This is a genomic window from Undibacterium sp. JH2W (assembly GCF_049340425.1).
Lineage (GTDB): Bacteria > Pseudomonadota > Gammaproteobacteria > Burkholderiales > Burkholderiaceae_D > Undibacterium.
On the sequence record NZ_JBMPOT010000001.1, the window covers coordinates 402,417 to 517,759 of the forward strand.

83 protein-coding genes and 12 tRNA genes (2 of these 95 cut by a window edge) are annotated in these 115,343 nt (G+C 51.6%); 41 read left to right on the plus strand and 54 right to left on the minus strand.

The features are described 5' to 3' along the window. Nucleotides 1-565: the 5' portion of a hypothetical protein gene (locus tag ACO0LC_RS01750; RefSeq protein WP_423000010.1), read on the minus strand. Its footprint begins 8 nt before the window's first position; only the first 565 of its 573 coding nucleotides appear in the window; its start codon is at nucleotides 563-565; its stop codon lies beyond the left edge, outside the window. Nucleotides 566-741: 176 nt separating this feature from the next. On the opposite strand from ACO0LC_RS01750, the gene ACO0LC_RS01755 reads away from it, so the two are divergent. After that, nucleotides 742-1,614 carry a DMT family transporter gene (locus ACO0LC_RS01755; RefSeq protein ID WP_423000012.1) on the plus strand — a complete coding sequence of 291 codons (873 nt, stop codon included), beginning with the start codon at nucleotides 742-744 and terminating at the stop codon, nucleotides 1,612-1,614. Nucleotides 1,615-1,667: 53 nt separating this feature from the next. Here ACO0LC_RS01755 and ACO0LC_RS01760 read toward each other — a convergent pair whose 3' ends face one another. Both ACO0LC_RS01760 and ACO0LC_RS01765 read right to left on the minus strand, forming a co-directional pair. Next, nucleotides 1,668-3,623 (minus strand): CocE/NonD family hydrolase, encoded by a 1,956-nt coding sequence (locus ACO0LC_RS01760; RefSeq protein WP_423000014.1) that lies wholly within the window; start codon nucleotides 3,621-3,623, stop codon nucleotides 1,668-1,670. A 61-nt stretch (nucleotides 3,624-3,684) separates the two neighbouring features. Then, on the minus strand, nucleotides 3,685-4,359 hold the full coding sequence (locus ACO0LC_RS01765; RefSeq protein WP_423000016.1) for a GGDEF domain-containing protein: 675 nt from the start codon (nucleotides 4,357-4,359) through the stop codon (nucleotides 3,685-3,687). A gap of 80 nt (nucleotides 4,360-4,439) precedes the next feature. Here ACO0LC_RS01765 and ACO0LC_RS01770 point away from each other — a divergent pair, with 80 nt between their 5' ends. The 3 genes from ACO0LC_RS01770 to ACO0LC_RS01780 are packed head-to-tail and all read left to right on the plus strand — an operon-like array spanning nucleotide 4,440 to nucleotide 7,976. After that, complete coding sequence (locus tag ACO0LC_RS01770) at nucleotides 4,440-5,339, plus strand: 1-aminocyclopropane-1-carboxylate deaminase/D-cysteine desulfhydrase (protein WP_423000018.1); 900 nt, start codon at nucleotides 4,440-4,442, stop codon at nucleotides 5,337-5,339. A 34-nt stretch (nucleotides 5,340-5,373) separates the two neighbouring features. After that, entirely contained in the window at nucleotides 5,374-6,162 is a 789-nt protein-coding gene (locus ACO0LC_RS01775; RefSeq protein ID WP_423000020.1) for a substrate-binding periplasmic protein, read from the plus strand. 44 nt (nucleotides 6,163-6,206) lie between these two features. Next, nucleotides 6,207-7,976, plus strand: coding sequence for an ABC transporter substrate-binding protein (locus tag ACO0LC_RS01780; protein ID WP_423000022.1), 1,770 nt, complete (start codon nucleotides 6,207-6,209; stop codon nucleotides 7,974-7,976). 34 nt (nucleotides 7,977-8,010) lie between these two features. On the opposite strand, the gene ACO0LC_RS01785 is transcribed toward ACO0LC_RS01780, so the two are convergent. The 3 genes from ACO0LC_RS01785 to ACO0LC_RS01795 all read right to left on the minus strand — a co-directional run bounded on the left by ACO0LC_RS01785 (nucleotide 8,011) and on the right by ACO0LC_RS01795 (nucleotide 10,529). Beyond that, nucleotides 8,011-8,316 (minus strand): NIPSNAP family protein, encoded by a 306-nt coding sequence (locus tag ACO0LC_RS01785; RefSeq protein WP_423000024.1) that lies wholly within the window; start codon nucleotides 8,314-8,316, stop codon nucleotides 8,011-8,013. 56 nt (nucleotides 8,317-8,372) lie between these two features. Further along, a complete protein-coding gene (locus ACO0LC_RS01790; protein ID WP_423000026.1) occupies nucleotides 8,373-9,140 on the minus strand; it encodes an SDR family NAD(P)-dependent oxidoreductase in 768 nt (255 codons plus the stop codon). Between the two features lie 213 nt (nucleotides 9,141-9,353). Continuing rightward, nucleotides 9,354-10,529, minus strand: coding sequence for a M48 family metallopeptidase (locus ACO0LC_RS01795; protein ID WP_423000028.1), 1,176 nt, complete (start codon nucleotides 10,527-10,529; stop codon nucleotides 9,354-9,356). Between the two features lie 195 nt (nucleotides 10,530-10,724). Here ACO0LC_RS01795 and ACO0LC_RS01800 point away from each other — a divergent pair, with 195 nt between their 5' ends. Beyond that, a complete protein-coding gene (locus ACO0LC_RS01800; RefSeq protein ID WP_423000030.1) occupies nucleotides 10,725-11,630 on the plus strand; it encodes a LysR family transcriptional regulator in 906 nt (301 codons plus the stop codon). Nucleotides 11,631-11,654: 24 nt separating this feature from the next. On the opposite strand, the gene ACO0LC_RS01805 is transcribed toward ACO0LC_RS01800, so the two are convergent. Beyond that, complete coding sequence (locus ACO0LC_RS01805) at nucleotides 11,655-12,206, minus strand: hypothetical protein (RefSeq protein WP_423000032.1); 552 nt, start codon at nucleotides 12,204-12,206, stop codon at nucleotides 11,655-11,657. A gap of 104 nt (nucleotides 12,207-12,310) precedes the next feature. Between ACO0LC_RS01805 and ACO0LC_RS01810 the strand changes: the two genes are divergently transcribed. Together ACO0LC_RS01810 and ACO0LC_RS01815 are read left to right on the plus strand one after the other, a co-directional pair. Next, nucleotides 12,311-14,638, plus strand: coding sequence for a DEAD/DEAH box helicase (locus ACO0LC_RS01810; RefSeq protein WP_423000034.1), 2,328 nt, complete (start codon nucleotides 12,311-12,313; stop codon nucleotides 14,636-14,638). A gap of 221 nt (nucleotides 14,639-14,859) precedes the next feature. Then, the gene (locus ACO0LC_RS01815; protein ID WP_423000036.1) at nucleotides 14,860-16,194 is read left to right on the plus strand and encodes an alpha-amylase family glycosyl hydrolase; all 1,335 of its coding nucleotides are present in this window, start codon (nucleotides 14,860-14,862) and stop codon (nucleotides 16,192-16,194) included. Between the two features lie 45 nt (nucleotides 16,195-16,239). On the opposite strand, the gene ACO0LC_RS01820 is transcribed toward ACO0LC_RS01815, so the two are convergent. Together ACO0LC_RS01820 and ACO0LC_RS01825 are read right to left on the minus strand one after the other, a co-directional pair. Beyond that, complete coding sequence (locus ACO0LC_RS01820) at nucleotides 16,240-18,435, minus strand: C1 family peptidase (protein ID WP_423000038.1); 2,196 nt, start codon at nucleotides 18,433-18,435, stop codon at nucleotides 16,240-16,242. 190 nt (nucleotides 18,436-18,625) lie between these two features. Further along, the gene (locus tag ACO0LC_RS01825) at nucleotides 18,626-19,603 is read right to left on the minus strand and encodes a foldase protein PrsA (RefSeq protein WP_423000040.1); all 978 of its coding nucleotides are present in this window, start codon (nucleotides 19,601-19,603) and stop codon (nucleotides 18,626-18,628) included. A gap of 402 nt (nucleotides 19,604-20,005) precedes the next feature. On the opposite strand from ACO0LC_RS01825, the gene ACO0LC_RS01830 reads away from it, so the two are divergent. From ACO0LC_RS01830 to ACO0LC_RS01845, 4 genes are all read left to right on the plus strand, one after another. Next, a complete protein-coding gene (locus tag ACO0LC_RS01830) occupies nucleotides 20,006-21,667 on the plus strand; it encodes a M20/M25/M40 family metallo-hydrolase (RefSeq protein WP_423000042.1) in 1,662 nt (553 codons plus the stop codon). A gap of 111 nt (nucleotides 21,668-21,778) precedes the next feature. Then, the gene (locus ACO0LC_RS01835) at nucleotides 21,779-22,354 is read left to right on the plus strand and encodes a hypothetical protein (protein WP_423000044.1); all 576 of its coding nucleotides are present in this window, start codon (nucleotides 21,779-21,781) and stop codon (nucleotides 22,352-22,354) included. A gap of 12 nt (nucleotides 22,355-22,366) precedes the next feature. Next, complete coding sequence (locus ACO0LC_RS01840; protein ID WP_423000046.1) at nucleotides 22,367-23,107, plus strand: hypothetical protein; 741 nt, start codon at nucleotides 22,367-22,369, stop codon at nucleotides 23,105-23,107. A 420-nt stretch (nucleotides 23,108-23,527) separates the two neighbouring features. Continuing rightward, complete coding sequence (locus ACO0LC_RS01845; RefSeq protein ID WP_423000048.1) at nucleotides 23,528-28,288, plus strand: NAD-glutamate dehydrogenase; 4,761 nt, start codon at nucleotides 23,528-23,530, stop codon at nucleotides 28,286-28,288. 73 nt (nucleotides 28,289-28,361) lie between these two features. On the opposite strand, the gene ACO0LC_RS01850 is transcribed toward ACO0LC_RS01845, so the two are convergent. Next, complete coding sequence (locus ACO0LC_RS01850) at nucleotides 28,362-28,916, minus strand: SMI1/KNR4 family protein (RefSeq protein WP_423000050.1); 555 nt, start codon at nucleotides 28,914-28,916, stop codon at nucleotides 28,362-28,364. 5 nt (nucleotides 28,917-28,921) lie between these two features. Then, nucleotides 28,922-29,437, minus strand: a complete 516-nt coding sequence (locus ACO0LC_RS01855) for a hypothetical protein (protein WP_423000052.1) — start codon at nucleotides 29,435-29,437, stop codon at nucleotides 28,922-28,924. Nucleotides 29,438-29,557: 120 nt separating this feature from the next. Between ACO0LC_RS01855 and ACO0LC_RS01860 the strand changes: the two genes are divergently transcribed. The 3 genes from ACO0LC_RS01860 to ACO0LC_RS01870 all read left to right on the plus strand — a co-directional run bounded on the left by ACO0LC_RS01860 (nucleotide 29,558) and on the right by ACO0LC_RS01870 (nucleotide 35,625). Continuing rightward, on the plus strand, nucleotides 29,558-31,180 hold the full coding sequence (locus ACO0LC_RS01860) for a M28 family peptidase (protein ID WP_423000205.1): 1,623 nt from the start codon (nucleotides 29,558-29,560) through the stop codon (nucleotides 31,178-31,180). 202 nt (nucleotides 31,181-31,382) lie between these two features. After that, a complete protein-coding gene (locus ACO0LC_RS01865) occupies nucleotides 31,383-33,449 on the plus strand; it encodes a M13 family metallopeptidase (RefSeq protein WP_423000054.1) in 2,067 nt (688 codons plus the stop codon). Nucleotides 33,450-33,537: 88 nt separating this feature from the next. Then, nucleotides 33,538-35,625 carry a M13 family metallopeptidase gene (locus ACO0LC_RS01870; protein WP_423000056.1) on the plus strand — a complete coding sequence of 696 codons (2,088 nt, stop codon included), beginning with the start codon at nucleotides 33,538-33,540 and terminating at the stop codon, nucleotides 35,623-35,625. 48 nt (nucleotides 35,626-35,673) lie between these two features. Here ACO0LC_RS01870 and ACO0LC_RS01875 read toward each other — a convergent pair whose 3' ends face one another. From ACO0LC_RS01875 to ACO0LC_RS01885, 3 genes are read right to left on the minus strand one after another with little or no spacing between them, the layout of a single operon-like run. Then, a complete protein-coding gene (locus tag ACO0LC_RS01875) occupies nucleotides 35,674-36,771 on the minus strand; it encodes an alpha/beta hydrolase family protein (protein ID WP_423000058.1) in 1,098 nt (365 codons plus the stop codon). 57 nt (nucleotides 36,772-36,828) lie between these two features. Beyond that, complete coding sequence (locus ACO0LC_RS01880; RefSeq protein ID WP_423000060.1) at nucleotides 36,829-37,635, minus strand: LytR/AlgR family response regulator transcription factor; 807 nt, start codon at nucleotides 37,633-37,635, stop codon at nucleotides 36,829-36,831. Next, nucleotides 37,632-38,807: a sensor histidine kinase gene (locus ACO0LC_RS01885; RefSeq protein ID WP_423000062.1), complete on the minus strand. Its 1,176-nt coding sequence runs from the start codon at nucleotides 38,805-38,807 to the stop codon at nucleotides 37,632-37,634. Before ACO0LC_RS01885 ends, ACO0LC_RS01880 begins: the two co-directional genes overlap by 4 nt. A 147-nt stretch (nucleotides 38,808-38,954) precedes the next feature. On the opposite strand from ACO0LC_RS01885, the gene ACO0LC_RS01890 reads away from it, so the two are divergent. The 3 genes from ACO0LC_RS01890 (at nucleotide 38,955) to ACO0LC_RS01900 (ending at nucleotide 42,110) form a co-directional block, all read left to right on the plus strand. After that, nucleotides 38,955-39,452, plus strand: coding sequence for a (2Fe-2S)-binding protein (locus ACO0LC_RS01890; RefSeq protein ID WP_423000207.1), 498 nt, complete (start codon nucleotides 38,955-38,957; stop codon nucleotides 39,450-39,452). Then, the gene (locus ACO0LC_RS01895; RefSeq protein ID WP_423000064.1) at nucleotides 39,449-41,629 is read left to right on the plus strand and encodes a molybdopterin cofactor-binding domain-containing protein; all 2,181 of its coding nucleotides are present in this window, start codon (nucleotides 39,449-39,451) and stop codon (nucleotides 41,627-41,629) included. The genes ACO0LC_RS01890 and ACO0LC_RS01895 overlap by 4 nt, the downstream gene beginning before the upstream one ends. Before the next feature lie 88 nt (nucleotides 41,630-41,717). Continuing rightward, nucleotides 41,718-42,110: an MAPEG family protein gene (locus ACO0LC_RS01900; protein WP_423000066.1), complete on the plus strand. Its 393-nt coding sequence runs from the start codon at nucleotides 41,718-41,720 to the stop codon at nucleotides 42,108-42,110. A gap of 1 nt (nucleotide 42,111) precedes the next feature. On the opposite strand, the gene ACO0LC_RS01905 is transcribed toward ACO0LC_RS01900, so the two are convergent. Beyond that, complete coding sequence (locus ACO0LC_RS01905; protein WP_423000068.1) at nucleotides 42,112-43,620, minus strand: tetratricopeptide repeat protein; 1,509 nt, start codon at nucleotides 43,618-43,620, stop codon at nucleotides 42,112-42,114. Between the two features lie 41 nt (nucleotides 43,621-43,661). On the opposite strand from ACO0LC_RS01905, the gene ACO0LC_RS01910 reads away from it, so the two are divergent. After that, nucleotides 43,662-43,928 (plus strand): hypothetical protein, encoded by a 267-nt coding sequence (locus tag ACO0LC_RS01910; RefSeq protein ID WP_423000070.1) that lies wholly within the window; start codon nucleotides 43,662-43,664, stop codon nucleotides 43,926-43,928. Nucleotides 43,929-43,933: 5 nt separating this feature from the next. Here ACO0LC_RS01910 and ACO0LC_RS01915 read toward each other — a convergent pair whose 3' ends face one another. After that, nucleotides 43,934-44,482, minus strand: a complete 549-nt coding sequence (locus tag ACO0LC_RS01915; RefSeq protein WP_423000072.1) for a GNAT family N-acetyltransferase — start codon at nucleotides 44,480-44,482, stop codon at nucleotides 43,934-43,936. A gap of 163 nt (nucleotides 44,483-44,645) precedes the next feature. Here ACO0LC_RS01915 and ACO0LC_RS01920 point away from each other — a divergent pair, with 163 nt between their 5' ends. The 9 genes from ACO0LC_RS01920 (at nucleotide 44,646) to ACO0LC_RS01960 (ending at nucleotide 56,446) form a co-directional block, all read left to right on the plus strand. Continuing rightward, complete coding sequence (locus tag ACO0LC_RS01920; protein ID WP_423000074.1) at nucleotides 44,646-45,140, plus strand: low molecular weight protein-tyrosine-phosphatase; 495 nt, start codon at nucleotides 44,646-44,648, stop codon at nucleotides 45,138-45,140. Beyond that, nucleotides 45,140-45,367 (plus strand): hypothetical protein, encoded by a 228-nt coding sequence (locus ACO0LC_RS01925; protein WP_423000076.1) that lies wholly within the window; start codon nucleotides 45,140-45,142, stop codon nucleotides 45,365-45,367. Before ACO0LC_RS01920 ends, ACO0LC_RS01925 begins: the two co-directional genes overlap by 1 nt. A 91-nt stretch (nucleotides 45,368-45,458) precedes the next feature. Then, a complete protein-coding gene (locus tag ACO0LC_RS01930; RefSeq protein ID WP_423000078.1) occupies nucleotides 45,459-46,322 on the plus strand; it encodes a M23 family metallopeptidase in 864 nt (287 codons plus the stop codon). A 178-nt stretch (nucleotides 46,323-46,500) separates the two neighbouring features. Beyond that, a complete protein-coding gene (locus ACO0LC_RS01935) occupies nucleotides 46,501-46,929 on the plus strand; it encodes a DUF2170 family protein (protein ID WP_423000080.1) in 429 nt (142 codons plus the stop codon). A 10-nt stretch (nucleotides 46,930-46,939) separates the two neighbouring features. Continuing rightward, nucleotides 46,940-47,677: a PspA/IM30 family protein gene (locus tag ACO0LC_RS01940; protein WP_423000082.1), complete on the plus strand. Its 738-nt coding sequence runs from the start codon at nucleotides 46,940-46,942 to the stop codon at nucleotides 47,675-47,677. A 25-nt stretch (nucleotides 47,678-47,702) separates the two neighbouring features. Continuing rightward, a complete protein-coding gene (locus tag ACO0LC_RS01945) occupies nucleotides 47,703-48,017 on the plus strand; it encodes a hypothetical protein (RefSeq protein WP_423000084.1) in 315 nt (104 codons plus the stop codon). Nucleotides 48,018-48,110: 93 nt separating this feature from the next. Next, nucleotides 48,111-48,791: a ubiquinone biosynthesis protein gene (locus tag ACO0LC_RS01950; RefSeq protein ID WP_423000086.1), complete on the plus strand. Its 681-nt coding sequence runs from the start codon at nucleotides 48,111-48,113 to the stop codon at nucleotides 48,789-48,791. A 44-nt stretch (nucleotides 48,792-48,835) separates the two neighbouring features. Further along, on the plus strand, nucleotides 48,836-51,025 hold the full coding sequence (locus tag ACO0LC_RS01955; protein WP_423000088.1) for a hypothetical protein: 2,190 nt from the start codon (nucleotides 48,836-48,838) through the stop codon (nucleotides 51,023-51,025). Nucleotides 51,026-51,133: 108 nt separating this feature from the next. After that, nucleotides 51,134-56,446, plus strand: coding sequence for a DNA repair ATPase (locus tag ACO0LC_RS01960; protein WP_423000090.1), 5,313 nt, complete (start codon nucleotides 51,134-51,136; stop codon nucleotides 56,444-56,446). Nucleotides 56,447-56,502: 56 nt separating this feature from the next. Here ACO0LC_RS01960 and ACO0LC_RS01965 read toward each other — a convergent pair whose 3' ends face one another. After that, nucleotides 56,503-58,779, minus strand: a complete 2,277-nt coding sequence (locus tag ACO0LC_RS01965; RefSeq protein WP_423000092.1) for a DUF5916 domain-containing protein — start codon at nucleotides 58,777-58,779, stop codon at nucleotides 56,503-56,505. A gap of 190 nt (nucleotides 58,780-58,969) precedes the next feature. On the opposite strand from ACO0LC_RS01965, the gene ACO0LC_RS01970 reads away from it, so the two are divergent. From ACO0LC_RS01970 to ACO0LC_RS02000, 7 genes are all read left to right on the plus strand, one after another. Then, a complete protein-coding gene (locus tag ACO0LC_RS01970) occupies nucleotides 58,970-60,133 on the plus strand; it encodes a sensor histidine kinase (protein ID WP_423000094.1) in 1,164 nt (387 codons plus the stop codon). A 7-nt stretch (nucleotides 60,134-60,140) separates the two neighbouring features. Then, the gene (locus tag ACO0LC_RS01975; protein WP_423000209.1) at nucleotides 60,141-60,950 is read left to right on the plus strand and encodes a LytR/AlgR family response regulator transcription factor; all 810 of its coding nucleotides are present in this window, start codon (nucleotides 60,141-60,143) and stop codon (nucleotides 60,948-60,950) included. Between the two features lie 273 nt (nucleotides 60,951-61,223). Beyond that, nucleotides 61,224-61,988, plus strand: coding sequence for a substrate-binding periplasmic protein (locus ACO0LC_RS01980; RefSeq protein ID WP_423000096.1), 765 nt, complete (start codon nucleotides 61,224-61,226; stop codon nucleotides 61,986-61,988). Nucleotides 61,989-62,024: 36 nt separating this feature from the next. Then, the gene (locus ACO0LC_RS01985; RefSeq protein ID WP_423000098.1) at nucleotides 62,025-63,842 is read left to right on the plus strand and encodes an ATP-binding protein; all 1,818 of its coding nucleotides are present in this window, start codon (nucleotides 62,025-62,027) and stop codon (nucleotides 63,840-63,842) included. Next, nucleotides 63,842-64,621, plus strand: a complete 780-nt coding sequence (locus ACO0LC_RS01990) for a substrate-binding periplasmic protein (protein ID WP_423000100.1) — start codon at nucleotides 63,842-63,844, stop codon at nucleotides 64,619-64,621. The genes ACO0LC_RS01985 and ACO0LC_RS01990 overlap by 1 nt, the downstream gene beginning before the upstream one ends. Nucleotides 64,622-64,897: 276 nt before the next feature. Continuing rightward, nucleotides 64,898-66,082, plus strand: a complete 1,185-nt coding sequence (locus ACO0LC_RS01995) for an efflux RND transporter periplasmic adaptor subunit (RefSeq protein ID WP_423000102.1) — start codon at nucleotides 64,898-64,900, stop codon at nucleotides 66,080-66,082. A 2-nt stretch (nucleotides 66,083-66,084) separates the two neighbouring features. Next, nucleotides 66,085-69,324, plus strand: a complete 3,240-nt coding sequence (locus ACO0LC_RS02000; RefSeq protein WP_423000104.1) for an efflux RND transporter permease subunit — start codon at nucleotides 66,085-66,087, stop codon at nucleotides 69,322-69,324. A gap of 214 nt (nucleotides 69,325-69,538) precedes the next feature. Here the strand turns inward: ACO0LC_RS02000 and ACO0LC_RS02005 are convergent, their stop codons facing one another. The 3 genes from ACO0LC_RS02005 to ACO0LC_RS02015 form a co-directional block, all read right to left on the minus strand. Beyond that, nucleotides 69,539-71,059, minus strand: coding sequence for a S41 family peptidase (locus tag ACO0LC_RS02005; protein WP_423000106.1), 1,521 nt, complete (start codon nucleotides 71,057-71,059; stop codon nucleotides 69,539-69,541). Between the two features lie 100 nt (nucleotides 71,060-71,159). After that, nucleotides 71,160-72,173, minus strand: coding sequence for an LLM class flavin-dependent oxidoreductase (locus tag ACO0LC_RS02010; RefSeq protein ID WP_423000108.1), 1,014 nt, complete (start codon nucleotides 72,171-72,173; stop codon nucleotides 71,160-71,162). Nucleotides 72,174-72,405: 232 nt separating this feature from the next. After that, nucleotides 72,406-73,224 (minus strand): nucleotidyltransferase domain-containing protein, encoded by an 819-nt coding sequence (locus ACO0LC_RS02015; protein WP_423000110.1) that lies wholly within the window; start codon nucleotides 73,222-73,224, stop codon nucleotides 72,406-72,408. A 130-nt stretch (nucleotides 73,225-73,354) separates the two neighbouring features. Between ACO0LC_RS02015 and ACO0LC_RS02020 the strand changes: the two genes are divergently transcribed. Then, a complete protein-coding gene (locus ACO0LC_RS02020) occupies nucleotides 73,355-74,725 on the plus strand; it encodes a hypothetical protein (protein WP_423000112.1) in 1,371 nt (456 codons plus the stop codon). Between the two features lie 26 nt (nucleotides 74,726-74,751). On the opposite strand, the gene ACO0LC_RS02025 is transcribed toward ACO0LC_RS02020, so the two are convergent. Then, nucleotides 74,752-75,807, minus strand: coding sequence for a hypothetical protein (locus ACO0LC_RS02025; RefSeq protein WP_423000114.1), 1,056 nt, complete (start codon nucleotides 75,805-75,807; stop codon nucleotides 74,752-74,754). Between the two features lie 173 nt (nucleotides 75,808-75,980). Between ACO0LC_RS02025 and ACO0LC_RS02030 the strand changes: the two genes are divergently transcribed. After that, on the plus strand, nucleotides 75,981-76,802 hold the full coding sequence (locus ACO0LC_RS02030; RefSeq protein ID WP_423000116.1) for a formylglycine-generating enzyme family protein: 822 nt from the start codon (nucleotides 75,981-75,983) through the stop codon (nucleotides 76,800-76,802). Nucleotides 76,803-76,992: 190 nt separating this feature from the next. Here ACO0LC_RS02030 and ACO0LC_RS02035 read toward each other — a convergent pair. The 18 genes from ACO0LC_RS02035 to ACO0LC_RS02120 all read right to left on the minus strand — a co-directional run bounded on the left by ACO0LC_RS02035 (nucleotide 76,993) and on the right by ACO0LC_RS02120 (nucleotide 87,435). Next, a tRNA-Arg gene (locus ACO0LC_RS02035) sits at nucleotides 76,993-77,229 on the minus strand. An 8-nt stretch (nucleotides 77,230-77,237) separates the two neighbouring features. After that, nucleotides 77,238-77,325 (minus strand) — tRNA-Ser (locus ACO0LC_RS02040). Nucleotides 77,326-77,330: 5 nt separating this feature from the next. Further along, nucleotides 77,331-77,407 (minus strand) — tRNA-Thr (locus ACO0LC_RS02045). A gap of 6 nt (nucleotides 77,408-77,413) precedes the next feature. Next, nucleotides 77,414-77,502 (minus strand) — tRNA-Ser (locus ACO0LC_RS02050). A gap of 77 nt (nucleotides 77,503-77,579) precedes the next feature. Continuing rightward, nucleotides 77,580-77,655, minus strand: a tRNA-Arg gene (locus tag ACO0LC_RS02055). Nucleotides 77,656-77,664: 9 nt separating this feature from the next. Then, nucleotides 77,665-77,740, minus strand: a tRNA-Trp gene (locus ACO0LC_RS02060). A gap of 208 nt (nucleotides 77,741-77,948) precedes the next feature. After that, a tRNA-Ile gene (locus ACO0LC_RS02065) sits at nucleotides 77,949-78,025 on the minus strand. Between the two features lie 10 nt (nucleotides 78,026-78,035). Next, nucleotides 78,036-78,110: transfer RNA gene (locus ACO0LC_RS02070), tRNA-Ile, on the minus strand. 4 nt (nucleotides 78,111-78,114) lie between these two features. After that, nucleotides 78,115-78,190, minus strand: a tRNA-Asn gene (locus tag ACO0LC_RS02075). Nucleotides 78,191-78,475: 285 nt separating this feature from the next. Further along, nucleotides 78,476-78,549: transfer RNA gene (locus ACO0LC_RS02080), tRNA-Lys, on the minus strand. Between the two features lie 77 nt (nucleotides 78,550-78,626). After that, nucleotides 78,627-78,702: transfer RNA gene (locus ACO0LC_RS02085), tRNA-Ala, on the minus strand. A gap of 141 nt (nucleotides 78,703-78,843) precedes the next feature. Then, nucleotides 78,844-78,928: transfer RNA gene (locus ACO0LC_RS02090), tRNA-Tyr, on the minus strand. Nucleotides 78,929-79,356: 428 nt separating this feature from the next. Continuing rightward, nucleotides 79,357-79,620 (minus strand): hypothetical protein, encoded by a 264-nt coding sequence (locus ACO0LC_RS02095; RefSeq protein ID WP_423000118.1) that lies wholly within the window; start codon nucleotides 79,618-79,620, stop codon nucleotides 79,357-79,359. A gap of 185 nt (nucleotides 79,621-79,805) precedes the next feature. After that, nucleotides 79,806-80,108 carry a high-potential iron-sulfur protein gene (locus tag ACO0LC_RS02100; protein ID WP_423000120.1) on the minus strand — a complete coding sequence of 101 codons (303 nt, stop codon included), beginning with the start codon at nucleotides 80,106-80,108 and terminating at the stop codon, nucleotides 79,806-79,808. A gap of 160 nt (nucleotides 80,109-80,268) precedes the next feature. Further along, complete coding sequence (locus tag ACO0LC_RS02105; RefSeq protein WP_423000122.1) at nucleotides 80,269-81,504, minus strand: hypothetical protein; 1,236 nt, start codon at nucleotides 81,502-81,504, stop codon at nucleotides 80,269-80,271. Then, nucleotides 81,501-82,274: a sigma-70 family RNA polymerase sigma factor gene (locus tag ACO0LC_RS02110; protein WP_423000124.1), complete on the minus strand. Its 774-nt coding sequence runs from the start codon at nucleotides 82,272-82,274 to the stop codon at nucleotides 81,501-81,503. The genes ACO0LC_RS02105 and ACO0LC_RS02110 overlap by 4 nt, the downstream gene beginning before the upstream one ends. After that, a complete protein-coding gene (locus tag ACO0LC_RS02115; RefSeq protein WP_423000126.1) occupies nucleotides 82,238-86,530 on the minus strand; it encodes an MG2 domain-containing protein in 4,293 nt (1,430 codons plus the stop codon). Before ACO0LC_RS02115 ends, ACO0LC_RS02110 begins: the two co-directional genes overlap by 37 nt. 101 nt (nucleotides 86,531-86,631) lie before the next feature. Next, complete coding sequence (locus ACO0LC_RS02120) at nucleotides 86,632-87,435, minus strand: hypothetical protein (protein ID WP_423000128.1); 804 nt, start codon at nucleotides 87,433-87,435, stop codon at nucleotides 86,632-86,634. Between the two features lie 211 nt (nucleotides 87,436-87,646). Here ACO0LC_RS02120 and ACO0LC_RS02125 point away from each other — a divergent pair, with 211 nt between their 5' ends. Beyond that, complete coding sequence (locus ACO0LC_RS02125) at nucleotides 87,647-88,354, plus strand: YceH family protein (protein ID WP_423000130.1); 708 nt, start codon at nucleotides 87,647-87,649, stop codon at nucleotides 88,352-88,354. A 128-nt stretch (nucleotides 88,355-88,482) separates the two neighbouring features. On the opposite strand, the gene ACO0LC_RS02130 is transcribed toward ACO0LC_RS02125, so the two are convergent. From ACO0LC_RS02130 to ACO0LC_RS02170, 9 genes are all read right to left on the minus strand, one after another. Further along, nucleotides 88,483-89,565 (minus strand): hypothetical protein, encoded by a 1,083-nt coding sequence (locus tag ACO0LC_RS02130; protein WP_423000131.1) that lies wholly within the window; start codon nucleotides 89,563-89,565, stop codon nucleotides 88,483-88,485. A 69-nt stretch (nucleotides 89,566-89,634) separates the two neighbouring features. Then, a complete protein-coding gene (locus tag ACO0LC_RS02135; RefSeq protein WP_423000133.1) occupies nucleotides 89,635-90,789 on the minus strand; it encodes an SPFH domain-containing protein in 1,155 nt (384 codons plus the stop codon). A gap of 608 nt (nucleotides 90,790-91,397) precedes the next feature. Continuing rightward, nucleotides 91,398-92,756 (minus strand): sugar MFS transporter, encoded by a 1,359-nt coding sequence (locus ACO0LC_RS02140; RefSeq protein WP_423000135.1) that lies wholly within the window; start codon nucleotides 92,754-92,756, stop codon nucleotides 91,398-91,400. A gap of 158 nt (nucleotides 92,757-92,914) precedes the next feature. Next, on the minus strand, nucleotides 92,915-95,515 hold the full coding sequence (locus tag ACO0LC_RS02145) for a TonB-dependent receptor (RefSeq protein WP_423000137.1): 2,601 nt from the start codon (nucleotides 95,513-95,515) through the stop codon (nucleotides 92,915-92,917). Nucleotides 95,516-95,920: 405 nt separating this feature from the next. After that, complete coding sequence (locus ACO0LC_RS02150) at nucleotides 95,921-97,123, minus strand: ABC transporter substrate-binding protein (protein ID WP_423000211.1); 1,203 nt, start codon at nucleotides 97,121-97,123, stop codon at nucleotides 95,921-95,923. 440 nt (nucleotides 97,124-97,563) lie between these two features. Next, nucleotides 97,564-99,012, minus strand: a complete 1,449-nt coding sequence (locus tag ACO0LC_RS02155) for an ATP-binding protein (protein ID WP_423000139.1) — start codon at nucleotides 99,010-99,012, stop codon at nucleotides 97,564-97,566. A 10-nt stretch (nucleotides 99,013-99,022) separates the two neighbouring features. Beyond that, entirely contained in the window at nucleotides 99,023-99,739 is a 717-nt protein-coding gene (locus tag ACO0LC_RS02160) for a response regulator (RefSeq protein WP_423000141.1), read from the minus strand. Nucleotides 99,740-99,757: 18 nt separating this feature from the next. After that, nucleotides 99,758-101,083 carry an ABC transporter substrate-binding protein gene (locus ACO0LC_RS02165; RefSeq protein ID WP_423000143.1) on the minus strand — a complete coding sequence of 442 codons (1,326 nt, stop codon included), beginning with the start codon at nucleotides 101,081-101,083 and terminating at the stop codon, nucleotides 99,758-99,760. Between the two features lie 635 nt (nucleotides 101,084-101,718). Next, entirely contained in the window at nucleotides 101,719-103,215 is a 1,497-nt protein-coding gene (locus ACO0LC_RS02170; RefSeq protein WP_423000145.1) for a glycine betaine ABC transporter substrate-binding protein, read from the minus strand. Nucleotides 103,216-103,482: 267 nt separating this feature from the next. Between ACO0LC_RS02170 and ACO0LC_RS02175 the strand changes: the two genes are divergently transcribed. Next, a complete protein-coding gene (locus ACO0LC_RS02175; RefSeq protein WP_423000213.1) occupies nucleotides 103,483-104,289 on the plus strand; it encodes a dienelactone hydrolase family protein in 807 nt (268 codons plus the stop codon). A gap of 51 nt (nucleotides 104,290-104,340) precedes the next feature. On the opposite strand, the gene ACO0LC_RS02180 is transcribed toward ACO0LC_RS02175, so the two are convergent. The 6 genes from ACO0LC_RS02180 to ACO0LC_RS02205 form a co-directional block, all read right to left on the minus strand. Next, nucleotides 104,341-105,504 (minus strand): glycerophosphodiester phosphodiesterase, encoded by a 1,164-nt coding sequence (locus ACO0LC_RS02180; RefSeq protein ID WP_423000147.1) that lies wholly within the window; start codon nucleotides 105,502-105,504, stop codon nucleotides 104,341-104,343. Between the two features lie 4 nt (nucleotides 105,505-105,508). Then, nucleotides 105,509-105,679 carry a hypothetical protein gene (locus ACO0LC_RS02185; protein ID WP_423000149.1) on the minus strand — a complete coding sequence of 57 codons (171 nt, stop codon included), beginning with the start codon at nucleotides 105,677-105,679 and terminating at the stop codon, nucleotides 105,509-105,511. 57 nt (nucleotides 105,680-105,736) lie between these two features. Beyond that, nucleotides 105,737-106,129 (minus strand): hypothetical protein, encoded by a 393-nt coding sequence (locus ACO0LC_RS02190; protein WP_423000151.1) that lies wholly within the window; start codon nucleotides 106,127-106,129, stop codon nucleotides 105,737-105,739. 99 nt (nucleotides 106,130-106,228) lie between these two features. Then, nucleotides 106,229-107,293 (minus strand): alkene reductase, encoded by a 1,065-nt coding sequence (locus tag ACO0LC_RS02195; RefSeq protein WP_423000153.1) that lies wholly within the window; start codon nucleotides 107,291-107,293, stop codon nucleotides 106,229-106,231. A 259-nt stretch (nucleotides 107,294-107,552) separates the two neighbouring features. After that, nucleotides 107,553-108,140 (minus strand): TetR/AcrR family transcriptional regulator, encoded by a 588-nt coding sequence (locus ACO0LC_RS02200; RefSeq protein ID WP_423000155.1) that lies wholly within the window; start codon nucleotides 108,138-108,140, stop codon nucleotides 107,553-107,555. A 397-nt stretch (nucleotides 108,141-108,537) separates the two neighbouring features. Next, complete coding sequence (locus ACO0LC_RS02205) at nucleotides 108,538-109,941, minus strand: aspartate kinase (RefSeq protein WP_423000157.1); 1,404 nt, start codon at nucleotides 109,939-109,941, stop codon at nucleotides 108,538-108,540. A gap of 222 nt (nucleotides 109,942-110,163) precedes the next feature. Here ACO0LC_RS02205 and ACO0LC_RS02210 point away from each other — a divergent pair, with 222 nt between their 5' ends. The 3 genes from ACO0LC_RS02210 to ACO0LC_RS02220 all read left to right on the plus strand — a co-directional run. Next, on the plus strand, nucleotides 110,164-111,645 hold the full coding sequence (locus ACO0LC_RS02210; protein ID WP_423000159.1) for an FHA domain-containing protein: 1,482 nt from the start codon (nucleotides 110,164-110,166) through the stop codon (nucleotides 111,643-111,645). A gap of 249 nt (nucleotides 111,646-111,894) precedes the next feature. Continuing rightward, nucleotides 111,895-114,150 (plus strand): hypothetical protein, encoded by a 2,256-nt coding sequence (locus ACO0LC_RS02215; protein WP_423000161.1) that lies wholly within the window; start codon nucleotides 111,895-111,897, stop codon nucleotides 114,148-114,150. Between the two features lie 78 nt (nucleotides 114,151-114,228). Continuing rightward, nucleotides 114,229-115,343 carry the 5' portion of a protein kinase domain-containing protein gene (locus ACO0LC_RS02220; RefSeq protein WP_423000163.1) on the plus strand. 325 nt of this gene lie beyond the right edge of the window, so only the first 1,115 of its 1,440 coding nucleotides appear in the window; it begins with the start codon at nucleotides 114,229-114,231; its stop codon lies beyond the right edge, outside the window.

A 115,343-nucleotide genomic window follows, 5' to 3' on the forward strand; every position in this document is an offset into this window, starting at 1 on the left:
GTTGGTCTGCGACCTCAATCTTATCGGCAACATCTGTTGCAGCAGGTGGCGCACTAGCCCGCAAACTACGTGACCAGCGTAGCAGGCCTATGGCATAGCTGATGTAATACGCCGCCAACATGCCAAACAGGAACAAGGTCAGCGGGCTGCTGGCAAAATCGCCGGGTGGAGGTGTGAAGGATTGTGTTGTCAGATACAGACTACCCATGCGCCAGGCTATCCTGCCTATCATCAGCAGTGACAGGGCGATACCCAGATGGGCATTTGGCGTATAGAATTTTCCGGCAGGGCCATTTTCAAATTTGGTCAAACGGTGACCATAGATGCCCAGGCCAGTACCCACTGCCAGCCCCGCCAATACAAAGAGCAGATTACCCTCATGTCTGAGCGAACTGAACATCACCAGGGCGATCAGTAGAGGGAAAATGCACAATGTGATACCAGCACGTACACCAGAATATTTTTGCCGTCCCACCATGCGCCGCACGCGTGAAATGACGCGCCACAATATCAACGCACCTACGGCAGTGCCTATCAGCAGGGAGGAAGGGTTTGCGCTTGCCATGAGGGACTTTCTGTCTCGTTTGTAAATGAGTTTGAAAGTCTAGCACGCTCAAAAATTTGCCTGTACCGGAATGTATCAGACTTGTGCGCAGGCGCGTGTATTTCCCATGTCCGAAAACTGCCAGCAGCTTTCTGCGTAGTTTGTTAAGCTGGGCTTCTGATTTTGATGGAGTATATATGCGCAGTGCTGATTTATTACGTTTGATTTCCCTGGCCGCGATCTGGGGTGCGTCCTTCCTGTTCATGCGGGTGCTGGCACCGGTGGTTGGGGTCTTGTGGAGTGCCGAAGTCAGGGTAGGGCTGGCGGGCATGGCCTTGCTGGCGATGATGTACTTTACTGGCCGGGCCATGAATTTCCGTGACAACTGGAAATCTTTCCTGATACTGGGCACGATTAATTCTGCTCTGCCGTTTGCCTTGTATTCGTATGCGGCGCTCAGCATACCTGCCGGTTATTCGGCAATCGTGAATGCCACCAGCCCGCTATGGGGTGCGATGCTGGGCGCGGCCTTCCTGGGTGAACAATTGACGCTGCGTAAGATGGCAGGCATGGCGATAGGCGTGCTTGGTGTCGCCTTCCTGGTAAGGCTGGGGCCAGTGGAGTTCAATAGCAAGCTGGTGCTGGCAGTATTGGCTTGCGTGGGCGCAACCTTGTGCTATGCCATCGTCGGTATCTATACCAAGAAAAAACTGGTGGGTATCACGCCCATGCAAATGGCCACGGGGTCGCAAGTGGGTGCGGCATTTGTCTTGCTACCCTTTTTACCTTTGGCACCAGTGCAAGGTGAGATCACTGCAAACATCGCCATGATAGGTATAGCCCTGGCCTTGCTGTGCAGTGCTGTCGCCTATCTGATTTACTTTCGCCTGATGGCCGACCTGGGGCCAACCAAGGCATTGACTGTGACTTTTTTGATCCCCTTATTTGCCCTGCTGTGGGGTTATCTGTTCTTGCATGAGCATATCAGCTTGAACACCATCATAGGCTGTGCTGGCGTGGTATTGGCGACCTGGCTGGTGGTGTTCCAACCAGTCAAGAAAACGGTTTGAAGACAGGCAGATAAAAAATGCCGGCCACTCCATGCAGGGTGACCGGCATTTTCTTATTCGTCCAGTGCTGGCAAGACTTTTACGCGCAAGGCGCTAGGCTGTTTGCTGCCGTAGTAGACCTTATGCGTGGCCTTGATGAAATCACTTTCCCTGGCTTCATAGATATTGGGCACAAAGGATTGCGGATTGCGATCGATGAAAGGAAACCAGCTCGACTGCACTTGCACCATGATGCGATGGCCACGCTGGAAAGTGTGGAAGACATCGTTGATGGCAAATTTTACTTCCGTCACCTGATTTGGCACCATGGGTTTGGCCGCCTCAAAACCATCGCGATAACGGGCACGGAAGGGTTCGCCCCTGACCAGGGTTTGCTGGTTGCCGCGATTGGTTTGTGTATCGACTTCCAGATTGGGTGGGTTGACATCGATGAGTTTGACCACGAAGTCGGCATCACTGCCAGTCACGCTGACAAACAAGTCCGCATTCAAGGGACCTGCCAGGGTCACATCTTTTTCCAGTACCTCGCTTTGCCAGGTCAAGACATCAGGGCGACTCGTCGCAAAACGCTGGTCGGCGGCTACATATTGATTACTCCAGCGTGTCATGACCTCGGTGGTATACGGTACGGGCTTGGCCGGGTCACTGATGTATTCATCTGACTGCGTATCCTGATTTGTCGCCGGGCTGAAACTCAGCTTGCCATGGGCGTGGAAGTACAAGGCCTGGTCCTTGCTCTCCTTGGGGGGCCAGCTGTCAAAACCACGCCAGCGATTGGCACCAGTTTCAAACATCCAGGCTTCGGCCAGTGCAGGTTTGTCGCCGGTTTTCAGGTAATGCTTGAAGAAGGCCAGTTCCACAGGCTGATAAGTCTGTACGGTCTTGTAGCCAAAACTGGCATCGCCAACTTTATCGCCATCGGTACGGAACCAGCCGCCATGTGTCCATGGGCCGATGACCAGGGTGTTTTGTATGCCAGGGTTTTGTTTTTCTATGGCCTTATAGGTATTCAAAGGGCCATACAAGTCTTCCGTGTCATACCAGCCACCGACAGTCAGCACCGCTGCCTTGATGTTTTTCAGATGCGGCAGGATATTCCGGCTTTGCCAGAAATCATCATAATTCGGGTGAGCCGTAATTTCATTCCAGAAAGGGATGCCATCTTTGAAGTGGCGCGTATTCACATTCGCCACCGGGCCCAGATCGAGGAAGAACTGGTAACCATCGGGTGTGCCGAAGTTGAAATTTTTCCAGCCTGCATTCGCCATCGGCTGCGGACGTGGCTGACCAAAACTATAGAAAAAACCAAAGGCCATTTGCAGGTTCAAGGCACCATTCCTGTGCATGTCATCACCACGGAACCAGTCGGCAATCGGGGCCTGAGGTGAAATGGCTTTCAATGCAGGGTGGCCATCGATGGCACCAGCCGAAGTATAAAAGCCAGGGTAGGAATTACCCCATTGGCCTACCTTGCCATTCTGATTGGGTAAATGCTTGAGCAGCCATTCTATGCTGTCATAGGTGTCACTGCTTTCATCGATATCAGATTTGGATTTTTTCTGGTCTATATGCGGACGCATATTGACGAATTCACCCTCGGACATATAAGTACCACGCACATCCTGGTAAGCAAAGATGAAGCCTTCTTTTTCATATTCGGCGGTTGGCCCCAGCATGGTTTTGTACTGGTCACCGCCATAAGGGGCGATGGAATAGGGGGTGCGGTTCAGCAAGATGGGGTAACGCTTGCTGGCACTGGCATCATTTGGCACATACACCGCAGTGAACAGCAATTTGCCATCGCGCATGGGGATGCGGTATTCAAATTTTGCATAATTTTTGCGTATGTATTCTGCCCGCAGTTTGGCTGCATCGGCCTTGTCCTCACTATTGCTGGCGCTGACTATATTGTTGTTCAAGGCCAGCGCTGGTATGGCAAGACTGGTGAATAATGCAGCCAGCAAGATGGATGCAGCAGGCAGCACTTGTCGCAAGTGGGGTGTTCTCATGATTTCCCTGGATATTTTTATGTTTGGACTAGCTTGGTGTGCAAAGCTTGCTACAAGTTCCCTAATCTTCTGCAGCGGGATCGTAGTCGGGCAGGGGCGGTTCAATTTCGGCAATCTTGTCTGCCCCCTGGCTGCGCGCAGCTTGCAAGGCTATACCTACTCTCTTGAGCATGCTTTCGGCATTGTCTTTGTGGGCATTGGTGGTCAGGCCAGTGGCAAAAGTCACTGTCAGGCCGGGTGAAATGGCATTCCAGTCAACTTCAGCAATGCGTAGCTTCAAACGGGCGATGGCTTTGCGGCTGGCTTCCAGCCAGGTGGTTGGCATGACGATGGCAAATTCATTGGCAGCGACGCGACCAAAGGAATCCAGGGTGCGCAGCATGTTCAAGGCTTCTTTGGCGACTTGTTGCAGGACCTGGCGGGCGGCTGCCTGGCCATGCTGTTCTAGTATCTGTTCCAGGCCATCAACGGCGATGATAGCCAGGGTAAAGGTGTGGCCGGTACGAAAGGAGCGCGCCAGTTCGCCATCGAGCATGGCCATCAGCGAGCGACGATTGAGTGCGCCGGTCAGGTGATCATGCCTGGCCATGCTGTCTAGCTGGGTCAGTACGGTTTCCAGCGTGGGTAGCAGGCTGTCTTGCAGGTTGTCCTGATGTCCTTCATTCTTGATTTGCTTGATCAACTGGTCTATTTGTTGTCTTGCATTTAACAAAGGCTGCTTAAAATCTGTGGGCATGTACTCTCCGGCTAGGGACTAGGTCTAGCGCCAGGCGCTACAATGGCACTTTACCATTGTCCCCCGCATTTCTGCCAAGCATGTTATTCACCAGCCCTGCTTCTCCCTGCCAACAAGTCTGCAGCCAGCTTTTCCCTGGTCTGGATTTGTGGGTGAAACGCGACGATATGCTGCATCCCCAGGTATCGGGCAACAAGTTTCGTAAATTGAAATATCCCCTGCTGGACTTGCAAGGGCGTCGCTGTCACGTCGTCTCCATGGGAGGGATCTGGTCTAACCATATCCACGCCCTGGCGCATGCAGCCCATGCTTTAGGCTTGCCAGCGACTGCCCTGATACGCGGTGCCGAAGGCATGCACAGCGCCATGCTCGATGATGTCAAAGCCCTGGGCATGCAAGTGCGTTTCGTCAACCGGGACGCCTATCGCCAGTTGCGGCTGGAGGAGTCCGCCTGGCGCAGCCATCTGGACTCGCCAGTAGCAGATACCCTTTGGCTGCCCGAGGGCGGCAGCGCGCCGCTAGCCTTACGCGGTGCGGCAGAACTGATCACTGAGTTACCCTTCATACCAGATTATCTGGTGGTAGCCTGCGGCACGGGGGCAACGCTGGCGGGTTTGCTGGCGGGTCTTGGTGGTCGCTCCAAAGTGCTGGGGGTCGCAGCGATCAGCCAGGGAGATTATCTGCGTGCAGAGATTAGCCGCTTGTTGACGCAGGCTGGTTATCCTGATCATCAAAACTATGAGTTGTTGACTGAATTCCATCATGGTGGCTATGGCAAGGCACCGCCTGAATTGCAGGCATTTTGCCAGCAATTTCAGCAAGAGACAGAGATAGCCCTGGAGCCGGTATATACAGGCAAAATGCTGTTTGCCTTGCGCCAGTTGTGGCATCATGGTCATTTGGCTCAAAATGCCAGTGTCATCGCTATTCACACGGGTGGCTTGCAAGGGGCACGTGGGTTCACCCAAAGGTCGTCGTGATGTTGTAGCTGTAGCTATTGTGCTAGGTGCAAATATGAAAAGACAGCGTGCAAGTTCGCTCACTGCTGCCAGCTGTGTGGCTGGACTGCTCTTGTGCTGGGCCTGTTCTACAGCTAGCCTGGCTGCCGAGCCGCAACTGCGGGTGGCTGTCTATGAAAATCTCGATTATCCCTTGAATATTTTTGACAAAAACCACCAACTGGTAGGGGGCTTGCAAAAAGATTTCACGGATCAACTGGCAAAAAAACTCACTGCACAAGCCAGCTATGCGCCTTATTCACGCCGGCGCATAGAGAGCGTGGTGATACAGGGTGACGCCGATCTCATGTGTTATTCCAGTCCTGCCTGGTTTGACTCCCCCAAGGAAGTTAACTGGACTGTCGCCACTTTCCCCCAGGTGGAAAGAGTGGTGGTGTTGGCGGACAAAGCCAGTATAGAAATCGTGCCGCAGCAACTCGAAGGCAAGAAAATGGTCTTGCAACTGGGCTACCATTACCCACAGATTGCCAGCCAGTTGGCAGACGGTAAAATCAAGCGTGTCGACCTGACTGACGTACCAGGCATGTTTCGTTTGCTGGCACTGGGTGGAGCGGATGCCATGGTCAGCTCTGATGGGGAAATCGAAGGTTATTTCAAGAATTTCCCGGAAAAACGCAGCTTGTACAAAATCTCTAAAACGCCGTTTTCAGTCGTGCAGACTCAATGTGCCTTGTCGCATAAATCTGCCTGGAAGCTGGAGCAAATCAATACCGCGATACAGTTTTTACAAGAAACCGGCGAGATGGACAGGATCATGCGCAAATATGGTTTATCCATGCGTTAAATTTCGCTGTTATCCTGCTGGCTTTAGCTTTTTCCTTTCCAGAGATGAAATCTTCCCTGACGGTTGTGCTGACGGCACTGCTTTGCAGCCTGAGCCTGCCTGTAATGGCTGCTGCTGATCCTAACAAGGTCTTGCATCTGTCCTTCGAAGCCGCCGATGATGGCTTTGATGCCATGCGCACCAATAGTGCCTATTCCAACTGGGTGTCGGATGCGGTTTTTGAAGGCCTGGTCACTTATGATTATCTGGCCCGTCCGGCCAAACTGGTGCCCAACACCATAGAGGCCATGCCCGCCATCAGTGATGACGGCAAGACCCTGACCTTCCGTCTGAAGAAGGGGATTTATTTTTCTCCTGATCCTGCCTTCAAGGGCCAGCGCCGCGAATTACAGGCCAGTGACTATGCCTATACCTTCAAGCGCCTGGTCGATCCGAATAACCGCTCAGTGCAGGCCAGCATCTTGGAAGGCAAGATAGTTGGGCTTGATGAGCTGGTGGCTGCCGCCAAAAAAACTGGCAAGTTTGATTATGACAAAGCCATCGCCGGGCTGGAGACTCCAGACCCCTATACCCTGATCCTGCGCATGAAGACGCAGCAGCCCGGCCTGATTTACTACCTTGCCAAACCCCTGGGTGGCGCGGTGGCACGTGAAGTGGTTGAGTATTATGGTGAAACAGTCAACCAGCATCCGGTAGGCACGGGTGCCTATATGCTCAAGCAATATGTGCCACGCAGTAAAATTATTCTCGAAGCCAATCCTGAATACCGCGGTTTTATATGGGACTTCCAGGGCGCGGGCACAGAGTGGGACAAGCAGATCATCAAGGACATGAAGGGCAAGCAAATGCCCCAGGTCGGTCGGGTAGAGATTGCCATCATAGAAGAAGAGCAATCGCGCTGGCTGGCTTTTGATTCTGGCCAGCTGGATTTTGAACAGTTGGTGCCGGCAGCCTCGGTCAAATTACTGGACCAGGGCAAGCTCAAACCAGAATTTACAGCCAAGGGCTTGCGGCTGTACCGCACTGTTGACCCTGGCGTGACGCGTACCTTCTTCAATTTCCAGGATTCTACCGTTGGTGGTTACAGCAAGGATAAAATTGCCCTGCGCCGTGCCATTGCCCTGTCCTTCAATCATCAGGAAGAGATAGACCAGGTCTGGTTCGGGCAAGCCATCAAGGCCCAGTCCATGGTGCCTCCCGACGTGGCGGGGCATGACACCAGCTATCGCAACAGCAATGCCTATGATCCCAAGCTTGCCAACCAGCTGCTCGACAAGTTTGGCTACAAGCGCGGTGAAGATGGTTTCCGTACCATGCCTGATGGTTCGCCACTTAAGCTGCGCATCCATTCTGCCCCCAAGACCAAGGACTATGCCCGCATGGAAATCTGGAAGCGTTCTCTCGACAAGATAGGCATACGGGCAGAATTCCCCGTCGCCGGTTTTGCCGATAACCTCAAATCGGCCTACCAGTGCAAGCTCATGATGTTTGGCATGGGTTATATCGCCGACATCCCGGATGGCATGGATTTCATGGAACTGTATTACGGCAAGAACGCTTACCGCGGCAATCATGGTTGCTACAAGTCTGAGGCATTCGATGCAGCCTATGACAAGGCCCGCCTGATGCCCAACGGGCCAGAACGTATCAAGTTATTCAACACCATGGAACGCATCCTGGAAGCCGACACCGTGCACAGCATGGAACTCTGGCGCGTGCGCAACTGGCTGATACAACCCTGGGTCAAGGGCTATAAAACACATCCCATCTTGCGCGGTGACTGGCGCTTCCTGGATGTGGAAAAAACCAGATAAGCATTTTGCTGGCCGCTGCCATGGACTTCCTGAACTAGCTCATCACCGGCCTGAAAAAACTTCTTTCATAGCTGATGATGCACTTGTGTTCTTCTGCATACCTGAACGCCGCCCGGCATTCAGGGTCATCCATCATCTGCATGCGGTATTGTTCATAGGCCGCCAGGCTGGAGAAAGTGAACAGTGCTAGCGCCACATTATTCGCGCCTTCAGAAGGCAGGAAATAACCATGGTGCTGGCCGCCAAACTTGTTGACCAAAGGTATCCACAATTTGCCATAATGTTCAAACTCTTTGAGTTTGGCGGGATCGATGATGTAGCGTATATAGCAGGTGATCATGATATCGGGGTGCTTGGTGTCAGAAAGTTTATCTTACACCGAATGCCAGATCTTCATCAGACCTGGATCAGGCCGCCGTCCGCACACAACTCCACGCCATTCACATAGCTGGCCGCTGGGGAGGCCAGGAACAAGACGGCAGCTGCAATTTCTTCTGGTCGACCCATACGCCCGGCCGGTGCTGCTCCTGCCAGATAGGCGGAAAAGTTGTCGATGTCTGCTTCTTTCATGCCCAGGCCATTTTCCATGATGGGCGTTCTGGTCACACCGGGGCTGATAGTGTTGACACGTATCTGTCTGTCCTTGAGATCATTGGCCCAGCTACGCGAAAACGAGCGCACAGCTGCTTTTGAAGCATTGTAGAGACTCAGGTCAGGCATACCCTTGCTGGCCGCGATAGAGGCATTCAGGACGATGGCAGAAGCTGGTTTCATCAAGGGCAGCAGGCTTTGTACAGTGAAGAACAGGCCTTTGACGTTGGTATTAAAAGTATCGTCAAATTCAGCTGCTGTAGTCTTGCCAAACTGATTGTGGATAGCGATGCCTGCATTGGCGAACAAGACATCGATTTGATCGCCATGGGCAGCAATTTTTTCATGCAATGCTTGCAGGTCGCTGAGATTGGCGACATCTGCTGTGACGGGGATGACTTTGCTGCCCAGGATTTCCCTGGCTTGCTCTAATTTGCTGGTTGAGCGGCCAGTGATGTAGACGCGTTTGGCACCAGCATTGAGGAAGGCCTGGGCACTGGCCAGGCCTATGCCTGAGGAGCCGCCAGTGACGACGATGACTTGGTCTTGGAATTCGTTGGTGATGGCTGACATTTCGGTTTTCCTGTGGAGGTGGGGGAAATGGCAGTATGGTGGATATGAATTGGTGAAACAATCCATGTTTTGTTCATGATATTAGTGATTTAATTTCAGTAATTGGAATTTTTCTTTACGCGAAGTTGATGCAAACATTGAACCGGAATGATGAATCATTGAATGCTGGCAATCGTAGTAAGGCCATGCCAGCATGCTTTTGGCGGGGGTAGTTCAAGATGGCGTTACCGGAGACTTGGCAACAAATTTTCTGACGGCTTCCTGCAAGGCCTTGAATTCGACTTCCTGATTGAGGTAGGGGCCTTGTGGATTGCCTGTCAGTTCACGCAGATGTGCCATGCGTTTTTCGCTGGCAGGATGGGTGCTCAGCAAGCCCAGGGCTTGCTTATAGGCTTCGCGGGCTTGCTGGTTGTCGATTTTTTCCAGGGTAGATTTTTCTTCGGCTATCATACGTTCAAAGAAAACTGGCAAACCTGCAGGATTGATGTTGGCGCGTTTTAGCAGCAGCACGCCTTTTTCATCGGCATCGGTTTCAAAATGACGCGAATATTGCTGGCTCAGCAGCATCGGTGCGGCATTGCTGACGAGGGCCAGCAAACCACTGACGTCGCCAAAGACCGCGCTGGCCACCAGGTAAATACCCGCATTGCCTATGATGCTGCGGGTGCCATGGCGTTCTTCTACATGACTGATTTCATGCGCCAGCACACCTTGCAATTCTGCGGCGTTGCCAGCCTTCAGGATCAGGCCGCTATGTATCGTCACATAACCGCCTGGCAAGGCATAGGCATTGCTGCTGCTATCGTTGATGATATGGATGACATAGTGATACGGCGAGGCAGGCAGGGCTTGCAGCAAGGGTGCTGTCAATGGTGTTAATACCGCATCTGCCTCAAGCTTGGGCATGCGCTTGTTTTTCATATCATCCTGGGCCGCAACGCTGGCACCGAGCTTTTCTTCCCATTCCACTGGCACTTGCCTGGCGACATAGCCAGACAAATTATCTATTTGCCATATCAATAACAATGGCAAGGTCAGGATCAGCAAGCTCAGGATGATGAGGGCTACCCTGCCATGCAGGCGTTTGCGCCCTAAGGCTGCAATCTGGCGCGAGCATTCTGGATGGGCCAGCAAGGCCGGGTGCTTGAGTATGCTGAGGTCGCTGGTGTACAGCACCAGGTCCGGCTTGTGCGCATGATTGATGAAGACCAGCTTGTTCTCGGCACCGCCCAGTGTCAATTCCATGTGTGCAAAAGACAGTGTACCCAGCAAGGATGCCACTTGATAACTGATGCCAAGCGGCGAGGCGCTCAGTTCACCTATATCCCGGCCACCGGGCAGGGATGCATGAAAAGCGTGACATTGATATTTGCTGGAAGCGAAGTCCATGAGTATCCTGGGACGAAAAGATGAGTTGCCAGTGTTGCTAGCGGGCCTGAGCAACTCCTATCAGGGCGACAGAATTATAAAGCAGCAATCCCTGTTTTCTTATTTGGTTTTCTGAGGGCATGCCTTGGTATTCTGGTGGTGATGACAAAGGCGATGGTCAATATCCACCTTATTCCTGAGCGCATCCATATAATGATGCCCATCACACAAGGACTTATCCCCATGTCGCCAGACTTGAATGATTTATTGGCTTTCTCTCGTGTCGCCGAGTGTCGCAGCTTTCGCCAGGCTGCGCAGGAGTTGCAGCTCACGGCATCCGCACTCAGCCACACCATGACCAGGATGGAAAAAAAGCTGGGTATGCGGCTATTGCAACGCACCACCCGCAGCGTCAGCCTGACCCCGGCAGGGGAACGCTTATTGCAAAGCCTGCAACCTGCCTTGCAAGAAATCCAGGGGGCACTGGAAAGCCTGAATGAACTCAGGGACAAACCAATAGGACGCCTGCGCCTGAATGTGCCGCGCCCGGCCGCGCAACTCACACTTGCTCCGGTCATGGCTGCCTGGCATGCCGCCTATCCTGAAGTCGAACTTGAAGTTGTCAGTAGTGATGCCCTCATCGATATCGTGGAACAGGGCTTTGATGCAGGCCTGCGTTTTGGTGAAAGCCTGCAGCAGGACATGGTAGCGATTCCGGTAGGGCGGGAAATCCGTTTTGTCGTTTGTGCCTCTCCTGCCTATTTGCAAAAACACGGGATACCTGAAACGCCGCATGATTTGTTGCAACATCAATGCATACAATTCTGCTTCCCCAGCGGGCAAAGATATCGCTGGGAATTCCAGCACGGGCAAGAAAAGATGGAAGTTGCCACCAACGGCGCGCTGGTGTTTGATGATTTCTATGTGGCGACGCAGGTCGCTTGCGATGGCGCCGGGATTTGCTATACCTATTGTGGCTATGCCGATGAACTGGTGCAGCAGGGGCAATTGCAATATGTGCTGGAAGACTGGTGGCCGGCGCCCGAGCGCAGCTATTTATACTACCCCAGCCGCCGTCATCAGTCGGCGGCTTTGCGGGCTTTCATCGATTTCATGAAATGAGGCTCTGGCTTATTGCAGCGCCACTTATTTGGGAGTGGTCGTAACTTCCCAGGAAAAACTGCCGACCTTTGATTTAACAGCTTCATACAGGGCACTAACCTGCTTGTCTGCATTGTTGTCCTGAGCGGCGACTTTGTTACTGATTTGTAGTTTCCATTTTGTTGTTGTGGCTTTATCGCTGGACGCAGAGAAGCTATATACCAATTTGTAGCGCAGCCCCAGATCGTCAGCAGCCTTGCGAAATGTGTCTATGTCTGCCTGGTTTTTAGTCTCATACGAGATGTTCAACAGCACATCGACCTTGGGATTTTTTGCGTATAGACGAATAGCATCAGAGGGCAGGTCAACAGCGCTGGCAGTGCTGCTAGCGAGTGCCGTGCCCCCAAAACAAATAAAGGCGTATGCCAATAACAGGTATTTTTTCATGGTGTACAGCTTTCCTGAGTCTGGTTTTTCAGTTTTAGTCAGTTTTACTTGGGATTGCACATCAGATAAAGTGCTAAACTGATATCTAGTAATATTAAAAATATAATTTATAAGTGAGTAAAAATAAATAAAATTTTTATTTTTTGTCAAGCACCATTGGCAGGTATTTCCCCTGACTTAGCCGCAGAAGAGTAAACTGTAGGGATAACCATCTTGTCGCATCCTGCGATACGAGCGAACGAGCGAGCATCGCCATGTCAGAAAACAAACCCCCGATTACTTTTGAAGACCTGCAACTGAGTGCGCCTATCATGCGCGCCTTGCAGGATGTAGGCTATGAAACACCGTCGCCTATACAAGCGGCCACCATACCGATTTTGCTGTCCAACCGCGACGTCCTGGGTCAGGCTCAGACCGGCACAGGCAAGACCGCTGCCTTTGCCCTGCCTATCCTGTCGCGTATTGATATTCGCCAGACTACGCCGCAGGCCCTGGTGCTGGCACCTACGCGTGAGCTGGCAATACAGGTGGCAGAAGCCTTCCAGACCTATGCCCGCCATATCCCTGGTTTCCATGTCCTGCCTATCTACGGTGGCCAAAGCTATGGCCCGCAACTCTCGGCACTACGCCGTGGTGTGCATGTCGTGGTTGGCACGCCTGGCCGTGTCATCGACCATCTGGACAAGGGTACGCTGGATTTATCTGCACTGAAAACCCTGGTGCTGGATGAAGCTGATGAAATGCTGCGCATGGGCTTTATCGATGATGTAGAGCGCATCCTGCAAGAAACGCCGGAAGGCCGCCAGACCGCCTTGTTCTCGGCCACCATGCCTTCCGCCATCAAGCGCATCGCCCAGACTTATCTGAATAAACCAGCAGAAGTCACGGTCGCTGCCAAGACCGGCACTGCCGACAATATCCGCCAGCGTTACTGGCTGGTCAGCGGCATGCACAAGCTCGATGCACTGACACGCATACTGGAAGCCGAAACTTTTGACGGCATGATCATTTTTGCCCGTACCAAACTCGGTACTGAAGAACTGGCAGCCAGGCTCGATGCAAGAGGCTTCTCGGTTGCTGCCATCAATGGTGACATCAACCAGCAACAGCGTGAACGCACTATCCAGCAACTGAAAGACGGCAAAATCGATATCCTGGTCGCTACTGACGTTGCTGCTCGCGGTCTGGACGTAGAGCGCATCAGCCACGTCATCAACTATGACGTACCGTATGATCCAGAAAGCTATACCCACCGCATAGGCCGTACTGGCCGCGCAGGTCGCAGTGGTGAAGCCATCCTGTTCATCACACCACGTGAAAAGAACCTCTTGAAAGCAATTGAACGTGCAACACGTCAGCCAGTGTCACCGCTGGAGTTGCCAACCATACAGACAGTTAACAATGTCCGTATCGCCCGCTTCAAGGACCAGATTTCTGCCACGCTGGCACAAGGCGGCCTGCAGGAATTCACTTCCCTGATCGAAGATTTTGAGCGCGAGCAAAATATCCCGGCTGTGGAAATTGCTGCGGCACTCGCCAAAATGGCGCGCGGCGATGAGCCTTTGTTGTTGGATAAAAACCGCAAGGAAACCAAGAACGACGATAGCTGGCGCGATGAGCGCCCTGCCCGCGCTGAACGTGGTGACCGCGACAGGGGTGATCGTGGCGACCGGGGTGACCGTTTTGAACGCGCACCGCGTGAAGACCGTGGCGCACGCCGCGAACACAGCCCGCGTACACCAGAGCCTGGCATGCAGACTTTCCGTATCGCAGTGGGTCATGATCATGGCGTCAAGCCCGGCAATATCGTTGGTGCAATTGCCAATGAAGCCAATATCGAATCCAAGTTCATCGGCCGTATCGATATCTATGATGACTACACCATCCTTGATCTGCCAGACAATCTGCCCGGTGACATGATGGAACATCTGAGTTCGGTGCGTGTGGCTGGCCAGGCCCTGCGCATCAGTGCAGAAAGAGCGCAAGGCAGCAGCGCGCCAGCATCCCGCCCGGCACCACGTGCAGCGCGTGAAGAAGCACCTCGCGAGCGTGCGCCCCGCACTCCTAGTGTTGCCGACGCAGCGCCAGGCAGCAAGCTGAACCAGGTAGTAGATCGCGCTGCCCGCGCCCCCATGGACGAAGACCGTCCAGCCAAGCCCAAGAGAGACAAGGCTGACGGCAAAGGCAAGGTCAGCATCCCCATGTTGACTTACCGTATCGAAGTTGGCAAGGCAGATGCAGTAACGCCTAGCAATATCGTCGGTGCGATCGCCAATGAAGCCGGTCTCGAAGCCAAGCATATAGGCCGTATCGATATTTTCGACGACTACAGTACGCTGGACCTGCCAGATGGCATGCCCAAGGAATTGCTGAAGCAGTTGAAAGGCGTCTGGGTTGCAGGTAAACAAATCCAGATCAGCCCAGTCGGTGAAGACCATGTGCGCAAGCCTCTGCCAGCAAACCAGCCCTCACCTTTCGGACCCAAGAAAGCTGGCGCTGATCGCCGCGTGACAGAAAAAGCCAAGGGTTATGGAGCAGGCAAGCCAGCAGCAGCCAAGCCGCATCGCAAGGGTCCTAAATAAAGCCTGACGGAGTTCTTGGTGAATCAATTGGCAAGCCAAACCCCGACTAAACCCCGCTTTCATGCGGGGTTTTTTATTGCGTATTCAATTTGCGAAATGTATTTAAACTACAAATATATGTCTCGATTTTATTATTGATTATTTATTTTCATGCTATTTAACTTGAGGTTGGCTTTTTCTTGATGTATCTTAACTACATAAATCAATAAAGAGACAACAACATGAAGAAACTAGCCAGTCTGGCTCTGCTGAGCCTGATATCCTTGCCTGCACTTGCACAAAGCACTAGCACGGTGAAACACCCAGCATGGAGCAAGAATGCCGCGATTTATGAAGCAAATATCCGCCAGCATTCACCCGAAGGCAGTTTCCAGCATTTTCAGGCATACCTGCCCGAACTAAAGAAGATGGGGGTAGGCGTCATCTGGATCATGCCTATCAACCCTATCGGTGAAAAAAACCGCAAGGGCACGCTGGGTAGTTATTACGCTATCCGCGACTACAAGGGTGTCAATCCTGAATTTGGTACACCGGCAGATTTCAAGAACCTGGTCGATGCCGCACATGCACTGGGCATGAAGGTCATCATAGACTGGGTGGCTAATCACACAGCCTGGGATCATCCCTGGGTCACATCCCATCCCGAGTATTACCTCAAGAATGACAAGGGTGAATTCGTACCGCCAGTTGCAGACTGGCAAGATGTCATCAAACTCAATTATGCGAATAAAGAACTCCGGGCAGAGATGATAGAGGCGCTGAAATTCTGGCTGACAGAATATGGTATCGATGGCTATCGCTGTGATGTGGCTGAGATGGTACCGACCGATTTCTGGAACGAGGCGCGGGCAGCACTCGATAAAGTCAAGCCGGTATTCATGCTTGCTGAAGGTGAAGCCACGGATTTGCATGAAAAAGCCTTTGACATGACTTATGCCTGGCAACTCAAGGACTTGTTTGGAGAGATTGCCAAAGGCAAGAAAAACGCCAATGACCTGGCAGCCTATATGGCCGGACCAGAAAAGAAATTCCATGCCAATGCTTACCGCATGCTGCATACGTCCAACCATGATCTCAATTCCTGGGAAGGTACAGAGTTTGAACGCCTGGGTGATGGTGCAGAAAGTTTCCTGGTCTTGTCGAATTTGCTGAAAGGCATGCCGCTACTGTATTCAGGTCAGGAAGCAGGCAATACCAAGCGTCTGGAATTTTTTGAACGCGACCCCATCAAGTGGCAAGAGCATCCCTACAAGGCTATCTATACCAGGCTGTTCCAGTTAAAGAAAAGCAATCAGGCTTTATGGAATGGTAGGGCTGGTGCAGAACAGGTACACATGGCAACATCGAATGATGTCGCAATCTATGCATTTTCACGCAGCAAGGCGGGTAATCAAGTGGTAGGTGTTTTTAATCTGAGTGGACAAGCACAGCGTTTCAGTTTGCATAAGCCAGTTGCAACTGGACTCAGCAATCTGTTTACCGGCAAGAAAGAAGTCATTCAACAAGGCCAGCAAATTGAACTCCAGCCCTGGGAATACAAGGTGCTGGTCAAGTAAACATAGTCTCAAGCCGCAGAGAAAATATCTGCGGCCCGGGAGCTTTCAATAATCCAGATCCTCTACCGGCACAGGCAAGGCTTCCGGGCCAGTCAGACCCAGGATGCGTGCCAGGGTTTGTGCGACCACGTCGACATCATTATCAAAGCTGCCGTGCGCCACCGGGATCCGGCGCTTGCCACAATTGACATGGGTGTCATTGATGATATGCAAACGGGCTTTTTGCGCAACCGTCAAACCCTCGCCATCTGCGGCGAAATGACTGGGGAGGTTTTTACCCCAATAGAATTTATTCCAGCTTGTCAGTGTAGCGACACTGGCTTCATTCCATTGACCATCCCTGGTTTTGTCATCAAGAAAATAAGCAGCATCCAGGCTGGTCGCCATGCCCAGCAAAGGTGTTTTATGGCGGATTTCAAAGGCGCGTGCCACCAGGTATAGCAAGGACTTGCGGTAAATCCCGGCGACATTGTCGTCAAGCTCGCGCGCATCCGACATCAGGTGGATATGAAAATTTTCCCGTTTGAGTATCTCGTTTTCTATGGCGGGACGGTAATTGCTTTCGGCAAATTCCAGACTGCAAGCTGGTGCGTACAAGCTACAAGTACTGACCATCAGTTGGCGCTCTTCCAGTAGCTTCATTAAATGTCCATGCAAGATAGAACCTGCTGAATGGCCTATCAAATGGATTTCCAGCTTGCCCTTGCCCAACGCCTTGTTCAAATCTTTCAGGCGCTCGGCGATGACATGCAAACCACGCGGTGGGTCACCATCTTCTACTGACATTGCTGCATTTTGTTTCATCTGCACCCACTGTGATTTGCCACCCAGGTTGGCCGCCAGGCTTTCTAGTGTGCAGTCCATAGTATCTGCTAACTGACTTTTCAGTTGCTCCAGCAACCCGCCAGACAAGACTGAGCCGGGCAAATAATCCTTCATCTTGTCTTCGATGATATCCACCAGTGTTTCACTCAATCCGGTTTTCCAGGTGATGAAGACCGGATAAATTCCATTTGCCAAAAAATAAGGCGCCATGGCAGCAATGCGTTTGAGCGAGTCATCTTCACTGTTCAAGCCACCGTGGGCATACAAGGCAAGTTTCAAGGTCTTGTTCTTGCCCTGTTGCTTTAGCCAGGCTTGCGGTGCGTCGAGCAAGACCTTGCCTACTGTTGCCTCGGCGTTGGCGACTTCCAGCAATCTTTGTATCAGTCCGCCGTCATTGCCCATGACCACAGTCAGGCTATACGCCTGGTCCATGCTCAGACTGGGCTGCCCCGACTTGTTTTGTGCGCTGGCACTATTCGGCACCAGGGCAGAACCACTGGCCTTGAAGGCCGCAGCAGGTGGTATATTGGCGGGTGTCGCCAATTGTTTTTCTGCGCGGGTACGGTTGACGGCATCGACATAGCGTACGGGCACGCCGAGAGAGACAGTCCAGACATCCGTACCGTTCACCAGCCAGTCGTCATAGCTGAGTATGGCAAAGCCCTGCAAGCCCCAATCCTTGCCCCAGGAGTTTTGTACGACGAAACCCTGGTCGGTATAACCCAGCAAGGCAAAGGCATGACCACCAGTATTGACTTCACTAAAGCTGATGACAGGCAGTTGCTCCAGGCTGGTGAAACTCCTGGCTTTAACTACAGGCAGCGCCCAGCCCTGATGTACCTTGCAAGACACATAGACCGCACCCACCTCGGTAATAGCGGCCTGCATATCAGTAATCGATTCCTTGTCTATGCGGTAGTAGACGCCTAGCGCACGTGTCAGCGCGTCTCGTTCCCAGCCAGACTTGGGTGGCTCAAAGGCGGGCACCCGATCATTTTTGTCGACGGTATACGGCCAGAGTTTGCGACTGCAGACACCATGTTTATGCCAGCCCTTGAGAGCACCGCGGCAACTGGAACCCAGGTAATCTTCCCCCGGCCATTCATCATACAGTTGCGCCAGATGATAAATCATGCGCGGACTACTCTCTGTGTTGATGTCATCTCGTCGCCAGAACAGGTAATTGATGACGGCTGCCAGGCCAAAGCCGGTGCAGGCACCATCCGAGCCCTGGTCCAGGACCATGCCTTCCTTGAGGTATTTGCTGAACTGGGTTTTGACATAATCCTTGTCGGGATACGCTCGTGGCAGGTTCAATACCCTGGGGATGTACATGCGGTCACGGATATCCAGACGATCAGGGCGCGCATCCAGCGCCAGTTCACTGCCATTGAAAGGGATGATTTGGGTTGGCATCAAAGCCTCCTGAGTGGGGAAAGCGCAAATTCAAGCAAGGGCATTGCTTATATTATTGACAATGGAAGTGTCTCAGGATTTATTTGACTTGGCAATAGTTTAATAATTTGTGATGTGCGAAAAATGCCAGCGGCAAAGAAAAAGGCTGTCTGGACTAACCAGACAGCCTTTTTGCGGGAAATGCTAAAGCTTATTTCTTCGCTGCGTCTGCTGATGCAGAAGCTGCTGCCGACGCAGCCGGAGCTGCGCCAGGTACGACTGTCAGCGGAGCACTTGCTGCTGGTGCAGAGGCAGGTGCCGGAGCTGCTGTGACTTCAATCTTGGCCTTGGCTTTCATGTCGTCCAGCATTTTTTTCATATTTTTTTGTTGCAGTTGCTGGCTCAGGCCGGCTTTGACTTCTTCCAGTGGTGGCAGGGTCAGAGGACGGGAATCATCGAGCACGATCACGTGGTAACCAAATTGGGATTTAACTGGCTCTTCAGTGAACTTGCCTTTTTCCAGAGTGGCAACGGCTGCGCCAAATTCAGGCACCATGCCACGTGGATTGAACCAGCCCAGATCGCCGCCTTTGTCCTTGGAGCCTGGGTCCATGGATTTGGACTTAGCCAGACCGTCGAAGGATTTGATGTCTTTCTTGATTTTGGCGATGATGTCTTTGGCTTCTGCTTCAGTTTTTACCAGAATATGACGGGCCTTGTATTCATTACCACCATTCTTGGATTTGAAATCATCGTATTCAGCTTTCAGTGCTTCATCTGATACAGCGGCTGTCTTGATGTAATCCTTGACATAGGCATTTGCCAGGATGGATTGACGTGTCATTTCCAGTTGATCGGCAACTTCCGGTGACTTGTCCAGGCCTTTTTTGACGGCTTCTTTGGCGACGATGAGTTGCATGGCCAGGTTGTCGATGATCATCTTGCGTGTTTCAGGCGTGTCTGGCATGCCTTGGCCAGCTTGCTGCTGCATGATTTGATCGAGTTGTTTCTTGCTGATAGGTGTGCCATCTACAGTGGCAGCGACTTCATTGCTTGCACTAGAGGCCGAGGCACTAGCACTTGCGGAAGCAGAAGCTGATGCAGCTTTATCTGCATTTTTATCATTACAGGCGCTGAGTACCAACAGGGCAAGAGCGCTACCCAAGACTACACGGGATTTAATTGACATACACATTCCTTCAATATTGAGCTGACTTTGCAGCAGATATCATGCCTGTCGGCATACGACGATTTAAAAATGACGCTGAATTCTACTCGTGATTTTGTCTGTCATGCTAGATATTCACCTTTACTTACCAAAAACTTTAGCAAATTCCATGGCCGTATTTGCGGGCAGGTCCGCACTTTCCAAGCCTTGTCTGACAGATGTTTTACCATACGATGGGTATGATAGTTGCATAAAACTTAATAAATTGAAATAACTTCTTGAAAATGACAGAATAATTTTCAAATAGGCATAAAACAGTGGAACAAAAACCAGCTAATTAACTCCAAGCAATGCGGTTCATAAAAAATAATAAAAATATAATTACTCAAGACTTATTCCCCCAAAGCACCTTAGGAGACACCCATGCGTTTGCTTCATGTTTTACTTGGTACAGCGCTAGTCAGCAGCAGTTTTGCCGGTACTACCGCTTTTGCTGCTGCCGTGAACGAAGAGAAAATCGATCTCGACCTCATCACAAAATTGCGTGACGAAGCCATGAACCGCTCCAAGGCGCAAGAGATACTAGGGGTGCTGACCGATGAAATCGGCCCACGGCTGACCGGCTCACCCGCCATGCGCAAGGCAGGGGACTGGACCCGCAGCAAATTTGGCGAATGGGGTTTGCAAAATATCCACAGTGAAAGTTTTGCCCCCTTTGGTCGTGGCTGGACGCTGGAAAAAACCACATTGCGCATGGTAGAGCCTGCGCAAGTCGACCTGTATGCCATCCCCAAGGCCTGGACACCAGGTACAAACGGGCTGCAACGCGGCAAGCTGGTGATCGCAAAAATCGCCGCTGATGAAGACCTGGCCAAGTGGAAAGGCAAGCTGGCTGGCAGCATCGTCTTGCTGGATGATCCCTTGCCCATACAGCCACACATGAAGGCCGATGCCCATCGCTATTCCCATGACGAGTTGGGTGAATTAAGCAAGATTGATTTTGATCCTGCGCCATCACGTAGGGGCGACATCCAGACTTATGTGAAACGCTACCTGTTCGCCAAAAAACTGCGCGCTTTCCTGACAGAAGAAAAAGCCCTGGCTGTCTTGAATGTCACCCGCGGCGAAGACGGCACCATCTTTGTTCAGGAAGGTGGTTCCTACAAAAAAGATGAGCAAACAGGCCCGCCTAATCTGGTGGTCGCCAGCGAAACTTATAACCGCCTGTATCGCCTGGTGGAAAAGAAAAAAGCCGTGGAGCTGGAAATTGATGTCAAGGCGACTTTCAATGACGAAGACCCGGAAGCCGCCATCAATATCGTGGCGGAAATCCCCGGTACTGACAAAAAAGATGAAATCGTCATGTTGGGCGCGCATCTGGATTCCTGGCATGGTGGCACAGGTGCTACCGACAATGCTGCCGGTGTCGCCATGGTCATGGAAGCCGTGCGTCTGTTGAAAGCCACCGGTTTCAAGCCGCGCCGCACCATACGCATCGCCTTATGGGGCGGTGAAGAGCAGGGTTTGCTGGGCTCGCGTGCCTATGTCAATAAATGGCTGGCATCCCGTCCTGAACCGACTGATCCCAAGGAGCTGGAATTACCCAGCTTTGCGCGCAAGCCTACTGGCCCTTTAAGCATTAAAGCCATGCATGGCAAGATTTCTGCTTACTTCAATCTGGACAATGGTGGTGGCAAAATCCGCGGGATTTATGCAGAAAACAATGCAGCAATAAAACCGATTTTTGATGCCTGGCTAGCCCCTTTTAATGATGTCGGAGCCACCACCACGACACTGCGTAATACTGGCAGCACCGATCACGTCAGTTTTGACCGCGTAGGTGTACCGGGCTTCCAGTTTGTCCAGGATGACATGGATTACTTCAGCCGTACTCATCATTCCAGCATGGACTTGTATGACAAGGTGCAAAAGAGCGACCTGACCCAGGCCTCGATGATATTGGCCAGCTTTGTTGCCCATGCGGCCAACCGCAATGAAATGTTGCCACGCAAGCCATTGCCTAAAGACCCACCGCCAGACGAGAAAAAAGATGAAGCCAAGCCAGTTGAGGAAGTGGCCAAGTAAGTCTTATATCTAAGTCTTGTATCTCATTTATCTGATCAAATGGCTAAGGCTGTATTCGATGCCACGAAAGGCATACAATGCAGCTCTGGCCCTTTTTGATAGAGATCACAGATGAATGAAGTAAGCGCTGCTGGTATGGAAGGCGTGCCAGATAGTCTGGCAGAAATGTTGCCAGTTGGTATGATTGCTGGTGGTGGTATGGCAGCAGTGGCCATGGCGACGGTGGCAAACCGTCATTTCCTGGCCGCCCAGCCCGTTGAACTGCAAGACAGTGACTGGCGGGCATTTCATTACGAACGTATTTCGACGACGGAATTTGAGATCACGGGCGGTATAGCCGATGCCAGTTCCGGTGGCCGGAAGTTTCATGGTAACCATGATACTGTCATTATCAGCGAAGCAGAGATTTTGGCAGAAATGTGCCTGCTCTTGCCACATCCAGTGTCGGTAACGCCGGCAGCATCAACAGCATCAGCACCATCAGCAAGCCATGCTGGTGTGCTGCCCGTTGCCACCAGCACTGCGGCGACTACCCATGCCAATGTGCTCAAAGTCATATTTACTTTGCCCGAAGATGAACAAGGACGCCAAAGAATCCTGCGTGCCTTTCAATTGCAGGCCGATTTTTTTGGTGCCAAAGTGCAGGCTTGTTCCCTGCATGATGCCAGCCTCCTGAAGCTCGATTAAAGCAGCACGATCATGATACGTACTAGCCTGAAATGGCTGATGACATGCAGCCTTTGCCTTTTGCTGCTGGCCCTGTGGCGGCGCGATGTCTTGCCGCCAACCACAGAATTGGATACGGTACTCTTAACCGAGCCACTACAGACCCAGATCACCCAGCCCGCATTTGCTACTACCACAGGTGGTGTCACTTACAAGGTACAGCCCTTATACGATTACGACCTGGTCGGCCTGGTGGTCAGCAAGCACGCCGCCGATACCTGGTGGGATTATATCCACCGCGAGGCAAATGACCACTTGAATGTCATGGATATCTGCGTGGTTTGGGGTAATAATGTACGCAATGGTGTCTACCAGGATCTCAGCTACTCCAGTGGCCAGTTCACCTGCAATATCAGGGCCAATTCAGCCGAGGCCTTTGCTGCCTTTGACCAGACTGCCATTTCAAATAATCATTTGCTGACCGACCAGCCTGCGCTGGCAAAAATCATCAAAAAAGTCGAAATCGGTGACCAGATCCATTTTCGTGGCCGCCTGTCCGAATATTCACATAACCACGGTTTCGCCTTCAAGCGCGGCACCAGCATAGTGCGCACCGATACTGGTAATGGTGCTTGCGAAACCGTCTTCATCGATAGTTTCGAGATACTCAAAAGCGGTGGCCAACCCTGGCGTAAGCTGGTGTGGCTGGCTGTTATCATGCTGGTAGCCAGTATCCTGGGCTGGTTTATGCAGCCTGTGCGGTTTAATGATTAGGCCTGCTGTGTCGGCTATCTGGCTAAGGGAGGTGAGCGGCTGAAGCCGCTCCTACAACTCATAGGCTACAAGCGATCGGTCGATTATATTTCTCAGCTTTGCCGATGTTGCACTGCACATCCCATATTCCGCCCACAAACTGCTATTTTCTGTTTTTCTGCATTTGAGAAAAAGCAAAGGAATGGTATTTAGCTTTGCTACAGTGTTGTTGAATTTTGCCAGCATCTTTGTGTAAGTAAGCAACACTTGACGTGAACTGCACTACGTCTGTTGCGCATTGGCTACCTGAGGGCCAAATTTTCCGTACGCTCGTAAGGGAAATCCCGTTTGTTTCCGCCCGCATAATGGAGGATACTTGCACAATATGGTGCATTAGCTTGCACTTTTATCTCTCGTTATCTTCCTATAGAAGGAGAACGTATGACCTCTTCCCACTTCGCTGAGCTGATCGCTTATGCGCAAGCGCACACTGGCCCGGCATCTGAACGCCAGGGTTCTTTTATCACTACCTATTTTGAAAACACTGACCCGGATGAAATTATCAGCCGTGGGCCAGCCACCTTGTTTGCCCAGGCCAATGCCCACTGGCGTTTACTGGATGCACCGCGTACCGCACAGACACCGAAGATCAGGGTATTCAATCCTACCCTGGCAGAAGATGGTTTTGTCAGCGACCATACAGTCGTGCAAATCGTCAATGACAATATGCCCTTCCTTGTCGATTCGGTGACGATGGCGATCAACCGCAGTGGCCGCACGGCACACTGGATAGTACATCCTCTGATGAGCGTGGCGCGTGATGCGAATGGCAGTGTGACTGCAGTCAGCACTGTAGCAGCGGCGAAGGCAGCAGGGCGTAGCGATCCGGTAGAGTCGTTGATCCTGGTGGAATGCGACCGCATCGTCGACCAGGCGGCGCAACAGGCATTGGTAGAAGACTTGAAGAGTGTCTTGTCGGATGTACGTGGTGCCGTGGTCGACTGGCAGCCCATGCTGGCCCGCGCTCGCGAAGTGCGCGCAGCTTGTGAAAAAGCCACCCAGGCACCAGAAAAACGTGATGAAGCGATAGCCTTCCTGGCCTGGCTGGAAGACCGTCATTTCACCTTCCTCGGTGTACGCGATTATGATTTGAAACGCGAAGGCGAGAATGTCAGCCTGGTCGCCATTGCTGATTCTGGCCTAGGCATTCTGCGTGGCCCGGTCAAGACAGCAGAAACCCGTTTGCCGCCAGAAGTCGTGGCCTTGATGGATTCCACAGAAATGGTGATGGTCACCAAGGCCATGACAAGGGCCACCGTACACAGGCCAGCCTGGCTGGACTATATCGCCATCAAGCGTTTTGATGATGCCGGCAATGTCATTGGTGAATCGCGTTTCCTGGGCTTGTACACTTCCACGGCTTATTCTGAACCGGTAGGCAATATCCCGCTGGTACGCCAGCGCGTAACGAATGTCATGAATACTTCTGGCGTCGTGCCTGAGAGCCATGCCGCCAAGTCCTTGCAAGCTATTCTCGACGATTATCCACGTGATGAATTGTTCCAGATCGATGCTACTACCCTGGCTGAGCATGCGATAGGTATTTTGCGCCTGCAAGAACGCCAGCGCACCCGTTTGTTCCTGCGTCGCGACCCCTTTGGCCGTTTCACTTCCGCCCAGGTATTTGTACCGCGTGACCGCTATAACACTGAACTGCGCGTCAAGATAGGCAATGAATTGATGATGGCCCTGAATGGGCAATCGATAGAATTCACACCCATGCTGACCGACAGCCCAATGGCACGCATACATTATCTGGTCAGGGCCAAGGATGTGGCACCGCAAAACGTCAATCTGGCGATGCTGGAAGCACGCATCGCCAAACTTGCACAACGCTGGGAAGATGATTGCACCTCGGAACTGTTGCGCTCACATGGTGAAGGCAATGGCCTGAGCCTGGCTAACCGTTTTGCGAATGCCTTCCCTACCGCTTACCGTGAAGATTTCTCTGCACTGGTGGGTGCAGAAGATGCCGACATGCTGGCCAGCCTCAATGCAGGTGCACCGATGATGGTCAAGCTCTACCGTCCACTCGACGCTGGCCCGGGCATATTGCGCTTCAAGATTTATAACACCGCCAAGGTGGCCTTGTCTGATTCCCTACCTGTGCTGGAACATATGGGTGCCAGGGTACTCGATGAACACCCTTACGCGATTGTCAGCGGTGCCGAGACTTTATGGATACATGACCTGGGTTTGCAATTACCCGCTAACACGGATTTGTCCGCGGTTAAAGTACGCTTTGAAAACCTTTTCTCGCAAGCCTGGAGCGGCGAAGTTGAAAGTGATGACCTGAATCGCCTGGTCTTGAATACCACGCTGGATGCACGCTCGATCGCCGTCTTGCGTGCCTGCTCGCGTTACTTCAAGCAACTGGGTTTCGCCTATAGCCAGAACTACATAGAAGCAGCACTGAACAAGAATGCACCTATCACACAACTGATTGCTGAACTGTTTGGTGCCCGCTTCAAGCCTGATTATGTCGGTGACCGCGAACAGGCACAAAAGCATATACGCGAACAGCTGGAAACCCAGATGAGCAATGTTGCCAGTCTGGATGAAGATCGTATCTTGCGCCAGTTCATTGCAACCATTGTTGCGACCCTGCGTACCAATCTGTGGCAAACCACGGCCACGGGTGCATTCAAGCCCTACATGAGCTTTAAGCTCAATCCACGTGAAGTACCTGGTGTGCCAGAACCCAAACCTTTGTTTGAGATCTGGGTCTACTCTCCACGTGTTGAGGGCGTGCATCTGCGCGGTGGTAAAGTGGCCCGTGGTGGCTTGCGCTGGTCAGACAGGCGTGAAGACTTCCGTACAGAAATCCTGGGTCTGGTGAAAGCCCAGCAAGTCAAGAATACCGTCATCGTGCCAGTTGGTTCCAAAGGTGGTTTTGTCCTCAAGAATGCACCGCCCGCGACGGACCGCGAAGCCTATCAGGCTGAAGGTGTAGCTTGCTACAAAATCTTCCTGTCTGGCTTATTGGATGTGACTGACAATATCGTCAAAGGCACTGTCGTGCCACCCCAAAAAGTCATACGTCATGATGTCGACGATCCTTACCTGGTGGTGGCTGCTGACAAGGGCACGGCAACCTTCTCGGATATCGCCAATGGCGTCTCGGCTGATTATGGCTTCTGGCTGGGTGATGCCTTTGCCTCTGGTGGTTCGGTAGGTTATGACCACAAGAAAATGGGTATCACAGCCCGTGGTGCATGGGAATCGGTCAAGCGCCATTTCCGTTCACAGGGTGTGAATACGCAAGATACGGCATTCACCGTCGCCGGTATCGGCGATATGTCGGGTGACGTATTCGGTAATGGCATGTTGCTGTCCGAGCATATCAAACTGGTGGCTGCATTTGATCACCGTCATATATTCATCGACCCATCACCTGATGTGGCAATTTCATTTGCCGAGCGCCAGCGCCTGTTCAACCTGCCGCGCTCCAGCTGGGATGATTACGACAAGAGCCTGATTTCTGCCGGCGGTGGCGTCTTCCCTCGCACCGCAAAATCCATCAGCCTGAGCCCGGAAGCACGGGCTGTGCTGGGCATAGAAACAGCCGAACTGGCACCAGTAGAATTGCTGCGTGCCATTTTGCAAGCCCCTGTAGATTTGCTCTACAACGGCGGCATAGGCACCTATGTCAAGGCCAAGTATGAAACCCATGCCCAGGTCGGTGACAAGGCAGGTGATGCCTTCCGCGTCAATGGCAATGACTTGCGTTGCAAAGTGCTGGCCGAAGGCGGTAACCTGGGCTGCACACAAAATGGCCGTATAGAATTCGCCCAAAAAGGTGGCCGCATCTATACCGATGCGATAGACAATTCTGCCGGTGTCGATTGCTCAGACCATGAAGTCAATATCAAGATTTTGTTGGGTAGCATCGTTGAAGCAGGCGACCTGACACTCAAGCAGCGTAATGACTTGCTGGCCTCGATGACCGATGAAGTTGGCCACCTGGTCCTGACCGATAATTATTATCAAAGCCAGGCCCTGGATATTGCTGCGCACCGCCCATTGTATGTACTCGATGGACAGCAAAGATTGATGCAGTCGCTGGAAAAACAGGGCCGCCTGAACCGTGCCATAGAATACCTGCCCAGCGATGATGAAATTTTCCATCGCAAGGCCTTGAAGCAGGGCCTGACTGCACCAGAAGGTGCGGTCGTGCTGGCCTATGCCAAGATGTCAGTGTTTGATGAACTGGTCGCCAGCAATCTGCCGGATGATCCTTTCTTCAGCCGCGCATTGAAAGCTTACTTCCCACAAGTCCTGTCTGAACGTTTTGCCGAAGCGATTGCTCATCACCCGCTGAAGCGTGAAATCATCGCTACCTTCATCACCAATACCGTGGTCAATCGTGCCGGTGCCACCTTCGTCAACTTCATCGCCTCTGAAGCAGGCGCGACTGCGGCGGACGTGATACGCGCCTTCACCCTGGCTCGCGAGATTTTTGACCTGGAAGCATTGTGGGACCAGATCGATGCACTGGATTATAAGGTTGATTCAAAACTACAACTCGACCTCTTGTCCAAGCTGATCGCCATTGCCCAACGGGCCTCACGCTGGATGTTGCGCATACGTTCGCAAAGCACCGACCTGCCTACGCTGATACAACGCTACCAGCCTGCGGCGCGTGAGTTGCGCTGGCAACTCGATGACTGGCTGCCAGCCAATGCCCACGCCAGCTGGCAAAAAGAAGCCGAGGCACTCACGCAAGCCGGGGTTGAAGCTACACTGGCACAAAACCTGACAGCTCTGGAATATATCTTCCCGGCGCTGGACCTGGTCGATCTGGCACAGAGCACCAGCAGTGGCCTGGAACAGGTGGCACGTGCCTACTTTGGTATCGATGATGAGCTGGGCCTGACTGGCTGGCGCAACCAGATCAACCGCCTGCCTACTGACACCCTGTGGCAGACCCAGGCACGTGGCAGTGCGAGGGATGACGTGTATTCCATCGCCAGTCAGATCACCCGTGGCATCTTGTCGCGCCAGGAAGAAGTCAGCAACTGGCACGCACAGCATGCGCCAGCCATAGACAGGCTGACTGCCTTGCTGACCACGATCAGTGCACAGGGACCGGACCTGGCACCCGTGTCAGTGGCTTTGCGGGAGTTACGGCATCTGGCTTAAGCACATTTGAAAAAAACCCGCCCATCTGGCAGGTGGGCGGGTTTTTTTTGTCTGCACAAGCACTGCTTATAAATTAATCGCTATAAATTAATTCATCAGCCTCTTCTTCAAACATTTGCAGTGATGCAGTCAGTAAATCATTGAAGGAAGCAGCGACATATTCTATGCGGTCGGCATCATGGGTAAAACAAATGATTTGCCCTGCCTGTCCTTGTGCCGTTGGTGACATATCCAATATCAATAGCAAGGTGCTGCCACCAAAGCTGGCGAAGGGTAGCCAGCCTGGCTCATACCAGCCAGGGCAGATGCGGGCATCGCGCGCTTTCTCCTGTTCATAGCCCAGATATTGCGGAGCCCGTTTCTGCATGCCAATACGCTCTTTCATGCTCTCACTCAGTGAAAGAAAATCATAGCCTGTCAGATAACCAGGGCGTGCAAACAGGGCGCGGTAATAGCCGCCACCGTTGGCAGTCAGCCACGCCTGTTTCAATTCTTCGGGCAAGGGGAAACCAAAGTCTTGTTCCAGTGCCTCTATCTCTGCCAGGTCGGCAGCACCTTGTAGTCCAGGTTCCACATCTGCATCTGCATACATGTTCAGGATTTTTTCCAGGTAGTCCGAGAAATGCATGGGATTTATTTCCTTGTCGCCTGTGGCAGACACTTGGCATTCAAAACATAATCCTGACGCTTGTGCCGTATTCCATCCTGCGTTTCTGTACGGATGAGCTTGCCTCTGATTTTCCATGTCGAGCCTGAGACATCCAGTTCATGCAATTTGCTGCAATCCGTTGTGTTGTAAAACACCAAAAAATCATTTGAGCCACTATATTCATGGGTCAGCAGTACCTGTTCATTACTGCTCAGGTAAACATCTTTCCTGACCCAGATACCAGCATTGATTTCACACTGGGTATTGCTGGCGCGCTGCAAGATTTTCAAAGGTGGCTCAGGGAAGGCATCAACCTGGGCATCATTGCTGACACTGTTGAAGCGCAATTCCACAGATTTTCCAACTGCGCGAAATACCTCATAGTGCCCGGGCTGGAGTGGGGTAACGGCAATGTTTTGCAATTGGCAACTCGCCGCATGTACTGGCGCCAATATGCTGCACTGCAAAGCAAAAAGCAGGGAGATTTTTCGTAGATACATGATGATTTAATGAACACAAACTGGCATCACTATATACAATCCTGCCTGCAAATGCTGAACGTATTCCGGTTTCTTTACGCTTATCCTGTTGCTGCCTTGAATGATCTTGCTCTGAATGACATGAAAAAAATTTCTGCACACTATTTATCGACTGCCTTGTTGGGCTTTGCACTCACTATCCCATCCCATGGTTTTGCACAGGTGCAGGGCAGCAAGGTAGACGAAGTCGCTTTGCGAGCCCATCTGGCACTTTTGTCTTCTGATTTGTTCGAAGGCCGCGGCACAGGCCAGCGTGGCGGTGACCTGAGTGTCGCCTATCTGGAAACCCAGGCAGCGGTGCTGGGCTTGTTGCCTGCCAATGGCAAGAGTTATAAGCAGGCGGTCAGCATCAATGGCATCAAATCTTTGCCACAGGCCAGCAGCGTGAACATACAAATCTCTGGCAAGCAACTGGACTGGAATTTTGGCAATGACTGGATCTGGAGCGCGGGCGATGCGGTGAGTACCCATCAGTTCGATCATGAATTGTTGTTCGTCGGCTACGGCATCACCGCGCCAGAAGAACAATGGGATGATTTCAAAGGCATCGATTGCAAAGGCAAAATCCTGGTCGTCATAGTGAATGACCCGCAACCCACCGCAGAACAACCAGAACGCTTTGGCGGCAAGGCCCTGACTTATTATGGCCGTCGTACTTACAAGGCAGAAGAAGCCTTGCGTCGAGGAGCTGCAGGCGTGTTATTGATACACACCGATGCCTCCGCCAATGTAGGCTGGGATGTTTTGAAAAACGGTGGTATGGGTGAGCAATTCCAGTTAGCCAACAAAGATGTCAAAGGCTTGCCCATACAAGGCTGGATCACGGATGCAGCGGCAACATCCCTGTTTAAGACGGCAGGACTGGATTTGAACAGCCTGCGTGCAGCGGCAGAAAACAAGGATTTCAAGCCGGTTGCCATCAATGCCAGACTCAAAGGAGAAGCAAAGTCGCAGGTGCGGCAACTGGAGCAATTCAATATCGCTGGCATGGTGCCTGGTACAGATGCACAACTGAAAAATGAACTGGTGATCTACAGCGCGCACTGGGATCATCTGGGCAAGCAAGAAGGCACGGGTGATGTCATTTATAACGGCGCTGTTGATAACGGTTCAGGCACAGCCGCCTTGCTGGCTATGGCCAAAGCCGCCGTAATGCAACCAGCCAGACGCAGCCAGCTATTTTTATGGGTAGCAGCAGAAGAACAGGGTTTGCTGGGAAGCGCCTGGTATGCAGCCCACCCTTTATGGGCTTTGAATAAAACCGCTGCTGCCCTGAATCTCGATACCCTGAATTTTGTCGGTCGCACCAGAGACATCAGTGCCTTTGGTGCCGAGCGCAGTGATCTCATTCTTGCTGCCAACAAGGTAGCGCTCAGTATGAATATGACAGTCGCGCCGCCACGCGTAGACGTTGCTGGTGGGTATTTCCGCAGCGACCATTTCAGCTTTGCCAAGGCTGGCGTACCGGCGTTTTCCATAGGCAGTGGCCGTGACTACATCAATGACCCTCAGGCTTCACTGGAAAAAGCACGGGCTTTTGGCAAACGCTATCACCAAGTGACGGATGAATATGATCCTGCCTGGGATTTGTCTGGCATGACAGAACAGGCACAGTTCACCCTGAACCTGGGGCAAGAAATTGCCAACGCCCAAGCAATGCCAGCATGGAAAGAAAATGATGCATTTTCCAAAGTGCGTAAGTAAAAAAAATCAAAAAACTTGAACTTGTAGTCACCAGGCGCTTCAAAGCTATACACAAAAGGATGTAGCGTGCTGGCTTATTTTATGGATATAAAGAGAGCTTTTTCTTTGCAAAAAGAGAAAGTCATTAGTCATCATCTTGATAGACATAAGCAGCGGCAGAAAAAATAGTCAATAACAAAAAAGAAAACCAGGAAAGAAAATAATGAACAATGGCAAGTTTACATTAAAGCCTATGACCAGTACGTGTTTGCAAGTCATGTTGGCTTTGTCTTTGATGCACGGTAATGTGAACGCTATGGGGGAGACTGCTGGTGTCGTCAAAAAAGAAGCTGGCATGGACACTTCAGTCTTGCCAGGAGACGATTTTTATCGTTATGTAAATGGTGGCTGGTTAAAAAGTGCAGTCATCCCCGATCACAAAACCGCAATCGGGAATTTTGATAGCCTGATCGAAGAATCTGATAACAAGGTCTTGAAGCTGATAGAGCAGGCTGGCAAAGCCGAGCCAGGCAGTGCGGTGCGCAAGGTGGGTGATTTTTATGCGGCTCACTTGAATATGGATGTCATCAATCGACTTGGCCTGGCACCATTGAAAAATGAGATGCAAAGCATCGCTACTCTCCAGGATAAAATCAGTCTTGCAAACTATCTTGGCAAGCATCTGCGTGCCGATGTCGACCCTATCAATACTGCAAACATCTTCACAGAAAATTTGTTTGGCTTGTGGGTAGCTCAGGGTTTCCATGATCATACAAAGTATATGCCCTACCTTTTGCAAGGTGGCCTGGGTCTGGCAAATCGTGAGTACTATTTGTCCAGCAGCCCCAAGATGGTCGAACTCCGGAAAAACTATGTGGAATACATAGCCGCGATGCTGAAGCTGGCCGATGTTGCTGAACCAGAAGCGGCAGCCAAACGTGTATTTGACCTGGAAATGCAAATCGCCAAAGGCCATACGAACCGCGAAGCAACTTCAGACGTCATGCAAGCCGACAATACCTGGAGCATGACTGATTTTGCCAGGAAGGCGCCGGGCATGGACTGGGCGACTTATTTCAAGGCCGCTGGTCTGGATGAGCAAAAAAAATTCATTATCTGGCATCCCAGCGCTTTGAAAACCTCATCTGCACTGGTGGCAAATACAGCGCTGGCGAGCTGGCAAGACTATTTGCGTTTTCATGTCATTAACCAGCGTGTCAATGTATTGCCCCAGGCTTTCTTTGAGCAAAAGTTCAAATTCTATAGTGCCCTTAGTGGTGCCAAGGCAGCCCAGCCACGTTGGAAATATGCAGTGACAGCGACCAATGAGGCATTGGGTGAAGAAGTTGGCAAACTCTATGTAGCAGAGAATTTTTCTCCCGAAGCCAAGCGCCACGTCAATGATATGGTGACGAATTTGCTGACAGCTTTTGGTGAACGGGTGCAGGCTTTGAAATGGATGACACCTGCTACCAAGAAGGAAGCCCTGGCAAAAATCAAGGCGACTTATGTGGGTGTTGCTTATCCGGATAAATGGCGTGATTATTCAGGCTTGAGTGTGGACGTGAATGATGCCTATGGCAATCGCGAAAGAGCACAGGAATTTGAATACCGTCGTGCCCTGGCAAAATTTGGCCAAGCTGTCGATGCCACAGAATGGGCCATGAACCCACAACTGGTCAATGCGATTAATATGCCCATGCAAAATGCGGTGAATTTCCCTGCAGCGTATTTGCAGTTTCCCAATTTTGATTTGCATGCCAGTGACGCGACTAATTATGGTGCATTAGGTTCTACCATAGGCCATGAAATCAGTCATAGCTTCGATAATTCTGGTTCCATGTTTGACTCCAAAGGAGAATTACGCAACTGGTGGAGCAAGGCTGATCTTACCCATTTCAAGGCATCATCCAAGGCACTGATTGCACAATTTAATCAGTATCGTCCCTTCCCGGATCTGGCTGTCAACGGTGCACAGACATTGGGTGAAAATATCGCTGACCTGGCAGGCTTGATGGCGGCGTATGATGCCTATCATGCTTCCATGAAACAGAAAGGGCAGGCGATTACCAAAGAAGATGAAAAAGAATTCTTTTTATCTTATGCGTATAGCTGGCGTCGCAAGATGCGTGATGAAACTTTACGCACCATTATCATTACCAATGAACATGCCCCAGTCCAATATCGCATACTGACGGTGCGTAACCTGGATGCCTGGTACGATGCATTTGCAGTGCAACCAGGACAAAAACAATATCTTGCACCCAAGGATCGTGTCAGGATCTGGTAAGTTGATATTGATGCTGTTTCTGGTTTTAGTAATATAAATTAATTGACTTTGGCGCAGACAAATATTCAATCTCATAAGAAAGAAAATAATGAACAAGACAAATTTCGTCATAAAACCCCTGACCCGTGCGTGTCTGCAAGTCATGTTGAGCATACCTTTGATGCACAGCATGGCCCATGCTGCCGATGCAGCTTCTGTGGCTGAAACCAGACCAGCAAATTCGCTTAAAAAAGAAAACGGCATGGACAGCGCGGTTGCACCGGGCAATGATTTTAATCGCTATGCCAATGGTGGCTGGGAAAAGACTGCCGTCATCCCTGACGACAAGGTTGCTGTTGGTATTTTTGATGTGCTGGTAGAAGAATCTGATGCCAAGGTCTTGAAGATCATAGAGCAATCGACCAAGGCTGATGCAGGTAGTGCTACGCGCAAGATAGGAGATTTTTACACTTCTTACCTGAATATCGATGCCATCAATCAGCGCGGCGTGGCTCCTTTGCAGGGCGAGATGCAAAGCATAGCTGACCTGAAAGACAAGGTGGCACTGTCGACATATTTGGGCAAGCACTTGCGTGCCGATGTCGACCCAATCAATGCGACCAATGTATTTACTGAAAACCTGTTTGGCCTGTGGGTGTCACAAGGTTTCCATGACCATACCAAATACATGCCTTACCTGTTGCAAGGTGGCCTGGGTCTGCAAGACCGTGAATATTATTTGTCAGCCAGCCCAAAAATGGCTGAGATCAGAAAAAATTACCTGGCGCATATAGTCGCTACTCTGAAACTGGCCAATGTGCCTGATGCCGAGCAAGCTGCCAAGCGTGTATTTGATCTGGAAATGCTGATCGCCAAAGGCCATGCCAACCGCGAAGCAACATCGGATGTTTTAAAAGCTGACAATACCTGGACGCTGGCCGACTTTAACAAAAAAGCCGCTGGCCTCGATTGGGCCGCTTACTTCAAGGCTGCAGGCCTGGATGGTCAAAGCAAATTTATCATCTGGCATCCAAGTGCCTTGAAAGCCTCTTCTGCCTTGGTAGCGAATACTCCACTGGCCAACTGGCAAGATTATTTGCGTTTTCACATCATCAACCAGCGCTCCAATGTATTGCCACAGGCTTTCTTTGATCAGAAATTCAAATTTTATAGTGCCCTTACTGGAGCCAAGACAGCCCAGCCGCGCTGGAAATACGCTGTCGGTGCGACTAATGATGCGCTTGGTGAAGAAGTCGGCAAATTGTATGTAGCCGAGAATTTCTCTGCTGATTCCAAGACCCGTATCAATGGCATGGTCAGCAATATTTTGGCGGCTTTTGGCGAACGTGTACAAGCTTTGACATGGATGACGCCAGCCACCAAGCAAGAGGCGCTGGCTAAAATCAAGGCTACTTATGTTGGTGTTGGTTATCCTGATAAATGGCGCGATTATTCCGGTCTGGCCGTCGATGCGGCTGATGCCTATGGCAACCGCGAACGTTCGCAAGAATTTGAATATCGCCGTGCCCTGGCAAAATTTGGCCAGCCTGTCGATGTCACTGAATGGTGCATGAATGCGCAACTGGTGAATGCAGTCAATATGCCGCTGCAAAATGCCATCAATTTCCCGGCTGCGTATTTGCAAGCACCCAACTTTGATCTGGCTGCCAGCGACGCCACCAATTACGGTGCTCTGGGTGCCACCATAGGCCATGAAATCAGCCATAGCTTTGATAATTCTGGTGCCATGTTTGACGCCAAAGGCGAATTGCGCAACTGGTGGAGCAAGGCGGATCTGGCCCACTTCAAGGCATCTTCCAAAGCCCTGATTGCGCAGTTCAATCAATACAAGGCCTTCCCTGATTTGTCCGTGAATGGCGCACAGACCCTGGGTGAAAATATTGCCGATCTGGCCGGTTTGATGGCGGCCTATGATGCCTATCATGCGTCGATGAAGCAAAAAGGCCAGGCCATCACCAAGGAAGATGAACAGGAATTTTTCCTCGCCTATGCCCGCAGCTGGCGCGGCAAGATGCGTGATGAAGCCCTGCGTACCGTTATCATCACCAATGAACACGCGCCTGGACAATACCGCGTCCTGACCGTGCGCAATCTGGATGCCTGGTACGATGCTTTTGCCGTGCAGCCTGGTCAAAAACTTTATCTGGCACCCAACAACAGGATCAAGGTTTGGTAACATTGCAAGCGTAAAACCAGGGGCGACATCGAAGTAATGTCGCCTTTTTTATTTCACCTGGTGCTTGATCCAGGTACTGATTATCTTCATGGCGCTTGGTGACATGGTTTCTTGTATCTTGCCAAATTCAGAGAAATCTCCCGTTACTGCAGTTTGAAACATGTGATTCAATTGTGGGATTTCCTGTACTGTGGCTTGCTTATTATTGCGTAATGCATCTTGGATAGCGGGCAGATGTTGTTTTGACGGGATGCTGATATCCAGGCTGCCTGCCAGTGCCAATACCGGGATAGTCAATTTTTTCAAAACAGGCCGTGGGTCATACAAAACGAATTCACGAAACCAGGCCGTTGTATACACAGCCAGGCGCTCATCCGCCTCAGGCTGAGACATGAGATTTTCTGCAACCGCTGAATTTAATATCGGTTTCAGTACCCGCTCGCTTTCAACCAGGTTGCCTGCGCTACTTATTGCATGCATGGCTTTTTCCAGGGCGGCCAGCTTTTTGCCTGACTTGGCAGGTGGTACTTGCAGCAAGCTGTCCCTTGCCTGGGTTTGTGCCAGTATCAATTGATCTCCACGCAAGCCTGACCCCGCCATCATGACGATGAAATGCACAGCATTATTTTCTGCTGCAACCATAGGGGCAATGGTTCCTCCTTCTGAATGACCTATCAAACCCAGCTTGTTGATATCGACTTCTGCCCTGGTGCGCAAATAGGCAATCGCAGCATGGACATCAGAGGCAAAATCAGATGTCCTGGCGATGGCGAAATTACCTTCGGATTTTTCTACGCCGCGCTTATCAAAACGCAGTACAGCAATACCCTGTCGGCCAAGATGGTCTGCCAGCACCATGAAGGGCTTGTGCTGCAGATTTTCTTCATCACGATTCATGGGGCCAGAACCGGCGATCAGGATAACAGCAGAAAAAGGACCTTTCCCCTTAGGCAGACTCAAGCTGCCAGCAAGTTTTATTTGTGCAGCGGGATTCGGGAAGTTGATTTCCAGCGTATCGTAAAACTCATGATTGGAAATGATTGCAGCTTCCTGTGGATGCTGTTCTGCACTACAACTGTTCAATACAGAAAAACAGATGATGATGCCGAGAATTTTAAAAATTTTTTGGAAATTATTTTTTGTCATGGCAAGCAATTAAAAGACGGATTCAAGTTCTTTCTAACTATTCACAACGGCAGCGCTTCAACCATCATGCATACGTTTTCTGATCTCTGCTACATAGCGTTCACTGACGGGCACCGTATCCTGATTCACCAATTTGAGCTGGTATATGCCATCACCCACCACTTCTAGCTGATGGAATTGATCGCAGCGTACGATGGCGCTGCGGTGTACCCGTATAAAACATGCCGGGTCCAGGTGTTTTTCCAATTGGCTCAGTGCCACCCTGTGTAATACCTGGCGCTGGATTTTCCCTCCGGCCTGGTCTTGCTGCAGATGCAATTGCATGTAATTGCCTGCCGCTTCTATCCACAAGACATCTGCCAGTTGTATGCATTCTATGCGGCCAACTGAGCGCACGCTGACTTGTTGCCAGTAGGCGGGCTTATCTTTTTTAGCCTCATCTTCTGCCTGGATATATTGGCTCATGGCCTGTGCATAGCTGGCTTGCTGGCGCTGCTTGAGCATGGCAGTTGCACGTTCCAATGACAGGGTCAGGCGCTGGTCGTCAAAAGGTTTCAGCAGATAATCGAGAGCATGCAGGTCAAAGGCTTCTATTGCATGAGCATTAAAGGCAGTGACAAAGATCACCAGTGGCGGTGATGCCTGGGTACTCAGTTCCCGCGCCAGTGTCAGGCCGGTTTCGCGTGGCATTTGTATATCCAGAAAAATGACATCGACCGCACAGACCAGCAATGCCTCGCGCGCTGCAGTCACACTGGCGCATTCAGCAACTATGTTCCAGTCAGGATGGTCCTGCAAGGCATAGCGCAAATTGGTGCGGCCGGGTTCTTCGTCATCGACGATCAATGCGCGTATGCTGCTCATGGATTGCTACTTTCTGGCATATGCAGAGGCATGCGGATTTCCACGGTAAAACGAGTTTGTCCGTTTTCTTGTGTGCGTCCGCTATGCATGCTGGCACGAGCTGCATAAATCAGTTCCAGCCGTGCGCGTGTCTGCGGCAAGCCCAGGCCCAGGCCAGGGTTGGCGGCGATACCATCGGTGACGGTATTGCTGACCTGGATACTGAGTTCTTCTGCATGCAGGCTGAATTGCATGCGTATATCGCTAATGCCTTCATGGCAATCGAGATCATGACGCAAGGCATTTTCCAGCAAAGGTTGCAGCAGCAAAGGCGGGCAATCACCTGCCAATACCATATCGCTATCGCCCTCTATGCTGACTTGCAAGCGTTCGCCATAGCGCAGTCTTTGCAAGTCCAGATAATCACGTATGAAGTTCATTTCATCTTCCAGGCGCACCCAGTCCTTGCTGCTGGCGGTCAATGCGTAGCGTAGTAAATCGCTGAGGCGGTTCAAGCCAGTCAGGGCGATGCGTTTGTCATCGCTCCTGACCAGGGCACTGATGGCATTGAGACAATTGAAGATGAAGTGTGGCTCAAGTTGCCCGCGCAAGGCATCCAGCCGCTGTTGTTCCAGATCCAGCCGCAAGTGCAAGATATCATTCATGGAGAGTTGCAAGGCTTGTTCACGCACGCGGGCCTGACGCCAGGTACAGATGGCCAGCACCGCAATGAAGGTACCGGTCGACCAGGCAAACTCCAGGAAGATGGTAAAACCACGCAGATTGCCAGCAGTGACTATGATGTCTTGTAGCCCGAAACCAGGTTTGTCCTTGAGCAGATCAAGAATGGCGATATAGATTAATTCCAGCGGCAGGTAGCAAAGCAGCATGACGCAATAAGCAAGCGCAATACCACTAGCCTTGCTGAGCAGGCGCTCACGCTGCATGAAGATCAGGTAGAGACAAGTACTAAACACCATCATCAGTAAATGGCTGCTGACCCAGAACCATAGTATTTCGCCGTAGCTGCGCTGAGTGCCATGCTTGACCAGGTCACCATAATTACCTAGCGCACCGATGGCACACATGCTGGTCCAGATCAGTATATTGCTCAGCAAAAGCTTGAGCAGACTGGCTGGCGTATAGGCCGGCGTCTCGGTCAGGAGCTTGCTGTCTGTGCGTAGGTTTTTCATGCTGCTTAGTATAGCAGCCAGGGCCATGGCATTTAACGTCATCCTTGCATGTCTGGCAGCAGGGTTTCGGGGTTTCGTCACAAGAGCTGTTCACGCAATTTGTCCTTACCAGATAATCCATCCAGGTAATGAATTCAAATGTCAGCGATGGGGGACAAGATGGATGTGAATCTGAAAGTGAATGGGCAAATGCGCCACTGCCAGGCAGAAGGCGATACACCTTTGTTATGGATATTGCGCGAAGACCTGGGCCTGACTGGTACGAAGTTTGGTTGTGGTGCCGGGCAATGCGGTGCCTGTACCGTGCATCTGGATGGGGAGGCTTTGCGTAGTTGTGTCATGCCAGTAGCGTCTTTGCAAGGGCGCAGTATTACTACCATAGAAGGTCTGTCCCCTGATCGCAGTCATGTCTTGCAACAAGCCTGGATAGAGCATCAGGTGCCGCAATGTGGTTACTGCCAGTCCGGCATGCTGATGGCCGCGGCTGCCTTGCTGAAAACCACCCCTCACCCAACTGACCAGCAAATCAATGCAGCCATGACCAATCTCTGCCGCTGCGGTACTTATCCGCGGGTCAGGGCAGCAATACATGCTGCGGCAAGCAAACTCAAGCCACAAGTGGGCAAGAAGGGAGTCAAGCCATGACTACAGTAGCTTCACCTGCACGCAGGGGTTTTTTGAAATCCTCTCTGGTGGCTGGTGCCTGGATTTTGGGTAGCAGTGTCCCCATGCTTGATAGCTTGGCAGCAGATGAAAAAAGCCAGACAGTTTCCCCCTTTGACTTCTGGCTCAGCATGGATGCTACTGGCCTGGTGACTGCCTACACCACCGTCACCAATCTGGGCCAGGGCACCCATGCCGCCATCGCCCAGATCGTCGCAGAAGAGCTGGAGATGCCACTGGCAAAGGTGCGCATAGTCCATGCCCCCGTCATCAAGCAATTTCACCGGCGCTGGCCGCCAGGTATCACCACCTTTGCCAGCGCTGGTTTTCATTCTGCCATGGCGACCATCGCACCAGCCTGTGCCGCAGCCAGACAAATGCTGGTGCAGGCCGCGGCCCTGCAATGGCAAGTTGATGTCAAGGATTGCATAGCCAGCCAGGCACAAGTGAGCCATGCAGCGACAGGCCGTAGCTTGCCCTATACTGATTTGATACAGGCAGCAGCTCTGCTAGCACCGCCAGAAAAGCCAGTTGTCAAAGCCCCCCGGGACTGGAAGATACTGGGGCAGTCAGTCGCACGCCCCGATATCCCGTCGCGGGCAGATGGCAGCGTCGTGTTTGGCATAGACGTGCAGCGTCCCGACATGCTGGTAGCCGCAGTCTTGCATGCACCACGCTTTGGCAGCAGCCTGCAAAGTGTGGATGAGCGTGCCGCCCTGGCTGTCAAAGGGGTACACAAGGTGGTTCGTCTGAGCAATGCGGTGGCTGTGGTGGCTGAGCGCTACTGGATTGCCAGCAAGGCCCTGCAATTATTGCAGCCAGTCTGGCAAGATGGGGCACATGCCAGCATCAATACCGCCGACATGCGCGCCAGCCTGCTGCAGGCAGTGGCAGCCGGGGCAGGGAAAGCTTTTCCAGGCACCAGGGCGCAACATACCGAAGCCACACAAACTGCCCTGGCGGCTGCCAGTACCATCATTGATACGACATTTGATTTACCCTTCCTGGCGCATGCTGCCATGGAACCCTTGAATGCCACCGTCGAAGTCACAGCAGAAGGTGCGCAAGTCTGGCTTTCCACCCAAAGTCAGACCGATACCCAAACAGGCGTTGCCAGGGCCCTGGGGCTGCAGCCTGAGCAAGTGCAAATCCATACCCAGCATGTGGGTGGTGGTTTTGGTCGCAGGCTGGAACATGACTTTGCCATTGAGGCAGCATTGATCGCCAAGGCCGCCGGTGTCACGGTGAAAACCATATGGTCGCGAGAAAATGATATGCGCGCTGGCTATTATCGCCCCATCACTGCTTCGCGGGTACGACTGGCGCTGGATCAGGATTACCTGCCGCTGGCCTTGCGTCATGATACGGCTGGACCATCCCTGCTAGAATATTCCAGGGTGACGAATAGCCCTGCCAGGGATGGCTTCGACTGGAGCTTTAGCATGGGCTGGCTGGGCAGCAGCTATAAATTTCCTGCATTTGATACGCGCTGGACCAGGGTGGATTTTGGTGTGCCCTGTGCCTATTGGCGTTCGGTAGGCAATTCACAAAACTGCTTTTTCCTGGAACATACCCTGGAACAGGCGGCACGCCAGGCTGGCCAGGACAGCCTGGAATACCGGCGTCGCTTATTGCAGCACAATCCCAGGGCCCTGGGATTCGTGCAGGCGCTGGCTGAGCGGGCGGGCTGGAACAAGACGCTGCCCAAAAACCATTACCGTGGTTTTGCCATGAATGGCAGTGGCGACAGATTGTTCAGTGCCCATATCGTCGAGCTTGCCGTCGTCAAACCTGGACAATTCCGCCTCATCAAAATCACGGCAGGCATAGATCCCGGTGTGGTCGCCAATCCCAAGGCAGTCGAAGCACAAATGATGGGTGGCACCTTGTTTGGCCTGACTGCGGCCTTGTTCGGTGAAATCAGTTTCAAGGATGGCCAGGTGGAACAGGGGAATTTTGATAGCTATCGCTTGCTGACGCTGGCACAAACTCCCTTGCTCGATGTCATGGTCATGGGCACAGGTGACAAAATCGAAGGGGTGGGGGAAGAAGGCCCGCCATCCATAGGCCCAGCGATTGCCAATGCCTTGCTGGCAGCTAGCGGCAAACCAGTGACACGCTTGCCACTGACACAAGCTGGTTGGGAACTAGTAGTCTAGCGTTAGATTTTGCTGCGAATTCATCTGAGTGCTGGTATTGTGCGACTCTGGAAGAGTTGAATTCAAGTTCACATATCAGGGAGATAAAATGACTATTGCAAACTGGTGCGTGCTAGCCGCATGCGTATTACCCATCATGACGGTGGGAATAGCCAAAGCACATTCCGCAAAAATGCCGCGTGATGCGGGCAGGTATGACAATAGCAATCCCAGGGAATGGGCCAAGGGCTTGAGTGGCTGGCAGCAAAGAGCCAATGCAGCACAGCAAAATGGTTTTGAAGCCTTACCCCTCTTTATCGCTGCCGTGCTATTGGCTCAGCAAGCCCATGTTGACCAGGGGCGCATAGATCAACTGGCCATTCTCTTCATTGCCTTGCGCATTGTCTACACCATTAGCTATCTGATGAACCAGGGCACTTTGCGTACCCTGATCTGGGGTGCAGGCCTGGCAACCAGCATCGCCCTCTTGTTGATGGCGTAAATTATAGTCGCCGCATGACCAGGAGATGGGCGAGTATATCCTGGCCTTTATCCTGGCGCGCAGTTTCCTGGCTGGCTTCGACGATGGCAAAGCCATGTAATTCTGCCAGGTGCTGAAGATAAGCCAGCTTATGTGCATAGCGTTGCGATGGCTGCAAAATATAATCTGCACTGCCGTCTGCCACTTCAACAGAAAATCCCAGCACGCTGCCGGTTTGTATGACGCGACTGGCCGCCGCAAATACCGGCGCCAGATCACCGATATAGACAAATACATCCGCTGCAATGATGAGGTCGAAGTCCTGGTCTTGCAGTGCCAGCCAGTCGCTTATTTCTGCACAGTGCAACTCATCATATTTTCCAGTTTGCCTGGCCTGGGCCAGCATTTTTTCCGACAAATCTATGCCCGTCAGTTTACTGGCCTGTGCCCGCAGGTAAGGCGCGCATAAACCAGTGCCACAACCCAGGTCCAGGTAATTGCCCATCCCTGGTTTGACATATTTACTGACGGCCTTGCTGAGCAAGGCGGGTACTTGATAATGCAAGACTTCCAGTAAATGTTCGTCAAAGTGGCTAGCGTACTGATCAAACAAATCTGTCACATAGGCCAGGGGTGAAATCGCTGGTGCTTCATTCATTCCCAAAGCTGCCAGTGCATAATGGATTTGTGCCAGTTCGGTCTCATCACTGCAATGACTGGCAGCCGCTTGATAAGCAGTAATGGCAGCATCGTTTTGCTCCATCAAGCGCAAGACATGGGCGCGTTGCAGATGGGCTTTGCCATAGCCGGGTTTGATGTTCAATGCCTGTTCAAAACTATCGAGCGCGGCGGGCAGTTGCTGCAATTTTTGCAGGCACAGGCCACGATTGCACCAGGCTTGCTCATGTCTGGGCTGCCAGCTCAACACTGACTCATATCCGGCGATTGCTTCTGCCTCCAGATGCAAGCATTGCAGGCTGTAGGCGCGGGCGAAATGCGTGGCGGCATCTTGTGGACTCAATTGCAGGGCTTCCTCAAAATCCTGCATGGCGGCTTCATGTTCATCCATGCTTTGCAGGCAGATGCCGCGATTTAGCAAGGCCTGGGGATAACGTGGCTGAAGCTGCAAAGCCCTGTCATAATTGTGCAAGGCGGCAGCTGGCTTGCCCAGGCTGTGCAAGGCATTGCCGCGATTATTCCAGGCCAGGGTGTAATCGGGTTTCAATTGCAGGGCCAGGTCATAACTGGCCAGGGCCTCTTGTGACAAACCCAGGTCTTGCAAGGCTGCACCCAGGTTGCCATGGGCAATGGCTTGTTGCGCATCGATAGCGATAGCCTGGCGCAGACGAGTGACGGCCAGTGCTGCATCACCGCGCTGGCGGGCAATTACTCCCAGCAATTGCTGGGCATCAAAATGCTTGGGCTGGGTTTGCAAGACTTGCTGGTATAGCCCTTCTGCTGCATCCAGCTGGCCTTGCTGATGTAGTGCGACTGCCTGTTGCAGCATGTTGTTGATCTGTATTGCGTTCATTTTCCTGTACTATCAGGGCTATGCTAATAAGGATGGATGTTATGGACCAGCAAGAACTCTGGGAATTACTGTGGAGCCTGTTGCCCTCACCGGCTTACCTGATTGCTGCCTTTGCTTTTGGCTTGCTGGGGATGGCGGCGTTTTACTATGGCAGGAAAAAACTCAATAAGCGAGTCAAATGGCTGGCCGTGGGCTTGATGTTTTATCCTTACTTCATAGGCAGCGACCTGCGCCTGCTATATGGCGTAGGCATCGCTTTTTGCCTTGCTATTGCCGCCAGTATTTATTATCCCGCCAAACCCAGATAAGCCGCTCAACCCAGGATTTTTTCCATCTCTTCAAACTGCAGGTTTTCAACCAACATTTTTTCCTTGCCATTGTCTGTAGGGAAGGGCTTGAAGCGGCCAGTGCGTGCGTAACCGCGGCGTTCATAATAGGCGATCAATTCTTGTCTGACGCTGATGACTGTCATCCAGATTTTTTGTATGCCCCAGAGCTGCTGGGCATATTGCTCAGCAGTTTGCATGAAGTGCTTGCCTATGCCATTCCCTTGCAGCACAGGGCGCACCACAAACATGCCCAGGTAAGCGGCATCCTCTGTTTTTTCCAGATTGACACAACCTATGATGTCCTCGCCTTGCAGGCATAGCAGGATGACCGAGCCCGGTGTCGCGATCAGCTCGCGTACTTCAGGCGCATGTATGCGTGAACCCTGCAATAAATCAGCCTCGGTAGTCCAGCCCTGACGGCTGCTGTCACCACGGTAGGCACTATTCACCAGTGCAGCGATAATCTCAGCGTCAGCGTCAACTGCCGGGCGAAAGTGGATGGCTGGGGTAGGAGTTGAGATGTTTTCTGTCATACGCGTCTATGTGAGAGGAAAAATGCTGGTGTACTCAGTTCTGAAATAATAACATGTGTTTTTCTCAGGCCAGAATCTGGCTTTGCCGATACCAAAACTGCGTGTTAGCATGTCAGGAGCATATGTATTTTTAGCTTTCTATTAAGAAATTTCTGATTTCCTCATGAAAAAGTCTACTCCCAGGGCAATTCTATTTGTCTGCATGGGCAACATTTGCCGTTCCCCCAGTGCTGAAGGGGTATTCCGCAGCCATGCACTAGCCGCGGGCCTGGACCTGCATATAGATTCTGCCGGTACCCATGCTTATCATATAGGTGAGCCACCCGACCCGCGTTCGCAAGAGTTTGCGGTCCGTCGCGGCATTGATTTGTCGCAGCAAAGAGCGCGCAAGCTCAGCGATGATGACTTTGAAAAATTTGATTTGCTACTCGCCATGGACAAAGAGAACCTGGCAAGGATGAAGGCAGCTTGTCCACCTGCCTACCAGCATAAGCTGAAACTCATGATGGACTATGCCAGCCAGAGTGACAGCGAAATCGTGCCCGACCCTTATTATGGTGGCCCGCATGGCTTTGATCTGGTGCTCGATTATATAGAGGATGCCAGTAGCGGCCTGGTCCTGAGCATACAGCAAGAGCTGAATAAGGGAGAAGGCTGATGCAGGCACAAGAGCTGGAATTCATCAGAAATTCTATACATAGTTATCTGCAAGCCCGCCCCAACAGTGCCGACACGGCGGAAGGCATCGCCCACTTCTGGATAAGCTGGCCAGGTGAAACTTTACCCTTGTCCGCGGTGATGTCCGTGCTTGAAAACATGCGTCATGCTGGTGAACTGGAGAGTGTGACTGTAGGTGGCCGCACGATCTGGCGTGTGTCGCGCTGAAACGCTTATCATGCCCTTACCCAAAATATTTCTGCTTTGTCTGGGACTTTTCCTCAACTTTTTGCTGCCGGTTCAGGCACACGATGATCTTGTGAAAATAGAGACTGTCAGCGGGGTCTATGCAAATACTTTGCAAGCGACCAATAATAGCCGTATGCCAGTGACGGTGACACTGCAACTCAATAATTTCAGCAATCTGACTTCGAGCAAAAAATGGCCCATACAGGCACAACTGGCCGGTGGACAAAGTATGGAATTGGTGCAAATATCTGCCGCCAACGCGCAATTTGGCTATACCATCGATTACCGTAGCGAGTTCGTACAAGGGGACCCAAGTGCCCGGCATGATGCAAATATCAGTTATCAAATCCCTTTTATTGCAGATCAGGGTTTCCAGATTTTGCAAGCAGCCGATGGGCCACAGTTTACCCATCTGACAGTTGCCACCCGCTATGCAGTCGATATCAATATGCCCATGGGTACGGCTGTGGTGGCGGCACGTGCCGGTCATGTCGTGGAAGTGGTCAGCCAGTTTGCTGATAATGGCAAAGCTGAACCAGAATATATAGACATGGCCAATTATGTACGCATCTTGCACGATGATGGCAGTTGGGCAGACTATTTCCATCTACTGCAAAACTCCAGCCAGGTACAGCCAGGTATGCGTGTGCAGGCCGGCCAAGTTCTGGCTTTATCCGGCAATAGCGGCTATTCCGCTACGCCGCATCTGCACTTCCATGTACAGCTTAATCAGAATGGCACCATCATTTCCCTGCCATTCCATTTTCGTAATTCCCACGATGGCATCTTTACGCCCCGTTATCAAAGCTGGCTGATACCTGATGCGCCAACCCTCAATGCCAGCAAGAGCAAAACCAGAAAGACCCTGCGCGAATGCCTGCCTGATGGCAAGGCAGTAGACGACGCTGTCATACGCTGCTTGTCAGCTTCTTGAATTCAGTCGGGTGCGGGACTGGTCAAATCTCCCTTGTCAGGTGTACTTGACTTAAATTTTGTAAAAAACATAAAAATATTTCCACTTTCTTTCCTTGACATTTTATGTCGTGCACCTACAATGCGACATAATATGTCTTGTGTCCTTTTTGTAATTGCTCAAAAAATGAGGGAGCCGTATGGAAGAGCTGATGAAGCGCTTGTCAGGGATAGAAAATATACTGTCCGGGCGTATGGGTTTGGTGGACGTCAGCGCCAGCTTATTGCCTGTTACCGAGCCTGAAGGTGTGCCGGTTATGCGCATCAGCATAGAAAGCCAGGCCGAGTTACCAGTTTTTGTCACTGTATCCCCCAGCCAGGTACTCTGCATTTGCTATCTATGGACAGAAGAAGAGATCAAGCCCGAACGCCGGGCAGAAATGCTGGAAGCCATGATGGATTTGAACATCTCTATCCCGCTTTCCAATTTTGGCCGCATAGGTCAGCACTATGTCATTTATGGATCTCTGGCCCATGATGCCGCGGTGGTGGACATCGCCACCGAGGTTGCCATGCTGGCTGATAACGCGATTGAAGCTTTAGATGTATTCACTGAGTATCTGAAATAAGGGGACTATCATGGCTGTCTTTTCAAAAATCCTGACCATGCTCAGAGGCAATCTGCGTGAAATAGGACAAAGTGTCGTTGACCAGAATGCCAGCAGTATTTATGAGCAGGAAATTGTCGAAGCCAAGGCACATGTCGCTAAGGCCAAGCAGAATCTCACTGCGGTGATGGCAAAAGAAATGCAGACTGGCAGGGAAATTGAACGTCTGCAAGCCGAGCTGGCACGCTATGAAGAACTGGCTTTGCAGGCCATGCAAAAGAATGAGCTGGCGCTGGCTGAAGAAGTCGCAGGCAAATTGGCCAATCTGGAAATCGCCATTAGCGAGCAACATTCTACGCGTCATGAGTTTGCAGAAAACATCAATAAACTCAAGGACATGATACGCAATGCTGAAACCAGCTTGCGTGAACATGAGCGCCAGCTCGCCATGGCAAAAACCACAGAAAGCGTCTACCAGGCGACTGCCACCATTTCCCAAACCATGGGTGCCAGTGGTTCCAAGCTCTTGAGCGCCAAAGAATCGCTGGAGCGCATCAAGCAACGTCACCAGGATATGGCAGATCAAATGCATGCGGCGGATGAATTGGAAAATGAATTGGGTGGCAAGGCGCTGGACCAGAAACTGGCAGCCGCAGGCATAGGCCAGATACCGGACCAGAAGGCGCAGGTATTGGCCAGGTTGCATGAGAAATTCAGTGCCCGGCAAGAGCTGAGTATCAAACCTGCGAATGGTGAAGCCGTCAATTAATGTAGACAGATTGTTGAGTAATCATATGGTCAAAACTTCTACACGCTGGACTAGTTCAGATGCAGCTTTGCGTGCTGTGCAAGTGGCGTTCGATGTTGAAAAACAAGTGATAGAAGCTGTACGCCGTGCTGCCTTCGATAACCAGTTATCGCCGTCAGACCAGATACGTTTGATATTGGGCTTGCCCTACAACAGCAAGCCTGTCAGGCCACGACTGACTGTAACTTTGAGTGATACTGACTATGCCATGCTGGCCGAGCGATTTGGCCTCGATCTGGACGACAAGCGCGGTATCAAAGAACGACTGAACCAGGAATTAATAAATTTTACAAAAAAATAATCCTTGCATGACACTTAGCCTGTTACGATCGCCCCCGCCAGTAGCACCTGCTAGTACCAGGGCCAACTAGAAAAATATACAGGGATAAAAATCATGAACATATGGCAGTTGCTAAGTAGTTTTCCAACCTCCATACCAAGCGTGCTGATGGGTGTGCTTTTGGTGTACTGGCTGCTTTCCATCTTTGGCCTGGTTGATTTTGGTCATCACCTCGATGCTGGTGGTGGCCATGACTTGCACCTGGGACATCATGATATTGCCCATCATGATGTCCATGCGGATGGTGACAGTGCCGACCTGCATACGATGGCGGGGTATCTGGTAGCGATGGGTTTGGGTGGTGTACCTTTTTCCATCGTCGCCACTCTGCTCATTTTCTTTACCTGGCTGTTCACCGCCCTGGTACATCAATACCTGCTAGTCCAGGTGCCAACTGCCATGCTGCAATTGCTGCTTGGTAGCGGGACATTGCTGGCAGCAATTGCTTTGTCGATACCGATTTCTGCAAACCTCATCAAACCCATGCGCAATTTGTTCGTGCGTCATTACGCCAGGGACAACCATAGCCTCATCGGCCATAGTTGTCGCATCGTGACAGAAAGCGTCAATGAGCATTTCGGCCGGGCTGAAATTGAGGATCATGGTGTTGCCCTCAATATCCGGGTATGGGCAAGCAGTCCGAATACCTTGAAAAAGAATTCAGCAGCGGTCGTGCTCGCCTATAACGACAGTAATCATCAGTACGAAGTAAGTGCTCTTACAGAGCAGATTTAATATCAACTTTTACCAAAAGACAAACAAGGAATTTCATGGACATCATGCTGCTCGCAATTGGCTTCGGCGTTATTGTGTTACTCGGTGCACTGGCGATGTTTGCCAAGTTCTATCACAAAGTAGAACAAGGGTATGCGATGATTATCAATACCCTCAGGGCCGAGCCTGATGTTACCTTCACCGGTGGCATCGTTTATCCCATCATCCATAAAAAAGAATTGATGGAGATTTCTCTGAAGACCATAGAAATCGCCAGGATGGGCAAGGATGGCCTGATCTGCATGGACAATATCCGTGCTGACATCAAGGTCACTTTCTTTATCCGCGTCAATAAGACTGCACAAGATGTGCTGAAGGTGGCGCAAGCGGTAGGTTGCGTACGTGCTTCGCACCAGGACACGCTGGAAAGCCTGTTTGCAGCCAAGTTTGCAGAAGCGCTCAAAACCGTAGGCAAGTCCATGGATTTTGTCGATCTGTATCAGGCACGTAACCGCTTCCGTGATGAAATCATCCGCCAGATTGGTGATGACCTGTCTGGTTATGTGCTGGAAGATGCGGCGATAGATTATATCGAGCAAACCTCACTGGATAAAATGGATGCCCACAATATCCTCGATGCCCAGGGTATCAAGAAAATTACCGAGCTGACTGCGATAGAAAGTATCCGTACCAATGAATTGAAGCGCGATGAAGAAATGCGCATCAAGAAAAAGAATGTGGAAACCCGTGAAGCCATACTTGAACTTGAGCGTCAGCAATGTGATGCCGAATCACGTCAGGGCCGGGAGATAGGTTCGGTACGCGCACGTGAACAAGCCGAGACACAAAAAGTTCAGGCTGAAGAGCATGCAAAAGCAGAAATGGCGCGCCTGCAGTCTGAGCAGATCGTATTGGTGCAGCAAGAAAATACCATGCGTGAAAAAGAAGTGGCAGAAAATAATCGCAAACGTGCTGTAGCGATAGAAGAAGAGCGCGTGACCAGAGCCCGTCAGCTGGAAATCGTCGACAGGGAAAGAGAGGTGGCGCTGCAATCCATAGAAAAAGAGAAAGCCATAGAAATTCAAAAGAAAGCCATTGCAGATGTCATTCGTGAGCGCATCGTGGTCGAACGCACGGTCGCAGAACAGGAAGAAGCCATCAAGGAAGTGCGCGTGGTCGCTGAAGCCGACCGTCAGAAGAAGAGTGTGGTCATCACGGCAGAAGCCAGTGCTGAAGAAAAAATGGTGCTGACAGTCAAGGCCGCAGAAGCAGAAGAACGCTCTGCCAAGCACAGGGCAGCACAAGACCTGACTTTGGCAGATGCTGCATTGAAAGTCGCCGAAAAGGCAGCTGAATCCAAGAAACGTGAAGCCGAGGGCCGTGAAGCCGAACTGGCAGCACCTGGCCTGGCCGACGCCAAAGTCAGGATAGCGGCATCTGAAGCCATCCTGAAGCAGGGCGCAGCACAGGCAGAATCAACCCGCATGCAAATGGAAGCAGAAGCCAAGGGTAAAGAGCAACTGGGCCGTGCAGAAGCCAATGTCCGCATTGCCGGTGCAGAAGCAACTGCTAAGCAAGGCGCAGCAGATGCAGAATCTCTGCGTTTGCACATGCAGGCTGAGGCGCAGGGCCATGAGCAAATGGGTCTGGCTGCGGCAAACGTCAAGACAGCAGATGCCAGCGCCACTGTCACTCATGGTGATGCAGAAGCCCACGTCATACAAACCCGCTTTGAAGCAGAGTCCAAAGGCTTGCGTCAGAAATTTGAAGCCATGGCCGCCATGAGTGATGAAACCCGTGCCCATGAAGAATTCCGTATGCAACTGGAAATCTCCAATCAGCAAATCATGAAAGGCCTGGACGCGCAGACCCATATTGCCAAAGACCAGGCTGAAGTGCTGGGCAAGGCACTGCAAAACGCCAATATCGATATCGTTGGTGGCGAGGGTGATTATTTCGGGCGCTTCGTTAACGCCCTGGCGATAGGCAAGGGTATAGACGGCACGATACAGAAGAGCAAGACCTTACAGGTAGGTTTGAAAAATCACCTCAGTGGTGAGCGCGACATGGTGCACGATTTGCGTGACCTGGTCGGTGCACTGGGTGGTTCGTCTGCAGAAGTGCAAAACCTGTCCTTGTCTGCTTTCCTGACCAGAGTGAATACTCAGGGGACAGCGCAACAAAAAAGTGCCCTGCATACGCTGATGAACAGCCTGGGCAAAGGCGCTGAGGGAGCAGAAAAAGTTTTGCCATAAGGCTGATTTGCATGACTTCATTCCCGAGGAGAAGTGCAGCTTTGTACTTCTCTTCGCATCAACGCGGTCGCTGACAGGCTGTCTGATAAATAACCGGAAAACCCAGCAATGAATGCAATGCCCGAGCAAGCCGCATCCAGCAATACAAACAGTACCTCAGCTGACGACCTAAATCCTCCAGTCGTAGCCCTTGAACATTCTGGTAGTTTTGATTTACTGCGTCAGCGACTCAATCATCAGGGCAAGCTGATATCCGACAAGGCTGCCCTGCTCAACAGCGCCAGACTGGAAGAGTTTGGCCGCGATGAGATGAGCCTGCTGGCCCGTACCCGCGCCCGCACGGAAAACAATTGCGTGTCGCGCGACCTGGTCCTGGTCGGTGACATACTGGTGCTGGGTTACAACGTCTTTATAGGCTTGCGTCAAGAGACGCGGGTTGCCGATGTTTTTTCCCTGTATCGCCTGGATAATAGCAGTGGACAACATGAGCTGGAACCTGTGAAGCTGGAAGATACCTTCCTCAGCGATACACGTTTCCTGAACGAATTCAGGGAGCTCTACAGCTATTATAAAAATGCCCAGCTAGTGCAATTGCGGGTGCATCAGGGCAAATTGCTGGCTGCCTTCAAGATAGGCGAACGCATATCGGATATCCGCGTGTTTCGCTGGCAGATAAAAGATGATGGCACAGTCAGCTATATCGATAATCGGGGTGAAAGAGATGTCGCCCTGCCACCAGCCCATGATTTTGAATGGGTGCTGGCCACCCGTGAACAGCATGTCATAGGCAAGCATTCTCACGTCAATATCCTCGATACCCTGTTTGTCGAATCCATAGGTGGTGACCTGACGGTCAAGATAGAAAATAATACCGATACGGGCCTGGGTATTTATGCCGAACCAGTTGAGGATGCCAATCAATCCTTGAATGACGCTGAAATCGCCTATGCAGCAGTAGGTGAATTGATATTGCTACGGGTAAAGCCGTATCGCGAAAACCAAAGCCGTTTCCTGGTCTATGTACGCCGCACCCAGCAAGTCATGAGGGTGGATGCCATAGGCACCTCCTGCGTGCAATTGCCAGAAGACCACGGCATCGTTTTCCCCGGAGGTTATATACTGCAAAGTGGCGAGCATCGCCTGTTCAGTGACTTGCCGACTGATTTGCAATTCAAGCGCCGCATACTGTCACCAAATGGTGAAGACGTCTTGTATGTGTTTTATGGTGTCGAGCCTGGCATCTATGTCTTGCTGACTTATAACCTCATTAACAAATCACTGGAACAACCTCTGTTGGCCCAGGGTTATGCCCGCTATGGTGACGGGCGCATGATGCTGTTTACTGCCGAGAGTGAAGAGCCTACCCGCAATCATGCGATGCAACTATGGCAGACGCCTTTCCTCAGTGACGATCATGCTGCCAGGCAGGCACCGCGTCAGAGCTTCTTTGGCAAGATAGGCAATCGCGAACTGGTGCGCGGTTTGTCTGAACTGTATTCGCTGGCCAAGTCAGTGCGCGAGCAGGACGAGATCAGCAGTACCCGTTTGCCCAGCCGTTTTGTCTATGAAGCCATCGCCAAACAAGCCAGACATCTGATCGATACCTATTACTGGCTTAGTGCAGAACAAGCCAGGCAAATCGGCACGGATGCACAAAACCTGATAGAAGTGGCACGTGCCACTCTGGATGAATTTGACAAGGTTGCCGCGATACAAAGCCAGGCCAGAAAAACCTTGCAGCAAACCGAGTTTGCACAAAAGCAGTTGCTGACTGAAACCGCCAGCCGTTTATGGCATGCGCCGGGCGATTTCATCGCCGCGCTGGATCAGATACGCTTGCTGCGCGGGCAATTGACCGGGCTTAAAGAGCAGCGCTATATGGACGTCGCACGCCTGCATGCGCTGGACGATGAACTGGCAACAGAAGAAAGGCGAGTGGCGGAGCGCACTGTGCAATTTTTGTCACGCGACGATGCCTTTGTAAAAATCCATGAAGAAGTTGCCAAATACAGCAACCAGTTGGGCGGCTTGCAAACCACAGCAGAGCTGGCACCTATCTACGAAGCGCTGGACAAGCATGCACACAATCTCGACGGTTTGACAGAGTTGCTGGGAACACTGGCAGTAGGTGACGCCAGTTTGCGCACCAGGATACTGGACACCATATCCGGGATTTATGCTGAATTGAATAAATTGCGGGCAGAGGCCCGTTTGCGCCGTAAGCAGCTGTCACAAGGTGAATCGGCTGCTGAATTTTCTGCACAATTGAAACTGTTCGGGCAATCTGTAGACAGCGCGTTGGAGCAGGCCGATACACCTGAGCGTTGCGATGAATTGTTGACACGTTTGCTGGCGCAATTGGAGGAACTGGAAGGGCGCTTTGCTGAGCAGGATGAATATCTGACAGAAATCGCCCACAAGCGTGAATCGGTATATGAAACTTTTGAGGGCAAGAAGCAAATCCTGAATGATGCCCGTTCGCGCCGTGCCCAGGCCATCATGGAGGCAGCGCGCCGCATCTTGACCGGCATCCCCAAGCGCCTGACACAGTTTCAGGAGCAGGCGCAAATGGAGGCTTATTTTGCTTCGGATTCTTTACTGAGTAAACTCAGGGCCAGTATAGAAGAATTGCGTAAGCTCGGTAATCAGGTAGCAGCCGACGACCTGGCTGGGCAACTCAAGAATATGCGTGAGCAAGCGCAACGTTCCCTGCGTGACCGCAGTGAACTGGTGACTGGCAATACCATACGCCTGGGTCGGCATGCATTTACTGTCAACCAGCAATTGCTGGATCTGACCATTATCGCCAGGCAAGACCAGTTGTCTTATCACATCAGTGGCACTGATTATTTTTTCCCGGTAGACGATAAGCGCCTGGAAGTATTACGTCCTTACTGGGGACAGGAAATATTGTCAGAATCCCCGCAGGTTTATCGTGCCGAATACCTGGCTTTTCAAATCATAGAGAGCTCAAGGGCCGAGGCAGGCAGTGGCAAATGGCAAGAGTTGCTGGAAGCTGCTGCGCAGACTGATACCGCAACACTCGATACCCTGGTACGGCGCTTTGCCGCAGCACGTTTCCAGGAGGGCTATCAAAAAGGTGTGCATGATCATGATGCCAGTGCCATCTTGCGCGCTCTGGTTCCTATGGTCGAGAATGCCGGGCTGTTGCGCTACAAGCCGCTGGCAAGAGCAGTAGCTGTGCTGTACTGGCAGCATTTGAGTAGCACACCCAGCCTGCAAACAGCAGCGCAGACTTTGCAGCATCAGGCAGAACAGGCTGAACTGATGAGCAAGCAGTTTGGCAATGGCCGCCTGTTGCGCCAGCTTGCCACTGAACAGCAACTAGCCCTGCAAAAGTATGTGCAACAACAGCACCTGGAATTCAGCAACTGCATGGAGCAAGGCACAGAATCCTTACCCATGTTAATGGAAGAAGCTGCTAATTACCTGCTCGATGAACTCAGCCAGGATGCCGGCGGCGTCAAACGTGCAACAGCACACGAATGGGTATGCAGCCGAGCTGCAGCCGACGTCATGCAGGGCATCTTGCAGCATCTGAGCAGGAATGCCATCCCCTTGCCATGGCAAGAACAGACGCTGGGCTTGAATGCACGCTGGCAACTCGCCAGTGAATGGGTGCACGGTTATATCACGCATCAGCAACTGGACCAGAGTCTTTTGCCAGAAGTTAGCGCTGCCTTGCTGTGTAATTTGCCACGTCGCATACATTCTGCAGATTTGCAGGTGCAGGTCAGCGGTATGCTTGGAGAACATGCGCTTGTCACTACACCAGCGGATGCGCAAGACAAGAGCCCGGTCCTGAATCTGCAGCTCAATGACTACATGCGTCGGCTCTCGCACCATGTCAAGCTCATCGTTCCTGCCTATCAGGAATTACAGACCTTGCGCTTGCAACTGGTACAGGAAGAAAAAGCACGCCTGCATCTGGAACAATTCCAGGCTAAGCCCTTGTCCAGTTTTGTCCGCAATCGCCTGATTGATGAAGTTTACCTGCCCATGGTGGGTGATAATCTCGCCAAGCAGATAGGTGCCGCCGGGGCGCAAAGGCGCACTGATTCCATGGGCATGCTCTTGCTGATTTCGCCTCCGGGTTATGGCAAGACTACACTGATGGAATATCTGGGCGACAGACTGGGAATGATCTTTGTCCGCATCAATTGTCCAGTGCTGGGCCACAATGTTACTTCGCTCGACCCTGCTCAAGCCGGCAGCAGTGCTGCCCGCATGGAATTGGAGAAACTCAATCTTGGTCTGGCGATGGGCAATAATGTGATGCTGTATCTGGATGATATCCAGCATACCCATCCTGAGTTCTTGCAAAAATTCATTGCCCTGGCTGATGGTACGCGCCGCATAGAGGGAGTATGGCGTGGTGCCAGCCAGAGTTATGACTTGCGCGGCAAGCGCTTTGCCATCGTCATGGCTGGTAACCCTTACACCGAATCGGGCGAGATGTTCAAAATTCCCGATATGTTGGCAAACCGTGCCGATATTTATAATCTGGGTGATGTGCTGAGTGGCAAGGAGAATGCCTTTGCTCTGTCGTATATAGAAAATGCCCTGGTATCACACCCGGCGTTGCATTTATTGAGTACCCGCGACCCGCAAGATACCTACCAACTGATCAGGATGGCGCAGGGTGAACCCCTGCCGTCCAGCGATTTGAAGCATGTCTACAGCCAGCAAGAAATCACAGAAATTTGCGCGCTTTTGCAACGACTTTTCAAGCTCCGTGATGCCTTGCTGAAAGTGAACCAGGCTTACATCGCTTCTGCCTCGCAAGATGATCATTTCCGCACCGAACCTGCCTTCAAGCTGCAAGGTAGTTACCGCAATATGAGCAAGCTGACGCCAAAAATATCGGCATTGATGCATGATGATGAGCTGGATCTTTTATTGCGTGACCATTACCGTGGCGAGGCACAGACCCTGACCACTGGTGCTGAAGAAAATCTTTTGAAGCTGGCGCATCTGCTAGGTCAGCCTCAGCCAGAAGAGCAGGCACGCTGGCAAGATCTGTTGCATGAATTTAGCCGTTTGCGAAAACAGGGTGGCGCAGATGCCGATGGTGCCACCAAGCTTGCCAATCTGCTGGCTGATATCAGCCAGCAGATTGCCGCCCTGGGACAGAAACGGCCGGCTGACTTGCATATCAATATGCCGGACCAGGAAGTCTTGCAAAACACACTAAAGCGATTGGCAGAAAATTATGAGCAGACTCTCTTGCCCATCATTAGCGCCATGAATCATAAAATGCGTCTGGATCATAGTATTTGGGATAAAGTGCGGGAAATGTCCACTAGCCTGCATGACCTGGAAAAACATCTGATTCCAGTGCGTCATGGAGAGAAAAGAAAAAAAGAGACAGATGCCAAATCTGTAGCGGATGACTCTTGAAAACGGTGATACAGGCGGAGCTGCTTGCCGCACTGATAGTCAGTGCGGCCTTGGTTTTATAACTGAAACAAGTAATTGAATTTCATGAAAACTCTCCTGCCTGTATGCAAATCCAGATTTTCTGTGTTTTGCAGGTAGGGAGGATTACCCAGCAGTCTTAGATTTTCTTGTCTGTCACTAAAACCGGCGTAAAAAGTTGTGCCCGGACTCAGTACATAACTGAGCTGGAAATCCGAATTCAAGTGCTTGCCCGCTTCCAGGCGTGTCAGTTGCGGGTTTGCCTTCAGGAAGTCGTAGTCCAGTATCAGGCGCAGGCCGAGATAGCGGTTGTGCTGGTAACTGAAGCGAGTGCGTGACAGCAGGTCGCGATAAATCATGTCGCCGCGGTTTTGCCCGGCCTGCTTGTTTTGCAGGCGCAAGTCATTCCATAGCAGGGTTTGTTCTATCCGCATATGCGTGCTGGGCTTGGCTGTCAGGACTGTTGCGATGCTTCTGGCATTGCCCAGTTGGGCGGCTTGACCAGATGCAGGCAGGTAATTGATGACTTCATTCTGGCCGACTTTAACGTCCAGGGTCAGCCAGCTCAACCAGTCTGAGGTGGCAGATAACAGGTAACCATTTTTGCGGAATTGTCCTCCCTCAAAACGTTCATAGGCATTCAGCAGATGGGCTTCCAGTGTGGTACTGCCTATGCCATTGACGACATAGGCACTATCGAGTGACCAGTCTTGCAAGACGTTCTGGTGATCGCGGGTGGCAATGGCAGTGATTTGCGGGCCATGGCTTTGCAGCCAGGCATGCTCGTCGACGTCCCATAAGTAGCTGGCAGTCTGGGTAGTCTGGCGTATATCGGTGCGTGGCAAGAATGCCAGTGTGGTATCAAAATCGCGCGTGATATCCAGCAATTTCCCTGAGTAATTGAAATTCTTGTCAGCCCGTTTGAATTCGGCATAGGCCAGGCTGCCATGGCTTTGTTGCAGATTTGCATTCGTGGTTTTGCTAGCTGCCAGCTGGGTGGTGATCACCCAGTTTTCATCCCATTGATATAGCATGTCCATGCCAGCGACGGTATTGGAAATGCCACCCAGGCTGCGCTGGGTCAACATGCCACCCATATTGGAACCGGCAGCGAAATCATTTTGTGCGCGCAAGACCGTGATGCGCGCATCCTTGCCAAAATCCTTGTGTCCGGGTTCCAGCAATTGACCGGGGGCCTTATCGTTCATCAGCAAGCCGCCAAAGGCCCAGTGTTCTTCACGTCCGGTCAGTCTGAGTCCATAGGTAGGCTCGCTGATGCGACGTGAAAAAAACAGCGCTTGTGGTGTCTGGAAAAAACCGGAATTTTCCAGGAAGAAAGGGCGTTTTTCCGGGAACAGGATTTCATAGCGTTTATCGATGACAACTTGCGGTTCATCGGATTCGACTTCGCTGAAGTCAGGCTTGATGGTCATGTCCAGGGCTATTGCCTCGGACAAGACCCACTTGGCATCGAGCCCGCTATTGATCTTGCGTTCTTTCTTCCAGAATGGGGTACTGGCACTGGCACTGTCACGGTCCAGGATGCGGCTATTCCCCAGATACACATAAGGGTCAAGCTGGAGATTACGTCCCGGTGTAATTTTTTCACGAATTTCTGCTGTTGCCATTTGCGGCACAAAGCCAGCTTCCCGGCGCGTGATATAAGGCCAGTAAGAGGATTCATTCAGACGGGCGATCAGGCGACCCACGGCGATTCCCCACTCCTGCACGGGCGTGCTCCTGAAGCGCAGGCTCTTGAAGGGGATGGCCATCATGGCGACATAGCCATCACTGGTCAACTGGCCATCGGACTGCCATTGGGTTTCAAAATCAAAATCGGTTTCCAGACCCTCGGTACGCTTGGCATCCAGTTGTACGCCATAGGGATTGATAAAAAAGACGAAGGAACGCTGTTTGTCATGGAAGGTATCAAGCTCCAGGATGACGTAATCATCCCCCAGGAAATCCTGGCGTTTAGCCATGCGTGCCTTGACCAGGGCTGGATCGTCCTTGGCGACAAACACGGCATAAAAATGACTGTCATCATAAGATAAATACGCCTTGGTAGGTTTGGATGCCGGTATGCCATCTCCCGGTGTTTTTTGCCGGAAGTCAGAAATTTCTACTCCCGCGCTGGCCGGAACGCCAGCAATATAGTCAGCCAATACCGGTGGTTTGCTGGCACGTGGAATTTGTAAATTATCCATGGACATGGCAGCGGGTATATGGGCAGCCAGTAAGATTGCCAATAATAAAATACAAATAAGTTTCACCCTATCTATAGGGCGATGCTGGTGGATGATCTGGGTTTGCATGATTAGCTCCTGGGCTTGGCAAGCGGATAAAAAATTACCAACAAAATTTGCTGGCAAGATCGCTGCGAATGGCGGATTCTGAGCCTGCACCTGGCTGCTTTGTAGTCATGAGTGATGAAACTGATTTCCGCCGTGACGAAAATTCTTTGCACAGAAAATTTCAGGCTGAGGCGCTGCTATACTGCAAGTCATGAATTCCATCAGCCTGCCTACATCGCCGAGCAACCTGCCGCCAGCTGCACCGCAGAACTGGCAGGCAGCGGTGAAGGTATTGCTATTGAATGTATTTATCTGGAGTACGCTCAGCCTGATCGGTGCACTGACTTCACTCAATGATGATTTGCGTGAAGGTAACCAGGGCGACTTCTGGCTGATTTTTCTGAGCTGGGGCAGCAGCGCCATTGCCCTGGCTGTCCTTAGTTATATCCTGACCTATATTTTTACGCGCTGGCCCTGGTTCTTCAGCAGTACCCGGCACATCGCTTTTGGCTATGTCTTGCTGTTACTGATCGTGTTACCAGGACAGCTACTCTATGTGGGTAAATTGTTTACCCTGGATGGCCCGCATGATATCAACTGGGGGCAGATTGAGACAGAGTTGCAGGTCTTTGACAAGCTGGCGGCGCTGTTGCGCCTGTCTTCCATCAGTGCTGTTTATTTTGCCGTAGTTGCCATCAAGATCTGGCAGCAAAGCCAGGAAAGAGGCCGTGCCTGGGCGCAAGAAAGAGCGGACTCCCTGGCCTTGCGGCTGGAGCTGGAACAGCAAAAATCCCTGGCCTTGCGGGCACAGCTGGAACCGCATTTCATGTTCAATGCCCTCAATGCCATCAGTGCCCTGGTGATTTCTGATAGCAAGGACGTAGCCCTGCATGGCATCCATGGCTTGAGTGAACTATTGCGCTATGCCCTGGCTGCCGGTGACAAGCCATGGGTCAGGCTGGCAGAAGAACTGGTTTTTGTGCAAGACTATCTGGCCCTGCAAAGATTACGCTATGGTGAGCGCCTGCACATCAGTCTGGAAGGTATCGATGATGAACTGGCTCAGTGTGAGTGTCCGCCGCTATTATTGCAGCCTTTGATAGAAAATGCCTTGCGCCACGATCTTGATTGCCATGAAGACGCCAGCGATATCCTGTGTCGGTTTACCCGCGAAGGTGGGCAATTGCTGATTTGTATCAGTAATCCTGTACATGCCGAAGCCGTGGCCAATCCCGGCGCAGGTCTGGGTTTGCGTAATACGGCAGCACGCCTGCAACTGGCTTATGGCGATGCGGCATCCTTGCAGACCGGGCTTGACAATCGCCGTTTCCAGGTTTGCATACGCTTGCCCATGAAACAGTCTATTGGCGATTAGCGTGGATATGGCAAGTCCGGATAAACCAAGTTGCATCATCGTCGACGATGAAGAACATGCCCGCACCACTCTGCGCTATGCATTGAGCAAGCATGCAGAATGGCAAGTACTGGCCGAATTCAGAAATGCAGCCAGTGCCCGCGAGTTCCTGGCTGCTCATGTAGTTGATGTTGTGTTCCTCGATATACAAATGCCCAAGGAAAGCGGCCTGGAACTGGCACGTACCCTGGCGACGCTAGCCAGGCCACCACTGATTATCTTTGTGACAGCCTTCAATGCCCATGCTGTCGATGCCTTTGAACTGCATGCCCTTGATTATTTGCTCAAACCTTTCAAGGCAGACAGGTTTGCGCAGACTCTGGAGCGCGCCAGGGAAATGCTGGCCTATACCCGTCAGACTGACTATGCCCAGGTGCTGAATCATTTCATCGATACCACGAAACCAGAGCCTGGACAGCAGACCAGGACTTATGTACGACAGGTCGTGGTGCGCTCCATAGGTGAAATGGAAAGCATCTTGCTCGATCAAATATATTGGATGGCAGCAGCAGGCAATTATGTCGAACTACATCTGGACAAGCGCGTGGTATTGCATCGCGTACCCTTGAGCAAACTGGAAGAATATCTGGACCCACAACAATTCCTGCGGGTACACCGTAGCGTCATTGTCAGGACAGATCAATGCGCCCACTTACTGGTTCTGGGGAATGGCAGTTATCAACTGAGCTTGCGCTGTGGCGATGAAGTGCAGGTGAGCAAGAGCTATGTTGCAAACGTCAGACAAGCTTTGCACGAATGTCAGAAAAAATCACCTTAAGATGCCATTACGCCAAGAGGGGGAAGACGAGCTTCTCAAGCCCGGCATTTGTGTAAATTCTCTCAACTTCCTGGGCAATATTAAAACGATAGCCCCACGCTGCGTGGGCAAATTGCCCACATAGTTTTCAATTGTTGCATATTGGCAGGCAATTCCTGCTATTGCTTTGCTAGCCATGGTATATCCTGAAGGATATATATTTTCACTATCCATGCAGTGCAGGGCAAAGAAGCACATTTTTATTACTTGTCAGGTAATACATAGGGGGTTTATATGCGATCATCGATTGCGTGGCTGCTTAGCCTGCTTTTACTGGGATGGATGAATGTCGGATTTGCCCAGAAAGTGTACGTCATCGGTGTAGAAGATCTCGAATACTATCCACAATATTCGCACAAGGACGGCCAATATATAGGCTTTGCGCGGGAATTGCTGGATGCTTTTGCTAAAAGCAAAGGATATAAATTTGAATACAAAATCCTGCCCCTCAATCGCCTGTTTCTCGAGCATCTGCATGGTAGTGGTCTCGATTTCCAGTATCCTGACAATGTTTATTGGGAAGCGCAATTAAGGACAGGTGTCAAAATTTACTATAGCAAGCCTGTGATGCCTTTTATCGATGGCGTGGTAGTTTTGCCAGGCAACAAGGGGCGCGGCAAGAAACACTTGCAGGTGTTGGGGACCATGACGGGTTTTACGCCCTGGAATTACCTGGACGCCATCAAGAACAAGGAAGTCACGGTTTTTGAGAATGACAGTTTCATTTCATTATTAAAACAGACCATGTTAAAACGGGTTGATGGCGCTTATATCAATATAGAGGTGGCGCGCTATCAGTTGAGGGAAATCCTGCATCAGCCAGACGCACTCGTTTTTGATCCGGACCTGCCACACACCAAGGATTATTATTATCTTTCCTCGACCAAGCATCCGCAGGTGATACAGGAATTCAACGAATTCCTTGTCAAAGAAAAGGACTTGTATGAGCAGAGCAGAAAGAAGCTGGCGATTGAGTCGTCCATCTTCGACAAAAAATAAGTCATTTCCCCATACCCTTTAGCTCAGGGGAAATTCATGGCTTCCCTGATCCCGCTCAGGCAGTCGGTTGCCACACGTCTTTTGACGGTGACTTTCTCCATCTATTTACTGATCGCAGTGATCGTCACCCTGGGTCATATGAGTTTTGAATATGACCAGGCCAAGCAGAATATCCTGGCGGACCTGAAAATATTTCAAAGCACTTTCCAGCCCATACTGTCGCAAATGCTGTGGAGTATCAATCGGGACGGCTTGCGCAAGACCGTCGATGGCATTGCCGAGGCACCCACCATTGCCGGGGTACGTATAGTTCCTATAGGCATAGAGGAACTGGCAACGGGAACCATACTCAATGACGAGGGGCGCGTGGTGCAGGCAAGTCAACTGAAAAAACCGGCCTTTCTTGGTGTCAAGGAAGTTGGCCTGGGCCTGTTTGGCTACGAATTTCCCATCGTCTATAAACTGGCAAATGGTAAAGAAGAAATTCTGGGCAAGGGGATTTTTTATTCCAGTAATGCCATCGTCTTTTCACGAGTCAAATATGGTTTTGCACTGATTATTATTAATTCTTTTGTCAAGACTCTGGCGCTATGGTTGATCTTTTTCTGGCTGAGTCGTCATTTGCTACAACGCCCGCTGACAAATCTGACAAATGCAGTCTATCAGGTCGATTTTGAAAATCTGGAAAAAGCCAGAATAGATCTTGAAATCAAGGACAGAAATGAATTGAAAATGCTCGAAGAAGCATTCAATGCCATGCTGCAGAAATTGCATATCGCCAGGACAGAGTTACAAAATCTAAATCAATCGCTGGAACATAAAGTCAATGAGCGTACTGCACAACTCAATGACTCTTTGTGTACGCAACAGAATATCAGTCAGGAACTGACCAGCAAGGGAAAGGCGCTCGAAGCTTCTTATCTCGAACTGGCAGTGCGTACTGAAACCTTGTCAGAATTGAACACTACCCTGGAATTGACATTGAGCAATTTGAGGGCAACCCAGGATCAACTGGTGCATGCAGAAAAGATGGCATCGCTTGGACATCTGGTAGCCGGTGTTGCACATGAATTGAACACGCCCATAGGCAATGCACTGGTCACCGCCAGTGCGCTGGAAGCATCTGCCAGAGAATTGCAGGAAGCCCTATTGCATGGGGAGTTACGCAAGTCCACTTTAAGCTATTTTCTCGAGAGAAATGTTCCGATGACAGAACTGATCAGCAAATCATGCTTACGTGCTGCCAGTCTCATCTCTAGTTTCAAGCAAGTTGCGGTTGACCAGGCTTCCGAGCAGTTTCGCCATTTCAAGTTGCTATCGATGGTCCAGGACAATGTTGCAGCTCTGCGTCCCAGCTTTGGAAATGCACCATGGATCATCGAGCTTGATATTCCTGATGAAATTGAATGTGACAGTTATCCTGGCCCGCTTGGTCAGGTGATCACAAATATCATTCAGAATGCAGTACTGCATGGCTTTGAAGGACGCTCAAGCGGTAGCGTGCGCATCACTGCAAAACTTGACGTGAATATGGTACAGATGGTCTTTCAAGATGATGGCAGTGGTATGGATGAGAATACCCTGGCACACATGTTTGAACCTTTTTTTACGACAAAGCTGGGACGTGGAGGTTCTGGTCTGGGTATGTCCATTGCCATGAATATCGTGACGACGATACTTGGTGGCAAACTCAAAGCAAGTTCTGAATGTGGTCATGGAGCGCGCTTTGTGCTGACTTTCCCCAGGATTGCACCAGGTTGTGAAGCCGCACCAGGGATGGGCGTGCCAGTTGCAGACAAGCGTCAGCACGGCCATGCAGGTGCCGCTACAGGAAAAAGTGATGGGAGCCAGTAATGAAACAGATAATAGGGGTGGCATTTCTTGCAATGGCTCTGTGCTTCGGCAATCACGCTAACGCAGAGGGTAAAGCCGCAGAACGCAAGACCTTTGTCATCGGTGTGGAGGATTTTGATTATTATCCTTTGCATAGCATGAGTCGGGGCAGCGAATTCACAGGCTTTGCCCGTGATGTGTTGGACGCTTTTGCCCACGAGCATGGTTATACCTTTGTATATCAGCCTTTGCCTATCAATCGCCTGTTTGCCGTTTTCTTTGAAAAAAACACCCTGGATTTCAAGTATCCAGACAATCCCCACTGGCAGACTGAGCGGCGGCAAGGAGTAAGGCTGAGTTACAGCACCCCACTGGTTGTCTCTGAGGAAGGGGCACTGGTATTGCCGTCCCACAAAGGACGTTCCTTGCTGCATATCAAAACCATGGGAACGATGCTGGGTTTTACACCCTGGCCTTATCTGTCTTTTATTAATGACAAATCCGTGACCCTGGTCATAGACGACAATTTTGACAGCTTGCTCAGACAAGCGATTGGCGGTCATATCGATGTTGTCTATATGAATGTGGACGTCGCCAAATACAGACTGGAGACGCAGTTAAAAGAGCCGCAGGGTCTGGTGTTTGACCTGGATTTGCCACATGCCGCCAGCGATTTCAGCCTGTCAACCCGCCAGCACCATGAAATCATCCGGCAACTGAATCTTTTTTTGCAGCGCCAGCCTTTGCTGCTACCACGTTTACGTGAAAAATATCATATTCAGGGCAGCGACCGGCGTTGATGTGTTTACTCTGCAAGCAAAATAATTGCCACTGAACAGCAAGCCTGGAAACGCCAGGGTGTCTGTCATCGAAAGATGGTGATTGCTGAACTTATCGCCGATCCCAGAGTCCGAGTTGGTAGATTTCAGGACGGATCGATTGCATTTCAGACCGTCAAATCCGCATTTCATCCACGAAAATATGCACTTTGAAACCCTGGCCATTGAATTGGACAGGCAGGCAAGGAATACTTTCTCATCCGAATTTCCCCCACACCAACAGCGACAGGGATCATCATGTTACGTAAAACTCTACTTGTTCTTGCCATTGCTTCAGCTCTGACGGCATGCAGCAAAGACAAAGCCACGGAAAAAGCCAGTGCCAGTTCCGAAGCCAGCGCAACAGCAGATAAGGGCGATGCCAAGGACAAGAAAGACAAGCCTCCGGTCAAACTGGTGATTGCACCTGAAGACGTCATGACAGTACAAAGCAATGCCCTGGCGTCCGGCCCTGTCGTCACCGGCTCCATACAACCAGAGCGCAAGGCTGATTTGCGCGCCGAAGTGGGGGCCGTGGTCTTGCAAGTGTTAAAAGAAAATGGCGATGTGGTAAAGCGTGGCGACGTTCTCGTCAAACTCGATGAAACCTCCATACGCGACAATCTCAGCTCGGCAGAAGACAATGCCCGCGCCTCTGCGCTAGCCCTGGACCAGGCCGATCGCGCCCTGCAAAGATTGAAAACCCTGCGTGCTTCCGGCATGACATCGATGCAGGCACTCGATGATGCAGAAGTACGCCGTAACAGCGCCCAGAGTGAGTTGTCAGCGTCCAAGGCGCGCGCCGTAGTGGCACGCCAGCAATTGCAACGTACAGTCGTGCGTGCCCCGTTTGATGGAGTGGTCAGTGAACGCAAGGTATCGGCTGGTGATACTGCCGCCATAGGCAAGGAATTGGTCAAGGTCATAGACCCGACCAGCATGCGCTTTGCCGGCCGCGTCTCGACAGACAAAATTGCCATGGTTAAAGTGGGTCAGCCTGTAGGTTTCCGCATCAATGGTTATGCCGGGCAAGAGTTCCGTGGCAAAGTCACCCGGGTTGATCCGGCTGCCAATGATGTGACCCGTCAGGTAGAAGTACTGGTGGCCTTTGCTGACAGCAATCAACCACGGGTATCCGGTCTGTATGCCGAAGGCAATATCGAGGCCGCCACTGTCAGCGCCTTGACCTTGCCAGAAGCTGCTGTCATCAAGTCCGGTGATAAATCCTATGCCTGGAAAGTCGCTGGCAAGACCCTGAGCAGGGTTGACTTGCAGATAGGCAAACGCGATCAGCGCACCGGTAATTATGAAATCCGCAGCGGCCTGGCTGCTGGTGATGTCGTCATGCGCAGCCCCAGTTCCAGTTTCAAGGATGGCCAGAACATAGAAATGGCGGTGGCCAAGGTTGCTGTTGCTGACGCTACTCCAGCGCAAGGGAAATAATCATGTTCCTGTCCGACTTCAGTATCAAAAAACCGACGGCGACCATCGTCCTGATTGTCGCTCTCATGGCCCTGGGCTTGCTGGCACTCAGCAAACTGCGGGTCAATCAAAACCCAGATGTTGAAGTGCCTGGCCTGACGGTCATGATTACCTATCCTGGTGCTTCACCGGATACGGTAGAGCGCGAAATCATCAATCGCCTGGAAAAATCCCTGCAGGCAGTTTCCGGCGTTGAGGAAGTATGGGCAACCGCATCAGAAAACAGCGGTCGTTTTGATATGCGCTTCAGTTTCAAGAAAAACATGATCGAGGCTTCTGACGAAGTCCGCAATGTCATTTCTGGCCTGCGTTATAAAATGCCGACAGAAATGCGCGAACCCATGATACGCCGCTGGGACCCGGGTGCTCAGCCTATCGTCAATATGGCCTTGTCCTCGGACAAACAAAGCCATGCCGAGATTTCCCGCCTGGCCGAAGACACCCTGGCTGATAAATTGCGCAGCATCAGTGGTGTGGCGACGGTAGAAGTCAGTGGCTCCCTGAAGCGTGAATTATCTGTGCTCTTGCGCGCTGAAAAATTGCGTGAATTCAATGTCTCTGTAGGCGAAGTCGTCAATGCCTTGCGTAACCAGAATACCAATGCGCCAGTTGGCAAGATACGCGGTAACCTGGATGAAGAAAGCATACGCCTGGTTGGTCGCATAGAAACACCAGAAGAATTTCAGGGCATCGTCATCAAGCGCAATGGCGACCAGATCGTGCGCCTGTCACAAGTGGCAACCATAGAAGACAGCTTTGCTGATAAAGACGGTCTGAGCATACGCAGCGGCAAGCCAAATGTCGGTATCTTCGTGACCCGCGCTCGTGATGCCAGCACGGTCAGCGTGGCCAAGGCCGTGCGTGACAAGGTTGAGGAAATCAACAAGGAATTTGAAAAATCACAGCCAGGCACCAAGCTGGAAATTACTCGCGATGGTGGCAAGGATGCCCAGCGCAGCCTGAACAATGTCATAGAATCCCTGGTGCTCGGTGCTGGCCTGACTATTTTCGTCGTGTATGCCTTTTTGAATTCATGGCGCTCGACTTTGATTACTGCGCTGAGTTTACCTACTTCGGTGATTGCAGCCTTCATTGCTGTCTGGCTGTGTGGTTTCACGCTCAACTTCATGACCTTGCTGGGCCTGTCTCTGGCGATAGGTGTGTTGATTGATGACGCAATCGTGGTGCGCGAGAATATCGTGCGTCATATGCAAAATGGCTCTGACCGCCGTACTGCCGCGCTGGAAGGCACGGCAGAAATTGGCCTGGCTGTCGCTGCCACTACCTTCTCCATCATTGCAGTGTTTATTCCTGTGGCCTTCATGCCTGGCATGCCGGGTGAATGGTTCCGCCCGTTTGCGCTGACCGTGGCTTGCTCGGTGCTGGTCAGCCTGGGTATTTCATTCACGCTTGATCCCATGCTGTCGGCATACTGGGGTGACCCACCAGACCACCATACTGCGCCCAAGAAAGGCATCAGCAAGGTGCTGGCGCGCTTTAATGACTGGTTTGATCATCAGTCCGACCGCTACAGTAAAGTGATCGCCTGGGCTTTGCATCACCGTCGTTCAATGGGTGCGATTGCCCTGGTCAGCCTGGTGGTTGCTCTGGGTGTGCAAGTCAAATGGGGCGGTACCAGTTTCTTGCCTGCTGCTGATTCAGGTAACCTGATGATTACCGTGCGTACCCCTGCATCATCTTCGCTGGAATATGCTCGTCTGAAAATGGAAAGGGCTGCAGAAATTGCCCGTACCATCGCCGAGACCAAGGAAACCAATAGCAATATCACGCCGGCCGGTGGCCGCATCTATGTCGATATAGGCAAGCGTACGGAACGCAAACGCGGAGCCAAGGAAATTGCTGCTGAATTGCGTGAAAAAGTACGCGTCCTGGTTGGCGCTGAATATGTGGTGCTGGATGACCTCAACAATGGCGCACAAAAACCGGTACAGATAGAATTCACCGGCCCTGATTCCCGCAAACTGCTGGAAATCACCAGTGCCTACATGGATAAATTGCGTCAGGTACCAGGGGCAGTTGACGTGGGTTTGTCTGAACAGGATCCTAAAAAGGAATTGAAGATAGAACTTAACCGTGGCCTCGCCAATTCCATGGGCATCTCATCCAATGATGCAGCCCAGGCTTTGCGCGTTGCCTTTGCCGGTATCGAAGTTGGTGACTGGGTAGACCCGACCGGTGAAACCCGTGATGTGGCCGTGCGCTTGCATCCGGATGATCGCGTCAGCAAGGAAAATATTGAGCGCCTGCCTATTGCTGTATCTGGTACCAATCAAATGGTGCCACTGGATCAGATCGCCACTGTATCCATGGGCAAGGGGCCATCTGGTATTGAGCATGCCAATGGCAAGCGTACAATTACCGTGTCTGCCAATGCGCAAGGTCGTTCGAATGGTGAAGTGATCGCCGATGCCATGAAGCTGGCGGAATCCTTTGACTACCCGCCTGGTTACGGTTTGTCACTTGGTGGTTCCGGCCAGGATCAGCAAGAAGTATTTGGTGCCATGCTGATTGCCTTGTTGTCCGGCATAGGCTTGATGTACCTGATACTCGTCATACAGTTCGGCTCCTTCACGGCGCCACTGGGTGTCATGCTGTCATTACCGCTGTCCCTGATAGGCGTTGTACTGGCCTTGCTGATAACAGGCAGCACTCTGAATCTGATGAGTTTTATCGGCATCATCATGCTCATGGGTCTGGTGGCAAAAAATGCGATTCTTTTGCTGGATGCAGCACGCAAGCAAGAGGCCGAAGGTTATGATCGCGAAGAAGCCTTGATGCACGCAGGCCGGGTACGTTTGCGTCCTATCCTGATGACTACCTTTGCCTTGATTGCAGGTATGTTGCCAGTAGCCCTGGGCCTGGGTGAAGGCGGTGAATTCTACCGTCCGCTGGCGATTGCGATTATTGGTGGCACCATCACTTCGACTATTTTGACTTTACTGGTCGTGCCTACCTTCTACGACAGCATAGAAATTTCCCGTGACCGTATGATGGCAAAAATGCGCAGGCGCATGGAAGTACGCAACCCTTTGATCGGTTTTTGCATGACCATGCTGGAAGCACTCTTCACTTTATTGGGGATACGTTTTATATATCGTATACTGATGAAACTTTTCGGCCTTCTTACTGGTCGAACCCGTAAAGTAAATGCGGCACTGAATATCAAGGCAGAAAATACCTGAAATAGAAAGTAAAGAATTGTAGTAGTAAAAATTGGTTTGGTAACACTTCCCTCTTGCTGATAAGACCCATTGTTCTCTGGTCAGCAATTTGACAGCCTGCGCAACGAGGTGTGCGCAGGCTTTTTTTATTTTTAAAATATTTATTTTTTTTCTAAAAAAAAGCCCGCGATTGCGGGCTTTCAGTTTATTACTGCCTTGCTCTGAATTATCTGACTTATCTGGTTTTTGCCAGATCGGTTTCAACAACTTTCAAGAAATTCTCAGTCGACCAGGCTATGTCAGTGACGGTGATAGCAGGTGTATAAATCTGCCCGGCCGCTCGGCCACGGTCAACATAGACCTTATTCGGGATAACCACCCTTGCCAATCCAGATGGCAATGTCTTGATGCGGATTTCCATATAAGTGGAATCTGCCGAACTAGGTGCGCCTATGAGTTTGGTATTGTCGAAGCGCGTGAATACATCCAGCGCATCCAGGCAAGCACTGGCACATTGGCCAGGGACGATGACATAGACCGGAGTTTTCAGTTCTACAGTATTTTCTGGCAAGGCCTTGGTAGCGGCGGGTGCTGTTACTTTTGGCCTGGTAGAAGACTCCACATAGAAGTAGTCGCCCTTGTCCAGGGCTGCCTGCATGCCATCTGCATGGCGCTTTATCCAGGCTGCAGTGTCTGTTCTGTTTTCGCTTATGAATCGCGTTACCAGGCTCTGCACATACTCAGTGTTATTCTTGGAAGCACGCCACCAGACATCGGAATTCGGGGAATAGGCGCGCATCAGACTATCGACACGGTTCTTGCCCCATAAAGCATCTGCGAATTTCCTGCTCCACTCGGAAGAGCCGCCTTGATTTTCGCGCAAATCAATTACGATGGCATCAGCATGCAATGCGCGGTCGCGGTGTTCTGCGATCTCCTTAGTCATTTGATTCAGGGTTTCGCGTTCGGCCTGGTCGGGCTGGAAATTGGGCATGGCGACCCATAACAAATTCTTTCTTGGTTCTGTCAAACCTGTAGGTAAGGTGTCACCATTGTATGAACGTGTGCGCCAGGTTTCGAAATTGCCGTTGACGGGCTGCCATGCCAGCGTATGTGTCAGCGTCTTGCCCTGATGACTGAACACGCATTGTTTGGGCATTTTTATAAAAGGATTGCCATAATCTATCAAGAGCTGTCTGGCAAAATACCACCAGTGACCTGCTTCGTCACTGCGGCCCTTGAAGGAAAAAACATTTTCCATGATAAGGTCTTTAACCGGCTTATCATCACAACTGAGCAGCTTGGCCCCCACGGCTGGTTGTGCGTTTTCTGATGCATAGACATATAAGCTATCACCGCGCCAAACCGTCATAAAACCTGGCCAGCGCAAGCCTGGTGCCAGGTTGGGAGGCAGTGTCGCCTGTGCACCAGCATGACCATCATGCAGGCTGACATTGAAACGATTGAAAGCAGCCTGATAGCCTGCCGCATCTTTTATCTGTTCCGCCAGGGCCAGTGCATTACTGCGTGCTGTTTCCAGATTCTTGCGAAAATCCGGGTTACGTGGGTCATGCGTACCCGGATGGTTTTCCAGGGTTTCCTGATAAGCCAGGTCCAGGTCTTTTTTAAATGCATCTACCCATGCAGCAGGTGTCGCTGGCAGATTATTTTGTGCTTGAGAAGTTCCAGTGAGGCTGGCAACTGCAAACAATGCTGCGACAGCAGTATAAGTAAAACGATGCGCGAAATTTTTCATGTTCTTGTTTGTCTCCAAAATTTTAGTGTATCTTAAGACAAGCAAGAAAGACCAGAAGTTTCATTTCATCTGCGTCGATTTTTAAGCAAAAAATTCCATATCAAATCGTGATGGCAGATTTAATTTTGGGGCCGGCTTGCGCAGCGATTTCATAAGAATGCAAACGCGCAGCATGATCGTGAATTTGTGCAGTAATCATCAATTCATCCGCACCCGTATGTGCTATGAATGCCTGCATTTTTTCTACAATAGTATCTGCTGCACCTATGGCAGAGCAGGATAAAACCTGCTCAAGCAAGGCATGTTCTTGCGGACCGATTTTCTGCAAAAAATCATGCACGGGCAAAGGCAGCTTAGCTGGACGGCCGCTACGCAAATTGATAAAAGCCTGCTGGGCAGAACTGGCCAGATAATAGGCTTGTTCATCCGTTTCTGCCGCAAAGACATTAAAGCCCAGCATGACATACGGCCTGGCCAATTGTGCCGAAGGGCGGAAAGTAGCGCGATAAATTTCTATTGCCTGCATCATTTGCTGGGGCGCGAAATGCGAAGCAAAGGCATACGGCAAGCCCATGGCTGCTGCCAGTTGCGCGCCAAACAGACTGGAGCCCAAAATCCAGATAGGCACCTTCAAGCCATGACCAGGTACAGCACGCACCGCCTGCTGCGATTCATCACTGAGGTAATCCATCAGTTCTGCCACATCTTGCGGGAATTCATCGGCATCACTGGCCAGGTTACGGCGCAAGGCGCGGGCTGTGCGCTGGTCTGAGCCTGGCGCACGCCCCAGCCCCAGATCTATGCGGCCAGGGTAGAGTGACTCCAGCGTACCAAATTGTTCAGCAATAACCAGCGGCGCGTGATTTGGCAGCATGATGCCGCCAGCACCCACGCGTATGCTCTTGGTACCGCCAGCGATATGCCCTATCAGTACCGCAGTGGCAGCACTGGCTATGCCGGGCATGCCATGGTGCTCTGCCAGCCAGTAACGCCGATAGCCCCAGCTTTCGCCATGCTGGGCCAGGCTGAGGGAGTTGCGGAAAGATTGCGCCGCATCACTGCCTTCGGCAATGGGGGACAGATCGAGTATGGATAAGGGGTAGGAGGTGGACATGAGCGGGCAATTCCAAATGGGAAGAAAACCATTATGGTTGAAATTGCGATTTCCTGTTGGCAGGCGCAATTTTCTTAAAACTGATGCATGGGGAAAGACGGTGCGTTACAACGCGTCCTACAAATCTGGAGCGATAGAAAGATAAGACGTGCTCTGCGGCTGGTAGGGTGCGCCGTGCGCACCGTTTTTTGGTGTTGACAAGGAGGATGGTGCGCATGGCGCACCCTACTATTTAATGACGCTTGTTCATCACAGTATCCAGCAAAAGCCGGTCAAGCACAGAAAAATCCATGTCACCGGTACTACTTGTCCTGATACTGTCCAGTCTTTCCAGCTGGCTTTCGATAAAACGGTTGATGACAGGCATGGGCACAGATAATTCTGATTCCTTGGCGCGCCGTTTGATGAACAATAATTCGGCGATCGCTGCCAGCAATTCCTGATCTTCAATGGTCGCATCCACCATCTCTTGAAAACGCATCGGCACTGGCCCCAGGTCTTGTTCTATCCACATGCAAGCCAACAGTGGGCGCAATACATACAGGTATTTTTTCAGCTTGACCATTTCACCACGCAAATGCTCACGATAATTTTTACTGGCCATGTGCAGATAATGGTAGTACGCCCGTTCTGGTCTGTGCACTTCTCTTGCGGCTTTCTGCAAGGCTTGCAGAAATACAGGGTCGGCCGCATACACCACCGGTGAAGACAGCCACTCTATCAAGGTCGCATTACCATTGCGCAGCAAGCCCAGGGCCTTGCGCACATCCCAGCCGCTGACATCGTAGATTTCATTGACGGGTAACTCTATGACATCGCGTCCAGGGAAAACTGTCAGATACCAGTCCAGTTTGTTGGCATAGATAAAGCGCACATCGTAGTCACTATCCGGCGAGGCAAAACCCCAGCCCCGGCTGCCTGATTCGCAGGCAAACAAGATTTTGACATCATGCATCTGTTCTATACGCTGCAGGCTGGCATTGATTTCTGCGCGTATGGCAGGGTCTATGGGATGTTCTTGTTCTTCCAGTGGGAGGCTAGTCGCGTTCATAGTGAGCTTTGAGAATGATTTTATAAAAAATGATACATGTTTTCAGTCTGATAATTTGTAAGGAAATGCAATTGGTATTGTCGGCCCCCTGTTTCAAGACTAGGCTAACTGTCCGCTCAGGAGTAATACCATGCCACTCAATTCCTTTAAAAAACTCTCGTCCCTTACCCTGATATTGACTGTAGCTGCCTGTGGCGGTGGTGGGGGTGGGGGTGGTTCTGCACCCGTCAATACGGGTACGTCTGGCTCTACTGGCTCAACTACCGCTACAACTGGTACGGGTGGCAGTACAGGCACAACTACCGCTACTGCTCCTGTCATCAACAGTTTCAGCGCCAATCCTGCCAGTATCACGATAGGATCGGGTAGCCAGTTGAGCTGGACAATCAGTGGTGCCACTGGCATGACGCTGAATGGCAACGCAGTCACGGGGAGCAGCCTTGCTGTCAATCCAGCCACGACGACGACTTACACCCTGATTGCCAGCAATTCGGCCTGTAGCGCGACTTGCACGACTAGCGCCAGCGTCACGGTGACAGTGAACAGCGCAGGCGCAGGTAATACGACAGGCAATCCCATCTATGGCGATTTGCGCAAGGCTGACCTGGGCGCTGGTGCCAATCTGAATGGCAGCCTGCCTTTCCCTGCCAATAATGCCTGGAATACTGATATCTCCAAAGCCGCGCTTGATCCTGCCTCTGATGCATTGATTAACAGCATAGGATTAAACACTGGCTTGCACCCCGACTTTGGTGCCAGCTTGTACGATGGTGCACCAATAGGTATCCCCTATGTTGTCGTCGCTGGCAGCCAGCCCAAGGTCAGTGTGCAATTCACCGACTATGGCGATGAAAGCGATCTCGGTCCTTATCCCATCCCTGCCAATGCACCCATAGAAGGGCAGAAAGCCAATGGCAGCAACTTTGATGGCGACCGCCACGTCCTCGTCATAGATCGTGATGCCAATCGCCTGTATGAAGTCGGTAATGCCTATCCACAAGCAGGCGGTAGCTGGAAGGTCAGTGGCGGTGCCATCTTTGACCTGACATCCAACACGGTAAGACCAGGTGGCAAACCAGGCTGGACCAGTGCCGATGCCGCAGGCCTGCCTATCTTCCCCGGTCTGGTACGTTATGAAGAAGCTGCCAGTGGCGCGATACAGCACGCCTTGCGCTTTACGGTCAGCCGCACACGCCGCGCCTATGTAGCACCAGCGACTCACTACGCTTCATCGAATACCAGCAATACCCTGCCACCCATGGGCATGCGCGTGCGCCTGAAAGCCAGTTACCAGATACCTGCCAATTTCTCAAACGAAACCAGGGCCATCCTGCAAGCCATGAAAACCTATGGCATGCTGGTAGCCGACAATGGCTCCAACTGGTACATCAGCGGTGCACCAGATGCACGCTGGAATAATGACAAACTGGTGTCAGAACTGGGTAGTGTCAAGGGCAGCAGTTTTGAAGTAATCCGCATGGATGGATTGGTCACGCCTTAATTTTCAGCTAGCACTATTTGGGAAGTTCATGACGACAGGAGTAATGCGGCTTCCTTTAAGAACCTGGCTTTGACAGCGTCAGAGTCAGCTTCAAGAAAGAAGTTTTCAAAACTGCTTTCATCAATAAATGAATGACGTACTTGCGCCATCAATTCACCTAACTGCTTGCCTGACAAGCCGGTGATGTCAGCCGCAAGCTCACCATTGAATTGCTGCTTCAATTGTTTCTTGCGGGCGTATTTTTCCAGCGCCTGATCATAAGCCTGTCTGAAATCTGGAAAGAGTATGAAAGTCGTTTCCAGAAATTTCTGCTTTTGCTCATCACGCGCAGCCGTGCCAGCTTCTGCCCAAGGGTAGGCTGGCAATTTGATTTCATCCTGTTCATCGAGCCACAACAAAAAGGCATTATAAGTCGCCCGCTTGGCGTCACGTATCCTGGCCTTGTGATTACGGTTATCCAGCAGGTAAATCTCGCGATTCACATACGGCGAAGAGACGACATAGCGAAAGATATCTTGCAGGTTTTTGAATTGACCATTCCCGCGCATGCTCTCATACAGCAAGGCATCGTAACCGAGCAACTTCAGCGCCTGACTAAAATCTCTGGTGATGCACAATTCAGCAAGCAAATGATCGTGATCATCCGGTGCACGCAATGGATACAGCAAGCCAAGATGGCCAAACTTGGCACCAAATTTATGGGCGATGCGGCCTATCAGATTACCAAAATCATTCAAGCCAAAATAGCGGCTAGCAAAATCAAACGAGTCAGATTCTGTCCTGATCAGATCAAGCTGGAACACGCCTTCAGCTACTGCCAGGCCTATGCTGGTGACATCGCCATTCACGACAACTTCTGTCGCTTGCAGTACATCAGCAAATTGCCTGGCATCGTAACCTGTATCAGTTTCGATCAGAATATCAAGATCGCCAAAGTTTGCCTTGTCAGCATAAGCCATGACAGCCTCAATACGGCGATCTGGAAAATGCTGTCGCAATGTAGTGACGGCGTGATGTTCCACTTCGCTATACCTGCCTGCTGGTAAACGAATTGACTCGGCCTTTAGTGCATTTCCACCCATGATGTTCCTACCTGTCTGCGTGCTTGAGTAAATATGTATTTGAAATCAATTTAATTGATCTCCATGTCGAAATAAAGAGGGCTGCGAAACCTTGATCTTGCAGTGATTTCCCCTGCAGTAATGATGATATCATTGGGACCAGGCCGAGATGGCCACGAAACTGATTGAGGTCTATGAAATCACTAGTTATTCTTTTTATTGCATGCTTTTTTTCTCGCCTTGCGTTTGCAAGCGAACCTGCAAATGCGTCTGTTATTGAACCAAAACTCGTCAGTGTTCAAGCGGGCAAGATCAAGACAGCCACCTGCCCCGCTGGCATGACGATATGCTCGTATGAGGAATACCTCGAGCGCCTGGTCAACGTCCCTGCTTTTGAAATTGCTGAAACAGAAGTGACTTTTGCTGAGTGGGATGCATGTGTAAAAGATGGTGGCTGCGCGAGCCCTGTTTCGGAATTTGTATTCGAGAATCGACCCATTAAACCACCTTGCGTTGCCGGGGCAGCCTGTCAATATCCCGATGATGAGTCTTGGGGACGTGGCAAGCGTCCAGTCATCAATGTCAGTTGGGACGATGTTCAACTATACCTGAAATGGTTGAACGTGAAGACAGCTGGGCATTATCGCTTACCAACTTCAGTAGAATGGGAATATGCCGCCGCCGCCGGGGCAAGCACAGACTTCCCATGGGGAGCAAAACTGGGTAAAAATAATGCGAATTGTGACGGCTGTGGTAGCCAATGGGGTGGCAAACAAACTGCTCCGGTTGCTTCGTTCAAGCCAAATCGTTTCGGTCTTTACGATATGCTTGGCAATGTAGAAGAATGGGTATCCACCTGTTTCCCGAGCGCGCAAAAAGGCAGTCGAAAATGTTCAACTTATGCCTATCACGGTGGGGCGTGGTCATCTGTCGCCAAATCGATGGGCCTGAAAAATTTCAATGAGTTGTATGGCATGCTTAGAAAAAATTACATAGGATTTCGACTTGCCAGATAATTGGTGAAAGAGAGATCGGTGTTTACCGTGAAGCAGGATGTTGAGCTTGCGATCAATCACATGGTGCATCTTGGAAAAGACGAATGCTCTCACTACTGGACTACATCCAGACGCTGCATGGATGTGGAAATAAGGAATGATCGCCACGAATCGGCAAGGCCGAAACGGGTCTGTGTGTGGCGATCAAAGATGGTGCGTCAGGCGGGATCAGTGGACTGTAATAGTGAAAGCGAAAGTGAAGGACATGCGCCCGGCGGACCAGGGCAAGGCGCAAAACACAGCGATAGCGGGGCTATCGCGAGTATTTGCAACGCTGCCATGGTCGGCGCGCGCATGGCAGGCACTTCGCTTTCCACTGTTACAGTCCACTACAACCTGCAACAATCGGTGTAGAAGACCGGGGCTCTATCCTTTGAGCTACTGACACGAATGATGTGGAGGAAGCGGTGAGATTCGAACTCACGGACCTTTGCAGGCCTCCTGTTTTCAAGACAGGTGCAATAGACCACTCTGCCACGCTTCCATGACTGGTGCCGGCTGCAGGACTCGAACCCGCGACCCACTGATTACAAATCAGTTGCTCTACCAAACTGAGCCAAACCGGCGAAAACTGGCGGAAGATGTGCGACTCGAACGCACATAGGCTCGTGAGAACCCGCCGGGTTAGCAACCCGGTGCAATACCATTATGCGAATCTTCCTTCAAAAAATACCGCGCATGTGTGTGTACACATCCCACTGGTGAGGTAGTGAGGATCATATGATCAAACGGTAAAACTGGACCCGCCTGCAGGGGTCGAACCTGCGGCCTCAACATTCGTATTGTTGCGCTCTTCCAACTGAGCTAAGGCGAGAAAAAATAATGGCATCCCAGGCAGGACTTGAACCTGCAACCTTCGGTTTTGGAGACCGCGACTCTGCCAATTGAGCTACTGAGATATACAGGACTTACGAAAAGCTGCCCCAGCTGCGTTGCAACTCCTCTCCTAGGAGCCGCGTACTAAAGTACTGTCTTCGTCGTTGACGGTGCAGTCGGGGTTTCAGACAATATATTGTCTGCCGACGAAACGAACATCCTCTACAAAGGATGTTTCATAAAAGCGATAGCCTTGCTGGAACCGCTTTTCGTAAGTCCTGTTGAGGGTGTTGGTACTTGCAGATGGAGTTGAACCACCAGCCTCTGCCTTATCAAGGCAACGCTCTGACCAATTGAGCTATGCAAGTAAAAATAAAATGGTGCCCCTTGCTGGTTTTGAACCAGCGACCCACCGGTTATGAGCCGGTTGCTCTCCCACTGAGCTAAAGGGACCTTATGGCTCCTCGACCTGGATTCGAACCAGGGACAGATGCATTAACAGTGCATCGCTCTGCCAACTGAGCTATCGGGGAATTGATCTTAGAACTCATTTCATCTATAGGAGTGAGATGCGTTTGCCTCATAGCGTGGGCTGGCAAGACGGACGAGGCAGTCCAGTACACGTTATGAGGCAAACCCTTCGGGAACTGACGATTTGGGCGCATTGCTGCGTTGCGCCGTTTGCAAAGGCGGACGCCTTAGCTGCGCGTCACGCCTTGCACTGCATCGCAAATCGTCTTGTTCGCACTCCCTCCTATAGATGAAATGAGTTCTGAAAACATCGTTTAAAACGACTGCGCTTTAAGCGATATTCTTACTGGTCGGGATAGAGAGAATCGAACTCTCGCCGTTCGGTTAAAAGCCGAATGCTCTACCTTTGAGCTACATCCCGCATGATTGTTAAAGTTGGCATCTGACGATGCCTGGTCTTTCGCTTCATGATTTACTCCTGTGACGAAATTAAAAAAATGGTGGAGATGGACGGAATCGAACCGACGACATACTGCATGCAAAGCAGGCGCTCTCCCAACTGAGCTACACCCCCGTAATCTGTAAAGCAATTGCACATGGCTTGAAAATGCCAAGCTATTTACTGCGAATAAAATGGTGCGTCCCCGTGGTAACGATCCACGCTCTCCGATTTTTCAAAACGGCGCTTTCACCTGTTTAGCTTGAGACACAAAAATGGTGGATGGTGATGGAATTGAACCACCTACGTCTAGCGTGCTTGCGGGTTACAGCCGCACCCCTTACCGTTCGGGCAACCATCCTTAAAACTGTTGATACTGGAGTCCTTGAGCGGAATCGAACCGCCATTAGCTGAACGAAAATCAGCTGTCATTTGACGAGACAAAGACATTATGAAAAAAACCTCGGCAATAAACGCATATGAAGTTTTTTTCATGATGAGGCAGAAAAAACTAACATCCCTTCGACTGCATCTTGTATTCAGCCTTACCCCAAAAGCAGATGTTCCTGCCCTTGGGATAAAACTGTTGAACTTCCCAAATTGTTAAAGAGCTTCCATGATCCGGTGTTGTCCGGTCACGACCGCGTTGGCGGGTTTAACTACTGTGGTTGGCCTTGCCATACAACATGCAAACCATAAAAACTAAAATCAAAAAACGACACCAAAAAATCAAAAAGCCCGGAGCTTTTCAGGCATCCGGGCTTTTCAGCGCTGGGGTCTTGGGAGGCTTTAACTGCCGCCCGTGACCTGCAGGGTTTCCCCTCGAATGCTAGTGTTGCTAAACCATGTGGCCGCAAAACTAATTGTGCTGACATCACTGGATATTTCACTATCTGTATCTTTAGTTGTGCGTGTATTTTCGCTTGTGCGATACGAAGCTGCATAGGCATGCCATGTACTGTTCACATTTGCTTCAACTCTGCCAAGCGACGTCAAAGCCCGCGCTGTCTTGCGCAAGTTTTTTGTCAGTTCTTGTATCAAAGTTGTTTTCACGATCATTCCTAAATAGAGTGTGTTGCTTGGTTGATGTACGTATCTTGCCACAGCTTTTTTATAAAAACAAGCATCGCATGACGAAATTATTCAAATAAATGATGTATTTTTGCGACGCATGCAAATATTGTACGCATTACGATACTAGCGTCGCGTGCATTTCCTACTGAGTTCCGCTATGAAAATCAGCCCCAGACATCGCACCAGCCACTCTCTTTGACCAGCTTGCCGGGGAAGATGCCACAGCCACCCCAGCCCTTGCCCTTGTCTTCATATAACTGGCAGCTGCCACATTTTTGTGTGTCCTTGAAGTCGGGGAAGCGCTTGGTGTCGACTTTACTTGCGTCTTCTAGATAGGCATGTTGTTTGGCTGCCGGGTCATCTTCTTTCAGGATGGAGTCAGCAGCGTAGCTGTATGCCGTGCATATGGTCAGGCAGGCACCTGCCACCTGGGTGATGAAAATACGGCGGTGTTGATTGATGTCCATTTTGATGTCTATTTAATGTCTATTTAATGTCTAAGTAATGTCCGTGCTTGCGCTTGCTTATTCTTGCGTCAGGTGATCTGCCGCAAGGCCATGAGTATTCTTGAAGAATCATTCATTTTACATCCGCCCTCATAGCCACTGCTTGCAAATGCCCTGGCTTTTATTTTTGCAGCGCGTCTATCTGTTTTTGCAAAGTTTTATCGACCACAAAATCTGGATAGCTGACACGGAATTTTCGCCATTCTTCCAGTGCCTCTTTGTTACGCTGGTTTTTCAAAAGTTGCTCGATTTTTTGTACCCAGTCAGAGGCGCTCAGACGGGTTTCAGGTGCCAGTGCAGCAGATAGCGGCGGTGCAGCCGCAACAGGGGGAGCAGCCATGGCGATACGTGGTACTGGCTGGGCTGGTGCGGTGGCCAGCATGTCGGCTTTTTTATCTGCCAGGGAGGCATCGGCTTTTGCCTTGCCCGTAGCGTCGGCAATAATGATGCGTTCAGGCGCTGTCGTTACTGGTTTTGCTGCAATCGCGGCGTGCGACCTGGATTCTGCTTCACCGACTTTGGCCAACATGCCTGAGGCTTCTGTTTTGGCAGGGCTGGGGCTCGCCATTGGTGCGCGCATTGTTGCATTGCTGGCGTATTGATTGTCCGCAACCGTTTTTTCTTCGCTGGCGGCTGAACTGGAAATAGACTGCACGGGGGCCGCAGCTGACATATCTTGTCTGCGTATGTTTGACCCTGTAATCGTCACCCTCACAGGCTCCGGTGCAACGGCCACCATGACAGGTGGAGCTGCAGCCGTGGCTGCTATGGGGTCAGTTTGCTGAACAGCTGGCCTGGGTTCACTATGTGGTTTTGCGACACTAGTGCGTCTGGCGTCAGTGGCTCCCTGGCTTTCTTTAGCTTTGCTGGCTTCCATGGCTGGAGGGGGGATATCATTCGCGGCTGCTGCAGGTGCCGCGGCTTCTGCGCTCTTCGTCTCTTTCGCCAAATCTGCCTGGGCAAGTTGCGGCAATGCAGAATGTTCCTGCTCTTGCGAGATCGGTGCATTTGGCGAGGCGACGGTCACAGGGTCTGTAGTATAAGATTCCTGCTTGTATTGCATGACCACGGGTATAGCAAACAGTATGCTGGCGGCCAGGCTCAGCGGCAACTTCCAGCGCCATAAAAATGAGGGTGGTTTGCCGTGGCCTTCCGGGCCTATGGCATCATTGGCTGCTACGGCCAATGCAGGCGTGGATGCTGCAAGGGCACGCTCTGCCTGGGCGATGATAGCCGCATCCAGCTCCGCCGACGGTTGTGCCTGCGGCAAATCTTGCAGCAGGCTGGCGAGTTTGCCCTTGCCTTGCAGGAAATCCTCAAACTCAGCATCTTGCATGTCGTCATTCCTGGATGTCATGCTGGCTCCCCCTGTGTCTGGGTATGCAATTCGGCACGCAATTTTTGCATGGCATAACGTAATCTGCTTTTTACGGTCTCCGTTGATACGGCGGTAATGGTGGCAATTTCTTCCAGGCTCAGGCCATTAAATTGCTGCAAGACCAGCGCTTCTTTTTGTTCGCTGGGCAGGCTCCTGATGGCTTCATGCAAGCGGTCAGCCTGCTGTTTTTTTTCCAGTTTTTTTTCTGGTGACCTGGTCAGCGGTGTGGATTCTTGTGTACTTTCCAGCGTGTGCTCATATTGCTCAGGGTCGGCGTCGAGCAGGCTTTCTCTCTGACGCAGCAGATCGATGAGGCGGTTGCGGGCGATCTGGTACAAGTAGGTCTTGAAGCTAGCCAGGGGCGTGTATTGCGATCTGGCTGCATGCAAGGCCGCCCAGCTATCCTGCACGATTTCATCCACCCATTCCTGACGTGGCGAACGCCAGTCTATAAAACGGTACAAACCCAGGCGATGGCGCTGATACAACTCTTTGAAGGCGAGCAGGTCGCCATCGCAATAGAGCAGCATCAAGGCCTCGTCTGTTTGTGGTTCGGTCGTCATGGCCGCTAGTTTAACGGAAAATCCCGTCTCACCAGCATAATTTCCATGTACCGTTAAGGTAAAACTGTAACGCAAGCAAGCGGCTTTCAGCGTTTTTCTGACAATAATCAATTTGCCAGAAAAACGCTCAGGCCAGGCTTTGCCCTGTACTAAGGCGCGATGCGTATTGCCAGCGGCGTTGTCCACGTCTTGTCCGTATCGTTGTAGTACAGATAGGCAGAAGAGGCTGGCCCGGTATAGCTGCCTGGCACCGTTGCCACCAAGTCTACTGCCAGCTTTTTCACTTCGCCTGGCTTCATGTCACGGAAATACAGTATCACTTCACGGGCACGGGTTTCATAGAAAGCTATCTGTCCTTTTTCACGCATTTCTTTCAATTGCCAGTTCTGGAAAGTCAGGCCACCAGGCAAGCCCAGACGTACCAGGCTCATGGGCTGGCCAGTTTGCGTCTTGTTGCTGATGACTGCATCGAGCCTGACGGTTTCACCCATTTTCAGATCTGCTTTGGCCAGGGTGGTGCTCAGATTGATGACGGCGGTATTGGATGAGGCCGGTTCATTGCTGCGGTATTCAATCGCCATGGAATACGGCAGGGCAGATCCGCCGCTGGTTTTGAGCGTGATATTGTGCTTGCCAGGTGTCAGCAAATTTTCAAAATCATTGAACAACAAAGGTTCACGCTTACCCGCCTCATAGCTTTTCTCGCTGACGATGACACCATCAACAATCAGGCTGACTTTACCAGCCGTGGGGGCAACCCTGGTTGCTTCGTCAAAGGCGATCATTGCCTTCAAAGCCAGCACAGTGGCCTGGGTCGCACCCCATTGACCAAAGCCGCTGCGGTTGGCCTGTAACCAGGTGATGCCCTTGCGTGCCTGCTCCAGATGGCCATCTGCTTTGAGCATGGCCAGCACCGCCAGCGACGTGGTTTCTATATGCAGATTGCTGCCACCGCTGTGGGTGATGGAATGATCTGCATTCGTCCAGGAACCGTTGGCGTTTTGCATGCCCACCAGTTTCTCCAACGCAGCGCGCCGTGCTTTCTCTGATACTGTTGCTTTTGCAGAGGGGGCCAGCATGGTGCCACTTGCCAGTGCCAGTTGATAGGCATCTTGCGTGGTTTCGGCCAGCTTGGCGGATTTGCCTATTTCCTTGTCCAGCCCAGTTTCACCAGCGCTGACCAAGGCCCAGGTGATGTAGGCATCAGTGACTTCTGGCGCAGCACGACCAAAACTATCGAGCGCCTTGGCATCACGCTGGTAACCACCGTTGCCATCACGTCTGGCTTTCAACCAGGCTCCAGTGCGTGCCAGCATGGCAGTGTCGACGGAACCGTAGATATTCTTCATATCGGCAAATTCCAGCAAGCCATAGGCAGTCAGCGCTTCATGGCCGGGGTCACCGCCAAACCATTCATAACCTTTTTTCGGTGATTCAAAGCCAGCCAGTTTCTTGTAGCCGTTGTCCAGCAATTTGCTGGTGCGTTCCAGCAAGGCACTATCGGCCACATCATGCTGCTTCAGGTATTGCATGATCATGACGTTAGGATAATTGGTTGATGAAGTTTGCTCGAAACAGCCAGACGGTTCGCGCAACATGCCTTCCAGGCCAGATACCATGGTAGCGAGCGGTGAGGTATACACCCTGATCGAAGTCTGCACGCTACCTTTATTGGCTTTGCTGAGATCAATATCATGCGTGACCTGTCCCTTGATTTGCCCTGACTTTTCCAGCAATTGCGGAAAGCCAGGTGCGACCACGGGTATGCTGCGCAAGATTTCATCTTTCAAGCCTGATGCAGTTGCCGACAATTGCACCTGCGATAAACCCTGAGTACCCGTGACTTCAATCGGGATAAACAGGCTCTTGCGCTGGCCCGCAGCGATAGCATCGACTTTATCCTTGCTGCCATTGGTTTTCAAAAGCTTGCCAAAATCGCTGTTGAGTGTGACCTTGACAGCCTGTTCACTTTCATTGCTCAGGGTGACGGGGATCAGCGGCTTGTCCCCTGCTGATATTTCCAGCGGCAGTTTGGCCGACAAAGAAAATGGCAAGGATGATTTGAGGATGTTTTCACTATGCCCGGCTTGCCCGCCACCGACACCTTCTGCCGTGACACGGAAAGACGTGACTGCATCCGACAAGGCCAGCTTCAAGGTCGCCTTGCCATGCTTGTCGGTTTTTACCGAAGGTGCCCACAGCACCGTGTCGCGGTAATCATCGCGCGGCCCGGCATAATCAGGCGTATAGGCAGGAACCGGGAATACCCGCACTGTTGCCCAGGCCTGTTCCATCATGACTGGCCTGGCCTCCATTCTCGCTTCAGCACGGGCGAAATCTTTGTCAGCCATAGGGGGTGTTGGAAAATATTGTGCTTCCACCTGCGGAGGGGCCGCGGCGATGACATTGCCCGCAACAAATTTTTCTTTCATTTTCGCCATGGCAGGTTTTTGCGGTACTGATGGTGCTTCAGCTACAACCATTTTTTTCAATTCTTGTGCGGCAACCGGAGCAGGTGCTGCCATTGGCAACACCAACGGCTCGGGTTTCATAAAAGGGACAGGATTGGCTGGTGCCGCATTGGCATTTTGCCGGCGGATATTGCTACCAGTAATAGTGATATGCTGAATCGGGTTAGTAACCTGCACCCAGTCAAAGCGTCTATAGCCACGCGTGCCCATCAGCATATCCAGTGCCATGGCGCTCTTGTCTTCACCCAGATCGGTATAAAAATTAGGTTCTTCTATCTTGCCGGGCAATTCACTTTCCAGCAGCAGGCGCGATAGCATATTGGCGCTCTTGTCGTCGGCAAACGACAGCACCGTGTCATCGACTACAGACAGCGCCAGTTCTGCCGGTACCGCATTGCCGCTGCTATCTCTGGTGCTGATGTTCAGGGCAACTTCACCGCGTGGCACATAGGCTTTTTTATCTTGTTCTACCTTGATCTCAAGCCGGTTGCGGCGATTGCGGAATACCAGGCGCTCCGCCAGTGGATTCAGGTTCTGGTTAAACAGGGTGACGCGGGCGATGCCAGCGGTCGTCGTCGTGGCAGGGTCTTTGGCCTTTAAATAGATGACTGCCGGTTTGGCTGGGCCAGCCTCGATACTGCCCGCATCCAATAATTTGTCACGCACGGTGGCAGCGACCACGACTTGTTGCGTGGTGCTGCATTGCACGGCGACGCGCAAGGCTTTTTCTTGTCCATCCAGATCATCATAGCTGCGCATGACACAGCCTGCTTCTTCTGCCAGCGGTAAAGCATAACGCTCAGTGACAGTACTGGGCTTGCTGATTTCTGCATGATAAGTGCGACCTGTAGCTGGCGTAAACGCCACACGGCCCAGGCCATTTTTATAGGTGCTGAATTTGGCGACTGTATTACCCAGGTCATCGATCAGCTTACCCTCGGTATCTGCCGGTTTTCCCAGGCTGGTTTTGGCTTCAAAATACAAGCGAGTAGGCAAGCCCGCCACCATCTTGCCACCCTCAGGGAAGAAAGACAGCGCCAGTTTGTTTTGCAGGATGGGTATGGATTTTGAAATCGATTCAGTGACCCCGCCATCTTCTACCAAGATCGTCAACAAGCCATCACCTGTGCGGATGTTCTTGGGTAAATCAAATTTCACCAATGCTTCACCCGTGGTATCGGTGGTGACATTCACGCGGGGTAACTCCATACCATCTACAGTGGCTACGGCGACCAGGCGTTTGCCTGACAATATCTCGCCAGTAGGTCGTTTGACGGCGATCATGGCGCTGACCTGTTCACCTGCGCCATAAGATTTTTTGACGAATTCCAGGGTTTTCTTCACGCGTGGTGCTTCAAATGCAGACACGATGATGGCGCGCTCCAGTTGCTTGCCATCGCCGGTTGTTATGCGTATCTTGTACTCACCGCCTTGCGCTTCAGCAGGCAATTCAAAATCATTGGCCGCACTGCCTGTATCAACACGCAAACGCTTCTTACTTACGCTGGCACCTTTAGGTGAAATCAATTCCACCGTGGCCTGTTCTATTGCGGCACCCGTTAAATTGCGGGTTTTCAAGTCCCAGCTTTTGAACCAGATGGTTTCTCCCGGTTTGTACAAAGGCTTGTTGACCTGTATATACAGGTTACGGCCCTCATGCGTGTCGAAATAACTATTGATCAGGGCAGGCAATTCTTCTGCGCGCACTTGTTTGATCCTGGCTGAGGCAGCAGGTGCAGGTTCCGCCGCGACCGCGGCCAGTACTGGCTTTTGCCCGTCCTGGGATGCCAGGGCCTTGTTTTTATTGTCGCCAGTTTGTCTTGAAGTCGTGGCATCCGCTTGCGGGTTGAGCATCACGTCCCCAGTGGTAGTCACGGTTTCTGCAACGTCACCGAACTGGCAGCCGCCCAGCATCAGCAGCAGCAAGGGACACAAGATCGGCGCTTTAAAGTAGTGGCCAGTTTTTTTCATGATTGATAATTCCTGTATTTTTAGTTTGAACGAGGGCCTGGGGAAACCCCCAAGCGGCCTTGCAAGTCATTGCGTTTTGTTGATTTTTATTAAGCCGGGATTTAATTCGGGTCAGGCACAAAACCGCCGGGGAAGGGATTGGCATCCTGATGGCGGCTACGCGGGATGATGCCGCGTGCTACCAGATGGGCATAAGTGTCATACTGGATGCTGATGATCTCTTCAGGCTGCTGGCTGGCGCGGCGGAAATCGGTATTCCTGACGCTGCTGTCTATGCGTTCACCATGGCCCGTGCCTATCCTGGCATCCATGGACTTTTCTGCCATGTCAGACTTGCTTTTTGCCAGACTGCCCATCGCTTCAGCAGAAGGTGGGGTAGAGGTCACAGGGGCAGGCGCAGGGGCGGCAGATTCAGCCCGGCGTGAATACCAGGGCTCTAGAGGCGCAGGCTCCCTGTATTCCCTGAACAGCGCAACACCGATGACGCCTACATTGTCTGGCCTGCCCGTGCGGGCCGCATACGAATCAGGCAACTGGGTGAAGTAGAAAGCCGCCACTTCATCCATATTCTTACGCCAGCCTTTTACCTCTACCGGCTGCTGTCCCGCCAATACATAGCCTGATTGCTGGGGCGACGCCGTGGCACCCGTCAATACATTGACGCCGTCGACGGACAAGACAGACAAAATACGCCCGCCAGTCTTGTTGGTGATTTCTACCGCATAACGCTCACCGGGCTTGCCTGCCACATAATTATTGCCTTGATGACGCCATATGGGCAGCCTTTCCCCCGTGCTTTGATTGATGATACTGACGCCAGCAAGCTGGCCTGCATGTGCGATTGTGCTCATCGCTCCCATAGTCCCCAGTACCAGGGCTGCGAGTAAAGATGTCCATTTATTCATTTTCTTCTCCATATTGTTCTACATAAAAACGAGCTTCATACTCATTAAACGGAGCAGCAAAACAAAAGGGGTTAAGATTTTTAAAAAATAATTGAATAGATGGCTGTGTTCTCGTCATCTAGTGTCACATTTTCAATTTTTAGGGATAATATGAAGCTAAGGCGAGCTTAAGTTACCTAAATTGCTCGCAGCAATCATCTCAGGAACAGCCATGAACACAGAAAACACCAGCGAATCAGGCAGTACAACTGCCAGCACGGCAGCAGATGCACAATACCTCGATGCAGTAGAAGTACGCGTCCTCGGCGTGCTGGCAGAAAAAGAAGCCGCCACCCCTGACAATTATCCGCTGTCATTGAACACCCTCGTCAATGCCTGCAACCAGCTCACCAGTCGCGACCCCGTCATGTCTGTGACTGAGTCTGAGGTGCTGGAAGCCATAGACAGGCTGGCCACCAAAAAACTGGTCAACGCCATCCACCAGGCCGGTGCCCGCGTTGCCAAGTATGAACACCGCATGCGCATCAAATGGATGCTGGACCAGCCCAAAGTGGCCGTGCTGACCATACTCATGCTGCGCGGTTTCCAGACCGCAGGCGAAATCCGCGCCCGCGTTGGCCGCCTGCATGAATTTGCCAGTGTCGCAGACGTAGAAAAATGCCTGGACTACCTGATGGACAAATACCCACCCCTGGTCGCCCGTTTGAACCTGACACCAGGCACCAAGGAACCGCGCTACGCTCACTTGCTGTCCTGTGATGAAGCCAGCCTGGATCAAGCAGAAGCCACTGGTTTTTCCGGCGGCGGCGCTTCAAAAAATGACAGGGTCAGTCAGCTGGAAGCAGAAGTCGCCCAACTCAAGCAGCAGGTCAGTGATTTGAGTGCGCAGTTTGCGGAGTTTAGGAAGCAGTTTGAATAGATAGCTGTAAGACCAAAAAGCTCACCACAGAGACATGGAGACACAGAGGGGGCACAGAGAAAATTCTTTGATGAACTCTCTGTACAAGCTCAGTGTCTCTGTGTTGATAGATCTTGCCCTTCACTCGATTATTTGTGATTGAGCATCACAATCACGACGACGACAGCGATGGCCAGCAACACCGCCCCAGCAATTTTCCACGCTGAATACGGACGTTCACCCTGTACCTGGCCAGTCTGGCCATTCACCAGGAAACGGTAAGTTTTGTCGCCATATTTATAAGACGATAGCCAGATAGGCAGCAAGATATGCTTGAAGCTGATATTTGAATAGCGCGGCTGCATCGCAATGATGCGCTGGTGGTCGCCGCCGATATCGCGGCAGATGGCATCGCGGATTTCGCCTTCCATCTTGCCCTGGGCATCGACAAAGCCGGGTTCCAGTCCCACCTGATAAGCCTCTACCGTGAAGCCGGATACATAATCATCACGATAACCCTGCAGTTTTTCCAGGCGCCATGGCGCAAGGTTTTCTGCATACGCAGTCGGCAGGGTTTTTGAGCCTACGACCAGTACATCATCAAATGATACCTGTACCGCGCCCACTGCCGGGTACCAGTTGGTACGCGTCACCTGGCGGCTCTTGGTTTCGCCGTTTTCAGTATAGTTTTCTGTCACCGTGTAATCGACACCGCGCTGGCCCTGATAGGTAGTGTCGCTGTCGGCATCATAAGTCCAGTAAGGGGTGTAGATGCCCTTGAGGCCGCGCTCGGCCCGGTAAGCCTGCTTCAGCGCATTGGGGGCGAACCACAGGCCGGTAATCCAGTTGGCAAACTTGCTGCGCGCCTCTGATTCCTTGATATCAAATGGGGCAATCGCCTTCGGTTTGATCTTGCGTGCAGAATAAGCATTCGCGGCAATCAGCGGCACCGCGCAAAACGGGCAACGGTCAGACACTAGATTGGCCGCCAGTTGCGACTCTGCCCCGCAGCCTGTGCATTTCACATGCTGGCTGGCGAGCATGGGTTCATTGCCAGCCTGTTCTGCCAGGTAAGCCTGATAATCCAGCTCTTCTACCGCTGCGACCGTGGCTTCCTTGTCTTCAGGGATATCATTCTTGGCGCCGCAATACGGGCATTGTAGGGCGTGCTGGCCAGGCGCATATTCGAGTTTGGCACCACAGGATTTGCAGGGATAGTTTTTTGTCGTCACTTTGATGATTCCAAAACAAAATAGAAAGCGCCGCAACCATCAGTTGCGACGCTGTATCAGAGCAGGAGTTTATTGCGGTGGCAGCGGTGGTGGCATCGCTGCAAACAAGCCAGACAAGTCAGCCTGTTCACCCGCCTTGCCCCAGGCCGCCATGCCCTGACGCCATACCAGGCTATCACGCGTCAAACTGCCATTGCCCACATGCGATTGCAACAAACCCAGATCAAACGGCCCGGTCTGTGCACCATTTTGCGCGACAAAATAAGCGACTGCTGTCGGCAAAGGTGGTGGCATACCACCGCCTGCTGCTGGTGCAGATGCTGGAGCTGCAGCAGGCGCTGCCGCAGGTTGCGGATTATTGCCAAACATCGTGCCCATGCTCTGGCTCAACATACCACCCACGCCTACACCCATCATGGCACCGGCCATGCCCGGGTTTTGCGCGGCATCACGCAAAGCCTGTGCACCCTGGTACTGGGCGAACTGGTTCATATTGCCGATCACGCGCATCGCACCTTGCTGATCGATGGCTTTTTCCACTTCTTCCGGCAAACCTATGTCCTGCACCTGCACTTCGCACAGTTCCAGACCATATTGGGCAAAGTCAGCAGCAATTTTTTCCTGTATGCGCTTGCCCACTTCAGTGACCTTGGCTTCCAGGTCGATGACAGGCACGCCAATTTCAGGCATGACTTCCTTGATGCGCATGCCTATCTTGCCGCGCAGGTTTTCTTCTATATCCGCTGTCGTAAAATCAGCCTTGGTACCGACCAGCTCAGACAGCATGGCCTTGGCATCCACGATGCGTATGCCATAGATACCAAAGGCAGTCACACGCACCACGCCAAATTCAGGGTCGCGCATGGTGGCAGGCCCAGCCGTGCCCCACTTCATATTGGTAAAGCGGGTAGTCTTGAAGAAATACACTTCAGCCTTGAAAGGGCTGTTAAAGCCATATTTCCAACCCTTGAGCGTACTCAGCAAAGGCATGTTCTCGGTCGACAGCTCATACATGCCCGGCGTAAACACATCCGCCACCTGGCCCTTGCCCATCTGGCCTTCATTGACCATGATGGCAATCTGCCCCTCGCGCACCGTCAGCTTGGCACCCATCTTGATTTCATTCTGATAGCGCTCAAAGCGATGCACCATCACATCGGGACTGTCATCCAGCCATTCGACGATATCGATAAATTCATTGCTGAGCTTATTCCACAGACCCATAGTGTTCTCCAAAAAAACAAAATTCTTGTAGGATGCTGGCAGGCAATTCTATTGATAGCGGCCAACAGCTATTCGGCGAATAGGCTTAAGTGACTGAATTTCACCAGCACATTCGGCGTAGACGAAGTATTGCTGAATTGGTACATTATCACAAGGGTAGAGGAAGGGAAATTGTGTTGTAAGCGTTTGTAAATGCCTATACAAAGAGCTTATTAAAACAATTGGCAAAAAAATTTGATTTTTGATGGCAAAGAATTTGGTAGATTTCTTCGAGTTTCAGAAGTGTTCCTGGATTTAAAGCGAGGATATACTGTTTTTCCTACACGTTGTGCTAATCTTTCTAAGAGGATGCTCTACAGCAAGCGTCATAGATATCTGTTCGACGAGCTCTACGCAAATCTCATCAGATATGAGAAAAGAGAAATCCATTGGTTTTATATAGATTACGATTAAATAAGCTAGCTTTCCAATATAAATATACTGATTACGGTGTTGGCTCAGACTTATTTTTTGTGCAAATGATTCCGTCAGATATTGATTTTTGATTAAGCCTTATCCTCGTCATGGCAAGGATAAGGCTAGTGAGTTAAGGGCGATCAGGTATTAACTTACCCCGCCTGATCCACTCTCTCCAATCTCCCTGCACCGGCTCCCCAACTCCTCAACGTATGCCCCTTCACCGCATACATGAAGATCAACAGGTAGCAGGGCAGCATGACCCAGTAGGCGGTTTGGGAATTGCCTGCGTCTGAGAATTTGCCGTAGAGCATGGGCAGTAGCGCGCCACCGGCGATGCCCATGATGAGCAGGGCGGAACCGGCGGCGGTGTATTTTCCCAGGCCTTGCAGGGCCAGCGGCCAGATGGCTGGCCAGACCAGGGCGTTGGCCAGGCCCAGCATGGCGAGGAAGAAAACGGTGTTGGGCACGACGGGCACGCCTGCCCAGCCTATGATTGCCTGGGCAATGCCGGTGTCGGTGGCTGAGCTGGTAGCGACGCCAACGGTGAATAGCAGGCCGCTGACGGCAGAGAATAGCAGGGCGGCTTTTTGAGTCATGAGCCTGGGGATGGTGGTGGCACCCAGCAGGTAACCCAGCACCATGAAACCCATGGTGTAGGAAGTCAGCACGGCATAGTTGCTGACACCCAGGTTACGCCCATACAGGCCTATGGTGTCACCGGCAATGACTTCAACGCCGACATAGGCGAATAGGGAAAGTGCGCCCAGTACCAGTTGCGGGTATTGCAGCACACCCCATTTCGTGACTTCTGGCTGGTTCTTTTCTTCTTCTGCCTGCAATTCTGGCAGGGAAGAAAAATGCACGATGCCCATGACTAAAAGCAAGCCGCCCGCCATGATGGCATAGGGGTAGACCAGGCGTGCTGACAGTTCGCTACGCAAGGCAAGGCGGCCAGCATGGTCGAGTGCTGCCAGGGCAGTATCAGAATATTGCTCTATACCAGACAAGATCAGTGCAGAAAACACCAGTGGCACGACGATGCCAGCGCCCTTGTTGAACAAGCCCATGATGCTGATACGCATGGCAGCGCTCTCGCGTGAGCCTATGCAAACGATGTAGGGGTTGATGGCTGTCTGCATCAGCGTCATGCCGGTGGCCAGGGTGAACAGGGCCAGCAAGAACAGGCCGTAATAACTGGATTTGGCTGCCGGGATAAACAGCAGGGCACCGATTGCCATGATGCCCAGGCCTAGCGTCATACCATTTTTGTAGCCGGTGCGGCTGAGTATGGCGGCAGATGGCAGGGCCATGACGGTGTAGGCGATATAAAACGCAAACGTCACCCATAGGGCCTGGAAGTTATTCAGGTCGCAGACTATTTTCAAGAATGGGATCAGCGAGCCATTGAGCCAGGTGGCAAAGCCGAGGATAAAAAACAAGAGGCTGATAAAGAACATGGCGACGACCACGTCCTTTGTTGACCCCCTTGCCTGATCATTGTTATTCATGAGGTATTCCAAACATATGTAAAGTGGTCATTTGATGCTGAGCTGATGGACTATCTCAGTCCTGGCTGCTACTTATTGCAAAAAAGCCTCCCCCACAGTGTCATCAGGGGAGGCTTTTTGCTACTGGCCTGTATCACTCCGGGCCATCAAGGTGCAGATCAGAACTTGGCTCTGACACCTACGCTATAACGTGCACCGTTTTCATACACGCCGACTGGCAAGCCATCGGTGGTATTCGTGCGTATCACAGAATTGGTCAGGTTGACTGCAGTGGCGAACAGGCTGATCTTGGGTGTGATATCCCAGTTGGCCGTGGCATCCCATTGGCCATAGGCGCTGGTGACATCCTGGCCACCTTCATCCAGGCCGCCGTAGGACTTGGAACGATAGTTATACGAGACACGGAAGCTGATACCGTTCTTTTCATAATAACCACTGGCATTCAACTGATTGCGGGAATTGCCGATGACGTTCAGTTTCTGCCCACCGGCGATAGAGCCTGCCTTGGCATCAGTAAATGTGTAGTTGACGATGGCACCAAAACCATTGCCAAATGCCTGCTGCCACTGCAGCTCAAGACCATTGATGACAGCACCATTGTCGGCATTATAGGGACGTGTTACCGGGCGGGTTACGCCACCGACATTTTCTTGCGAAGTCGAGGTATAGATAAAGGTATCGAGACGTTTGGTGAACAAGGTCGCAGACAACATCGATGCATCAGCGAAATACCATTCTGCACCTATTTCGGCCTGGTCGGCATGGTAAGGTTTCAGTAAAGGGTTACCGGCAGTGGCTGCATTGGTGGTACCGCTGACTTCAGTACTGGCGCTGAGATCGCTATAAGTGTTGCGGGCCATCACGCGGGCTATGGCACCACGTACGATTAAATCTTTGCGCCAGTCATACACCACGTTCAGGCTAGGCAAGACATCATTATAGGTACGGGTGGTGCTGACCAGGTTGTAGATGCCATTTGGATTTTGATAGGCTTCAGAACTTTGCTCAGTTTTGACGAGGCGCACACCAAAGTCACCACGCCATTTGTCGACCGCATAATCGGCCTTGACATAAGCGGCTGTGATTTTTTCCTGTATCTTGTAATACTCACCCTTGGCTTCGTTATAAACCATGCCCTTGTCATACATGGCAAAACCTTTGCTCGTAGCCAGTGCATCGTTGACCCAGGCGTATTGCGTCAAAGAGCCTGCATTGGCTGCCGCCTGACTCAACAGTGGTGAGGGGCCAGTCGACAAATCAGCCAGGCTGAAAGATTGCCAGCCCGGGCTGTCTGGGCCTACCGTACCTATGGTGCGATGGTTTTGCACAGTATTGTCACGGTATTTCAAACCGAATTTGATATCCTTGATGAAGGAGCCAGTCAGGTCCAGCGTCATGTCACCCTGTACATAATTCTCCTTGCTTTCCATCTTGCGTACCCAGTCACGTGCATTTTGCAGTGTGAGCTTGGTCGGATCCAGCGGGCTCATGTCGAGATAAGACACTTGATACGTATCCGGTGCGATATTGATGGTGGCGCGGGTATTGCCAGTGAACCAGAAATTGCGGTCATGCGTGCTACCACCTTGTGCAGCAGTGGAACCTAACTGTCCATGCAGTTTCCAGCCATCGCCTTCATAGTTGCCTTCCAGGTCCAGCACTTTGGATTTGATATAGGCTTCGCGATAGATAGGTTCAAACGAGACGCCGGTCGTTGGGCCTACGGTACCGCCGACCACGGCCTTGGTGCCGTCAGATGTCGTGATGAAACGTGGATTGGTGATATTGATGACGTGGTTCTTGTCTGCCAGCCCACCGATCTGCCACAAGTAGTTCTGGTTACTATTGTCCATGTTCATGTCTGAATTGATGTAATTCAGAGAGACATCACTGTCACGGTTAGGCTTGATTTGCAGAGTGACATTGCCAGTCGTGCGTTCACGGTCCTGACGGAAAATCGCTGAACCACCACCCCAGGATGCATAAGCGTTTGGCGTTGATACATTATTTTGATCGACGATGGTGTACTTGGTGGAATCAGTAAAATTCTCCAGGCCATCGCGACGCATGGTGCGTTTTTGTTTGCTCAGGGACAGCAAGATGCCCATAGTATTTTCATCATTTTTCCAGTTCACCAGACCAGAGACTTGCGGGTCTGTCTTCTTGGGCAAGTCAGAATAAGTCGCTTCCAGCGAGAACTGTCCAGTCAGTGGCGCCTTGAACTGCAGGGGTTTGCGGGTTTTGACATTGACCAGTCCACCTATGCTGCCTTCATCCAGGTCTGCCGATGGGCTCTTGTAGACATCAAGACTGCCGACCAGTTCAGAAGGCAGGATGTCATAGTTAAAGCCACGGCTTTGGGAATCATTTTTCCACCAGTAGGCAGAGGCAACAGACTGGCCATTCAACTGCGTCATGTTGAGGCTTTTGTCGGTGCCGCGTACGAAGATGTCACGGCCTTCACCCCAGGTGCGGTCTACCGAAATGCCGGGCACGCGTTGCAGGGAATCGGCGACGTTCTTATCCGGGAATTTACCCAGGTCTTCTGAGTTGACGGTGTCAACGATATTTTGTGAATCGCGTTTGCCAGCCAGGTTTTTTTTCAGGGTATCGCGTATGCCGCGTACTTCTACCACTTGTGATCCTGGCTTGTCTGGTGTTGCTTCATCTGCCGCATAGACTATATCAAATGCGGTGGTGCCGAGTACCAGTGCTATTAATTGCGGTAATACTTTTTTCTTGAATACGGGTGTGCTCATCTAAGTCTCCTTCAGTTATTTTATTCATTAGTATTAAGATCACATCTATTTTTAACGCAACAATTTTGACCTCTCTATGGACCACAGCAAGCGAGGTAAAAAATAATTCTCATTAAACTCTTTTTGCTTTTCTTCATTCAAGCATCTCCCTTTGAAAATCTGATTCTTCATTTTTGCAGTTCAAAGGAAGCTGATATCCAGACCATGCAGACTACCCAGCACATCCATTTCACATATGGAAAACGAAAAAAAATGCCGACGCCGCGCTAAGCGTCGGCAAAATAATCACACTTCTTGGGGGAGGTATGATCTTGGAACCTGTTTACGATCTTAAGCGCGAGCGTAATGTGCGTCCACGCGGGACTCATGCGCTGCTCTTCATCCCTACAGATCGTAAACAGGTTCTTAGCGCTTGAACTTGTACGCACTTGCAAAACTATTCTGTACCCTTGCTGCTGCTTCCTTGCTTGTGACCGTGCCATTCAATAGATCGGCATTCACATTCCATAATTCCTGTTCCATGCTGGGCTGGCCGCGATTCAAGATCTGCGCATTGACGCGTATGCTGGATTCACATGCCGTGCGCCATTCCATCATTTGCTTGCCTATCGGGTCGCGCACGGCGATCAGGTGATTTGATAGCGAAAAAAAACCGGTCACGCGGTTGGTATATAAGTCGGCAAATTCTTGCGAGCCCAGCCATTCTATAAACTTGTAGGCATCTTCCTTGTTACGGGATTTTTTATTGATTCCTATGCCTATATCCATATGATCGAGGATGTAGCACTTGTCGCCAGCAGCGCGTACCGGTGGTGCAAACACGCCAAAATCCAGACCCTGCACTTGATTGAAATAAGAGATATCCCAGGAGCCAACAGGGTAGACCGCCGCCTTGCCAGTAGCGAATTGATGCTGACTGTCGCTATAGGTTTGCGTGCTGGCGGTGCTGGGTAAATAGCTGCCAAGTTTTGCCGCGTAATCAAAAGCGGCCACATACTGCGCATCGGTGAATTTTGCCTTGCCTGCGATAAGCGCCTTGCGACCGGTTTCGCCATGCCAGTAATTGGGTCCTATGCTGGTGAACAGGGTTTGCGTGGCTTCCCATTTTTCTGCTGTGCCCAGCGCGAGTGGGACATAGCTGCCATTTTTTTTCACTGTATCCAGCACAGTCAAAAATTCAGCCTGAGTTTTGGGTGCCTGTAGATTGAGCTTCTTGAAGATTTTTTTGTTGTACAAGAAACCGTGTATGACAGATGCCACCGGCATGCAAAAAGTCGCTTTCGCATCATCGGTTTGCCAGGCCAGCAGGGCGGTTGCCTCAAAATGCTCCATGCCAGGCTTGCCATCGAGCTTTTCCAGATAACCCTTGTTGTACAAAGACTGTGATACATCAAACGGGCGGCAGGCTACCAGGTCACCGGCAGTGCCATTGGCAAAATGTGCTTGCAAGCTGCTGTCGTATTCTGTTGGCGTGGTCGGCGCGAAGCGTATATCTATGCCTGGATGACGTTTGGCAAATGCGGGTATCAAAACAGTTTCCCACAAGGCCTTGTCATCGACGCGCCAGCTCTCCAGGGCGAGCGTGCCTGCCTGGGCAGTGCTCATCATGGCGGTGGCGCATAACAAAGCGATGTGGGGAATACGGTTCAAGGGAAATCCTGTTAAGAATATTTTCAGGCTCAACAAATCGATATAAATGAACTACTTGAAACTGATACTAGCAACGTGGTGAATGTAATGCCACTTGCCTATCTGTTTAGCGCATCTTTTCATAAGTGCTTGATTTATTAGCACTTTGTGTAAACTGGTCAGGTGTGCCGCTTACAAATCCTTACCCGGTTTTGATACTGACATTGCCGCTTGCTGGTGGGTCGGTGATTTGTATATGTTTGAATTCCTCAGCTGGCAAAACTTAATTTAAGAATTCCTTACAAAACTTTACAAAAGTCCAGATTCAGGTGTTGTGATTCGCGCAGGAGGAGGCCAGCTTGTTCGGCAATAACAAGCTGAGGCAAGAAAAGATAGGAAGGGCGTGAGGCAATGCCGGTTCAGGCATTGCCTTCGTTAGGCAGGGTGATGATGGCCTTCAAGCCACCTTCGGGATGGTTTTCCAGCACCAGCGTGCCGCCATGGGCTTCAATGACACTGCGGGCTATGCCCAAGCCCAGGCCCATGCCGCTTTCATTCAGGCTGCGGCCATGTACCAGGCGTACATAGGGATCGAACAGATTCGGTAAGGCATCTTCCGGTACGCCGGGGCCGTGGTCCCGTACTTCTATGATGACGGCATCGGTAGCAGCGCGTACGCTGATTTCTGCACGCTCGCCATAGTAGAGGGCATTGTCGAGCAGATTACCTATCGCCCGTTTCAATGCCAGTGGCTTGCCATGGACGCTCACGCCTGAGTCGGCAAACTCCACATTATGCTTGGCCAGATGGGCGCTGCGTACCAGTCTGCGTATCAGCGGGTCCAGTCTCACTTCGGTGGGGTTTTCATGGATGTCGCTATCTTTCACGCATTGCAATGCACCCTTGACCATCATGTCGAGGTCATCGAGGTCTTCTTCAAATTCGCCACGCAGGGCATCATCGTCGAGTAATTCAGAGCGCAGCTTGAGGCGAGTGATGGGCGTACGCAAATCGTGTGAGATGGAGATGAACAGTCGTTCACGATCTTCGATATAGCTTTGTATGCGCTGGCGCATGGCGCTGAAGGCACGGGCAGTATTGATGAATTCCTGGCTGCCAGTCTCAGGCAAATCCGGTACCTGCTCACCCTTGCCAAAGGCAGCGGCGGCATCCGACAAGGCTGCCAGTGGCCGCGTGATCCAGCGTACCACCATGATGGACAGCAGCAATACCGCAGCCAGTGACAAACCCTGCAAGACCAGGCGGTCAAAGGACAGGGGGTCGTTGCCCTTCAAAAAATAAGGATTGGGCATGAGGGCAGCCAGGTATAACCAGTTACCTGGTTCCAGCTCGGTCTGTATCACCAGCACAGGTGCAGGTTCAGGCTTGATCAGCAGGATATGCTGCACCCAGCTCTCAGGCAAGTCGGTGATGCGGGTGCCGTCGACAGAGGTCGTCAATTGATCTGGCCAGGCAAAGGCCAGCTTGAATTCAGGGTATTGTGGCAAGTCGGTCTTGAGGGTATTGCCGACCTTGCCCAGCACCGTATGCGCCAGCGTCTGTGATTCTATTTCTGTGATGGGGACATAGGCATTATTTGCCTGCACAAAAAAACGCGTACCACCCATCTCACGGAATTGCTGTATCAACACAGTGCGGTAATTAGGCGGCAGGCTGCGAAAGAAACGTATCGCGCTCGATGCACTATGCGCCAGGTATTGCGCAGCCGTAGTCGCTTCTACCTCAGCCTTGGCGCGTTGTTGCGTAGTCCAGATGGCACTGCCCACCAGTTGCGTCAGCAGCACGCCGCAGACCATGACCAGCGACAAGCGGCCCAATAGCGATTGCGGCAGCCAGCGCTTTAACATGATGGCAGACTCAGGCACTGGCCACGCTCACGTCGGCAGAAAATACATAGCCAGCACCGCGCACGGTCTTGATCAGGGTAGGCTGCTTGCTGTCATCTTTGAGCAGCAGGCGCAGACGGCTGATCTGTACATCGAGTGAGCGGTCCAGCGGACCGGCATCGCGGCCACGGGTTTCTTCTGACAGCACATTGCGGTCCAGCACGTCACCTGGGTGTTCGACAAAATACTTCAGCAATTGATAGTCCAGCCCGGTCAGTGCTACCAGTTCACCAGTGTTGTCAGTGACCTTGCGCTCTACCAGGTCCAGGGTGAAACCCAGAAAACGATAGTAGCGCGGTGCTGCCCCCACATCAGCAGAGGCAGTGCGTCGCAAGATAGCCTTGATGCGTGCCAGCAGTTCACGTGGATTATAAGGCTTGGCGATATAGTCATCGGCCCCCAGCTCCAAACCGACGATGCGGTCAGTGTCGTCTGAACTGGCGGTCAGCATGATGATGGGGATGTTGGATTTTTGTCGCACCACCTTGCACAGGGCAAAGCCATCGGTATCCGGCAACATGACATCAAGTATCACCAGTGACAACTGGTTCATCTGGCTATTGAATTCGGCCACGAAGCTCTCACCATTGTGCGAGAGGGTGACTTCATACTGATTCTTTTCCAGATAGGTCTTCAGTAACACCCGGGTTTTCTGGTCATCGTCGACTATCAGTATTTTGCGTGTCATCTTTGTCTGCCTCACATTTTATGGAGTTTGTTTTTTATTATTGCCAAATGTCTTGTACATTGCCACCAGCCTGGCCTGGGTGTCGGCGGGGCTGACCGTGGCATCGATAAAGTATCTGTGTATCACGGCGATGATGGCGTCTTTGCTGGTTTCATCGGTCGCCATGCGGTGCACCAGGCTGGGGGCTTGTATAGCTGCTCCCTGGGCAAAGGCTGTCCATGAGGCGCGGGCACAACTATCCATGCGTGCCGGGTCGGCATCACGTCTCACTGATACCGAACCTTTGACAGCATTGTAGTCAGCCTGCACCGTAGGCGTGGCGACCAGACGTGCCAGTTTTTCTTGTGCGGCGATGCGTGAATAATCATTGGTGAACATGGAGAAAGTATCGACGCTATACAGGTGATACTTGCCAGTACCTGGCATGGCGGTGCAAGAGAACGCCTCGTCGGTGGCAAAACCGCCGTCATTCAGTTCACCCTTGACCCAGTCGCCGGTGATCATCATGGCTGCTTCGTTTTTTGAAAACTGTTTCACCACTTCTGTCCAGGGACGTTCATCGACAGGATTATTCATCCAGCTTTTCATCTGGCGCAAGCGTTCCAGCGCATGGCTGAAGCGCTTGTCCATGACAGCCTGGGCGTTTTGTTTGACGAATAATTCGCGGTGGTATTCAGGTCCACCCTCGGCCAATATCAGGTTTTCAAACAGGGTGGCAATTTGCCAGGGCTCACTGCTTTGTGCCAGTGGTATCACACCTGCGGCTTTCAATCTGGCTGCGACAGCGGCCAGCTCATCCCAGTTTTCTGGTGCTGAAAGTTTGAGTGTGCTGAATATTTTCTTGTTATAAAACAGGGTGTTAATGCGGTGTATGCCTAGCGGTGCCGCCACCACGTGTTTGCGATGCTGTATCAGGTTTTGTATGGTCGGGAAGAAACTGGTATTCCATTTATTGGCCGCAGCCACCTTGTCCAGCTCCAGCAGAAAGCCCAGGTCTGCCCATTCGCGTATCGAGACACCAATAATTTGCGTGACCTCGGGCGCATCATTGGCTAGCACGCGGCTCTTCAATACTTTGCCCGCACCTATTCCCGCACCGCCGGGTATGCCTGCATCGCGCCAGGTGATACCTTCATCTGCCATGCGTGCAGCCAGCAGGCTGGCTGCCTTGCGTTCACTGGCAGAGGTCCACCAGTGCAAGACTTGCAGCGTGCTGTCAGACTGCGGGGTAGCTGCATGGATTTTCCCTGTGCAAAACGCCATGCACAAAACCCCAAGCGCCGCCGCCCTGGCAAAGCGCCAGGCAGGTGATGATGCAGCGACATGATGGGTGGGTGAAATCAAAGGAATTTTTCCGGGCGGGTTATTGCAACAGGGAAATCACGCTTTTTTGGATTGATAGCAAATATCAGGCCGGATGCATATTACCAAAGGGGGCAGCTTTCTGGTAGGCATTGTTCTTTTGTGTTCAAGTAGAAATTGTAGGTTGGGCTACGCTTTATCAGCCCAACACTGGGCATCAACAAACGTATACGTCATTTAAACGCTGAGTGTTGGGCTGGTGAACCGTAGCCCAATCTACGAACTGTCTTCGTTGCTGCGGTGTAGTCGGGGTTTCAGACAATACATTTTCTGCCGACGGAACGAACCTCCCTTGCAAGGGAGGTTTCCTTGGCGATAGGTATAGTTGGGGTTTCGGACAACATGTTGTCCGCCAACGTAACGAACCTCTCTTGCAAGAGAGGTTTCCTAAGGCGATAGCCTTGCTGGGACAATTTTGCGTAAGCCCTTGCTTTGTGTACACAGTGCTTTGCAGAGTTGTTGTTTTCAAGAGATAAAAGCGATGGAAAGCGTAGGTTGGGCTATGCTTTATCAGCCCAACACTGGGCATAAACAAACGTATACGTCATTTAAATGCCGAGTGTTGGGCTGGTGAACCGTAGCCCAACCTACAGGATTTACCTCGCGCAGCATTTTGATCAATCTCTTTTCCTCACCACCACCTTCTCCAGCAAATCAAACCCCCATTGCGTCAACAAAGCCAAAGCCGCGGCAGGCAAGGCGCCCGCCAGCAACATCTGGTTATCATTCAAGGCCAAGCCTATGGTGATGCGTTCACCGTAACCTCCGGCACCGATGAAGGCGGCTATGGTTGCCGTGCCTACACTCATGACGGCCGCTGTCTTCACGCCCGCCAGTATCATGGGCAGGGCCAGCGGCAAATCTATATTCAGTAATCGGTCTCGCGAGGACAAACCCAAAGCCTGCGCCGCCAGGCGTAATCCGGCAGCTACTTGCAGCAGACCTACGCAGGTATTGCGGACGATGGGTAGCAGGGCATATAGCGACAGGGTGATCAGGGCCGGGGCAAAACCTATCCTGCCCAGCACAGGGATCAACATCGCCAGCAAGGCCAGTGAGGGTATGGTTTGCAAAATGCCGACGGTGGCCATGACGACTTCACGCAAGCGCGGCGCAAAGGCGGCGATGATGCCCAGCGGTATGCCAACCATGCAAGCCAGCGCAACCGACAGTAATACCAGTGTCAGATGCTGCCAGGTCAGTTTCAAAAAATCTGCACCAAATAATTTATACATGAAACCTGTGCGTTCAACACTTACTGGAGATTTGGCGACAAACTGCTGTGCCGCCTGGGCAAAGCTCAAACCATCAATTTCCACGGCAGCATTCATGGCTATCATTTGCGCATTGTCTATCTTGCCTTCCAGTTTCTGTATGGCTGCCCAGGCCTGCGGGAAGCGGACAGATACGTCCAGTCGGTATAGCAGGACGGCATCATAACGTGGAAAATAATTGCTATCATCCACCAGCACGCGCAAGCCTAGTTGTTTGATCTTGGCATCGGTGGAATAAATATCGATGACATCTATCTGCTTTGCAGTCAGGGCTTCATAAGCGATGCCATGATCCAGCCCGCTGGCTGGTTGCGGCAAGTGATAGCGTTTGACCAGGCCTGGCCAGCCATCGGCACGGCCTAGAAATTCATGCGAGAGCCCAAAGCGTAATGCAGTTTTTTTCGCCAGATCAGTCAGCGACTTGATATCCCCAGCATCAGGCCGTATCGCCAGCGCATAGGTATTATTAAAACCCAGAGGCACAGCAACTCCCAGACCTTGTTTAGCCAGTTCAGCCTGCATCTCCTGCATGCTGATGGCACTCTCATGTTTCAGTATCTCGGTATTGATGGTACCCATGTATTCTGGATAGACATCGATGCTGCCATTCTTGAGTGCATTGAAGACGATGGCGGTATTGCCCAGACCTTGCTGGTGGAGTGCAGGGTTATGGGTGGCGGCAGTTTGCGTCAGAATCTCGCCCAGCACATAGGATTCAGTAAAGCGCTTGGAACCGACTTTGAGCGTATCAGCGGCTTGTGCCTGTACTGCAACACTGCCTAGTAATAACAGTGTTAACGCTAAAGAAAAAAGGTATTGCAGCTTGCACCAGATCAGCATGGGTTTGCGCTCCGCTAAATTGTGATCGAAACTGCGATGGGTTATTTACCTTGTATTCTACATGGCGTTTGCAATTGTCCAATTCCGTCCTGATTCTGGCGGAACTGCTGCTATTCCTGTATCTGACGCTGGCCTACACTTATTACTTTAAGACCTCTCACCACAGAGGTTTTGATATTCAGTGGTTTGAAATAAGGAGTGCTTATGTCAAAAATGGAATCTGCGCAAATACCGATACAGGGAATCAGTTTTAGCAAAAAACAGGACATGCATGCCGATGATCCACTCAATGACTTTAGTGCACGCGAGATCACACTCAATGGAGTCAGCAAGCGTGTCTATGTCAGTGGTACAGGTCCAGCCGTCATCGTCATGACTGAGATGCCGGGCATCAGTCCGCATGTGGCACGTTTTGCACGCTGGGTACGTGATGCAGGTTTTACTTTGTATATGCCTTCCCTGTTTGGGCGCGACGGCGTGGTGGTATCGGCAGAAGAAGGTGCTGCTGTATTCCAGAAAGCCTGTCTCAGTGCAGAATTTCGCGCCTTTGCTGGCAAAGGTAGCAGTCCTGTCACGCTATGGTTAAGAGCACTGGCAAGGCTGGCGCATGAAGAATCTGGTGGACCTGGTGTGGGTGCGATAGGCATGTGCTTCACTGGTAATTTTGCCTTGTCCATGATGCTGGAACCAGTGGTACTTGCGCCGGTAGTGTCGCAGCCATCCTTGCCTATGGATGATCCCGCAGGCATGGGCATAGAAGCTGCTGACTTGCAAGTCGTGCGTCAAAGGCTGGAAGCAGAAGACCTGACTATCATGGCTTATCGTTTTGCTGGCGATGCATTTTGCCGCGCCCAGCGCTTTGCGGCATTTTCAGAAGCTTTGGGTGAGCGCTTTGTCGGCAAGGTATTGCCAGACAGCGCTGCCAATCAGGATACCGCGCCTTTCTTTAAACGCTATGTGACGACGCCGCATAGCGTGGTAACGGCGCATCTGATCGATGAGGCAGGCCAGCCTACTGTCGCCGCACGGGATGAAATCCTGGCTTTCTTTGCTCATCGCTTGAAACAGGCGTAAAAAAAATGCCTGGACCGGAATCCAGGCATTTGCATCGACGCGGTTTTCAGTTTACTTCTTGAACGCCGTCACAGCAGCGCGGCCAATAGCTGGATCATCGGTAAAGAAACCATCTATGCCTGCTTTCAGATAAGCCGTGATTTCGGCGATGGAATCACCACGTTGCGTCAATGAAGCAGGATCACCCTGGCGCATGCTGGGTGGCAGGAAAGGATTTTCCGGACGCAGTGTCCAGGTATGGACTTTCAAACCGGCAGCGTGAGCATCGGTGACAAAGCTGGTGGCTGCACCCAGCTCATTCTTTGCATCACGCGGGATGATGACTTCCTTGTAGGGGGATACCGCATCTGCATATTGGGCGATTTCTTTCAAGCCAGCAGGTTTGATGAGATCAGCATAAGTGCGGTTGCTGCCAGCAGCGACAAAGTCATAAGGTGCATTGCGTGGTACGCCATTGACAGGCGGGTTGAGCGGATTATCGACCAGTTGCACCAGGCGCATCTCTGTCATGCCGCGCAATTCTTTCAGGTTGGCCACTTCAAAAGACTGGATGAAGACAGCGGCATTTTTGCCCTTGTAACCATTTGCCACCAATACATCGACCAGGCGCTTTTCCAGAGGCAGGCCTATGGCTTTGAAATAGGTAGGATGCTTGGTTTCTGGATAGATACCAATGACGCGATTTTTGTCTTTGGCCTGCTGCTTGACCAGGTCGATGATTTCTTGCAGTGTCGGTATTTCAAACTGTCCATCAAAAGCTGCGTTGGCAGGACGGTTAGCCGGGATGCGTTCCTTGGCGCGTATGGTTTTCAATTCTGCCAGGGTAAAATCTTCTGTGAACCAGCCGGTGACGGGGATGCCATCTATGGTCTTGGTGGTTTTACGGCCAGCGAATTGTGGCAGCGTTGAGACATTGGTCGTACCGGAAATTTCATTTTCATGGCGGGCCACCAGTATGCCATCCTTGGTCGCTACCAGGTCAGGTTCAACAATATCGGCACCGTCATCTATCGCTCTTTGATAAGAAGCCAGGGTATGTTCAGGGCGCCAGGCAGATGCTCCCCTGTGGCCGGTTACTGTAGGCAAGGGTGGCCAGGAAAGGCCAGGGTTTTGCAAATCAACCGGCTCGCTGCTATTGCCGCCGCAGGCACTTATACTGATTGTAGCAAAGGCTGCGCATAGCAAGCGGGCAGTGTTTTTTGGCAAATGTTTCATCAAATTATTCCTCAATCTGTGTTCTTGCCAGCATGATGGCGATGGCAGGAATGTAATGTTGAAGAATGACCAGATCATGACTTGAAAGAAATATTTCAAGCAAGCTTTGAGCGCCTTTATCCTGTAGGAGCGGCTTTAGGCGCGATTCCTTGCCAGGCTCTGAAATGATGGACACGGAAAGCGTTCGCGGCTGAAGCCGCTATTACGCAATGCAAAAGCAATGCAAAAATATTTACATGCTGCTGTAAAAGGTTTTATCAACGAAAAGCAGTTTTTCATTCGTCAGCACATGGATTGCTTCCACTGCCAGTGCTTTTGCTGTTGGTATATCCTGTACCGCAATGCTGTTATCAAGCACAGCTTCAATTTCTCTCTGCTCATCTTTGGTTCTGGCAGAAAACGCATCTACCATGAAGACGAACTGTCTTTTTTCCAGCAATAAGAGATACCAGTAATAACCCTCGCGCATTGCACAGGTAGTGCTGATCAACTGCACACACAATAATTGTCGCTCTTCATCCACTACCCACAAGGCCTCGGGCGAAGGGCGGCGTTGCAGCTCTATGCCCTGGAAGTCAAGCTTGATGAATTCGGCTTCTGTCAGTTGTCGTTTGATGAGTGTCATAGGCGTCCTGAACTTGGTGTGCTCCATTAAAGCATAAAAGCGGCATTGAATATCAATGCCGCTTTCACTTTTGATCTGACTCAGGATGTCAGTACTGAATTACGCAGCCTGCAGGCTAGGGTAATCGGTATAACCTTTTGCACCTGGCGTGTAGAAGGTCGCTGCATCAGGCGCATTTAAAGCTGCACCTTGTTTGATACGTGCAGGCAGATCAGGGTTGGCCAGGAAGCTGGTGCCAAATGCGACTGCATCCAGTGTGGAGTTGCTGATGGCTTGTGTTGCTTCGTCAGCGTTGTAACCCATATTGCCGATCAGGACACCTTTGTAATTGTCACGTGCAACCGTCAAGACATCACCAGTTTGTGCCTGGAAGAAGTCAGAACGCATCAGGTGCAGGTACGCCAGATTGAATTCATTCAGACGTGTCGTCAGGTAAGCAATCGACGCCAGCGCATCGCTGTCTTTCATGCTGTTATAGCTGTTGATAGGGGACAGGCGCAGACCAACTTTATCCGAACCGATAGCAGCACTGACGGCAGTCAATACTTCAAACAAAAAGCGTGCGCGGTTCTCGATGGAACCACCATAGTTGTCAGTACGCGTATTAGCGCTGTCACGCAGGAACTGGTCTATCAGGTAACCATTCGCGCCATGTACTTCTACACCATCAAAGCCGGCAGCAATCGCATTTTTTGCACCTTGTGCATAAGCAGCAACCAGGGCAGGGATTTCATTGAGACGCAATTCACGTGGCACTGCATTCGGGATTTTTCCGTTCGGTGTATGGACTTCACCATCAATCGCGATGGCACTAGGGCCGACGTTTTCTACGCCATTATTGAATGCCGGAACCGCAGCGCGGCCAGCGTGCCAGATTTGCATGAAAATCTTGCCGCCTTTGGCATGTACAGCTTCAGTCACGAGCTTCCATGCAGCGATTTGTTCTGCATTGTAGATGCCAGGTTCAGAATAGAAGGCCGAGGTATTTTCAGCCACCATCGTGCACTCAGTCACGATCAGGCCTGCGCTGGCGCGCTGGCTATAGTATTCCGCCATCAGGGCGTTGGGCATGTGGCCTGCATCAGCACGCGCACGTGTCAAAGGGGCCATCAGGATACGATTGGCGAGGGAAACAGAACCGGTTTGCAGAGGATTGAATAACATTTCTTAATTCCTTAATTTGGGCTAATAGAGCATGTGTACAGCGTGTGGGGCAGCAAAAAAAACTGGGGAAAACTTAAGCCTGGTAAGCAAACTCAGAACTCCATGTGTAGCCAATCCAGGGTACTTCAAGATAAAAATTAGACTGGTCGTCTAGAAAAAACTCGTAACAATAAATGCTTTGTCATCATGTCAGTACAAGTAATTATGTTTTTAGTACGGCAAGGCAGCGCAACAAGGCCGGATTAATTGTCATCGACCTCTACAGCTTGAGCATCTTGCGGGTGGCTAACATCGCACTTTCCAGTGCACTCATATCACGCCGCATCTTGCTTAACAAGCCCGCACCCAGCCACATCTGGTACAGGGTCAATGCACAATGGTCTGCATCCAGATCGGCAGGCAGCGAACCATCAATAATACCTTCGCGCATGCAATCCGCCAGTTTGGCAATAATACTGTCCGTACCACGTTGCAAAGTGATACGCATGGCTTCAGACAAATCCGATACCTCGCCGCCGAGTTTGGTCGCCAGACACTGGCATTGCACACCCTCACCCGGACGCTCAGGCAACCAGCCCTGCCAGTAACGCATGAGACGCTTGGCTGCTGGTATGTCCTGGTTTTTCAATACCTGATCAACCGCTGTCAGATAACCAGCAAAATAATCTTCCAGCAAGGCTTCGCCAAATAACTCCTTGGACTTGAAATAATGATAAAACGAGCCCTTGGGCACTGCTGCTGCCTTTAACACTTCATTCAAGCCAACCACCGAAAAGCCTTTGCCCAGGATAATGGGCTTGGCTGTATCGAGGATGTGTTGCCTGACATCGGCGCGTGGAGTGTTCATGCTTGGGATTCTAAAATAAATTAGACCAGTCGTCTAGTAATTTGTTTTGAGAGAAGCAATTGAGCGTTGACGGCTATAAAGGGTGGCGTTTGGCAAGTTTTTGAGGTAGGTGTGATAAGCCGCTTATGTTAAGCACGTATATTCAGTCAGTGGCAAACGCCGCTAGGCTCCAGCCTGCGCTGGAGCGACGGAGTGGGAGCTGGTCGCTTTGCAGTTAGTCTTAGTTATCAAAATAAGGACACTCCTGGTTTTCCTCGTAATCTCAAAATCGTCGCTCCAGCGCAGGCTGGAGCCTAGTGTCGTTCCTTGATCTATATACAGGGGAAATTTGGCACGGGCATTGAAAATATCATGCTGCATGGATAATACTAACAAAGCTAATTCAGCCCATGCCCTCTCACCCCCCAAAAAACTCCGCATGTATCGCCTGCAAAGCCAGCTTCCTGTCCTCTTGCTGCACTAGCATATACGCCGCCACCTCGCTGGCCCCCGCAGCCGCCAGGCAGACATGCACGCCAGCCGCAATCGCTGCTGACAAGGCACGGCTGGCGATTGCACCACCCACGTCAGATGCTTCCAGCACGCCGTCACCCACCACCGCAACGATGGCCACGTCGGCATTACGGGATACTTCCACCACACCGGCCAGGTGATGCTCTACCAGTGCCGCATAGCCAGCATCGAGATGATCGCGGGATACCAGGATATTGATGGCAGTCTGTGCCGTCAGTACGCTCTTGATGTTGATGCCCTTGGCATCCAGGGTTTGGGTCACCTGTGCCAGGATGCCGGGCTTGAAGCCTACGCCAGGGCCATGTAATTTCAATATCGCCACATCTTCTGTCGAGGTGACACTCTTCACCACATCACGCGTCACCTTGCGCTGCGCATTGATGACGGTATATGGTTGCAGGCCCCGCTCAGGGCGGGTGATGTTCAAGATACGGATAGGGATATTCTGGTCAAACAAAGGCTCCACCGTGCGCGGATGCAAAATCTTGGCACCAAAGTAAGACAGCTCTGCGGCTTCCAGATAATTCAATTGCGTAATCGTATGTGGCTTGCTCACCGTGCCAGGGTCAGCACTGAGGAAACCATCGACATCCTTCCATACATCCAGCGATTCTGCACCTATGCAACAGGCAATCGATGCGGCTGAATAGTCTGAGCCGCCACGGCCGAACAAGGTGGCCTTGCCATCACGGTCTACGCCATAAAAACCCGGTACGACGATGACTTCATTGCCTTCCAGCGCCCTCGATACGGCTGGCGCACTGGCATCGAAATCGCAGGCCGCATTGCCAAACACACCATCGGTAATCAAGCCTATGTCTTCTGGCAAGGCTTCACGCGCCCGTATGCCATGGCTCAGCAAGACTTCGGTCAGCAACAGGCTGGACAGGCGTTCGCCATAACTGAGGATGGCATCATTCACAAAAGTGGGTACGTCGCCTATGCAGTGTATGCCGGTCAGATAACGGTCGAGCTGGTTCAGGCGCACAGACAGAGCCTGCTCTATACGGGCACGGTGAGTGGGAGCGCTGATATTGGCTTCCAGTATCTGCTTCTTCAGGGCGCGCAGGTTTTGCGTGTAATCCTTGCTTTCCGCCAGTGCCGCGGCGGTCCCCGCACCTTGCTTGGCTGCTTGCACGCAGGCAATCAAGGCATTGGTAATGCCATAAAAAGCCGATACCACCAGCACCAGGGGTTGTTGATAGCTTTGCACCACATTGACGACGCGGCTGATATCTTCAGGCTGGCGCAGATTGGAGCCACCAAATTTCACGACGATTTTTTTCATTGAGTTTCCAGGGCAGGGATGGCAGGTCAAAGACATTTCACCAAAAAAGAGAAATGAACTATATCGTATGCGACAAGGTTAAAGCAGCACTGCGATCAGGTCAACGCAAGTGCTCTGGTCTGCCTAAAAAACTAGCGGCAAAACACCTTTGTATTCCTGCATTTGATCTGCCACTTTGCCCGTATAGTCTTAGCATCGCCCGTACTATGACCCTGTCTCATCATGAAAAAATGCCTAGCCCCGGATCACCCGCACTGCACGCACTGGGTGGCAGAGGGTGAAACCGTGTGCGCGGCGGGCCATCCGCAAAGGCCCGGTCCGCAAAGACTGGAATTACTGCATGCCTCTGCAGGCAGCCTGATGCAAAACCGCGAGGCGACCGCGCCCGCCAGCTTGCATTTACACTTCAGTGGTTATGATCCACGTGCTGCAGGCGGCCGACAAACCATCAGGCTGGAATTGCGTGGCATGCTGCCACTTGAAGTCAGCATCATAGAAGTGCAATTGCGTTCCGATCTTATTGCTAGTACAGCATCAAAGCAGCGCTTTCAGCGCACGGTGTCCGGTCTGTGGCAACCCTTGCTGCTCAGTTTTTCTTCCAAAAATAAAGAGCATGGACAATATCCGCTGGAAGTTGTCTTGTCGCATGAACAAGCATCCAGGGCCAGGCGTAAATGGTTGTGCACCAGTGTCATCTTCGTCCCCAGGGCGGATGCATCACTGACAGAAATTCATAGCGTTTTTCTGGCCGCGCAAAAGAATGTCAGGGTAGTGGCAGAAGACGGTGCCATTGCGACATTGAGCGGACTGGGCCAGTCCAATGGCTATGCACAAGGCAATATGAATATAGAAATCAATGCCAGGGATGCCTCCATTGCCAAACTGGAAATGCGCCCGCCCACAGGTAAATATGAAAGTGCCATGGGCACCATAGCCTGGGATGAAGAACTCATAGAAGTCGCTGCCGGACCCGAAACAACAGATATAGTTGCACCAGCCAGGTCATCTGTAGCCCAGACTGCAAAGATGGCGACGGCAGTGCCAGCAATAAAGATAGCAACTAAGACAGCAACAGCCAGCCTGATAGCTGCCCAGTCCCGGATACGACTCTTTGCCCTCGATGAATGGGTGCTGGGTCGCATGGAAGAAAAGCCCCAGGCCGATATCCTGCTCAGCCATCATGCCCACCACGCAGCAGAAAATGCCAGACTGACGCGACGTATCAGCGCCCGCCATGCCATCATCCGCAGAAAAGGGGAGGATGCAGAAATCATCGATACATCACGCTATGGCACTTTGCTCGATGGCATCAGCATGGAAAAAGACCAGGCATATGCTTTACGCCTCGGCATGCAAATCGAATTCTGTGCCAGCGTCAGAGGCATAGTCAGATTACAAGTCATGGCGATATTGCCGCATCTCATTATTCTGGCTGGTGTGAGTGGTGGGCCAGGTACTGAATTGCTGTATTTGATGAAGCCTGATACCAGGCCCGAAACCATGCTTGATCCTAAGCCAGAATCTGAACTCAAGCCACTTTCAATCATGCCTATGTTGTTTCATAATCAAGGTCAAATTTGGCACAGGGACATGCTGACTTTGCAAGATACCCGACTGGGCATGCATACGGAAATGAAGGGGCTTGCTCAGTTGCCTTCGGCTTGTCGCTATGCCAGCCTGCCATATGCGGATATTGGAGGCTAAAAAATACGATGAGATGTTCATGCCATTGAAAACTTTTGTTAATACTGGCGAGTGACAAACAATAGTATTTCTCAGTGCTCCCTCTGTGCTTCCATGACTCTGTGCTGAGAGGTCTTGCCTTTTCATTACAAACCACGATCTGGCCCCAAAACCTCCTTCTGTTCCAGAGTTCCAAATCCACCCCTGGTGCTAAGATTTTGCTCAGGTGCAAAACAAGTCCCCGCACCGCAGCGATAGAAGGAGTCTCGCATGTTCAGCATCTTTGGCAGTTCCAAACTCAAATGTCCCCAGTGCGACCATCACAATATACAAGATGCAGTGTATTGCACGCATTGCGGCCTCATGCTGAGCAGCCCCAGGCACGAGACTGTCTTGCGCCAGAAACGCTGGTTGCCTAAAGAGAATGAAGTCGCCATGTATTTTGGCGTGCGCCCGCTCAGCAGCATTGCCGGGCAAGACTTGCAGATTCCTGTCAACGCTCGCGCCTATGTGGTGCAGGAAGGGCATTTCGTAGAATTGCTCACAGGTGATTACATCAAGCAGGATATTTCCAGCCAGCTGCTGGGTTTGCAAACGGACAAGGCGGCAGAAATCCTGCTGACCCGTCTCAATCCATTTGCCTTGCTGTTTTCTTTTGATGATTTGCACACTGCAGAATTCCTGGCGATTGCTGCCAAGTTTGTCATCAGCATCAAGATCGCTGATGTGCCTGCATTTGCCAAACACTTCATGCATGCCCCTGGCATCATCACTTGCCAGCAGTTGCAACAATTGCTGGAACCCATGGTGCGCCAGATCGCGGTGGAGTTTCTGGGCGCGCAATCCCTGCGTGAGCTGCAAGACAATGTGCAACTGCGCCTGCAACTGGATGAACGCCTGCTGTCTACCCTCAACCAGGCCATGGATCAATACGGTTTTGTAGCAACCCAGGCCGTGACCCGCGAACTGCGCCATGACAAGCTGACTGACGACCGTGAAAAACTCAGCGAAAAAATAGCCAGCCTGCATCTGGTCATCGATGGCCAGCGCGCCCAGCTGGAACAAAGCAAACTCGTCGATGCGCTTTACACCAATACCGAGTGGCAGAAGATCGCCAGACAAGAAGAACAAATCCGCCTGCGTTATCGCCACGAAGAAATGCGCCAGCAATTTGGCAAAGACCTGAGCTGGCTATATATGCAAGGCCAGGTAGAAAATGCCAAGAAACGCCTGAGCCGTGCCAAGTTGCACCAGGATGAAAACGAGCGGCTGCAAGTCATCCGCGCCCGTGAGCTGGAACTGTATGGCCGCATCGTCGAAGCAGGCAGCCGCAAGCTGGCGTTGGAACGAGGTGCAGGCGATACCATCCGGGAACTGGAACACAGCCTCAAGCAAAAAACTGAACAGCGCCAGAATGAGGCCGACCAGTGGCTGCACATACGCACCATGGCGCGCATCAAGATGCGCTCAGAGTCAGAAATCACCCAGTTGCAGGCCAAAGAAGCCGCGCAGCTGATGCAACAAAAAATCCAGCATCAGCTGCAAAAATTTCAATTCGAACATGAGAGCGCCCAAGCCAGCCTGATCGCCGACCAGGAGCAGCAAAAAGCCCAGGCAGAATTGCTGCGCCAAAAGCAAAGCCTGTTGGCGCGCCGCGAACAGGAACTGGAAGATGAAGAACAAAAAAGCCGCCTGATACTCATCAGCATAGAAGCCGAAGCCAGGGCCAGAGAATTCCAGCGCATGCAAGCCTGGGAAGAGGAATTACAGCAACAGCGCAAACGTGGCATGCAGCGCGAAGATAGCCTCCATGATGTCGAGACCGAGTTCAAACTCAGCCAGGTACAGGAAAAAATCCAGGCCATCAGGCGCAGTGATGAGCAAGCCGATGCGATAGCTCAACATGAAAAATTGCTGGGTACCCTGAAAGCCCATGCCCTGTTTGAACAGCAGACCCAGCAGCAACAGCACCAGGCCACACTCGCCAGCGTCGAAGTGGAAACCCTGAGGCAGCAACTCAAACAGCAAGATGATGAGCGTCGCTGGAAAAAAGAATTGCAAGAGGCAGAAGCCGAGCGTGCCGATAAATTTGCCAGGCTCAGTCTGGAACGGGAGCAGCGTCAGGCAGAGCAGGCCCATGATGCCCTGCTGGCCCGTATCGCCATAGAACGCATGAACGCCATCGCCAACTTCAGCGAAACCGGCAAGATCGCCACTGCCGACCCGGCCAATGCACTGGCCCTGGCCGAGATCGCCAAAGTGCAGGCGCAAGCCAGCCTGACGGCAGAACAAATCCTTGCCATGCAAGCAGGTAGTTCTGAGCATGCTGCGCAAGCCATGAGTGCCATGGCCAGCAAGCAGCAAGGCCTGAGCTGGGAACAAACCGTCAAGATGCTGCAAGAGCGCATACAGGATGAGCGCGGGCAAAGAGAGGCTGACCAGCAAAGACGTCATGAGCTGGACCTGAGCATGGCGCAAAACATGGGTAACCGCGTCGCACCAGTTGCGCAAGCTGGCAGAAAATAAGCAGGCAACCAGAACAGAAAATGCAGCAAGAATTTATCTTACCTACCCTCAGCAAGTCCAGGAAAACAAGTCATCACCATGCAAACGCCGTTACAAAAAATTCGTGAATTGCGCGCATTGCTGGATGAGGGCTTGCTTGCCGAAGATGAATTCAATCAGCGCAAGAATGCCATACTTGATACAGAGCTGGCGCCGGTGATTGCCAGGCAGGGTAAGCAAGGTAAACCAGACCATGAGCAAGGCACCGACCTGGGTTTTCTAGCCGGGCAAGAAGTAGGTGGCTTGTCGAAGCGCTATCGCCTTGAGAAGCTGTTAGGGCAGGGCGGCATGGGCCAGGTCTGGCAAGCCAGCGACCTGGCAACCCAGGCAGAACTGGGCCATAGTGAAATGGTGGCACTCAAGATCTTGCCACCGCAACTGACACAAAGCGCCCTGCACGCCCGCTTGCTGGTAGAAGAAGCATCACTGGTACGCAAGCTGGCGCACGAGCATATCGTCAGGGTCTATGACTGGGCGCGTGATCCTGCCACCAGCAGTTATTTCATCATCATGGAATACCTGGATGGGCAAGATCTCGAGGCTTACCTGACCAGGCACACCCGCTGCACCCTCAAGCAAGTGCTGGACATGCTCAGCCCGGTGGCCGATGCACTGGACTATGCCTGGGCCAAACACAAACTTGTACATCGCGATTTAAAGCCGAGCAACCTCTTGCTGACGCACACTGGTGAAACCAAGCTGCTGGACTTTGGCATCTCTGCCCGCTTGCGCAGCCATACCCAGGCTGGCCTGATCTCGACCAGCATGACACCCTCACGTTCACCCTATGCCGGCACGGCGGGTTATCGTGCACCAGAGGCCGGTAGCCACCAGCATAGCCCCGCACTCGATGTATATGCAGTAGCCGTCATGATTTACCAGATGCTGGAAGCAAGCATGCCCTTTGGCGAATATCGCCATCCGCAGCAGCAACCCATACCAGCAACGGCACTCAATGCTGCGCAATGGCAAGTCTTGCAAAGTGGTTTTGCTATCCAGCCAGACCAGCGCCCCGCCAGCGTGCGAGCCCTGTTGCAGACCCTGCAGGCTGCAGGCAAGTCGGTGGCCAATGCCCCTCAAGCCAAAGCCCCGGGTCATGGCAAACCAGCGCCTGAGTTCAAGCTGTCCCCCATAGAAGCTGCGGCCCGCCAGCG

Coding starts and splice junctions, on each gene's coding strand:
- ACO0LC_RS01755 (WP_423000012.1), top strand. CDS start 742: ATGCGCAGTGCTGATTTATTACGTTTGATTTCCCTGGCCGCGATCTGG.
- ACO0LC_RS01760 (WP_423000014.1), bottom strand. CDS start 3,623: ATGAGAACACCCCACTTGCGACAAGTGCTGCCTGCTGCATCCATCTTG.
- ACO0LC_RS01765 (WP_423000016.1), bottom strand. CDS start 4,359: ATGCCCACAGATTTTAAGCAGCCTTTGTTAAATGCAAGACAACAAATA.
- ACO0LC_RS01770 (WP_423000018.1), top strand. CDS start 4,440: ATGTTATTCACCAGCCCTGCTTCTCCCTGCCAACAAGTCTGCAGCCAG.
- ACO0LC_RS01775 (WP_423000020.1), top strand. CDS start 5,374: ATGAAAAGACAGCGTGCAAGTTCGCTCACTGCTGCCAGCTGTGTGGCT.
- ACO0LC_RS01780 (WP_423000022.1), top strand. CDS start 6,207: ATGAAATCTTCCCTGACGGTTGTGCTGACGGCACTGCTTTGCAGCCTG.
- ACO0LC_RS01785 (WP_423000024.1), bottom strand. CDS start 8,316: ATGATCACCTGCTATATACGCTACATCATCGATCCCGCCAAACTCAAA.
- ACO0LC_RS01790 (WP_423000026.1), bottom strand. CDS start 9,140: ATGTCAGCCATCACCAACGAATTCCAAGACCAAGTCATCGTCGTCACT.
- ACO0LC_RS01795 (WP_423000028.1), bottom strand. CDS start 10,529: ATGGACTTCGCTTCCAGCAAATATCAATGTCACGCTTTTCATGCATCC.
- ACO0LC_RS01800 (WP_423000030.1), top strand. CDS start 10,725: ATGCCCATCACACAAGGACTTATCCCCATGTCGCCAGACTTGAATGAT.
- ACO0LC_RS01810 (WP_423000034.1), top strand. CDS start 12,311: ATGTCAGAAAACAAACCCCCGATTACTTTTGAAGACCTGCAACTGAGT.
- ACO0LC_RS01815 (WP_423000036.1), top strand. CDS start 14,860: ATGAAGAAACTAGCCAGTCTGGCTCTGCTGAGCCTGATATCCTTGCCT.
- ACO0LC_RS01820 (WP_423000038.1), bottom strand. CDS start 18,435: ATGCCAACCCAAATCATCCCTTTCAATGGCAGTGAACTGGCGCTGGAT.
- ACO0LC_RS01825 (WP_423000040.1), bottom strand. CDS start 19,603: ATGTCAATTAAATCCCGTGTAGTCTTGGGTAGCGCTCTTGCCCTGTTG.
- ACO0LC_RS01830 (WP_423000042.1), top strand. CDS start 20,006: ATGCGTTTGCTTCATGTTTTACTTGGTACAGCGCTAGTCAGCAGCAGT.
- ACO0LC_RS01835 (WP_423000044.1), top strand. CDS start 21,779: ATGAATGAAGTAAGCGCTGCTGGTATGGAAGGCGTGCCAGATAGTCTG.
- ACO0LC_RS01840 (WP_423000046.1), top strand. CDS start 22,367: ATGATACGTACTAGCCTGAAATGGCTGATGACATGCAGCCTTTGCCTT.
- ACO0LC_RS01845 (WP_423000048.1), top strand. CDS start 23,528: ATGACCTCTTCCCACTTCGCTGAGCTGATCGCTTATGCGCAAGCGCAC.
- ACO0LC_RS01850 (WP_423000050.1), bottom strand. CDS start 28,916: ATGCATTTCTCGGACTACCTGGAAAAAATCCTGAACATGTATGCAGAT.
- ACO0LC_RS01855 (WP_423000052.1), bottom strand. CDS start 29,437: ATGTATCTACGAAAAATCTCCCTGCTTTTTGCTTTGCAGTGCAGCATA.
- ACO0LC_RS01860 (WP_423000205.1), top strand. CDS start 29,558: ATGAAAAAAATTTCTGCACACTATTTATCGACTGCCTTGTTGGGCTTT.
- ACO0LC_RS01865 (WP_423000054.1), top strand. CDS start 31,383: ATGAACAATGGCAAGTTTACATTAAAGCCTATGACCAGTACGTGTTTG.
- ACO0LC_RS01870 (WP_423000056.1), top strand. CDS start 33,538: ATGAACAAGACAAATTTCGTCATAAAACCCCTGACCCGTGCGTGTCTG.
- ACO0LC_RS01875 (WP_423000058.1), bottom strand. CDS start 36,771: ATGACAAAAAATAATTTCCAAAAAATTTTTAAAATTCTCGGCATCATC.
- ACO0LC_RS01880 (WP_423000060.1), bottom strand. CDS start 37,635: ATGAGCAGCATACGCGCATTGATCGTCGATGACGAAGAACCCGGCCGC.
- ACO0LC_RS01885 (WP_423000062.1), bottom strand. CDS start 38,807: ATGAAAAACCTACGCACAGACAGCAAGCTCCTGACCGAGACGCCGGCC.
- ACO0LC_RS01890 (WP_423000207.1), top strand. CDS start 38,955: ATGGGGGACAAGATGGATGTGAATCTGAAAGTGAATGGGCAAATGCGC.
- ACO0LC_RS01895 (WP_423000064.1), top strand. CDS start 39,449: ATGACTACAGTAGCTTCACCTGCACGCAGGGGTTTTTTGAAATCCTCT.
- ACO0LC_RS01900 (WP_423000066.1), top strand. CDS start 41,718: ATGACTATTGCAAACTGGTGCGTGCTAGCCGCATGCGTATTACCCATC.
- ACO0LC_RS01905 (WP_423000068.1), bottom strand. CDS start 43,620: ATGAACGCAATACAGATCAACAACATGCTGCAACAGGCAGTCGCACTA.
- ACO0LC_RS01910 (WP_423000070.1), top strand. CDS start 43,662: ATGGACCAGCAAGAACTCTGGGAATTACTGTGGAGCCTGTTGCCCTCA.
- ACO0LC_RS01915 (WP_423000072.1), bottom strand. CDS start 44,482: ATGACAGAAAACATCTCAACTCCTACCCCAGCCATCCACTTTCGCCCG.
- ACO0LC_RS01920 (WP_423000074.1), top strand. CDS start 44,646: ATGAAAAAGTCTACTCCCAGGGCAATTCTATTTGTCTGCATGGGCAAC.
- ACO0LC_RS01925 (WP_423000076.1), top strand. CDS start 45,140: ATGCAGGCACAAGAGCTGGAATTCATCAGAAATTCTATACATAGTTAT.
- ACO0LC_RS01935 (WP_423000080.1), top strand. CDS start 46,501: ATGGAAGAGCTGATGAAGCGCTTGTCAGGGATAGAAAATATACTGTCC.
- ACO0LC_RS01940 (WP_423000082.1), top strand. CDS start 46,940: ATGGCTGTCTTTTCAAAAATCCTGACCATGCTCAGAGGCAATCTGCGT.
- ACO0LC_RS01945 (WP_423000084.1), top strand. CDS start 47,703: ATGGTCAAAACTTCTACACGCTGGACTAGTTCAGATGCAGCTTTGCGT.
- ACO0LC_RS01950 (WP_423000086.1), top strand. CDS start 48,111: ATGAACATATGGCAGTTGCTAAGTAGTTTTCCAACCTCCATACCAAGC.
- ACO0LC_RS01955 (WP_423000088.1), top strand. CDS start 48,836: ATGCTGCTCGCAATTGGCTTCGGCGTTATTGTGTTACTCGGTGCACTG.
- ACO0LC_RS01960 (WP_423000090.1), top strand. CDS start 51,134: ATGAATGCAATGCCCGAGCAAGCCGCATCCAGCAATACAAACAGTACC.
- ACO0LC_RS01965 (WP_423000092.1), bottom strand. CDS start 58,779: ATGCAAACCCAGATCATCCACCAGCATCGCCCTATAGATAGGGTGAAA.
- ACO0LC_RS01970 (WP_423000094.1), top strand. CDS start 58,970: ATGAATTCCATCAGCCTGCCTACATCGCCGAGCAACCTGCCGCCAGCT.
- ACO0LC_RS01975 (WP_423000209.1), top strand. CDS start 60,141: ATGGCAAGTCCGGATAAACCAAGTTGCATCATCGTCGACGATGAAGAA.
- ACO0LC_RS01980 (WP_423000096.1), top strand. CDS start 61,224: ATGCGATCATCGATTGCGTGGCTGCTTAGCCTGCTTTTACTGGGATGG.
- ACO0LC_RS01985 (WP_423000098.1), top strand. CDS start 62,025: ATGGCTTCCCTGATCCCGCTCAGGCAGTCGGTTGCCACACGTCTTTTG.
- ACO0LC_RS01990 (WP_423000100.1), top strand. CDS start 63,842: ATGAAACAGATAATAGGGGTGGCATTTCTTGCAATGGCTCTGTGCTTC.
- ACO0LC_RS01995 (WP_423000102.1), top strand. CDS start 64,898: ATGTTACGTAAAACTCTACTTGTTCTTGCCATTGCTTCAGCTCTGACG.
- ACO0LC_RS02000 (WP_423000104.1), top strand. CDS start 66,085: ATGTTCCTGTCCGACTTCAGTATCAAAAAACCGACGGCGACCATCGTC.
- ACO0LC_RS02005 (WP_423000106.1), bottom strand. CDS start 71,059: ATGAAAAATTTCGCGCATCGTTTTACTTATACTGCTGTCGCAGCATTG.
- ACO0LC_RS02010 (WP_423000108.1), bottom strand. CDS start 72,173: ATGTCCACCTCCTACCCCTTATCCATACTCGATCTGTCCCCCATTGCC.
- ACO0LC_RS02015 (WP_423000110.1), bottom strand. CDS start 73,224: ATGAACGCGACTAGCCTCCCACTGGAAGAACAAGAACATCCCATAGAC.
- ACO0LC_RS02020 (WP_423000112.1), top strand. CDS start 73,355: ATGCCACTCAATTCCTTTAAAAAACTCTCGTCCCTTACCCTGATATTG.
- ACO0LC_RS02025 (WP_423000114.1), bottom strand. CDS start 75,807: ATGGGTGGAAATGCACTAAAGGCCGAGTCAATTCGTTTACCAGCAGGC.
- ACO0LC_RS02030 (WP_423000116.1), top strand. CDS start 75,981: ATGAAATCACTAGTTATTCTTTTTATTGCATGCTTTTTTTCTCGCCTT.
- ACO0LC_RS02100 (WP_423000120.1), bottom strand. CDS start 80,108: ATGGACATCAATCAACACCGCCGTATTTTCATCACCCAGGTGGCAGGT.
- ACO0LC_RS02105 (WP_423000122.1), bottom strand. CDS start 81,504: ATGACATCCAGGAATGACGACATGCAAGATGCTGAGTTTGAGGATTTC.
- ACO0LC_RS02115 (WP_423000126.1), bottom strand. CDS start 86,530: ATGAAAAAAACTGGCCACTACTTTAAAGCGCCGATCTTGTGTCCCTTG.
- ACO0LC_RS02120 (WP_423000128.1), bottom strand. CDS start 87,435: ATGAATAAATGGACATCTTTACTCGCAGCCCTGGTACTGGGGACTATG.
- ACO0LC_RS02125 (WP_423000130.1), top strand. CDS start 87,647: ATGAACACAGAAAACACCAGCGAATCAGGCAGTACAACTGCCAGCACG.
- ACO0LC_RS02135 (WP_423000133.1), bottom strand. CDS start 90,789: ATGGGTCTGTGGAATAAGCTCAGCAATGAATTTATCGATATCGTCGAA.
- ACO0LC_RS02140 (WP_423000135.1), bottom strand. CDS start 92,756: ATGAATAACAATGATCAGGCAAGGGGGTCAACAAAGGACGTGGTCGTC.
- ACO0LC_RS02145 (WP_423000137.1), bottom strand. CDS start 95,515: ATGAGCACACCCGTATTCAAGAAAAAAGTATTACCGCAATTAATAGCA.
- ACO0LC_RS02150 (WP_423000211.1), bottom strand. CDS start 97,123: ATGATGAGCACTGCCCAGGCAGGCACGCTCGCCCTGGAGAGCTGGCGC.
- ACO0LC_RS02155 (WP_423000139.1), bottom strand. CDS start 99,012: ATGTTAAAGCGCTGGCTGCCGCAATCGCTATTGGGCCGCTTGTCGCTG.
- ACO0LC_RS02160 (WP_423000141.1), bottom strand. CDS start 99,739: ATGACACGCAAAATACTGATAGTCGACGATGACCAGAAAACCCGGGTG.
- ACO0LC_RS02170 (WP_423000145.1), bottom strand. CDS start 103,215: ATGCTGATCTGGTGCAAGCTGCAATACCTTTTTTCTTTAGCGTTAACA.
- ACO0LC_RS02175 (WP_423000213.1), top strand. CDS start 103,483: ATGCATGCCGATGATCCACTCAATGACTTTAGTGCACGCGAGATCACA.
- ACO0LC_RS02180 (WP_423000147.1), bottom strand. CDS start 105,504: ATGAAACATTTGCCAAAAAACACTGCCCGCTTGCTATGCGCAGCCTTT.
- ACO0LC_RS02190 (WP_423000151.1), bottom strand. CDS start 106,129: ATGACACTCATCAAACGACAACTGACAGAAGCCGAATTCATCAAGCTT.
- ACO0LC_RS02195 (WP_423000153.1), bottom strand. CDS start 107,293: ATGTTATTCAATCCTCTGCAAACCGGTTCTGTTTCCCTCGCCAATCGT.
- ACO0LC_RS02200 (WP_423000155.1), bottom strand. CDS start 108,140: ATGAACACTCCACGCGCCGATGTCAGGCAACACATCCTCGATACAGCC.
- ACO0LC_RS02205 (WP_423000157.1), bottom strand. CDS start 109,941: ATGAAAAAAATCGTCGTGAAATTTGGTGGCTCCAATCTGCGCCAGCCT.
- ACO0LC_RS02210 (WP_423000159.1), top strand. CDS start 110,164: ATGAAAAAATGCCTAGCCCCGGATCACCCGCACTGCACGCACTGGGTG.
- ACO0LC_RS02215 (WP_423000161.1), top strand. CDS start 111,895: ATGTTCAGCATCTTTGGCAGTTCCAAACTCAAATGTCCCCAGTGCGAC.